Consider the following 87364-nt stretch of genomic DNA (forward strand, 5'->3'; position numbering starts at 1 on the left):
GTCGCCGACGGGCTCGCCTTCACCACCGACTCGTACGTGGTGACGCCGCTGTTCTTCCCGGGCGGGGACATCGGCGACCTGGCCGTCAACGGCACCGTCAACGACCTGGCGATGTGCGGGGCGCGCCCCCGCCACCTGTCGGCCGCCTTCATCATCGAGGAGGGCTTCCCCGTCGCCGACCTGCGGCGCATCACCGCCTCCATGGCGGCGGCGGCGCGGGCGGCGGACGTGTGGATCGTCACCGGCGACACCAAGGTCGTGGAGAAGGGCAAGGCCGACGGCTGCTACATCACCACCTCGGGCGTCGGGACGGTGGAGCGGCCGGTCCGGCTGAGCGCCGCCGCCGCCCGGCCCGGTGACGCGGTCATCGTGTCCGGCCCGATCGGCGAGCACGGCGTCACCGTCATGCTGGCCAGGGGGGAGCTCGACATCCAGGCCGACCTCACCTCCGACACCGCGCCCCTCAACACGCTGACCGCCCGGCTGCTGGACGCCTGCGGCGACGGGCAGGTGCGGTGCCTACGCGACGCCACCCGCGGCGGGGTGGCGACGGTCGTCAACGAGATCGCCGCGGCCTCCGAGGTCGCGGTCGTGCTCGAAGAGGACGCGATCCCGGTGTGCCCGGCCGTACGCGGGGCATGTGAGCTACTGGGGATCGACCCGCTCTACGTGGCGTGCGAGGGCCGGATGGTCGCGGTGGTGGACCAGCGGTCCGCCGAGGCCGCGCTGGCCGCCCTGCGCTCCCATCCGCTCGGCTCCGCCGCGGCCGTCATCGGGCGGATCGCCGACGACCCGCCCGGGCTGGTCCTGCTGAAGACCTCCTTCGGCGGCACCCGCATCGTCGACCTGCTGGTCGGTGACCCCCTGCCGAGAATCTGCTGAAAATCCGAAATCCCATGGGGGCTGGACATGAACGAGCCACGTGAATCAGAGGACGCGGGCCGGTTCGAGGGAGAAGAGCACGGTCACTCCCCTGACGTGGGGCACGCGAGCGAAGAGGTGGTGCAGGCGGGCAACCGGGCATGGGGGCCGCCGCCGGAGGACAAGGGACCCGGCCGTGAGGTGTCGGAGGAGGAGCGTGAAGGGGTCTCCGCCACCGACACCGAGCCCGAGGGCCCTCTCGGCGTCGGCGTCAGCACGTCCCGGCGGGGTGAGGAGATCGCGGCCAAGGAGGGGGAGGAGGGCCGCGGGACGGCCGGTGTCGACGAGAGGACCGGACGCCCCTACGGCACCTCCGGCTCCGAGGACGCCACCGGCGTCGCCCCCCAGGAGACCGTCGAGGAGGAGAGCCCGCACCTGCCTCCGGGGGACTCCTCCTGAACCCGTCCGGATGCCGGACCGAGAGGGGGGTCTTCCGAGCCTGCCCCGGGTGGCGGGCCGCCGGGCCGCGGGTGGTGCCCGCCGCCCGGCGGAGCGCCGATCAGCCGGCCACCCTCAGCGCCGGCCGGTCACGCTGAGGGGCACCCGGTCATGTCGGCCTGTCGTTAAGGAAGCTGTCACCAAGTACACCCGAGCGCGTTGAGCCTGTTCAGCGAGGTCTTCATCGCCTACTTACGGATCTTTCATGGAATCCGAGACGAGCGCGGTCGCGTACGGCCAGTATTGATCCGGTTTGGGGGGTGTCCGCAGCGGTCAGGTGACCGCCAGCCCGCGAGAAAGCCGGATGCGAAGCGGCGCGTGTCGTCGATGAAGACGAGTTGGTCGGGAACTGGACGCTCCTCGACGAGGAGATGCAACTGCTGGCAGGGCGGCGAGGGCCGCCGGCTCCGCGACGTTCCGCCGTCAGGCCGATACCGGACAGTGCGTTGCCCCTGTCCGGCTCCCGGGACGGCGTCTGAGCAGGTCAGTGCAGCCAGACCGCTGCGGGAACCAATCCGGCCCCATGCCGGGCACGGCTATCCACAGCCGAAACCTCAACTTCCGTCTCCACCGCCGCCCTGGACGCCGGGGTGCCGCTGGCCGACGTCCAGGAGCTGCTGGGTCACGCCTCGCCGGTCACCACCCAGCGCCACAACCGCGGCCGCCGCAAACTCGACGCCCACGCCGCCTACGCCGATGGCTCGAACCTGCGGGTCCGGTCGTCGGGCATCGTGCACGAGGTCGCGATGACCAAGTGGTTCGGTGACGAGCGGATGCCCGGCCCGGCCTGCATGGTCGGCGTCAGCGGCTGGGACCCGGGCGCGGCGCATCCGGACCGGGGCCCGGTCACCTGCCGCCGCTGTCTCAAACTCACCCACGCGAGCCCGCCGGCGAGCAGCTGGAGCTGTCCGGCACGGCCGCACCCGAGCCGGACGGAGCCTGACCCCGCCGATGGCAGGTTCGCTGAGACGGGGTGCTACACAACGCTGCGAAAGTGCTACGCCCCAGGCAGTCGACGACGACCGGCAGCGGGACGTGGCCGATATACAGCGGGTGGCGGCGCCTGTCCGCCGAGGCCGTTGTAGCTCACCCACCTCGACATTGCTTTCGGCAAGGCCCCGGTCACCGCAGCGGCCTGGTGACCAGCTGTACTACCCGCCTGACCCGAGCAGACAGACAGGCGCTCCATGCCGGCCCACCGACCAGATCCACGGCCCCTGCCAGAAGCCCAGTGCGACGGAGGAACCCCGTGAGCAACGACGCCATGTCCCGCGCTCAAGCTTGTACGGGTCCCCATCAGATAAGGCGGCAGCCGGGGGCGGGTCACGTCGAGGGATGGTGCCACGTGGACGAAGCCGCGTTCTTGTCCCGAGCTGACTGCGATGACGCTGTCCGCGCCTACCACGCCTTCCACGAGGTCGAGCAGGACGCCGCTGTCGTGCAGAAGATCGGGTGCGGCCAGGGCCGCACCGCCTACCTGGTCGGCGGGATCGTCTACAAGGTGGACGGGTGGCCGCCGGAGAATCTGCACGACCACCGGATCCTGCAGAGGGCCCGCCATGCCGGGATGCCGTGGGCTCCGCCGTCCGCGCTGTTCGAGCTGGAGGACGGCAACGGCCGCAAGCAGTACGTCATGGCCATGCCGTACTTCGTCAACGACGGCAGCGCCCCCGACATCGAGGCGATGGCGCTCATGCGCGCGCAGACCAACAACCAGCTCGATGACACGAACTACCGGGTTGTCTGGGGGAAGCCCGTCATGATCGACGCCGGTGACATCGAGAAGGACGACCTCGGCTTCTGCCAGAGGCCGACCGCCGTCGATGGTGAGGGTCGGCCCACTGCCACGTGCCGGGCTCCGGCCGCGGTGGTGCGTTCCGCGCACCTGGTGCGGCTGCTCTGTGCTGCCTGCGCTTCCACGGAGTGCCGGTAACCGGCGTGCCCTGAGCCCCTAACGGCGGCGCTGGCCCTGCTCGGCAGAGCGTGATCACTGTCGGCGGTGTTGCGTTATCCGGGGTCGAGGAACAGCGGAACGGTCATTGGCGGTAAGCCGCTGCGTCGCAGCTTGCGGAATGCTGTGCAGGGGGCATCGGGGCGGTGATTCCCAGGGCCGTGCCCTCGCGTCAGCAGCCCCTGACCGCCTGGCCCTTCCCGTTCGACCAGCTCACCGCCACAACGAGAAACAAGATCTTTCTCACCGCCAACGGCTGTTCCACCGTTCCTCAACCCCGATGGTCCGCACCACCTGGCCGATCGCTTCACGCCGGTCGCGCGCCGGCGTACCGCGAGGGCGAACATGGCCAGCTGGTTGGCGGTGTGCGGCCAGGGCTGGGGAATGATGTGCGCGGGCACCACGGCCTTGGGAGCGGGGGCGACGATGAAGTCACCCCCGTTTCCCCGAGCAGCTCACGCCGACCGGCGGTCTTCTGTGATGACCTCCAGGAAGGGCGAGCGGATGGCGTTAGGCCGGCTCCCTGATGGGGGGCTGGCGGGCTCTGTAGTCCTGGGCACGGGCGGTGAGTTCTCGGAAGAACACCGGTGGTGGTGTGACCTGGCCCTCGCGCCCGATCGGGGAGGGTGCCAGCGGTATGAGCAGGTCGGTTTTGGGTGAGTGCAACCACAGGGCCATCTGGTAGAGCTCGGGGATCCGCAGGAGTCGGAGGTCGAACCCGGCCAGTTGGAGCTGCGGCAGGGCTCGTGCGGCTTTGACCGCGGTCGCGGTGGCTCCAACGGATGAGCCTCTGTAGAACGTTGGCGGGAAGGTGCGTTCCGGCGTTTCGGAGATTTCGGCGCCGGCGAGCACATTGCCGCCGGACTCCAGCAGGAATCGCCAGCCCACCGGCTGCGCCGTTTCCAGGCCGCCGCCGGCCTCGATGTCTCGCACGAGAAGTGCGAACACCCGGTGTGGGGTGGACACCTCCACGTCATCCGGGGCGATCTCGCCCAGCAGTTTCGGGCCGTCTCCGCTGGCTCTGGCGATTTGGCCGAGATGGGAGCGCGTTTCGTCGCGAATCCGTCCCGGCGGTTCAGGCGTGTTCAACGGCATTGCAAAGCTCCCTGAGGCTAGTTGCGCCGAGTCTTGAAGGTCCTGTTCCAGGTACCGTTCTGGCCGCCCGGGTAACCGCCGAAGAGCGTCTCCCATGCGACCCACATGATGGGAGCGTCCTCCATGCCCGCGTATACCCCGCCCGTGTCCTCCCACGGGTCATGCACCCATACGTGCACCAGTTCACCGGTCCCCGGGCGGTAGCTATACCCCCAGATGTTGACGATGTGGCCGGAGAGGCCGCCACCCCAGCCGATGTTCATGATGATCGGGCGTCCGGCGTCTATCTCCGCCTTGACCTCGTTCTTCGTCAACTCCGTGAGCCTTCTGACCCCTACCCACCTGCCGCCCATCCACGTCTGGTCGACGCGATGCCTGTCACCTTCGGCGACCGGGACCTGAATCCCGGCTTGCTGCAGCGGCCCAGCATCCGGCCACCAGCCCTGGTTGCAGTCCCCGCGTAACTCGCCACCCGGGCAGCAGCCGAACGGTCGCTGGTCGGCGAGCCGGGAGTCATCCCTGTTGAGGACTGCGGCGGCGAATCCGCACTGGGTCCAAACCTGCGCGTTGGCGTAGAAGTTCGCGACGCTGATCGTCGTCGCGTTCCAACACCAGAATGTCTGTTCCTGGTATTGAATGCTGCGCCAGTATGCCGAGCCGAGACTCTTGATCATGACGCTCTCGTCTGGTTGTGACACGCGACGTCATCCCTTCGCTACGCCGGTTACGTCGTCGCCGTCTTCGTGTTGATGATTCAACGGCATCCTTTGGCCGAAGTTTTTACCGGACAGCCGAGAATGTAAATAGGTAGATTTGTCGGAGTGGAGCCGAGAAACTCGAAGCTCTGAGACCAATTGGGGGTGCCGTCAAGGCGGCTGTCACCAGCCGTCATTTGGATGCTGACGTGCGCAGTCAGTGAGTACGGTGACGGAGTGCCAGAACCTCGGCGACCTTGGCGACGGCGTGCGTTCGTGGCGCGTTCATACGGAACGGTGTCCAGATCCGGCCAACCTCGCATCCGTCGGGGCCGGGGCCCTTGCCGGGGGTGGGTGCGGCCGGATGATCAGGCGGGCGAGAAGGGGCGTCGCCGGCGAAGGCGGTGTAGCCGTAGCCGGTGCGGATCTGCTCCTGGTGATCCCAGCGGGCCTCCTTCTCGCCGTACCCCTGCAGGCCGAGCTGCTCGGCGACGTAGTCGACCACCGCGGCGGGAACGTCCTCGGGATCGTCCGGGAAGCAGTTCAAGAACCGGGCGGTGCCCAGTTGCGCCGACCAGCCGAGCTGGTTGCGAGCGCCGTTGGCGGCCATCGACCGGCGCCGGTCGTCGACATCCAGGTGAAAGAAGGCGCCCAGCTGGGCGATGTCGGGAACGGTGTCGAAGACGCCGTATCGGCTGCGTTGCTCAGTGGTGAGGAAACTGACCGGCATGAAAGGTGCCTCCAGGCATGCGAGGGCGCCCTCGGATATCAGCAGCGGTCAAGTCAGATGATCGATGTGACCGATTACGTGGTGAATTGTGTCAGTCTCACGGCAGTCATGATCACCGTTGTCCAGTTCATGACGCGGTGGACGCGCAGGCAGGGCCGGTGGGTTCACGGCCTGGTGGGCCGCCAGGGTGAGCGATCTTGTGTCCGTCTTGGCTGCTGGCTGACTTGCACGGCGTAGCGGGGATGGCCGGGGTCGAGGAACAGCGGAACGGTCATTGGCGGTAAGCCGCTGCGTCGCAGGTCGCGGAATGCTGTGCAGGGGGCATCGGGGCGGTGATTCCCAGGGCCGTGCCCTCGCGTCAGCAGCCCCTGACCGCCTGGCCCTTCCCGTTCGACCAGCTCACCGCCACAACGAGAAACAAGATCTTTCTCACCGCCAACGGCTGTTCCACCGTTCCTCCTCAACCCCGGACTCGTGTCGGTGAAAATTCGGAGCCACCTCCCTGAGTCGTGCCGCGGTGCGGTGTCGGCACCCCTCCTCGGTGACTTGTAGCCCGGCTCCGAGGCCCAGTGGTCTGGGGGTAGCCGGGACGCAGTAGTGCGTCCCGGCTACCCGCCGAGCACTGGGCCGATCAGCTGGTCTGCTGAGGGTCCGTCAGCAGGTGGCGAGGATGATCGAGATGACGTGGCAGGTCTTGGTGGCGGTGTCGTTGGCGGGGTTGGGGTCGGTGGGGGCGCTGGTGGTGCGGACGCCGGTGACCGTCACGTGGCCGAGGGAGAGCAGGTGGAGCGGGACGTGGAAGGTCTTGTCGGTGCTGGCGCCGTTGGCGATGGCACCGTAGGTGCAGGTCACGGTGGTGGAGGCGACGGTGCAGCCGGCCGGGAGGCTGGTGGCGGTCGCGCCGGGCGGGAGAGTCGCGGTGAGGGTGGCCGAGGTGACGGCGTCGGGGCCGGTGTTGTGGGCGGTGAGGGTGTAGGACAGGAACGGCACGAGGATGCCGAGGTGCGGCTGGGCGGTCAGGTCGACGTCGATGTCGGCCTTGGGCTCGGGGAGGTAGGTGTACTGGTCGGCGCTGCTGGTGGCGCTGGTGCCGGCCTGGGTGGTGACCGTGAGGTCCACGGTACCCGCGGTGTGAGCCGGGGCGGTCGCGGTGACGGTCGTGGCGTTGACCACGGTCACGTTGGTGGCCGGGGTGCCGCCGAACTTCACCGCGCTGGCGCTGTAGAGGTGGCTGCCGGTGATCGTGACGGTGGTGCCGCCGGCCGCGGGTCCGCTGCCGGGGCTCACGCCGGTCACGACGGGCTGGGCGGGTGAGACGTCGACGTTGTACGGGACGTCGCCGACGCCGACGGTGGCGGTGACGGCATTGGTGTTCAAGTCGATGACCGAGACGTTGTCGTTGGCGGAGTTGGTGACGTAGGCGGTGCCGTCGGCGGGGTTGACGCGGATGCCCAGGGGCTGGGTCCCGACCGGGATGGTGGTGACGGTGCTGGTGGCGGTGTCGATGACCGCGACGGCGTTGGCGCCGGCGGTGGGCACATAGAGGTGAGCGCCGTCCGGGCTGATCGACACGTCCTGTGGCCCTGCGGCGACGGGGACGGTGCTCGTGATCGTATTGGTGGCGAGATCGATGATGGAGACGTTGTTGCTGTTGTAGTTGGCCGTGTAGGCGCGTGTCCCGTCGGGGCTGATCACCACGCCGGCCGGGGTCTGGGCGCTGGGGCTGGTGATGGTCGCGGTGACGGTGTTGGTGGCGGTGTCGATGACCGAGACCGCGCTGCCGACGAAGCCGGCGACGACCGCCTTGCCGCCGTCGGGGGTCACCGCGATGTCGAAGGGCTGGCCGGTGACGGTGACGGTCGCGGTGACCGTGCGGGTGGTGGTGTCGATGACTCTGACGCCCTGGGCTCCTCCGCCGAGGCTGACGCCCACGTAGGCGTGCGCGCCGTCCGGGGCGAATGCCACGGCGGTGGGAGCCTGGGAGGCCGGGATGGTCGCCGACACCGTGTTCGTGGCGGCGTCGATCACCGAGACGTTGCTGGAACCCTGGTTGGTGACGTAGACCTCGGCCCCGTCCGGGGAGACGGCCACTCCGGTCGGGAAGGAACCGACCGGAACGGTCGCGGTCACCGTGCCGGTCGTGGCGTCGATGACCGAGACCGAGTTGCCTCGCAGGTTCGTGACGTATGCCGTGGCATCCGGTACCGCCGCGTACGCGGGAGCCGACAGTGCCGTCAGGCCGGTGGCGGCCAGGGCGAACGCGGTGACCAGGGCGGTGAGACGTTTGCGCGGTCTACGGCGGGGACGGGTGGTGGGGGGCAAGGGGAGAGCTCCTCTCGGCTTCCGCGCCGCCACCGGTGGGCTCCGATCGGGCCCAAGGGAACCGTGGGCGGTGCGGTCGATCCCGGACGTGCGAGGCCGCCGGCGCGATGAAGGCGAGGACCGGTTACTCGGGCAGCGCGTTATGCGCGAAGGCGCCTTGGAGGTTGCCGCGCGGCTCGAAGACGAACACGATGTAGGTCTCGAAGAACTCGCCGCTCCGTCCGGCGGCGCGGGCGATGCCGACCTTGGTGCCGGCCTTCCACACCAGCTGGGTGAAGTGACCGGCCTCCAGCCCTTCCTGCTCGGACCGGGAGGCCGCCCGCTGCTGGGTGTAGGCGTTGAGCTCGGGATCCAGAACCAGCGGCGGCGCGTGGTGCCTGGCCCGCGGCGCGTTGGCCTCGGCGAGCGCCTCGGCCTGGAATTCGGGGGTGGTGGCGTCGGGCGGAGCGGGGCGCGTTCCGGCCATGAAAGATCCTTATCCGACCTGGAGGGGTCCCCGCCGGATGCTGTTCACCGCATCCCCTGACTCGGCAGGAGGCGGCTGGGGGGCCGCTTACCGCTCATCTTCTGCTATTTGCCGACATGCGCCAGACCTACACGCTGTCCGGAAGCGGACACTGGACGTAGCGGTCGGAGTGCGCCGCAGAGCAGGCACCTTCGCTGAAGGGGTTCCGGTAGTGATGGCGGAAAATCCAACGGATATGGGGGCAGACCAAGTACGGGGTCGAGGAACGTGGGGACAGCCATTAGCGGTGAGATGGATCATAGTGCGGATGGCCGCCGCGACCTGCGGAAACACTGAAGATCGTGTTGTCGCGCCAGACTGTCCTGCCGTGTTCGGGCCGAAAAGCTGACTCGACACTGTTGGTCGTGCACCGCCCTGACCTGCTCGAACAGCCCGTACCGCTAATGACTGTCCCGTTGTTCCTCGACCCCGATGTCCGAGGCGATCGACGCCCGTCCGGCCCTGTTCGAGGCCGAGCGCACGTGCGGCAACCCGGTGGTGGCCGCGCGGTTGCTCACCCACCGGTACGCAGCCGGCGCTGACCGCGCGAGGGCATCACGTTGCCCGTCGAGCAGGCGGTGCTCGCCGTGCTCGCCGACGACCCGCCGGCGGCTGACGTGCTGCTCGCCATGCTCGCGCTCGACGCTGGAGCGCTATGGGGAGGGCCTCGTCCTGCTGAGGTCCGGTAGTTATGGAGAAATGCCCAGAGATCTTGTCACCCATGACCTGGAACCAGCTAACCCTAATGAGCGCCTTCCGGAAATCTCGCGACTCTCCTTGACTTCTTTGGTAACTCTTTTCTGTCAGTTCAGGCTGGCATGTGTTGATATGTTCATATAGCGTAAGCAGTGGAACACGACGGCCCATTTCTGCGGCGAAGAGCAAATGCCGATGCGGCCGGTCATGCCGCAATTGACGAGGAAGGTTTTCCTCGATGAGATCAAACAAGCCCATTTTCGCCACGCTCGTGTTCGTGGGTGTATTTTCCCTGTCCCCGGCCGTCTGCGACGCCCGTAGCCTGATGACCGTTGGCAGGGATGCATCCGTATCCCCCTCGGCGGGAGCCGTCAACGACCCGGTGCCATCTCCGCCCGTTTCGCCCGGCGACGCGTCAACGCGTGGCGCTACGCCTGACCCGGACAGTGACTCCATGGTGCTGAACAGGATCCAGGAGCGCGGAGGCGGCAGCTTCGCCGCCCCGAAACGAGCCATGGCCTACAGCGACGACGCCGCGCACGCCGCGGTCGTGGTGCCCCCTCAGCAGGGTTACCAGTACTGGGGCGCGAACTGGTGCCATTACTTCTACCAGCAGGGTGCCTGGTACGGGGATGTCTGCCTTGGACAGACGCTCGCCGGCAATGGTCAACCACTGGCCAACACGTACAACCTCTACCGATACCAACCCGGCGCGCTCGGCGAGCTCGTCGTGCAGATGAGTTTCAACGACCCGCGCTGGAACGTCGTCCGCGCCGACAGCCGGCTGAATCCGATGTTCAACTGGGTTCATTGGATGGCGTGGCCGACTACCGGCGGGGCAACGGCGAACACACTGTGGCTCAACGTGACGGACTACCAGCAGAACCAGTATGTCTGGCTGCCCTTCCAGACAGTGACTGCTGAGATCCAGGCCGGAAACGGTTCCCGATTCGGCATTCCGGCGAACCAGCCACCACTCAGCCTATCCGCATATGCATTGCTGATCTCCCTGAAAACAAGTATGAACGGTGCCGTCGCCGGACCCTGGCTGCGGCCGCCGTGCACCGCCAGCTACAACGGCTGCTCCAGCTAGGCGCCCATGACGGTCCAGGCTCTGGAAGCAGGTCGAGGCTCGTTCCGGATCATCGTGCCAGGGCTGGGTCCGTCTCAGATAGGCCGTCCGGTGAATGTCTCACTGAGCCGGGCCTGTCCGGACAGGCTGCGCCCGGCGCCGTCCCGGAACTCTCCGAGTCTCCGCAGGTCGGAGCCGTATCCGTTGGATTTTCGGCGATTACTACCGGGACCCCTCCCGATACCGCCCTGTCCACGTTCATGAACAGCGTGAACACCGGCGCGTGAACAGCCGGAGCGCCAGGCCCGTGAACGCCGTACAGGTCCCCGGGACACCGTGTCAGGGGACACTGTCGCACCCGCCCGCGCCCAGGTCACGGTCCTGTAGTCGTACCGACATCCGTCACCCGGGCCGCTGCGCCGCCGGGCCGCCGCTGCTCGACAAGCCGGGCCGCAACAGCGAGCGTCCACGCGGGCAGTGGCCCGCAGCGGCTCCCTACACAGCCGACACCGGCGAATCCCGGCCATGTCTCTGCCGTACGTCCGCCCTCCTGGGCCGATACATGTTCCCGACCGGCGCCGATCGAGTCCGGCCGGGACGATCGCCGGGGCGGCCGGCCCCCGTAGCCGGTCGGGGCGATCGGCTACCGCGGCCCTCCTCCGTCGGCCTTGCACTCAGATGCCCTGCTACCTGGGCCAACTCTGCTCGGGTGTACTTGGTGACAGCTTCCTTAACGACAGGCCATGTCCGAGGCCGGCCGTGTCCGAGGCCGGTCACGCTGAGGGTCGGCCGGTCATGTCCGAGGCCGGCCGGTCACGCTGGGGGCCGGTTCCCGGTCCCGGGCTCGCGGTCATCGCCCGGTCGCGCCAGGCCATCAGCCCGGCCTGGCTGGCCAGCCGCGCCACCGCCGCCAGGTGCCAGGAGGCGGCGGCGTGGTCGCCGACGGCGGAGGCGAGCAGGGCGAGGAACCAGTCGACGGGGCCCACGCAGATCACCGCGGACAGGGCGGCGACGCGTCCGCGGTAGGGCAGCAGCGCCGAGTAGCTCACCTGGCAGGCCGAGACGTCGCCGACGGCCGCCTGGGCCGCCGCCTGCAGGCAGCTCGTGCTCAGCCACGACCAGTCCCGGGGCGGGGGACACCAGCCCTCCTCCGCCAGCCGCCCGGCCTCCTCGGCGCGGCCCTGCGCGCACAGTTGCAGCACCCGGGCGTCGTGCTCCAGGGAAGGGTGGATCCCGCTGATGGCGTCGATGAGCGGCCCGGTCCCGGCCATCGTGTCCCGCTGGTAGTTCAGGGACAGGCGGCCCATGGCCACGAGCCCGCCCGCGTGCCACACCCCGACCCGCTCGGCCTGGCGCCCGGCCTCGCCGAACAGCGTCTCGGCCTCGTCGAACCGGCCGGCCAGGGCCAGCCGGTGGGCCCGCCACATGGTGTGCTGGAAGCGCGGCCAGGGCAGCGGCAGCCGTTCCAGCATGGCCTCGCAGCGCGCGGCGGCCCGGTCCGCCCCCGCGAGGTCGGCCAGCTCCAGCCTGAAGTGCGTGTACAGCATCTGGGCGAGCAGTGTGAAGCCCGGCACCCGGGTGCGCAGCGCCAGATCCTCCAGCTCGGCGGCGACCTCCAGCAGCTCGGGAATGTGCAGCGGCTGGGGCAGCGACAGGTGCCGGGCGTTGAGCATCCGCATCAGCAGCTGCGGGTCGCCCAGCCGGCGGGCCATCTCGACCGCCTCGGCGGAGAGGGAACGGCAGCGCGGGTCGTCGGTCCCGTCGTAGAGCTCCTGGGCCAGGCCGCCCAGCAGGCGGGCCCGTTCGGGGCTGTCGGTGGCGGGCAGCTCGCGCAGGGCGGCCTCGAAGCGGTGCACCAGCCGCAGCTCCACCGCCTCGTACGGGTTGCGGAGCGTCCAGATCGTGGGGGCGTCCAGCGCCGTCAGCGCGCGTGCGGCCAGCTCGGGGCCCGCCCCGGCGCGGTCGGCGGCCCGTACGGCCTCCGCCCGCGCCTGCCGCGCGCCCAGCGCGTCCCCGGCCTCCAGCAGGGCGCGGACCTGTCGCAGCAGCAGCTCCACGTGGTCGATCGGGTCGCCCGCCGAGGCGCCGTGCGCGGCGACGGCCCGGCCCCACCAGACGGCGGCCTCCTCATAGGCCAGGCGCAGGCTCGCCTGCTCGGCGGCGGCCGCCGCCCAGCGCGCGGCGGCGGTGTGCGCGGCCGGGCCGGCCGCCACCGCGTGATGGGCGATCACGGCCACGTCGGTGCCCGGCCGGGTGGCCAGGACGGCCATCGCCTCCCGGTGGACCACCGCCTTGCGCAGCGGTGGGATCCCGCCGACGAGGGTCTCCCTGACCAGGTCGTGGACGAAGGCCATCCGGTCGCCGCGCGGGACCGTCAACCCGGCCCGGGCGGCCCGGTCCAGCGTGTCGTAGACCTTCGCCCGGCACGCCTCGGGCAGGGCGCCGGGACCGGCTCCGTCCCGCGCCGACCCCGGGTCGAAGACGGCCTGGCACACCTCGGCGACCACGCCGGGATCGAAGTCCCGGCCGATCACCGCGGCGACCCCGAGCACCCCGCCGGTCCACCACCCCAGCGCGGCCAGCCGGCGGCGGATCAGGTCCGCCACCGCGTCGGGCACCGCCTCCAGGCCCTGGCCCTGGGCCAGCAGCCGGACGCTCTCGCGCACGAAGAACGGGTTGCCGCCGGTCCGCTCGGCCAACCGCCCGGCGGTGGACTCGTCCACCTCGATGCCCATCTCGGCCGCCAGCGCCCGCACCGGCCCGCCCCCCAGCCCGGCCAGGCCGACCCGGAGCAGGTCGTGGCGGGCCAGCCGGCCCAGCACCTCCTGCAACGGGGGCCGCTCCTCGCTGTCGCGGAAGGCGACGACCACGGTCAGCCGGACGCCGCGCGCCGGCCCGGCGGTGAGCGTGGCCACATCGCCCAGCAGCCCGAGCGAGGCCGGGTCGGCCCAGTGCAGGTCGTCCAGGACCACCACCAGCGGCCGGATCCGGGCGGCCTGGACCAGCCAGCGGGCCACCGCCTGATGGCGGCGTAGCAGCGCCGTCTCGGTGGAGCCGGCCGGCGTCTCGTCGTCCAGCAGCCCGGCCAGCGCCCCGCGGTCCGGCGGCGGCACGCTCTCGGCGAGCGCCTGCAGCACCTGCAGCCACGGCCACAGCGGCGGGGCCCCCTCGCCGTCGTGGCAGCGGCCCCACAGCACCAGGTGGCCGCGCTCGGCACAGCGCTCGCCGAACGTCTCCAGCAGCCGGGTCTTGCCGATGCCCGGCTCGCCGCTCACCGCGGCCATGCCCACCGTCCCGCGTCCGGCCAGCGCCTCCAGCTCCGCGAGCTGCCGCTCCCGGCCGGGCAGGGCGTCGCCGCGCGGAGGGAGCGCCGGGCGGACAGGAGACGGCGCCGGGGAGGCGGCGGGCGCGACGGCGGAGGCCGGCACGCGGGACGAGGGGAGGAGCGAGTCGGCCTGCCGGAGGATGTCGTCCTCCAGCGCCCTCAGCTCGGGCCCGGGGTCCAGGCCGAGCTCCTCGGCGAGCAGCCCCCTGGCATAGCGGAGCGCGGCCAGGGCGTCGGCCTGGCGCCCGGCGCGGTACAGGGCCAGCGCGAGCAGGCACCACAGCCGCTCGCGCAGCGGATGCGCGGCTGTCTCGTCCTCCAGGAAAGCGATCACGGCCTGGGGCCGGTCGCAGGCCAGCAGCGCCTGGGCGCGCCGTTCGATCGCCACCAGGCGCAGCTCCTGGAGGCGGCGGACCTCCATGACGGCCCACGGCTCGTCGGCGAACTCGCCGTAGGGCGGGCCGTGCCAGAGCTCCATCGCCTGGTCCAGGCAGGCCAGCGCCTCGTCGGGGGAGCGGGACTCGGAACGGGCGACCAGTTCGCCGAAGCGGATCGCGTCGACGTCCGTGGCGGCGAGCAGATAGCCGGGAGGCCGTGCGACGAGCAGCCGGGCGGGGGTGCGCGGGGCCCGACCGGGCTCGATGACCCGGCGCAGGTTGGAGACGTAGGACTGCAGCGTGGCGAGCGCGCTCACGGGGGGCGCGCCGCCGTACAGGTCGTCGATCAGGGTGTCCGTGGAGACGACCGCCCCGCGCGCGAGCAGCAGCCGGCTCAGCACCGAACGTTGGCGCGGGCCGCCGAGCTCGACGGGCACCCCGCCGTCACGGACTCCGACCGCACCGAGAACCCGGAACTCCATCCCCACCCTCCCGATCCCGCCACGGTGACGGGCCGCCGTGGCGGGACGGCTGCCGTATGCGTGACGCGCCACCGTTGTGCGGCGCGCCGGCGCGGGGAGCCCCTTCGAGGCCACTCCGCTCCGGGGCGTCACCCCCCAGCCTGGAACCATAGGTCAGCCTCCCGCCGGACCTCGTCCGCCGTCAGGGTGATCTCCTCTCCGCCGACCAGGTGACTGCCCCGTCGCCACGGGCGCGTGAGACAGTCCCGCGGCCTTCCGGAGAACCGCCTGCCGGTAGATCAACCCGGCCTTTGCCTCTTCTTGGATGCCGGGTTGATTTACCGGCAGGCGGCCCCGGGGATGGATCGCCCCAAGCATGTCGATCATCGGCCCGCGCGCGTGCGGCGGCGAGGAGGAGCTCATGAGCCCGATCGTGGTGATCGGAGCGGGGCTCGGCGGCCTGGCCGCGGCGGTCCGGCTGGCCGCGGCCGGACGGGAGGTCACGGTCGTGGAGGCCCGCGAGGTCCCGGGTGGCTGCTGCGGGACGGCGAGCGTGGGGGACTACCGCTTCGACACCGGCCCGTCGGTGCTGACCATGCCGGACGTGCTGGCCGAGGTCTTCGCCGCCGCGGGCGAGGACATGGACGACGTCCTTCCGCTACGGCGGCTGGACCCCTACTACCGGCTGCGCTACCACGACGGCTCCCACCTGGACATCGTGCCCGGCGAGGAGGCGATGATCGAGCAGGTGCGCCGGCTGTGCGGCGGCGCCGAGGCGGACAGGTACCGGCGGTTCCGGGCCACGATCGGCGGGCTGTTCGCCTGCGAATGGCCCTCCTTCATCGACCGCGACATGACGCGGCTGCGGAGCCTGGTCCAGCCGGGAGTGCTGGCGCGGCTGGCGGCCCTGGGCGGGTTCCGGCGGCTCGACCGCCTGGTGAGAAGCCACCTCACCGACGCGCGGCTGATCAAGGCGCACACCTTCCAGTCCCTGTATGTGGGGCTGTCCCCCCAGCGGGCGCTCGGCGTCTACGCGGTGATCGCCCACATGGACACGGTCGGCGGGGTCTTCTTCCCCCGCCACGGCGGCATGCACGCCATCCCGCGGGCCATGGCAGCCGTGGCGGAGCGGGCCGGAGCGCGGATCAGGTACGGCGTGCGGGCCGTCGAGGTCGAGACCGGCTCCCACGGAGTCAGCGCGGTCCGGCTCGACACCGGCGAGCGCCTCGCCGCCCGGCACGCCGTGGTCGCCTGCGACCTGCCCCGCGCCCACGCCGGGCTGCTGCCCGCCGGGGCGCGCGACTGGCGGCTGCGCCGCCCCCGGTACTCGCCCTCCTGCCTGGTCCTCCACTTCGGCCTCGACCGGCGGCTCACCGGGCAGGCGCACCACACCCTGCACTTCGGCCGGGGGTGGAGCTCCACCTTCTCCGCCCTGAACGCCGGCCGGCCGCAGCCCGACCCGAGCCTGCTGGTCACCTACCCCGGATCCGACGCCGGCGCCGCGCCCCCCGGCCACGCCACGCTCACCGTGCTGGAGCCGACCGCCAACCTGAGCGGCGCCGACGGCTGGGACGGGCTCACCTCCCGGCTGGAGGAGCGCCTGCTGGGCAGGCTGGCCGGGCTCGGATACGGCGACCTGACGTCCGCCCTCCGCCTCACCGTCGACCCGCCCGCCTGGGCGCGGCTCGGACACTCGGCGGGCACCCCGTTCGCGATGGACCACCGCTTCACCCAGACGGCCTGGTTCAGACCGGCCGGGGCGGCCCGGCGCGTCCCCGGCCTCCACTTCGCGGGCATGTACACCGCGCCGGGAGTGGGGGTGCCGCCGGTGCTGATCTCGGGGAAACTCGCGGCCGAACGCATCCTGGAGACCTCCCGATGACGCTGACCGGCAGTTACGAGTGCTGTCGCAGACTCAACGCCCGCCATGGCCGGTCCTACTACCTGGCGACCCTGCTGCTGCCGGCCTGGAAGCGCCCCCACGTGCACGCCCTGTACGGCTTCGCCCGCTACGCCGACGAGATCGTCGACTCCTTCACGGTGACGGGCGACCGCGTGGCGGCGCTCGACGGACTGGCCGGCCGGATGGCCGCGGCGCTGGCGGGCGGCGCCGCCGCCGACCCGGTGCTGCCGGCGTTCGCCCACACCGTGCGCTCGTTCGGCATCGACCGTGCCGACATCGACGACTTCCTCCGGGCGATGCGGGCCGACCTGACCGTCAACCGCTATGCCACCTACGACAGCCTGCTCGGCTACATGGAGGGCTCGGCGGCGGCCATCGGGACGATGATGCTGCCCATCCTCGAACCGCTGCCCGGCATGGCGGAGCCGGCCCGCGGCCCCGCCCGCGAGCTGGGACTGGCCTTCCAGCTCACCAACTTCCTGCGTGACGTGGCCGAGGACCTGGCGCGCGGCCGGGTGTACCTCCCGCTCGCCGACCTGGACAGGTTCGGCGTGGCCGAGGCCGACCTGGGAGGCGGCCACCCCACCGCCGCCCTGCGCGAACTGCTGGCCTTCGAGATCGAGCGGGCACGGGGTCACTACCGGCTGGCGCTGGAGGGCGTCGAGCTGCTGACCCCGTCCTCACGGCCATGCGTCCGCGCGGCCTACGAGCTGTACGGGGGCATCCTCGACCGGATCGAGGCCGCGGGCCACGACGTCCTCGCAGCCCGGGCCACCGTGCCCCGGCGCCGCAGGCTGGCCGTCTTCGCGCGGCACCTGCTCGCGGCGTCGGTGGCCGACCGGGCCGAACGCCGGGTCGCGGTCCGGGTGCCCTGAACCGCGCGAGCGCAATCGTCTGTCACTGCGGTCAGGAGGATGTGATGCCGGAGCCGGTGGTCGTCGACGCGATGGGCGGAGACCACGGACCAGCCGAGACGGTCGGCGGGGCCGTCCTGGCCCGGCGGGAGCACGGCGTCCCCGTCGTGCTCGTCGGCCGGGCCGGGGAGATCCGCGCGGAGCTGGCGCGCCACGGCGCGGTGCGCGAGATCGACGTGGTGCACGCCGAGGAGGTCGTCCCGATGGGGGAGCGGGGCACGGGGGTCGCCGCCTCCGGAGCCTCCAGCCTCCGGGTGGGCTGCGAGCTCCTGCGGCAGGGGGCCGGCTCGGCGCTCGTGTCGGCCGGTTCCACCGGCGCGGTCGTCTCGTGCGCCATCCGCGGTGTCGGCCGTGCGCCGGCCGTGCTCCGGCCGGCCCTGGCGATCGCCCTGCCCGCGGTGACCGGCGGCGCCACCGTGCTGATCGACGCCGGAGCGACCTCCGACCCCACGCCCGAGATGGTCGCCCAGTTCGCCCTGCTCGGCGCCTCCTACGCCCGCCTCGTGCTGGGCGCGGCCGACCCGTCGGTCGGCCTGCTGTCGATCGGCGCGGAGCCGGGCAAGGGCAACCGGCTGACCCGCAGGGTGGCGGAGCTGCTGCCGTTGCTGCCGTTGCGCTTCCACGGCAACGTCGAGGGCCACGACGTGTTGGCCGGCGCCGTCGATGTGATCGTCACCGACGGGTTCACCGGCAACGTCGTGCTGAAGAACGTCGAGGGAGCCGTCCGGGCCGTGCTGACCCTGGTGGCGCGCTCAGGGACCGCCGGGCCGGAGGCGCTGCGGGAGGTGGCCCGCCGCTACGAGCCGGAGACCCACGGAGGGGCGGTGCTGCTCGGCCTGAGCGGCACCGTCGTCGTCGCGCACGGCTCCTCCCGCGCCGCGACGGTCGCGCGGGCCTGCGCGGTCGCGCGCGACCTCGCCGGCGGCGGGGTCGCCGCCCGTCTCCGGGACCATCTCACGGCCGAGCCGGTGAATTGAACCGGCCCGCGCGGCCCGCCGGGGCGGCCGGGGACGGGTCACGGACGGCGGCCGCCGTACCTGGCCAGGGGGTCGACCCCGTCCCAGGTCCCCTCGCTGCCGTACGGAACGAACCGGGCGAACAGCTCTTCGGAGTACCAGCCCTCCGCCCGTGTCCGCCCGATCGCCTCCCGGTGCGCCTGCCCCCGGTAGGCGAAGTCCCGCACCGCGCGGGAGTCGCGCCACAGCGAGAACGTGGCCTGCCGGGCCAGCGGCCACTCCCCGACGCCTACCGAGGCCAGGCAGCCGTCCTGCTCCCGCAGCAGGCGCTCCACCTGGGGGACCGACCGGTAGAACGGCACCAGCAGGGAGGGGCGGATCGACGCGCGGGTCAGCACGGCGACCGGCCCGCCGGTGTTCCGCCGGGTGATCTCCTCGATCGGCCCGAACGGCTCCACCCCGCCCCACCGGCCGCGCGAGGCCAGCGGCGCCAGCCGTACCTGCCAGGACTCCTCGGCCCGGCCCCGCCAGCGTGCCGCCACGGGGGAGCCCTCAAGGAAGTCCTCCAGCGCCCGCTCCCGGCTCCAGACGGCCAGCAGCGCCCAGCGCCGCAGATCCGCGCCCAGGCTCATGGAGGCTCCGCGGCCGGAACCCAGCAGCCGCCAGAACAGCAGTCCCGCGGTGCCGGCCAGCACCGGCCGGTCGGCGGCCATGTACCGCATGGCCCCCAGATCCGCATACCTCGTGAGGTGGAACGAAGCGATGATCCTCCTGTCCGTCGTGGTCATCGGCGGCTACCTTCTCGGGTCCGTGCCGGTCGCGGTGCCGCTCGCCCGGGCGCACGGCTTCGACCCCCGTGAGGTCGGCGACGGCAACCCCGGCTTCTGGAACGTCAAGGAGCGGCTCGGCTGGCGGGCCGCCGCACCCGTCGTCGCGGGCGACACGCTCAAGGGCGCGCTCGCCGCGCTGCTCGCCCTCGTGGCCGGCGGCCTGCACACCACCGGGCCCGGGGCGGTCGCCGGGGCCGGTGTCGTGCCGGTGTATCTGGCGGTGGCCGCCGCGATGGCCGGGCACGCCTGGCCGCTGTTCGCCGGCTTCCGGGGCGGCCGGTCGGTCCTCGTCTTCGTGGGCGGCTCCGCCGTCATCTGCCCGCCCGGATTCCTGCTCGGCGTCGCGGTCCTGATCGCGGGGGCCCTGCTGACGCGCTCCTTCGCCGTCGGCGCGCGGGCGGGCGTGTTCTGCCTGCCGCTGTCCCAGCTGCTCTTCGCGCCGGTGGAGCACGTGGCCGGGACGGGAGCGCTGATGTGCCTCATCGGGCTGCGCTTCGGGCAGGCGGCGCGGGCCGGGCGGGCGGGCCGGCCGCTCCCGCGGGAGCCGTGAGCCCGCGGGCCGCGCCGGCGGGATAGGTACGGCCGCGCCAGCCGCGCACCGGGCGGAGCGTCGCCTGCGTCAGCCGTACGGCGGTCAGCGGGTCCAGCAGGGGTGACAGCAGCACGCCGGGGCCGGGCCGGGTGTAGCTGCCGCGCAGCGCGCCGGTCAGCGACAGCCGTACGGCCAGCAGCCCCAGGTCGAGCCGGGTGGGCCGGCCGGCCGCCAGCCGCAGGACGGGCAGCGCGGCGGTGAGCCAGATCACGGCCAGGTCGGCGGCCTGCCGGCCGGGGCCGGTGACGTCGCACAGCGGCAGCGACCGCCCCCACTCCCGCCACACCTCGGCCGCCGACTCGTGCATGTCGACCTCCAGCAGGCCGCCGGAGTCCAGGAAGCCGACCGCCCAGCCCGTGGCGGCCAGGTTCCGGGCCAGCGCCACGTCGTCGGTCATGTGCCCGCGGACCCGCGCGAACCCGTCGGCGGCCAGCATCGCCGTACGGCGGAAGGCCATGCACTGGCCGTTGGCCATGACCCGGTGCGGAGCCGGGGCGACGGACGGTCCGATGGGGCCGGACCGGTAGACCAGCGTCGCCAGGAACGAGGCGTGCAGCGCCTGCTCGGCGGTCCCGCCGCAGACGAACCTGGGGCCGGCGCTGACCAGGTCGTAGCGGTCCAGGGCCGCGGCCAGCGAGCCGAACAGGCCCGGCGCCGGCCGGGTGTCGGCGTCGAGTGTCACCACGATGTCGCCGCGGGCCGCCTCGACCCCCTGCCGCAGCGCCCACTGCTTGCCCACCCAGCCCTCCGGGAGGGGCGCGCCCACGACGACCCTGGCGCCGAGTTCGGCGGCCAGCCGCGCCGTGCCGTCGCCCGACTCGTCGTCGACGACGACGACCTCCGCGACGGCCGGATCGGCGAGCACGGCCGACAGGCACGGACCGATGCGGCGCTCCTCGTCGCGGGCCGGAATCACCACCGAGATCCGCCCGGCCGCCGTCTCGACGGGGGCCAGCGGGGGCAGCCGGTCGCGGCCGCGGGCCAGCCGTACCCCCACGGCGAGGGCGGCGGCGGCCTGGAGCGCGGTGAGCGGTCTCATCGGCGGAAGTCCGCTGCCACGAGCGAGGCGACGATGCGGCCGCCCATCGCCACCAGCGGCAGCCCGCCGCCGGGGTGCACGGAGCCGCCCACCAGATACAGGCCCCGCCGGGGCCCTCGGTTGCCGGGGCGGCGGAAAGGGGCGAACGGGCCGGCGTAGGCGCCGCCGTAGATCGCCCCGCCCCACGCGCCGTACCGCTCGCGCAGGTCGGCGGGGGTCAGCAGGTCGACGAAGCGCAGCCGCCCCGACAGGTCGTGACCCCGGGCGGCCAGCCGCTCCAGCACCAGGTCGCGGTAGGACTCGGGGGAGATCGGCCACCGGCCCGGGTCACGGGCCGGGACGTTGACCAGCATGACCCAGTTCTCGGCGCCGTCGGGCGCCTGCGACGGGTCGTCGACGGCCGAGCAGCCGACGTAGACGGTCGGGTCCACCGGCGGCCGGCGGCGCTCGAAGATGTCGGCGAACTCCCGCTCGTAGTCGGCGGAGAAGACGACGGAGTGGTGCGCCAGCCCTTCGGTCCGGCCCTCCACCCCGGCCAGCAGCAGGAACGCCGAGGAGGAGGCGCCGAGCGCGGCGATGCGCCGCAGCCGCCGCCGGTCCGGCAGCAGCCGCCCGTAGAGGGCCGCCGCGTCGGTGTTGGCGATCACGACGTCGGCGCCCTCGCGCTGCCCGCAGGCCAGCCGTACCCCCCGGACGCGGCTGCCGTCGGCGAGCACCTCCGTCACCTCGGCGCCGAGGGCGACCTCCACCCCCGCCTCCTCCAGCAGCAGGGCCAGGGCGTCGGCGACGCGGGGCAGCCCGCCCGGCACGTACCAGCCGCCCTGCCCGTGCTCGATCGCCGGGATGCAGGCCAGGGCCGCCGGCGCCCGGTACGGGCTGGAGCCCGCGTAGGTGGCGTAACGGCCGGCGTACTGGCGCAGGCGCCGGTCGGTGAAGAAACGCCGGGCCAGGCCGTCGAGGGTCCGGCCGGGTGCGACCGCCAGCAGGTCCGACAGGCGCGCCCGCGCCGGCGGGCGGGTGAGCGGCCCGGCGAAGAACGTGCGGCACGACGCCTCGAAACAGGCCCGCGCCCACCGGTGGAAGGCCAGCCAGTTGCGGCCCTCGCCCGGCGAGAGCCGGTCCACCTCGGCGGCCATCCTGTCCGGGGCGCGGTGCGCCGTCAGCGTCGAGCCGCCGGCGAAGCGGTAGCGGCACAGCTCCTGCGGCTCGACGAGGCCGATCTCCAGGCCGAGATCGGCGAAGACGCCGGGCAGGGTCAGCAGGGACGGCCCGACGGAGAAGGTGAAACCGTCGCGCGCGTGCTCGGCGAGCTTGCCGCCCAGCCGGTCCCGCCGCTCGTACAGGCGGACCCGGTGCCCCTGCCGGGCCAGCAGCAGGGCGCAGACCATGCCGCCCACGCCGCCGCCGACCACGATCACCTCCGCCACGCACGCCTCCAGGCGAGCACGGAGAACAGGCCCATGCAGGCTCCTCCCACGGTGGCGACCAGCGGATCCGGCGGGTCGAAGACGGCCGCGAACCCCAGGGTCTCCATGAACGCCATCGCCGTGTAGATCGCGACCAGCCCGGCGCTCCTGGCGCCCGGATCGGTCAGGACCGCCTCGATCACGGCCATGACCAGCAGCGAGACCACCAGCCAGCCGGCGAAGTTGCTGACCGGCACCCCCCGGTAGAGGCCGGGGTCGTGCCAGGTCCACAGGCCCAGCCGGACCATCTGCGGATCGAGGAACAGGTCCCACGCGGTCAGCGCCAGGGCCCCCAGCCCGATCCGCGCCGCCCGGCTCCCCGGCGCCGCGGCCGCGGCCGCGGCCGTCGCGTGGGCCGCCAGGCCCATGCCGCCCCACGCCAGCGCCACCACCACCGGAACCCCGCCGAGCTGCGGCCACAGCAGCCCGGTGTAGCCGTACTCCCCGAAGGGCAGCCCGGTCCTGACGCCGACCCACTCGGCGGCGTACCCGGTCACCACCGCGGCGCCCAGCGCCGAGGCCGCCCGGGGGAGGGGATGGGCCCGTGCGGCGAAGGCCAGGGCGCTCGCCGCCAGCAGCAGCACGACCACGCCGGCCAGCCCGATCGGCCGGGGCTGCAGCCCCGACGCGACCTGCGCGGCGATCACGGCCAGCAACAGGCCCCCGCCGAGCACGCCGAGGACGTCGAGGCCGCCCGGGGACGGCCCGCGCCGCGCCGCGTCCCTCACCGCGCCGAGGGCGGGGCGTCCGCTGTTCACCCCATGGCTGTGCCCCGCCGACGGTCATCGGAGCGGCGGGCCTCGGTCAGATTCGCTTTGACCTCCCGCCGCCGCGGCCTCCCCTCCTACGTGGCCGACGTCTTCAGATGGTCGAGTACGGCCTGCGCCACCTCGTGCTTGGACATCTCGGGCCGTTGGAAGCGCAGGTCGGCCACCTCGGCGAAGGAGGCCGCCCGCCGCTCGTGCAGTTCGGACGCCAGCGCGAGCGGCTCCTTGCCGAAACGCGGCCGGTGGGACCTGGCCTTGATCTTCTCGGCGAGGAACTCGGGCGTGGCGTCCAGCCACACGACCAGGGCCGGCTTCAGCTCGGCCCGGGAGCGCGGGTCGTCGAGCACGCTGGCCGCGGCGGCGATGACCGGCGCGGGCCGTTCGGCGAGCGCCTCCCGCAGGTGGGCTGCCTCCCTGGTGTGGAGCACCTCGGCGCCGTCACCGGCGGCGATCTCGGCGGCCGTGGCGCCGTAGCGCTGTTGGAGGTATTCGTCGCTGTCGCGCACGGGTCTGCCGAGGGCCTCGCCGAGCAGCCGTGACACGCTGGTCTTCCCCGCGCCCATCAGACCGATCACGACGATCGGGATGTCGGCCGTCATGCGCGTCACCTCCTGAGGTTCGTGGAACGGAGTGCCTGTCCCCTGCCCGCGAGGATCGGCTCTAGCCCTCCGCTCCAGCCCTCGGAGCCCTCCGCCGCGTCGGCGTGCTAACCCTCCGCCGCGTCGGCGAGCAGGGCCGCGGCGACGGCGCGGGCCTGCCCGGCCGGGGCGGCCGACCGCTCGCGCAGCGCTGTGACGATCGCGCCGTCCATGAGCATGACGAGCTGCCGGGCGAGCACGGCGGGATCGCGGTGGCCGGCCGCGACGAGCAGGGACTCGACGTAGCCGATCACTCTGCGCTTGTGGCCGGCCGCGACCCGGTGGGCGGGGCTGTCGGGGTCGGCGTTCTCGACCATCGTGTTGATGAAGGCGCACCCGCGGAAGTCGGCGCGGGCGAACCGTTCGGCCAGCGCGTCGAAGACCGCCAGCGGCCCGCCGCCGTGAGCGGCGACCCGCTCGGCCAGCCACTGGCGCCACCGCAGGTCACGGCGTTCGAGCATGGCCACGACGAGGTCGTCCTTGCTCGGGAAGTGCCGGTAGAAGGAGGCGCGGCCGACTTTGGAGACGGTCAGGATCTGCTCCACGCCGACGGCCCGGACGCCTTCGGCGTAGAAGAGCTCCTCGGCGGTGTCCAGCAGGCGTTCACGGGCTCGGGTCGGCATGTGGCGATTCTATCGTTTCTTGACGGAAATGGAACTGATCAGTACCGTTGCTGCAGACGGAACCGATCAGTACCATTTTTGGGGAGACGCCATGCCTCGGCTGCCGCAGTTGACCGACGACCCCGAGGGCCTGCTGGAGGAGACACAACGCCAGCTCGGCCGGGTGCCCAACCTGTACGCCGCGCTGGCCAACGGCCCCGCCGCGCTCCGCGGTTACCTGGCGATGCGCGACGCGCTCACCCGGGGCGTGCTGCGCGCCAGGCTGCGCGAGCAGATCGCCCTGCTGGTCGCCCAGGAGAACCGCTGCACCTACTGCGTCAGCGCGCACACCATGCGGGGCACCCGCATGGGCCTGAGCGAGGAGGAGCTGAAGCTGACCCGCGACGGCCACGACGCCGACCCGCACGCCGACGCGGTCCTGCAGATCACCCGGGAGGTCGTCCAGGCGGGCGGCAGGGTGAGCGACGAGAGCCTGGCGCGCGCCCGGCAGGCCGGCTTGACCGACGCCGAGCTCGCCGAGATCGTCGCCCATGTCGCGCTCAACACCCTGTCGAACTACTTCAACCACCTGGCCCAGCCCGACCTCGACTTCCCCGAGGTGACCGCGTGAACCTCACCTGGCGCACCGCCTCCGTCGAACTCGTCGAGGGCTACCGGATGACCGGCCCCGACGGCGCTCCCACCGGCCGCGTCGAAGAGGCCCGGGTCGCCTTCGAGGGCGGCTTCGCCCACATCGAGGTGCCCGGCGCCGGCCACGTCGACGTCGTCTCCGCCCCCGCGGTCCGACTGATCACCTACCGGCCCGCCTGAGGCGCCCAACGTCCGCCGAGCCCGGCAGTTCTCCCGCCCGCACAGACCGCCATGGGCACACACCTGCGCGAGCGGGAGAACCCTTCCGACCACGCCTCCTTGAAGCCTCCGGTGGTGCCGTTCAGCGACCGGGGGAGGGGATCACCGGTATGACGGCGGTGGTCAGCCGCCGGGCCGCCACTGTTGCGTGGGCCACGTCTCCTGCCGCCAGGCGCTGTCCCAGAACATCCACTCGTACTCCGTGGCCTGGACGAACGCCTCGGTCATGGCCGCGCGGGTCTCGTCGTCCGCCCCGGCCGCCAGCCGGTCGGCGATCTCCTTGGCCCGCTCGACCGACTTGGCGAAATCCGGATCGGCGTAGGTGGAGATCCATGCGTGGTAGGGGTGGCCGGTGACGTCGCCGACCTGCTTCACCAGCGCCGCTCCCACGTCCTGGTAGACCCAGAAACACGGCAGAACGGCGGCGACGAGCACCGGGTACGGCGCGGCCAGCGCGACGGCCTGGAGGAAGGAGGAGTAGCCGAGACAGGTGGGTGAGGTACGGATGCCCGAGAGGTCGGCGGCGCTCAGACCGTACTCCTCGAGGTAACCCTCGTGCAGGGTCCGCTCGGCGGCCAGCGCGGCGTGCGCGCTGCTCGACCAGAACGCGGCCTCCTCGGGGTCGCCGGCCCGCACCGAGGCGGTGGCGAGCGCCTTGGAGAACGCCTCGAGGTATCTGGCGTCCTGCACGATGTAGAAGGCGAAGCGCCGGCGGTCGAGTGTGCCCTCGCCGAGCGCGGCGTTGAAGGGGTGCTCGTGGATGGCCCGTAGCAGTGCGGTGGAGCGTGCCCAGACGTCGTCGCAGAACATGACGTCCCTTCGCTAGTTCGAACTAGATCAGGTTCGACGGGTGTGATCTCAGCCCCGGACCTGCCGGGGCACCCCGCGTCGCGAGTAGGGTAACAGCTCGTCGGGCTCCATCCCCTGCCGCCCGCCGCCGACCGCCATGGATCAGAGGGCACGCCTGTCACGGCCCCCGGCCGCACCACCCGCTACCGGCCGGTCAGCCGGATCCTCGGCGCGGAGGCGTACGGCCAGGCGTCCTTCCGCGGGGAGACGATCACGGCCTCGACGCCGAGCTCGACGGCGCCGTCGGCGAGATGTTCGACCGGCCCGGAGTCGTTGTTCGGCATGCCGTAGAAGAGCGGCGCCGCCGCGGCGAAGCCGACCGCGCCCGGCGGGAAGGGGCCGTCCCACCGGCCCCGCCGGGTCCACCGGGAGGGACGAGCGGAGATCCCGGGGGCGCCCCGCGCTCCGTGTCGGCTCTTGACAAGAGGGGCTCGCGGGTTCACGTTGTTGCGTATAGCGCTGGCCGTTCCGTTTTGCGAAACCAGGCTGGTCGCGATGGTCCCTGCGCGCTCTCTCGCCGCCCTCCCCGGGGGTGAGGCCCGCCGGCTCGGCATCGGACGGCCCGTCGCCAGAAGGAGGCATCGTGACCGCGAGCAGCCCGCCCCCCAGCCTGATCGCCACCCTGCCCGGCGGTCACTACACCGACGAGCGCGTCTTCGCCCTGGAACAGGAGCGCATCTTCGAGTCGATGTGGTTCTGCGCGGTCCGCGCCGCCGACCTGGGCAGGCCCGGCGCCTTCAGGACGGTCCAGGTGGGGCGGGAGAGCGTCCTGGTCACCCGGGCCCGGGACGGCTCCGTCCGCGCCTTCCTCAACGTCTGCCGCCACCGGGGCGCCCGGCTCCGCACCGAGGAGTCCGGCGAGGTGCGGCGGACCTTCCGGTGCCCCTACCACGCCTGGACCTATGACCTCGAAGGCCGGCTGGTCGCCGCCCCGAACCTCGCCGCGATGCCCGACCTCGACCGGGCCGCCTACGGGCTGGTCGGCGTCCACGTGCGGGAGTGGCTCGGCTACGTGTGGCTCTGCCTGGCCGACGATCCACCGCCGTTCGAGGCGGACGTGGTCGGCGCGGTGGTCACCCGGCTGGGCGAGGAGGGGTTGATCGAGAACTACGGCGTCGGCGACCTGGAGGTGGGCCGCAGGATCGTCTACGACGTGAAGGCGAACTGGAAGCTCCTCGTGGAGAACTTCATGGAGTGCTACCACTGCGCCGCCATCCATCCCGAACTCGTCGGGGTGCTCCCGGAGTTCGCCGGCGGCTACGCGGCGCAGTCCTTCGTGGGGCACGGCGCGCGCTTCGGCGCGGACGTCCGGGGCTTCACGGTCGACGGGTCCCAGGGCGTGGACCGGATCCCGGGCGTGAGCGAGGACCAGGACCGCCGCTACTACGCGATCACCATCAGGCCGCAGGTGTTCGTCAACCTGGTGCCCGACCACGTGATCGTCCACCGGATGTTCCCCCTGGCGGCCGGGCGGACGGTCGTCGAGTGCGACTGGCTCTTCCACCGCGACGTCGTCGAGCGGGGCGCGGACCTGGGGCCGTCCGTCGAGCTCTTCCACCGGGTCAACGTCCAGGACTTTGCGGCCTGCGAGCGGTGCCAGCCGGCGATGGGCTCCCGCGCCTACGCCCGCGGCGGGGTGCTGGTGCCCAGCGAGCACCACATCCGGGCCTTCCACGACTGGGTCCTCGCCCGGCTGGGACCGGCGTCGGCGTAGATTGGGGGGCCGGCCGGCCCGGCCGGGGCACCAGGAAGAGCACCGGGAAGCCGGGGCACCGGGAAGAAGGGAGCGCCGGGATGGCCAGGAAGGCCCCGCGCGAGGACGTCACCGAGGAGGGCCTGGAGGTCGGCCCGCCCAAGCAGTGGGCGGCGGGCATGCCGGGAGTGGCCCGGTCGTTGCTGACGTCCTACGCCCAGATGGGCGCCGGCCGCACGCTCCTGACCCTGGCCCAGGTCAACCAGAAGGACGGCTTCGACTGCCCGGGCTGCGCGTGGCCCGAGGGGGAGCACCGCAGCCCGGCGGAGTTCTGCGAGAACGGCGCCAAGGCGGTGGCCGAGGAGGCCACCACCCGCAGGGTCACCCGCGACTTCTTCGCCGCGCACACCGTGGCGGAGCTGGCCGGGCGCACCGACTACTGGCTGGGCCAGCAGGGACGGCTCACCGAGCCGATGCACAGGCCCGCCGGGTCCGACCACTACGTGCCGGTGACGTGGGAGGAGGCGTTCGCCATCGTCACCCGGGAGCTGCGCGCCCTCGGCGGCCCGGACGAGGCGGTGTTCTACACCTCCGGCCGCACCTCCAACGAGGCCGCGTTCGCCTACCAGCTCCTGGTGCGCCGCTTCGGCACCAACAACCTGCCCGACTGCTCCAACATGTGCCACGAGTCCAGCGGCTCGGCGCTCAACCAGACGCTGGGCATCGGCAAGGGCACGGTGTCGCTGGAGGACCTGCACCACGCCGACCTCGTCTTCGTCGTCGGCCAGAACCCCGGCACCAACCATCCGCGCATGCTGTCGGCGCTGGAGCGGGCCAAGCGGAACGGGGCGCGGATCATCGCGGTCAACCCGCTGCCCGAGGCGGGCCTGCTCCGCTTCAAGAACCCGCAGCGGCCCTCCGGGGTGCTGGGGCGCGGCACGACGCTGGCCGACCGCTTCCTGCAGATCCGGCTCAACGGCGACCTCGCGCTCTTCCAGGGGCTGTCGCGGCTGCTGCTGGAGGCCGAGGACGCCGCCCCCGGCTCGGTGGTCGACCGCGAGTTCGTCGAGGAGCACACCCACGGCTTCGACGGCTGGGCCAAGAGCGTCCGCGACCTCGACTGGGCGGAGGTGGAGGAGGCGACCGGGCTGGACCGCCCGGCCATCGAGGAGACCGCGCGGGAGGTGCTCGGGGCGCGGTCGGTGATCGTGTGCTGGGCGATGGGGCTCACCCAGCACAAGAACTCCGTCGCCACCATCCGGGAGGTGGTCAACTTCCTGCTGCTGCGCGGGAACGTGGGGCGGCCGGGCGCCGGGGTCTGCCCGGTGCGCGGGCACTCCAACGTCCAGGGCGACCGCACCATGGGCATCAACGAGAAGCCGCCGCGGCCCTTCCTCGACGCCCTGCGCGAGGAGTTCGGCTTCGAGCCGCCCCGCCACCACGGCCTGGACACCGTGGAGGCGATCAGGGCGCTGCGGTCGGGACAGGCCAAGGTGTTCTTCGCGATGGGCGGCAACTTCGTGGCGGCGACCCCCGACACGGCGGTGACGGAGGCGGCGATGCGCCGCGCCCGGCTCACCGTGCAGGTCTCGACGAAGCTGAACCGCTCCCACGCCGTCTGCGGCGAGCAGGCGCTCATCCTGCCGGCACTGGGGCGCACCGAGCGCGACGGCGACCGGTTCGTCACGGTCGAAGACTCCATGGGCCTGGTGCACGCCTCCCGGGGCCGGCTCCGGCCGGCCTCGGCGGAGCTGCTGCCCGAGGTGGCGATCGTCTGCCGGCTGGCACGGGAGCTCTTCGGCGCCGACCCCCACGTGCCCTGGGCGGAGTTCGAGACCGACTACGACGCGATCCGCGAGCGCATCGCGCGGGTGGTGCCCGGGTTCGGCGACTTCAACGCCCGCGTCCGCGCCCCCGGCGGCTTCGCCCTGCCCAACGCGCCGCGCGACGAGCGGCGCTTCCCGACCGAGACCGGCCGGGCCAACTTCACCGTCAACGCCCTGGAGGTGCTGCGCGTCCCGGCGGGGCGGCTGCTGCTGCAGACGGTCCGCAGCCACGACCAGTACAACACCACGATCTACGGCATGGACGACCGCTACCGCGGCGTGCGCGGCGGCCGCCGCGTCGTCTTCGTCCACCCCGACGACCTGGCCGAGCGGGACCTGGCCGACGGCGACATGGTGGACCTGGTCGGCGAGTGGCCCGACGGGGAGCGCCGGGCCGAGGGGTTCCGCGCCGTCGCCTACCCCACCGCGCGGGGCTGCTGCGCGGCCTACTTCCCCGAGACCAACGTGCTCGTCCCGCTGGACTCGGTCGCGGAGACCTCCAACACCCCCACTTCCAAGAGCGTCGTGGTCAGGATCGAGCGGCGTAGCCCAGCCGGCGGCTGATGTCCTCGGCCCCCGCGGTCAGCACCGGGGCGAGCCCGTGCATCCGCTCCTGGCTGAGGCGGTAGGCGGGGCCGGAGGCGCTGACCGCGGCGACGATCTCGCCGTCGTGGGACCGGACAGGAGCGGCGATGGCGTTCAGCCCGATCTCCAGCTCCTCGACGGTGACCGCGTAACCCCTGCGCAGGGTCTCCTCCAGCTGCTCCTCCAGCACGGCGGCCGAGGTGATCGTGGCGGGCGTGTAGCTCTCCAGCCCGGCGGCGGCGATGAGCCGGGCCCGGTGGCGGCCGTCGAGGTGGGCCAGCAGGACCTTCCCGCTCGACGTGGCGTGCAGGGGGGTGAGCTGCCCGACCCAGTTCTGCGTGGTGACCGCCGACGGCCCGCGCACCTGGTCCAGGTTGACCGCGTAGTGGGAGCGGAGCACGGCGAGGTTCACCGTCTCGCCGATCTCCTCGGCCAGGCGGCGGCAGACGGGACGGCTCTGCTGGGTGAGGTCCAGCCGGGCGGCCACGCCGCCCGCCAGGCGGATGATCCCGAAGCTGAGGCGGTATTTGCCGCGGTCCTCGGCCTGCTCGACCAGGCCGCGGGTCTCCAGCGCCCCGAGCAGCCGGAAGGCGGTCGACTTGTGGACGCCGATCTCCCCGGCGACCTCGCTGACCCCCGCCTCCCGGCGCCGGGAGAGGATCTCCAGGATGCTGATGGCCCGGTCGACCGACTGCACCCCGCCGCCGTCGGCCCGGTCACCGGAGGAATCGTTGCCCATAGCGGGACTGTAGGCGCTGCGCGGAACGCGCGTCCAACGCGTCCGGCGGAATTGGTTGCGTATAGTGCGACTTATTGCGCTATTCACTACGATCTCTGCTATCACCCCTGCTGTGAGCGAGACGAGGCAGACATGTACGACTTCGTCATCGTTGGGGGCGGATCGGCCGGGAGCGCGCTGGCGAACCGGCTGTCCGCCGACCCCGCCAACCGAGTGCTGGTGCTGGAGGCCGGCCGCCCGGACTCCCTCTGGGACGTGTTCATCCACATGCCCGCCGCGCTGACCTTCCCCATCGGCAGCCGCTTCTACGACTGGAAGTACGAGTCCGAGCCCGAGCCGCACATGAACGGCCGCCGGATCTACCACGCCCGGGGCAAGGTGCTGGGCGGCTCCAGCAGCATCAACGGGATGATCTTCCAGCGGGGCAACCCCCTGGACTACGAGCGCTGGGGGGCCGACCCGGGCATGGGGACCTGGGACTTCGCGCACTGCCTGCCGTACTTCAAGCGCATGGAGAACTGCCTGGCCGCCGATCCGGACGACCCCCTGCGCGGGCACGACGGGCCGCTGGTGCTCGAACGCGGGCCGGTGCGCAACCCGCTGTTCACGGCCTTCTTCGAGGCGGTGCAGCAGGCCGGCCATCGGCTGACCGACGACGTCAACGGATACCGGCAGGAGGGGTTCGCCCGCTTCGACCGCACCATCCACCGGGGGCGCCGGCTGTCGGCCGCCCGCGCCTACCTGCACCCCGTCAAACGGCGTCCCAACCTGGAGATCAGGACGCGGGCCTTCGTCACGAGGATCCTGTTCGAGGGCGGGCGCGCCGTCGGCGTGGAGTGCGACGGCCGGACGGTCCGGGCGGGCGAGGTCATCCTCTGCGGCGGCGCGATCAACTCGCCGCAGCTGCTCCAGCTCTCCGGCGTCGGCGCCGCCGCGGAGCTGGGCGCGCTCGGTGTCGAGGTCGTGCACGACCTGCCCGGCGTGGGGGAGAACCTCCAGGACCACCTGGAGGTCTACATCCAGTACGGCTGCAGGCGGCCGGTGTCGATGCAGCCCGCGCTGAAGTGGCGCAACCGGCCGTGGATCGGCGCACAGTGGCTGTTTCTGCGCAGCGGCCCCGGGGCGACCAACCACTTCGAGGCGGGCGGCTTCGCCCGCGGCAACGACGACGTCGCCTACCCCAACCTGATGTTCCACTTCCTGCCGGTCGCGGTCCGCTACGACGGCTCCGCGCCGGTGGGCGGGCACGGTTACCAGGTGCACATCGGGCCGATGTACTCCGACGCGCGCGGCTCGGTGAAGATCAGGGGCACCGATCCCCGGGTCCATCCGGCGCTGCGGTTCAACTACCTGTCCACCGCGCAGGACCGGCGCGAATGGGTGCAGGCCGTCCGCATCGCCCGCGACATCCTGACCCGGCCCGCCATGGACGACTTCAACGCGGGGGAGCTGTCGCCCGGGCCGGAGGTCCAGACGGACCAGGAGATCCTGGACTGGGTCGCCCGGGACGGCGAGACCGCGCTGCACCCCTCGTGCACCGCGCGGATGGGCACCGACCCCCTCTCCGTCGTCGACCCGCTGTCCATGCGGGTCCACGGCCTCCAGGGGCTCCGCGTCGTGGACGCCTCGGTCATGCCCTACGTGACCAACGGCAACATCTACGCGCCGGTCATGATGGTGGCGGAGAAGGCGGCCGACCTGATCCTGGGCAACACCCCGCTCGCGGCCGAGCACGCCGCCTTCTACCGGCACCGGGAGGGTCCGGCCCGCTGACCCGTACGGTCGGCCCGGCCCGCTGACCCGTACGGCCCGCCCGGCCCGGCCCGCGCCTCCTGCGCCGCCTGGCCCGCACCGCCGGGGGCGCCGGGGTCACCGCCCGCGCCGCGGAGGCCGCCCGCCCGTTCCTTGACAGTCCTGCCACCCCGGGAGAATCTGTTGCGGGAGGCGCTCCATGTTCTGGATCGCGCAACGGCGGAGGTGGGCATGGCAGGCCGGCGCGTCGTCGTCATCGGAGCCGGAGTCGTCGGGGCGGCCCTCGCCGACGAGCTGTCGGCGAGGGGCTGGAGCGACATCACCGTCGTCGACCAGGGCACCGTGCCGGTCACCGGCGGATCGTCGTCCCACGCGCCCGGGCTGGTCTTCCAGACCAACCCCGCCAAGACCATGACGGAGCTGGCCCGCCACACGGTCGGCAAGCTCGGCGCGCTCGGCTGCTTCCACCAGGTGGGCGGCCTGGAGGTGGCCACCACACCCGAAAGGCTCGCCGAGCTGCGCCGCCGCCACGGCTGGGCCACCGCCTGGGGCGTCGAGGCGCACCTGCTCACCCCCGGGGAGTGCGTGGCACGGCACCGCCTGCTCGATCCCGGCAAGGTGCTGGGCGGGCTCTTCGTGCCCACCGACGGCCTGGCCGACGCCGTGCGCGCGGTCGAGGTCCAGCTCCGGCTGGCGCGGGAGCGGGGCGTGCGCGTGCTGGAACGGCACGAGGTGCTGGAGATCCGCGTCGAGGACGACCGGGTCGCCGCCGTCGTCACCGACCGGGGTGAGATCCCGGCGGACCTCGTCGTGTGCTGCGCGGGCATCTGGGGTCCGAAGATCGCCGGCATGGTCGGGATGGCCCTGCCGCTGACGCCGCTGGCGCACCAGCTCGCCTGGACCGGCCCCGTCCCCGCGCTGAGCGGGCGGACCGGGGAGGCCGTCTGGCCGATCCTGCGCCACCAGGACGCCGACCTCTACTACCGGGAGCGGGCCGGCCGGCTGGGCATCGGCTACTACGGCCACCGCCCGATGCCGGTCGAGCCCGGAGAGATCCTCCCGCCCGGAGCGGCGGAGGGGATGCCGTCGGTGCTGCCGTTCACCGCCGGCGACTTCGCCCCCGCCTGGGCCGAGACCCGGTCGCTGCTGCCCGCGACCCGGGAGGCGGAGATCGAGGAGGGCATCAACGGCCTGTTCTCCTTCACCACCGACAACATGCCGTTGCTCGGAGAGTCAGCCCAGGTCAAGGGCTTCTGGGTGGCCGAGGCCGTGTGGGTGACGCATTCGGCGGGCGTGGCCCGGGCCATGGCCGAGTGGCTGATCGACGGCCGCTGCTCCTCCTTCGACCTGCACGAGTGCGACGTCAACCGCTTCGAGCCGCACCAGCTCGCCCCGGAGTACGTGCTCACCCGCGGCTGCCAGAACTTCGCCGAGGTCTACGACATCATCCACCCGCTGCAGCCGCCGGAGAACCTGCGCCCGCTCCGCACCAGCCCCTTCCACCCGCGCCAGCGGGAGCTGGCGGCGCACTTCCTGGAGGCCGGCGGCTGGGAACGCCCCCAGTGGTACGGCGCCAACGCGCCCCTGCTCGCCGGCCGGGACATCCCCGGGCGGGACGGGTGGGCCGCCCGCCACTGGTCGCCGATCGTCGGCGCCGAGGCCCAGGTCTCGCGGGAGTCCGTCGCGCTGTACGACATGAGCGCGCTCAAGCGGATCGAGGTCGCCGGCCGCGGGGCCGCCGCCTTCCTACGGCGGATCTCGACGGGCGACGTCGGCAGGCCCGTCGGCTCGGTGGTCTACTGCCTGCTGCTGGACGAGGGCGGCGGCATCCGCGGCGACATCACCGTCGCCCGGCTCGGCCGGGACCTGTTCCAGGTCGGCGCCAACGGCAACCTCGACCTCGACTGGCTCCACCGCCACCTCCCGGCCGACGGATCGGTCACCGTCCGCGACATCACGGCCGGGACCTGTTGCGTCGGGGTCTGGGGCCCCCGCGCCCGCGACCTCGTGGCGCCGCTGGCCGGCCCCGCCTTCTCCCGCGACGGCTTCGGCTACTTCCGGTGCGGGCGCGGCCACGTCGGCACGGTGCCCGTCACCGCGCTCCGGCTGTCCTACATCGGAGAGCTCGGCTGGGAGCTCTACACGACGGCCGACATGGGCGCCAAGCTCTGGGACACCCTCTGGGAGGCGGGAGGGCGCCACGGGGCCATCGCGGGCGGCCGCGGAGCCTTCGACAGCCTGCGGCTGGAGAAGGGCTACCGTTCCTTCGGCACCGACATGACCCACGAGCACGATCCCTACGAGGCGGGCCTGGGCTCCGCCGTGCGCAGGGCCGGCCCGGACGACTTCATCGGCCGCGCGGCCCTGGCCGAGCGCCGCGTCTCGGTGCGGCGCCGGCTGACCTGCCTGACGACCGGCGCTCCCGCCGACGTCGTCATGGGCAAGGAGCCCGTCTACGACGGTGACCGCTGCGTCGGATACGTCACCAGCGCCGCCTACGGCTACACGGTCGGCAGGGGCATCGCCTACGCCTGGCTGCCGGCCGCGCTCTCCACCCCCGGGCGGGTGCTCCACATCGGCTACTTCGACCGGCGGATCGCCGCCGTCGTCGCCGAGGAACCGCTCTACGACCCGGAGATGAAACGCCTGCGCGGCTAGCGCCGCGGCCGGACCGAGGAAGGGAACACGGTGAGCACCGAGCAGCCGGGCGCAGTCCCGCCCGAGCACCCCGACCGGCTGTGGGACAGCCCCGAGCCGCGCGGCTCCTACGACGTGGTGATCGTCGGCGGGGGCGGCCACGCCCTGGCCACCGCCTACTACCTGGCCAGGGACCACGGGATCACCGACGTGGCCGTGCTGGAGAAGGGCTGGCTGGCGGGCGGCAACATGGCCCGCAACACCACGATCATCCGCTCCAACTATCTCCTGGAGGAGAGCGCGGGCATCTACGAGCACTCGCTGAAGCTGTGGGAGGGGCTGGAGGAGGATCTGGGCTACCCGATCCTGTTCAGCCAGCGCGGGGTGCTCAACCTCGCCCACAGCCTCCAGGACGTCCGGGACGGCGTGCGCCGGGTCAACGCCAACCGGCTCAACGGCGTCGACGCCGAGTGGCTCGGCCCCGAGGAGGTCAAGGAGGTCTGCCCGATCGTCGAGGTCTCCCCGGACGCGCGCCACCCGGTGCTGGGGGCGACCTACCAGCCGCGGGCCGGCATCGCCAGGCACGACCACGTCGCCTGGGGCTTCGCCCGCGCCGCCGCCGCGCTGGGCGTCCACCTGATCGAGCACTGCGAGGTCACCGGGATCGAGGTCGCCGGCGGGCGGGCGCGGGCCGTACGGACCACCCGGGGGCGCATCGCGGCGGACCGGGTCGCGCTGTGCGCGGCCGGTCACTCCTCCGTCGTGGCCCGGACGGCGGGGCTGGCGCTGCCGCTGCAGAGCCACGCGCTGCAGGCGCTGGTCTCGGACCTGCTGGAGCCCGTGCACCCCACCGTGGTCATGTCCAACGCCGTGCACGTCTACGTCAGCCAGGCCCACAAGGGCGAACTGGTCATGGGCGCGGGCGTCGACGCCTGCAACTCCTACCGCCAGCGCGGCGCATTCCACGTCATCGAGCGGCAGATGGCGGCGGCGCTGGAGCTGTTCCCCGTCTTCGCGCGGGCCCACGTGCTGCGGACCTGGGCCGGGGTGGTGGACGTCAGCCCCGACGCCTCGCCGGTCGTCGGGCTCACCCCGGTGGACGGGCTGTACGTCAACTGCGGCTGGGGCACCGGCGGGTTCAAGGCCACGCCGGGGGCGGGCTGGTGCTACGCGCACACGATCGCCCACGGCGAGCCGCACCCGCTCAACGCCCCCTTCTCCCTCGAACGCTTCACCACCGGCGCGCTCGTGGACGAGCACGGCGCCGCCGCGGTGGCCCACTAGAAGGAGCCCGACCGATGCTGCTGATCCCCTGCCCGTGGTGCGGGCCACGCGACGAGACCGAGTTCCACTACGGCGGGCAGGCGCACGTCGCCTACCCCGGCGACCCCGCCGCGCTCTCCGACGACGAGTGGGCCCGCTACCTGTTCTTCCGCGACAACCCCCGAGGGCCCTTCGCCGAACGGTGGAGCCACGCGGCCGGCTGCCGCCGCTGGTTCAACGCGGTCAGGGACACGGCCAGCGGCGAGATCCACGCCGTCTACCGTCCGGGCGAGCCACGGCCGGTGACCCCGTGACCTCCCAGCCGTTCCGCAGGCGGGACCACCGGGGCGGCGAGACGCTGCGTTTCCGCTTCGACGGCCGGGACCTCGAAGGGCGCCGCGGCGACACGCTCGCCTCCGCCCTGCTGGCCAACGGCGTCCGCACGGTGGCCAGGAGCGCGCGGCTGGGCCGTCCCCGCGGCGTCTTCGCCGCCTGGACCGAGGAGCCCGGCGCGATCGTCCAGATCGAGCACCCCTTCCCCGAGCCGATGCTGCAGGCCACCACCGTCGAGCTGTACGACGGGCTGGTCGCCCGCGGCCTGCCGGGCAGGGGCCGCCTGGCCGCCGGCCCCGACCCGGCGCGCTACGACGGCGTGTACGCCCACTGCGACGTCCTGGTGGTCGGGGCCGGGCCCGCCGGGCTCTCGGCCGCGCTGGCCGCCGCGGACTCGGGCGCCCGGGTCGTCCTGGCCGACGACCGGCCCACGGCCGGCGGCAGCCTGCCCGACACCGCCGAGACCGTCGACGGCGTCCCCGGGGCGCGGTGGGTCGCCGCCGCGCTGGCCGGGCTGGCGGCCCGGCCCGAGGTGCGCGTGCTGGGACGGACCAGCGTGTTCGGCTACTACGACGACAACTACCTGGTCGCCGTGGAGCGCAGGGGAGAGCGGGCCTCCTCCCGCGAGCGCCTCTGGCGCATCCGGGCCCGCCACGTCGTGCTGGCCACCGGCGCGCACGAGCGGCCGATCGCCTTCGCCGGCAACGACCGGCCGGGGGTGATGCTCGCCGGAGCCGCGCGCGCCTACGTCAACCGGTACGGGGTCCTGCCGGGCCGCCGCGCGGTGGTCTTCACCGCCGGTGACAGCGCCTACGCCGCGGCCCGCGACTTGGCGGCCGCCGGCGTCGAGATCGCGGCCGTCGTGGACGCCCGGCGGCACGCGCCGCCGGGCGGCCGGCCGTGGCAGGGCGCCGAGGTGCTGGCCGGGCACCTGGTCACCGGGGTGGGCGGCCACGACGGCGTCCGCTCGGTGACCGTCTCCGGCGGTCCCTTCCCCGATCCCGGCGGGCGCCCCTCCGGCGATCCTCCCGGTCCCCACCCCGGCGGCCTCCCCGGGAGCCGGGAGATCGAGGCGGACCTGCTGCTGGTCTCGGGCGGCTGGAACCCCGTGCTCCACCTGTTCGGCCAGGCGGGCGGGGAGCTCCGCTACGACGGGGCACTCGGCTCCTACGTCCCCGGCGCCGCCCGCCAGGCGGTGGAGGTCGCCGGGGCGGTCAGGGGGATCGGCACGACGGCACGCTGCGTCGAGGACGGGGCCGGGGCCGGGGCCCGGGCGGCCGAGGCGGCCGGGTTCCGCGCGGGCCGCCGCAGGCCCCCACCCCGCACCGAGGACGTCCCGGCGCCCCCCGCCGAGCACGTGTGGCTCGTCCCCGCCGACGACTACCGGACCCACTTCGTCGACCTGCAGCGGGAGGTGACCGTCGCCGACGTCATGCGCGCGACCGGGGCGGGGCTCCGCTCGCTCGAGCACGTCAAGCGCTACACCACCGCCGGGACCGCCCACGACCAGGGCAAGACCTCGGGGGTGCTGACCGGCGGGGTCGTCGCCCACGTCCTCGGGGTCGAGGTGGGCGCGCTCGGCACCACCACCTTCCGTCCGCCGTACACGCCGGTCAGCTTCGCCGCCCTCGCCGGGCGCGACAGGGGAGCGCTGCACGACCCCGTCCGGGTCACCCCGCTGCACGGATGGCACGTGGCGCGCGGGGCGGTGTTCGAGAACGTCGGCCAGTGGAAACGGCCCCGCTACTACCCCCGCCCGGGCGAGGACATGGAGGCCGCGGTCCTGCGGGAGTGCGCGGCCGTACGGCGGGGCGCCGGGGCGATGGACGCCTCCACGCTGGGCAAGATCGACGTCCAGGGGCCGGACGCCGCCGAGCTGCTCGACCGCCTCTACGTCAACATGATGAGCACGCTCAAGGTCGGCTCGATCCGCTACGGCGTGATGTGCCGCGCCGACGGGACGGTCTTCGACGACGGGACGGTGATCCGCCTGGCGGAGGACCGGTTCCTGGTGACCACGACCACGGGCAACGCCGCCGCAGTCCTGGACTGGATGGAGGAGTGGCTGCAGACCGAATGGCCGTCCCTGAGGGTCTACTGCACCTCCGTCACCGAGCAGTGGGCGACGGTGGCGCTGGCGGGGCCCGGCGCGCGGGACGTGCTGGCCGGGCTCGCCCCCGGCCTGGCCGTGGACAGGGCGGCCTTCCCGTTCATGACCTGGCGGGAGGGCCGGGTGGCGGGCGTCGCGGCGAGGGTGTGCCGGATCAGCTTCTCCGGCGAGCTGGCCTACGAGATCAACGTCGGCGCCTGGGACGGGCCCGCGCTGTGGGAGGCGGTCCAGGGGAGCGGTGCCGTCACCCCGTACGGGACCGAGGCCATGCACGTGCTCCGGGCGGAGAAGGGCTACCCCATCGTCGGCCAGGACACCGACGGCACGGTCACCCCCGCCGACCTCGGCATGGAGCGGCTGATGTCGAGGCGGAGGTCCGACTACGTCGGCAGGCGCTCGCACGCCCGCGCCGGCGACCTCAGGCCCGACCGCAAGCACCTGGTCGGGCTCCTGCCGGTGGACCCGCGCCTGCTGCTGCCCGAGGGCGCCCACCTGGTGGCCGCCGACCGGCTGCCCGAGCCGCCCGTCCCGACGCTCGGCCACGTCACCTCCAGCTACCGCAGCGCGGCGCTCGGCCGGACCTTCGCGCTCGCCCTCGTCAGCGGCGGGCGCCGGCGCGCCGGCGAGCGGCTCCACGTGCCCGTCGGGACCGGGCTGGTCCCCGTCACCGTCACCCACCACGTCCTCTACGACCCCGAGGGAGCGCGCCGCGATGGCTGAGCGACCGGGCCCGCCGCCCCGCTTCGAGCCGGTGCGGGAGGAGTGCCTGCGCATCGCGGAGCTGCCGTTCCTCACCCGGATCAACCTGCGGGCGGACCCCGGGAGCCGGGCCGCCGGCGACATCGGGGCGGCCCTCGGCGCGCCGCTCCCCACCGAGCCGGGCACATACGTGACCTCCGGCGTCGACGTGCTGTGGCTCGGCCCCGACGAGTGGCTCGTCGTCGGCGAGCCCGGCGCGGAGCGCGACCTGCCGGCCCGCCTGCGGGCCGCGGCCGGGACCGGGCACGTCGCGGTCACCGACGTCTCGGCGCAGTGGACCACGCTGGTCCTGGCCGGCCCGAGGGCACGTGACGTGCTGGCCCACGGCTGCTCCCTCGACCTGCACCCGCGGCTGTTCGGCCCCGGCCGGTGCGCCCAGACCATGCTGGCCCGCGCCCAGGTCCTGCTCGCCGCCCACGGCGGCGAGCAGTTCCGGGTGTCCGTGCGGCCGTCGTACGCCGGCTATCTCGCCGACTGGCTGCTCGACGCCGCCGCCGAACACCTCACCGGACGGCCGGGCTGACCGCCCGGATCCGCCGGCGCCGGGCGGGACCTGCCCGGGCCGCGCCGCGCATGCGGCGGCCCGCCCGCCGGCCGGGTGGCCGGTGGGCGGGCGGGGTGCCCCGGACCGGGCGGGACGGCCGGCTCAGGCGTGCTCAGCCGGCCGGCCGCTCGGCCGTCGGCACCGGTGTTCGGCCCGGTTGATCCCGGGGGTGCTCAGCCGCCGCTCTTGCGGCGGAAGGAGCGCTTGCCTCCGACCGGGCCGTGCGCACCGTGGATCTTCGAGGCGTTCTTCCCCTTGCCCCCGGTGTTGGCGTCCGTCTGGGCGATCTTCTTGCGCTCCAGAGCCTCACGGAACTTGCGCTTCAGCTCGTCCTCGGAACTCTCGGGTTCCGGCGTGACGTCAGACATACGGACCTCCTGATCTGGGCGGGCAGTCCAACTCCGGCCAACCGGATCATCATCCTCTCACGTCCGAAATGGGGAGTTGGCTGGCCGGATATATGTAAGACTCTTATGTAAGTAGGATAACCGTCTGAAGTGTCTCCGAGCGAGGTCGAGAGGTGCAATGAGACAGGAGAGCGGTGACGCGTCCCTGCTCCGCAAGCTGAACTCGGCGGCGATCCTGCGGATCCTGCGGGACGGGCAGATCGTGACCCTCACCGAGCTCGCCCGGGCCGCACGCGTGTCCCGGCCCACGGCCGAGGGGATCGTCGAGGATCTGCTGGCCAAGGAGTGGGCCGAGGAGTGCGCCGAGGAGCCGGGGGACCGACAGCGCGGCCGGCCGGCCCGGCGCTTCCGCTTCCACGGGACGGCGGGCCACGTGATCGGCGTGGACGTCGGCGGTTACAAGCTGCTGGCCGTCACCGCGGACCTCAACGGGCAGATCCTCGCCACCCGCAGGGTCGCGGTCTCCCCGGAGCTGCCCGCGGCCGAGCGGATCAAGGCCATCGTCGCGCTCGTCGAGGAGAGCGTCGTCGACAGCAGGAAGCTGGCGGCGGTCGCGGTCGGCACCACCGGAGTGGTCGACGAGGCGGGACGGGTGGTCAAGAGCGTGGCCATCCCCGAGTGGAGCGGGGTCGCGCTCCAGGCCGAGCTGGCCGGCCGGATCGCCGTGCCGGTCCTGGTGGAGAACGACATGCGCCTGGCGGTGCTCGCCGAGCACTGGCGGGGCGTCGCCAAGGGCTACCGGGACGTCGTCTACCTGTTCACCGGCAACAGGATCGGCCTGGGCCTGCTGATCGGCGGGGCCCTGCACCGGGGCAGCCACGCCGCCTCCGGGGAGATCGGCGACCAGTCGAGCGGCTACCGGCTCGCCTTCCGCAACGTGATCGACTACGCCATGTCCGCCGACCCCGGGGAGCTGCGCTCGCCCGGGCAGTCGGCCGAGTTCGCCGTCGCCCGGGCGCGCGGCGGGGACGAGGCGGCGGCGCAGGCGGTGGAGGCGTTCGCCACCCGCCTGGCCGAGGGGCTGGTCACCATCGTCAACCCGCTCGACCCGGAGCTGGTCGTGGTCGGCGGCGGCCTGTCCCAGGCCGGCTCGCTGCTCGTCGAACCCATCCAGCGGCACCTGAACCGGGTCACGCTCTACCCGCCCGAGGTCGTGGCCTCCCGGCTCGGCAACGAGTCCGTGGCGCTGGGCGCCGTACGGCTGGCCCTCGACCACCTCGACCGGACGCTGTTCGGCGCGACGTCCTGAGCGACGGGGGAGCCGGGCCGCCCGCGCCCCGGCTCTCCGCCTGCCGCCCGGCCGGTGCGCCGGGGGGCCGTGCCGTCCGTCCGCCCGGCGCACCGGCCCGCAGGACGGCCCGTGTCCGTGGCGCGGGCGACGGGCGCTTTATCCAAACAGGTTAAGAAATGATCAGACCTGGCCGGCGGCGAAGTACGCGGCCAGGTCGGGGGAGACGGGCGGGACGTGGCGGGGCGTCGAGCCGTCCCGCAGGGACTCGGTGGCGTGCACCCCCGCCGCGATGCTGTCGCGCGCGGCGACCGGGGAGGTGTCGGTCGCTCCCCCCTCGACGGCGAAGCGGACGAACTCGCTGACCAGGCCCTCGTCCGCGCCGCCGTGACCGCCCACGCCCGCCGTGATCGGCACCTGGAGGTCCCCCTCGGGGTCGTAGCCGCGCCGCCCGCTGTTCCAGACCCGCACGACGGCGCCCTCCCCGTGGTCGCCGAAGTTCTCCAGGCGGCCGGCCGTACCGATGACGGTGTAGTTGCGCCAGTAGTCCGGGGTGAAGTGGCACTGCTCGTAGCTGGCGTGGACGCCGTTCTCCAAGCGCATGTGCACCATGGAGAGGTCCTCGACGTCCACCACCGGGTTCAGGCCGCGCTGGGCGAGCGGCGGCCAGTTGGTCGCCGGGCTGAACCAGTCCGCCGGGAGCCCCTCGGAGCGGTCGGTGACCTGCCCGTAGACCGTCAACCCGCCCATGCCGGTGACCAGGCTGGTCCGCGAGCCCGCCAGCCAGTGGATGACGTCGATGTCGTGGGCGCCCTTCTGCAGCAGCAGCCCGGTGGTGTTGCGCCGGTCGGCGTGCCAGTCCTTGAAGTAGTAGTCGCCGCCGTGCCCGACGAAGTGGCGGCACCACACGGCCCTGACCTCGCCGATCGCCCCTTCCATGATCAGTTGCCGCATGGTCCGGACGACCGGCATGTGGCGCATGTTGTGCCCCACGTACAGTCGGGCGCGCTGCTCGCGGGCGGTGCGCAGGATCAGGTCGCAGTCCTCGACCGTGATCGCCAGCGGCTTCTCCACCAGGGTCGCCTTGCCCGCCTTCAGCGCCGCGACGGCCAGCTCCACGTGGGTGTGGTCGGGAGTGAGGATCATCACCGCGTCCACGTCGTCGTTCAGCAGCATCCCGAAGTCGGCGGTAACCTGCAGGTCAGAGCCGATCTCGGCGCGGGCCCGTTGCTGGGCGGCGGGATCGGGGTCGCACAGCGCCACCACCCGGCTGCCGTTGCCCGGACGGTGTGCCTCGCGAGCCAGCGACCTCCTCAGGCCGTATCCCGCTACTCCGATGCGGAGGTCGTTCCTCACAGTCGCTCCTGTTCGCCACGCTTCTGCTCACTGTTGCTCCATTTACCCTAGTTATTTTCATAAATGGGCGCTAGCCTCCGTACTCACTCGTACAGCTCGGACAGATAGGGACGACATGAGCAGGAAGGTGTGGGCGCTTCTGTGCGCCGGCGCGATCGTGGCTGGAGCGGCGGCATGCTCCTCGTCGGAGGGCGAGTCCGCAGGCGGCAAGGTCACCCTCACCTACGGCTACTGGGATGAGAAGAACCAGGGTCAGGCGATGGACAAGATCGCCAAGGAGTTCACCAAGACGCATCCGAACATCGAGGTGAAGATCCAGTTCACCCCGCTGAAGGAGTACTTCACCAAGCTCCAGACCTCCGCGGCCGGCGGCAGCGCCCCCGACGTGTTCTGGATGAACGGCCCCCGGTTCGGCGTCTACGCCTCGCAGGGCGCGCTGCTCCCGATCTCCGACAAGATCGCGGCCGACAAGGTGGACACCGCCAAGTTCCCCAAGTCGCTCAACGACCTCTACACCCTCGACGGCAAGCAGTACGGCCTGCCCAAGGACTACGACACCGTCGGCCTCTGGTACAACAAGGACCTCTTCGACAAGGCCGGGGTGAAGTATCCCGACGCCACCTGGACCTGGGACGACCTCCGCGAGAACGCCAAGAAGCTGTCCGACCCGGCCAAGGGCGTCTACGGCATCGGGGCGGCGCCGTGGGGCCAGGAGGTCTTCTACAACACGATCTTCCAGGCGGGCGGCTACGTGGTCTCCCCGGACGGCAAGAAGTCCGGCTACGACGACCCGGCCACCATCGAGGGCCTGAAGCTCTGGTCGGACCTCATCAAGGAGAAGTCCTCGCCGACGGTGCAGCAGATGACCGACACCTCCCCGGTCGAGCTGTTCCAGAACGGCAAGCTGGCCATGTGGACCGACGGCTCCTACGACGCCACCACCTACAGCGGCACCGAGGGCCTCAACGCCGACGTGGCCCCGCTGCCGGCCGGCCCCAAGCGCAAGGCCACCGTCATCCACGGCCTGGCCAACGTGATCTACGCCAAGACCGAGCACCCGGCCGAGGCGTGGGAGTTCGTGAAGTTCCTCGCCTCCGAGCAGGCCAACCGGATCCAGGCCGAGACCGGCGCGGTGATCCCCGCCTACGAGGGGCTGGCCGACACCTGGGTGAAGTCGATGCCCAAGTTCAACCTGCAGGTCTTCGTGGACCAGGTCGACGACAGCGTGCCGTACCCGATCTCCAAGAACACCGCCGCCTGGTCGACGGTGGAGCTGGACGCGATCACCAAGGCGTTCTCCGGCGGCCAGGACCTCGAAGCCGGGGCGAAGGAGCTCGCCACGGCCATGAACGCCGCGCTGGCCAAGGAGTGAGTGGCGTGGAGGGGGCGGTCGCACGCGCGGCGGCCGCCCGCGCCGAACCCCGCCGGCGGCTGCGGGACCAGGAGTGGTTCTGGGGCTACGCGATGATCGCGCCGCTCGTCCTCGGCCTCGGGGTGTTCTACCTGTGGCCGGTCGTCCAGTCGGTGTACTACAGCTTCACCGAGTGGACCCTGTTCGGGGACAGCACCTGGGTCGGGCTCGCCAACTACCGCGAGCTGTTCACCGGCCCGGAGAACGCCAAGGCGTTGAAGAACACCTTCGTCTACGCCCTCTGGAGCCTGGCCGGGATCCCGCTGTCGATCCTGGTCGCGGCCCTGCTCAACGCCCGGGGCCTGCGCCTGGTGTCGTTCTACCGGACGATCTACTTCCTGCCGGTGGTGACGATGCCCGCGGCGGTGGCGCTGATCTGGCGGTGGCTCTACAACGGGGACTACGGCCTGATCAACTACCTGCTCTCCCTCGTCGGGGTCCAGGGCAAGTCGTGGATCGCCGAGCCGTCCACCGCGCTCTACGCGGTCGTCGTGGTCGGGATCTGGATGTCCGTCGGCTACAACGCGGTGATCTTCATGGCCGGGCTGCAGGGCATCCCGCGCCATCTGTACGAGGCCGCCTCCATCGACGGGGCGGGGCCGGTGCGCCAGTTCTTCCGGATCACGCTGCCGCTGCTGTCGCCGAGCATCTTCTTCGTGTCGGTGCTCACCGTCATCGGCGGCCTGCAGATGTTCGACCTGATCTATCTCATGTTCGGCAAGGCCAACCCCGCCTACGCCGACAACAAGACCGTGGTCCTGCTGTTCTTCAACAAGGCGTTCGAGGAGGGGGCCAAGGGGTACGGCGCGGCCATGGCGGTGGTGCTGATGCTCATCACCCTCGTCCTCACCGTCGTCCAGTTCCGGATGCAGAAGAAGTGGGTGCACTATGCGTAGCGGCCGACTGTGGCCCGTGCACCTGACGCTCGGGATCGGCGCCGCCGCGATGGTGGCCCCGTTCTTCTGGCAGGTGCTCACCTCGCTGAAGTCCTTCACGGAGTCGACCAGGACCCCGCCGACCTGGATCCCGTCGTGGCAGTGGTCGAACTTCGCCAAGGTCGTCGAGGACACGCCGTTCCTCCAGCAGTTCGTCAACACGGTCGTGATGACCACCGGGCGGACGCTCGCCCAACTGCTGTTCTGCTCGATGGCGGCCTACGCGTTCGCCCGGCTGCGCTTCCCGGGCCGGGACGCGATCTTCATCGTGCTGCTGTCGGTCCTGATGGTGCCCAGCCAGCTCTTCCTGATCCCGCAGTACCAGATCGTCCAGGAGCTGGGCTGGCTGAACAGCCTGCCGGGGCTCATCGTGCCGGGCATGTTCAGCGCGTTCGGCACCTTCATGCTCCGGCAGTTCTTCCTCAACCTGCCGGGGGAGGTCGAGGAGGCGGCCAGGATCGACGGGGCCAGCCCGTTCCGGATCTTCTGGAGCGTGATGCTGCCGCTGGCCAGGCCCGGACTGCTGGCGCTCGGCGTGCTGACCGTGCTCTGGTCCTGGAACGACCTGATGTGGCCGCTCATCGTCAACACCGATCCGGAACGGATGACCCTGTCGGCGGGCCTGTCGGCCCTGCAGGGTGAGCACTTCACCGAGTATCCGGTCCTGATGGCGGGATCCCTGCTGGCCAGCGCCCCGATCATCGTGGTCTTCGTCGTGCTGCAGAAGCAGCTGATCCAGGGGATCGCCTTCACCGGATCCAAGTGACGCCCGGGCGGGCCCGGGTCAGTGCAGGTCCAGGGCCATCAGCAGCAGCAGGCCGGCGAGGTGACCGATCACCACGAACACGATGACGAAGATGAAGATGAACTTCGCCGGCCCGTGCTCGAAGTGTTTGCCCTCCGCCAGCGACGGGCGCCGGGCCTCTCGCTCGGCGATCCGTTCCTCGATCGGCTTGCGGTGGAACATGGGACTCCTTTTTGCGGACCGATGCTTGGCGCCATAATAGTTTGTGCACCAAATATCATACTATGTCGGCTGGGAGGGGTGTGTGAGCGACACGACTGATCTACTTGACCTGGAGCGACAGGTCTGTTTCGCCCTGGCCGTTGCCTCGCGCAGCGTCATCGGGGTCTACCGGCCCCTGCTGGAGCCTCTGGGCCTGACTCATCCGCAGTATCTGGTGATGCTCGCGCTCTGGAAGCAGGCGCCGCTGTCTGTGAAGGAGCTGAGCAAGCTACTGCAACTCGACCCCGGTACGCTGTCCCCGCTCCTCAAACGACTTGAGGCGATCGGCTACATCCGGCGGCAGCGCGACAGCCGGGACGAACGCGTCCTGGCGGTCACGCTCACCTCGGAGGGCCGGGAGCTGAGGAGCGAAGCTGAGAGGATTCCGCCGTCCGTCGTCGAACGCCTGGGTATAGAACTGGAGGAGCTGCAGGAGCTCCACCGGTCGCTGACCAGGGTGATCGCCGCCGCGAACGGCGCGCATCGCTGATCCACACAGAGAGGACAGGAAAGGCTCATGGCTGGAAGCCACGGAGGAAGCCCCAAGTCTTGGCTTGCGGTGATCGTCATTCTGATCGGGTTCACCATCGGCGGCGTGGCCCTGTGCCTCGGCCCCAACTGGACGCTGTTCTGGGCCGGGGCGGGGGTCGTCGTCGTCGGTGGTGTGATCGCCATGGTGGTCGACATCTTCTCCGACGTGATCGTGGACGCGCCTCGGGTGCCGCTGGACCGCACCAGCTGATCACCTCCCCCGCAGGGCTTCCTCGGCTGAGGGGGAGAGCTCGAAGGCGGAGCGCAGACCGGTGATGGTCAGGATCCGCTCCAGGGTGCCGTGAACGCCGGCGAGGACCAGGCGGGTGCCCGCGGCCCGGCTCCGCCGGAGGCTCACGATCAGTTCTGCGACACCGGTGGAGTCGCAGAAGGTCAGCGCCGCGACGTCGATGACGATCGTGGAAGGGGCTTCGGGCTCCCACACCTTGGTCATCTCGTCGCGGAGGACGGAGGCGTTGCCGTAGTCGAGCTCCCCGCTCGCCTGGACGACGCACACCGTGCCGTGCCGGCTTGTCGAAACCGTGAAAAAGGCCATGCTCTGCTCCTCCGCCCGCGGGTGGCAGGGCGGGCTGCCTCTGTCCTACCAGGTCCGCGGCCCTGCTGACGCATCGGCGTTCAAACGATTCGATAGAGCAGCTCGGGCCGCCCGACCCCACCGTACTGCGGGACCCTGCGGGCGACGCCACTGTCGGTCAGATGCTCCAGATAGCGGCGGGCGGTCACCCGTGAGACGCCGATCGCGGCCCCCGCGGCCTGCGCCGACATCCCCGCCGGGGCGCCGCGAAGCTCCGCCAGCACGGCGTCGAGAGTGGCCGGTGTCATCCCCTTCGGCAGCGGGCTGCGCACCGGGCCGCGCAGGGCGGCCAGCGCGCGGTCGACCTCGCTCTGGCCGCCGGCCTCGCCCGAGCCCTCCGTCGACGACCGGAACTCCGCGTAGCGCGTGAGCTTCTCGCTCAGCGAGGCGAAGGTGAAGGGCTTGAGCAGATACTGCGCCACGCCGACGGAGACCGCGGACCTGACGACCGACAGGTCGCGCGCCGAGGTGACCGCGATGACGTCGGACAGGACGCCCGCCGCCCGCAGGGCCCGGCACACCTCCAGCCCGTGCATGTCGGGCAGGTAGAGGTCGAGCAGGATCAGCTCCACCGGACGCCGCCGCAGGTAGCGCAGCGCCTCTCCGCCGGACCTGGCCATCCCCTCCACCCGGAAGCCGGGCACCCGCTCCACGTAGAGGCGGTTGGCCTCGGCGGTGATCTCCTCGTCCTCGACGACCAGCACCGAGATCATGAAAGTCCCTCCGCGCGCAGCGGCAGCCGTACGGTGAACACCGCTCCGGGCCCGCCGCCGACGTCGATCGCGCCGCCCAGCCGGCGGACCGCCTGTCCCACCATGGCCAGCCCGAGGCCGCGGCCGTCGCCCTTGGTGGTCCAGCCCCGCCGGAACGCCTCCCGCGCCGTCACCGCGTCCAGCCCCGGGCCGCTGTCGGCCACGCTGATCAGGAAGGTCGTCTCGTCGGCCAGCAGGCGGACGTCCACCCGTGCCGGGGGGACCCCCGACACGGCCGCCTCCACCGCGTTGTCTATCAGGTTGCCGAGGATCGTCACCAGATCCCGGCCGTCCAGGCCGATGTCGTCGAGCCCGGTGTCCGGGCTGATCGCCAGCTCCACGCCGCGCTCGGCCGCCTCGGCGCTCTTGCCCAGCAGCAGCGCCGCGAGCACCGGCTCGCGGACCGCGCCCATCACCCGGTCGGTGAGCTGCTGCGCCGCCTTCAGCTCCGCGGTCGCGAAGGCCACCGCCTGCTCGGTACGGCCCAGCTCGACGAGGGTGACGACGGTGTGCAGCCGGTTGGCCGACTCGTGCGCGGCGGCGCGCAGGGAGTCGGCGAAGCCGCGCTCGGCGTCGAGCTGCCCGGTCAGGGACTGCAGCTCGGTGTGGTCGCGCAAGGTCACCACGGTGCCGAGCGAGCGGTCGCCGGAGCGGACCACGGCGACGTTCACCACGAGCGTCCGCTCCCCGGTCAGGTGGATCTCGTCGCTCCGGCTCTCCCCGCTCGCCAGCAGCCCGGCGAGGGAGGCGGGCAGGCCCAGCTCGCCGACGTGCCGCCCGTCCGCCTCGCCGGACAGGCCGAGGAGCTCCCGGGCGCCGTCGTTGCACAGCGTCAGCCGGCCCGCGTCGTCGACCAGCAGCAGCCCCTCCCGTACGGCGTGCAGGATCGCGTCGTGGTACTCGTACATCCGGCTGAGCTCGGCGGGGCCCATCCCGCGGGTCTGGCGGCGCAGCCGGCTGCCGACCAGGTAGGTGCCCGCGCCGCCGGCGGACAGGCCGAGCAGCCCGATCAACACGGCGCCGGCCACCTGCCCGCGGAGCCTGACGCTGATCTTCTCGACCGTGATTCCCGCGCTGACCAGGGCCCGCACCCCGCCGCCGGCGTCGCGGACCGGGGCGACGGCGCGCACCGAGGAGCCGAGGGTGCCGGTGTAGGTCTCGGTGAAGGTCCGGCCCCGCAGGGCGGGCCCGGTGTTGCCGAGGAAGCGGCGGCCGATCTGGGCCGGATTGGGATGGGTGTAGCGGAGCCCTCCGGTGCTCATGATCGTGACGAAGTCGACCCCGGTCTCCCGCCGGACCCGCTCGGCGTACGGCTGGAGCGTGGCGGAGTCGCCGAGGGCGGCCAGGACCGAGGGGGAGTCGGCCACGCTGACGGCCACCGCCTCCGCCCTCCCGGCGGCCTCGGCGCTGAGCAGGTCGCCGGCCTGGAGGGCGGCCAGCGCCGTGCCTCCCGCCACGGTGATCCCGACGACGACGATCTGCAGTGCCAGCATCTGCCCGGCCAGGCTCCAGCGCCGCATCCGCTCCGGCAGCTCCCTCATGTCCACGACCAAAATGTACGCAATAGTGACCCAGATCACACCGCCGACGCATAGTCGCTCGACCGGAGTTTCCGTCCAGACCGGGAAGATTGAGTGTCCACTATGTCCAGAGATCGCACTAAATATCTCTATATGGCGGTAATTCTTGCCGTGGCCGCCGGGGTCGTCATCGGGCTCGCGGCCCCCGAGCTCGGCAGGGAGCTGAAGCCGCTGGGCACGGCGTTCGTCGCCCTGATCAAGATGATGATCAGCCCGATCATCTTCTGCACCATCGTGCTCGGCGTCGGATCGGTCACCCAGGCGGCCAAGGTCGGCCGGGTCGGTGGCCTGGCGCTCGGCTACTTCCTCGTCATGTCGACCGTCGCGCTGGCCATCGGCCTGGTCGTGGGCAACCTGGTCGACCCCGGCCAGGGCCTGCAGCTCACCGACGAGCTGCGCAGGGCCGCCGAGGCCGAGGCGGCCAAGGGCGGCGAGAACGACACGGTGACGTTCCTGCTCGCGACGGTCCCCACCACGCTGGTGTCGGCGTTCACCGAGGGGCAGGTGCTGCAGACCCTGCTGGTGGCCCTGCTCGCCGGATTCGCCCTGCAGGCCATGGGGGCGCGGGGCGCGCCCGTCCTGGCCGGCGTCGCGCACATCCAGCGGCTCGTCTTCCGGATCCTCGCCATGATCATGTGGGCCGCCCCGGTCGGCGCCTTCGGCGCGATGGCCGCGGTCGTCGGCGCCACCGGCGTGGACGCGCTCAAGAGCCTCGGCGTCATCATGCTCGCCTTCTACACGACCTGCCTGCTGTTCGTGCTGGGCGTGCTCGGGCCGATGCTCCGGCTGGTCGCCGGGGTCAGCCTGGTGTCCCTGCTGCGCTACCTCAGCCGGGAGTTCCTGCTCATCCTGGGCACCTCCTCCTCGGAGTCGGCCCTGCCGCGGCTGATCGCCAAGATGGAGCACCTGGGCGTGAGCCGTCCCGTCGTGGGCATCACCGTGCCGACCGGCTACTCCTTCAACCTCGACGGCACCGCCATCTACCTGACGATGGCGACCCTGTTCATCGCGAGCGCCACCGGCGCCCCGCTCTCGCTCGGCGAGCAGATCTCCCTGCTGCTCTTCATGATCATCGCCTCCAAGGGGGCCGCCGGAGTCACCGGCGCGGGCCTGGCCACCCTCGCCGGCGGCCTGCAGTCCCACCGGCCCGACCTCGTCGACGGCGTCGGCCTGATCGTCGGCGTCGACCGCTTCATGTCCGAGGCCCGGGCCCTGACCAACTTCGCCGGAAACGCGGTCGCCACCGTCCTGGTCGGCACCTGGACCGGCGAGTTCGACCGGGAGCGCGCGGCCGAGGTGCTGGCCGGCCGCATCCCCTTCGACGAGACCACCCTGCTGGAGGAGGACACGCCCGACCGGGACGCGCCCGACCCGTCGGCTGGACGGCCCGATCCGGAGACATCCACCCCGCCGGCCGGGCGTTCCGACGACCCGGAGGCGTCGCCGGTGTAGCCGCCGCCCTCCGCGCCGGACCGGCGGCGAGGCGCTAACGTTCAGGGGTGGACAGGACCTTCACCGTCGAGGAGGCGCGGGCGCTGATGCCGGCGCTGCTGGAGCGGGCCGACGAGTTCGTGAGCCTGCGGGGCGATCTCGCCGTGCTCGCGCGGGACCTGCGCGAGCACGGGGCCTCGGAGTCCGGCGGTCTGCCGGAGGCGAAGGCGCTGGAGGCGCGGCTGGATGAGATCCTCGGCTGGTTCGAGGCGCGGGGGATCGAGATCAAGGGGGTCGCGCCCCTGCTGCTGGACTTCCCCTCGGTGCTCGACGGGGTGCCGGTCCTGCTGTGCTGGCTCGAAGGGGACCGCGACCTGGCCTGGTATCACCGCGAGGATCTCGGTTTCGCCGGCCGCCGCCCCCTCCTCAGGACGTGACCGTCACTCGATCACCAGGTTGACCGGGATGTTGCCCCGGGTGGCGTTGGAGTAGGGGCAGACCTGGTGGGCGGCCTCGACCAGGGCGGTGCCGGCCTCGCCCTGCAGGTCACCGGGGAGCTCCACGCGCAGCGTCACGGTCAGCCCGTAGGCCCTGCCGTCGGGCACCAGGCCCACCTCGGCCGTCACCGAGGCGTCGGAGACGTCGACCCTCTCGCGCTTGGCGACCAACTGCAGCGCGCTGGCGAAACAGGCGGCGTAGCCCGCCGCGAACAGCTGCTCGGGGTTGGTGCCCTCGCCGGAGCCGCCGAGCTCCTTCGGCGGGGCGAGTGTCACGTCGAGGCGGTTGTCCGAGGACACCGCCCGTCCCTCGCGCCCGGAGGCGGTGGCGGCGGCCGTGTAGAGCGTGCTCATGGGTTCTCCCGGTGGAACGCGGACATATTGATTGCCTACAATTGAATTGTGCACAATCAAGTTGGATGCAGTCAAGTTGATATACTGCGTGCTGTGACGATGCTGCTGCTGGAGAACCAGTTCTGCTTCGACGTGCACGCCGCGTCGCGGGCGCTGGACGGTGTCTACCGCAGGGAGCTGCGCGAGCTCGGCCTGACCTATCCGCAGTATCTGGCGATGATGGTGCTCTGGGAGCGCCAGCCGGTGACGGTCAAGGAGCTCGGCACGGCCCTGCGCCTCGACTCGGGCACGCTGTCGCCGCTGCTCAAGAGGCTGGAGGCGGCGGGGCTGGTGCGCCGGGAGCGCAGCGCCGACGACGAGCGCTCCGTGCTGGTACGGCTCACGCCCGAGGGGGCCGGGCTGAGGGAGCCGGCTCTGGAGGTCCCCGGCAGGATCTTCGAGGCCACCGGTCTCGACCTCGCCGAGCTGCTCGATCTGCAGCGCACGCTGCGCCGCCTCACCGCCGCCCTCGACGAGGCGTCCCGATGATCACAGGTGACGACGTCCGCCGCGTGGCCATGGAGCTGCCCCGGACCGAGGAGAGGCTCGTCAGGGACCGGGTGACGTTCCGGGTGGGCAGGATCGTCTACGTCGCGATCTCGCCGGACGAGACCTCCATGGGGTTCGCCTTCCCCAAGGAGGAGAGGGCCGCGCTGATCGCGGCCGAGCCGAGGAAGTTCCACCTGCCCCGGCCCTCCGACGAGCGCTACAACTGGGTCCGGGTGTGGCTGGAGGCGATCGACGGGCCCGAGATGCGGGAGCTGGTCGAGGAGGCGTGGCGGATGGTCGCGCCCAAGCGCATGCATTCGTTCCTGGGCGAGTAGACCGCGTCACCTGGTGGTGGCAGGGGACGGTGCGGGCGACGGCGACAGCCCGACGTAAATCTCGTCGAGAACCGTTGGCAGCAGGGCGTTCGCCGTAGTCCTGCCGTCGGGCGACAGGGTCAAGTTCGTCCATGTCACGAGCGTCACGTCGTTGTCCGCGTCGTAACCGATGAACGAGTTGAAGCCCGGAAGCTCACCGCCGTGGAGACGGCGCCACCGGCGGCGGTGGCGTAGGAGGGGTTCTGGTCGGTGTAGTCGACGGGCTGGAGTGTTCCGTTCCGTGCGGCGGTCTGCATGTCGGCGGGGTACTGCTTGTCGACCAGCGCGTAGGAGGACCCGCCGTACATGTAGCCATGCGAGTAGCGATCCGGGATGGAGCTGTCGTCGGCGGCGGGAAGCGAAGTCCGCCGCAGCCCGAGCGGGCCGGACAGCCGGTCCTGGAACTGCTGGGCCAACGGGCGCCCGCCGGCCTTCTCAGCTGTCAGACCCAGCAATGCGTAGTCGGTGTTGTTGTAGTCGTAGGACGTGCCAGGCGGGAACCGCGGCGGGTGCCGGAACGCGATGGTCAACACCTCCTGGGGTGTCCAGACCTTCGTCGGGTCGGCGTCCAGGGCCGCCGCCAACTCGGGCGCGTCCGTATAGTCGTAAAGCCCGCTCCGCATCTTCAGCAGCTCGGCGATGGTGATGTTCTTGCCGTTGGGCACATCCGGGACGTATTTGGCCACCGGATCGTCGAACCGGAGCTTGCCGTCCTGGGCAAGGAGCATGATCAGCGCCGACGTCATGGTCTTGGTGTTCGAGGCGATCCGGAGGTGAGTGTCCGCATCCGGCGGCGTCCGCGTGCCCAGCTCCGTGGTGCCGACCCTCGCTTCGGAATTCCCCTGCGGGGTGCGTAGCAGGACCACCGCCCCGGGGACCAGTAGCTTCTTGGCGGCGGCGGCCACGACGGCCTGAAACGCGGCCGGATCGATGGGCTTCAGTGCCGGCCGCCTTGGTGCGGAGCGGGTCGCGGTCGGCGTGCCGGGCTGTGATGAACGGGCCGGCCCGATCGACGTGTCCGAGAGCACCGTGGTCGTCGGCCCGGAAGTGAATGAGCAGCTCGCGATCAAGAGAGCGACGCAAGGCGCGAGCCCGGCGATGAGAGTGGGGCGCGACTTCCGGGAGCGACGTCCTCCGTGGCGCGTGCTCAGTCCGTTCTTCGCCTGGGAAGCCTTCATCGTCGGCCGCACAGCCCTTACCCCAGGAGCCGGGTGCGCGCTAATGGGCGGCACCGGGTGAACCAGCCATTTTAGCATTCCCGCGGCCTCGTAGATCAGGTTCATCGGGGTTGTCGCCAGGCCGGGGCCGGCCGGTCCGCGTCGGCCGGCCCCTCCAGCCGGCGGGATCCGATGCCAGGGTTCCCCCGCGGGGCATACGCCTTGGTCGAAGGGCGTCGGGCAGGGAGTCAAAGCCGGCGGACGGCCGTGCCCGGACGGGTCGCGGCCGCCCACCTCAGCGACTCCGGGATCACGAGGTCCCGCTGAGATAGACCTCACCGGCCAGTTCGGTCACCTGGCCGGTGGAGCGCTGCCAGGTGGTCCCGGTGGGGTGGGCGGTGAGCAGGACCATGATCCACCGTTCTCCCGGGCCGACGAGCCCGGTGGTGTGCAGCACCGGATGACCGAAGTCGGGGACCCCGGCACCCCCGGCCGGCGCCGGCGAGGCGGCCGTGGCCTGTGCCGTGCTCTCAGCCCGTGCCGTGCCTCCGGCCGGCGCGGCCGTGACGTGCGCCGAGAGCGCGGACGCCGCGGCCACGGCCGTGACGTGCGCCGTGTCCGTGTTCCGGGCCGTGCCCGCGGCCGGCGCGGATCCGGGGGCGCCGCTCTGCCTGCACCGGACCGGGGGCGTCGAGCCGTACCCCGACCAGCCCTGCTTGACCGCCCACGGGCGGGTGACCCCGCGGGGGATGCCGAAATACTGGTCGAAGCCGTCGGAGCCGCACTGGCCGGCCTTGCGCAGGTGGCCGAGGACGAGGCCGCTGACCTCCGGGTCCGCCTGGTCGAGCAGATAGCGGTAGGTGCGGACGATGTCCAGCGCGCTGATCGAGGTGTAGCCCCAGAAGCCGGGCCAGCCGGCCGGCGGGGGAGTGGTGTCGGTCAGCCGCAGCTTGCGCGCCATCCGCTTGATGATCTGTCCCTTGCCGCCCCGGTCCCAGAAGGAGCTCGCCGCGTCGTCGTCGCTGACCCGCAGCATGACCTTCAGGCGTGCCAGATCGCTCTTGGAGACGTTCTTGTGCGACTCCAGGTAGTCGACCGCGATCAGGATCTTCACCACCGACGCCGACCGGAACTTCCGGTGCACGTTGCGGTGGGCGGTGACCTTGCCGGCCTGCCGGTCGAAGACCGCGTATCCGGCCGTCATCCCGGCCGGGACGTGCGGTTCGGCGGGGGAGGCGGCGGACACCGGGCCGGTGGCCGCCAGGAGGGGGAGGGCCGTCGCGAGGAGTGTCAGGAAACGCGTCACGCGCAAATGCCTACCAGATCCCGGCGGCGGCGCCCCCCGGTGGCCGGGGGCTCCGCCGCCGGGGCCGTGAGATCGAGGGCCGCCGGGCGCCCTCAGCCGGTGGGGCCGGCGGGTGCGATGGTCATGTATCCCCTGTTCACGATGCGGTCGGCGATCGTCTTGTAGACGGCCGGCTCCTCGGGGGTGAGCGCGGCCAGGCCGTCGACGTAGCGGTTGTACATGCAGAACGCGGCCGCGATCAGCACGGTGTCGTGGATCTCCAGGTCCGTGGCCCCGGACTTCCGCGCGGCCTCGACGTGGTCGGGGGTGACCTCCAGGCCGCCGCGCTGGACGGCGCCGGCGATCTCCAGCAGCGTCTTCATCTTGTCGGAGACGGGGGCGCCGTCCGGGTCGTCGGCGACCTGGCAGACCAGGTCCATACCGCCAGGGAGCTGCGCGGCGGCGAACGCCGCGTGCGAGCGGCTGCAGAACCCGCAGTCGTTGAGCGAGGACACGTACGTCGCGATCAGCTCGCGTTCGCCCCGGGACAGGGAGTGCTCGCCGCGCAGCAGCACCTCGGCGAGCTGGGACATGGGGAGGGCGGTCTGCGGCCGGTAGCGGAACAGGCCGCCGATTCCGGGGGCGTCGGTGGGCAGGTCGATGTGTGGCATGGGCCTCCTGTCGATCGGCTCAGACGCAGCGTGGGCGAGAGGGAGCCGGTTGGTCAATCCCCTCCATAAATCCAACTAAACATGTAGGAATTTCGGGTTTTAGTGTTATCTTCGGGACATGTCGGCAGCTCCTCTCCATCTCGCCGTCGCACTCGACGGCGCCGGATGGCATCCGGCGGCCTGGCGTGACCCCGCCGCCACCCCGAAAACACTGTTCACCGCCGCCTACTGGGCCGGCCTCGTGGCCGAAGCCGAGCACGGCCTGCTCGACTTCGTCACCATCGAAGACTCCCTGGCCCTGCAGACCACCCGCCTGGACGGCCCCGACGGCCGCACCGACCAGGTGCGGGGCCGCTTCGACGCGGTCCTCGTGGCCTCGCGGGTCGCCCCGCTGACCCGGAGGATCGGGCTGGTGCCCACGGTCACGACGACCCACACCGAGCCCTTCCACGTCGCCAGCGCCCTGTCCACCCTGGACTACGTCAGCGCCGGGCGGGCCGGGTGGCGCGTGCAGGTCTCCGGCCGCCGCGCCGAGGCCGCCCACTTCGGCCGCCGCGACGTCCCCGAGCTCCGGCCGGACAGCTTCGACCGCCCCGAGAGCGTCCGCCTGATCCAGGAGCTGTTCGACGAGGCCGCCGACGCCGTCGAGGCGGTCCGTCGCCTCTGGGACAGCTGGGAGGACGACGCGGTGATCCGCGACGTGGCCACCGGCCGTTTCATCGACCGCGACAAGCTGCACCACATCGACTTCGAAGGCCCCCGGTTCAGCGTCAGGGGCCCCTCGATCGTCCCGCGGCCCCCCCAGGGACAGCCGCCGGTCACCGCGCTGGCCCACTCCCGGATACCGTACGAGTTCGCCGCGCGCAGCACCGACGTCGTCTACGTCACCCCGCACGACGGCGAGCAGGCGCGCGCAGTCGTGCAGGAGGTCCGCGGGCTCACCCCCGGTCCGCTGAAGGTCTTCGCCGACCTGGTCGTCTTCCTGGGACAGGACGCCGGGGAGCGCAGGGCCCGGCTCGACGGGCTCGACGGCGCGGTGCACGCCTCCGACGCTGCGATCTTCGCCGGCACCCCCGAGCAGCTCGCCGACCTGCTCCTGGACTGGCGCCGGGCGGGTCTGGACGGCTTCCGGCTGCGCCCCGCCGTACTGCCGGCCGACCTGAGCGCGATCACCCGGGGCCTGGTCCCGGAGCTGCGGCGGCGCGGCGTCTTCCGGCGCGCGTACGAGGCGGCCACGCTCCGCGGCCACCTCGGCCTGCCACGTCCCGCCAGCCGCTACGCGGGGAGCCGATGATGAAGCAGGTCATCCTCGCCGCCCACTTCCCGGGCGTGAACAACCAGACCGTCTGGAGCGACCCGGCCTCGGGCAGCCAGATCGACTTCTCCTCCTTCGCCCACCTCGCGCGGACGGCCGAGCGCGGCAGGTTCGACTTCTTCTTCCTCGCCGACGGCCAGCGGCTGCGCGAGCAGCGCGGCAGGATCCACGACCTCGACGTGGTCGGCCGCCCGGACTCCCTCACCGTGCTGTCCGCCCTCGCCGCGGTCACCACCCACCTGGGGCTGGCCGGGACGGTCAACGCCACCTTCAACGAGCCCTACGAGCTCGCCCGCAAGCTCGCCAGCCTCGACCACCTGTCCGGCGGCCGGGCCGGATGGAACGTCGTCACCTCCTCCGACGCGTTCACCGGGGAGAACTTCCGGCGGGGCGGCTACCTGGACTACTCCCAGCGCTACGAGCGCGCCGAGGAGTTCGTGCGGACGGTCCGCGAGCTCTGGGACTCCTGGGCCGCCGAGGACCTCGTGGCCGACCCCGTGACCGGCACGTTCGCCGCCGCCAGGGCGGGCGCGTTCGCCCACCGGGGCGCCCACTTCGACATCGGCGGGCACTTCACCGTGCCGCGCAGCCCGCAGCGTCACCCGCTGACCATCCAGGCCGGCGACTCCGAAGGGGGCCGGGAGTTCGCGGCGGCCACCGCCGACGCCATCTTCTCCCGGCACGGCAGGCCGGAGGAGGGGCGGGCCTTCTACCGCGACATCAAGGCCAGGGTCGCCGCGCACGGCAGGGACCCCGGCTCGCTGAAGATCCTGCCCGGCGCGACCTTCGCCCTCGGTGACACCGACGCCGAGGCCCAGGAGAACGCCGACCACATCCGGCGCCAGCAGGTCAGCCCGCAGACGGCGATCCTGCTGCTGGAGCAGCTCTGGAACCGAGACCTGTCGGCCTACGACCCCGAGGGCCCGCTGCCGGAGATCGACCCGGACGTCTCGGAGGAGACCATCATCAAGGGCCGCACCCGCATGTCCAGGGACCCGCTGAAGACGGCGGCCGAGTGGCGGGCCCTGGCCGAGGCGAAGAAACTCGGCATCCGCGACCTCGTCATCGAGGTCACCGGCAGGCAGTCCTTCATCGGCTCGCCCACGCGGGTCGCCGAGGAGATCAACGAGTCCGTGCAGAGCGACGCGGCCGACGGCTTCATCCTGGTGCCGCACCTGACGCCCACCGGGCTGGACGAGTTCGTGGACAAGGTCGTCCCGCTGCTGCAGGAGCGCGGGGTGCTGCGCGCCGAATACGGGACGACCACGCTCCGCGGCCACCTCGGACTGGAGGGCGACGCATGAAGTTCCTGGCCATCACCCTGATCGTGCACGGACCGGATCCCATCACCGGCGAGCTGAAGTCCACCGAGGCGCGCCTGCGCGAGGTGGTGGACAACGCGGTCCTCGCCGAGGAGCTCGGCTTCGACGGCTTCGGCGTGGGAGAGCGGCACGAGCGCCCCTTCATCTCCTCCTCCCCGCCGGTCGTGCTCAGCCACATCGCCGCCAGGACCTCCACCATCAAGCTGTTCACCGCGGTGACCACGCTGAGCCTGCTCGACCCGGTCCGGGCCTTCGAGGACTACTCCACCCTCGACCACCTCTCCGGCGGCCGTCTGGAGCTGATCATCGGCAAGGGGAACGGAGCCGCGCAGGCCCAGCTCTTCCACGTGACCGGTGAGGACCAGTGGGACCGTAACCGGGAGAGCTACGAGCTGTTCCGCCGCCTGTGGCGCGAGGACAAGGTCACCTGGTCCGGCCGGTTCCGGCCGCCGCTGGTGGAGGCCGAGACCTGGCCGCGCCCGCTGCAGCGGCCCGTCCGCGTCTGGCACGGCAGCGCCACCAGCAGGGAGTCGGTGGACCTCGCCGCGAGCTACGGTGACCCGCTCTTCTCCGCCAACGTCACCAACCCGGTCGAGCCCTACGCGGAGCTGGTCGACCACTACCGGGAACGCTGGGAGTTCCACGGCCACGACCCCGCCGACGCCCTCGTCGGCGCGGGCAGCGCCGGCTACTACGCGGCCAGGAACTCCCAGGACGCGGTCGAGACCTACCGGCCGATCTTCAACGCCCGTCTGGCGCTGTTCAAGAAGGTCGGGGTGGACCCGGTCTTCCACACGCTGGAGGACGCGATCGAGCGCAGCTCGATCCTGGTCGGCAGCCCCCAGCAGATCATCGACAAGGTCCACCGCTACCACGAGAGGCTCGGGCACGAGGTCATGCATCTGCACGCCGACGCGGACGGCCTGACCGACAAGCAGCACCGGGCCGCCCTCGAACTCTTCCAGAGCGAGATCGCCCCCGTGCTGCGCAGGGAGATCCCCAGCAGGCCGTTCCCCCGGTACGGAAGGCAGTCATGACCTCCCTGTCGATCCTCGACCTTTCTCCCGTCCCCTCCGGGGGGACGGCCGGCGAGGCGCTGCGCAACACGCTGGACCTGGCCAGGCGCGCCGAGGAGTTCGGCTACCGCCGCTACTGGCTGGCCGAGCACCACTTCGCGCCCGGCGTCGCGAGCGCCGCCCCCGCCGTGCTCATCGCCCTGGTGGCGGCCGCGACCAGCACGATCAGGGTCGGCTCCGGCGCCGTGCAGCTCGGCCACCAGACGGCCCTCGCCGTGGTCGAGCAGTTCGGCCTGATCGACGCGCTGCATCCGGGCCGCATCGACCTGGGGCTCGGCCGGTCGGGCCGGCGCGAGGCCGAGTTCGCCGAACTCGCCGAGAAGCCCCCGCGGCCGTCCCCGCCCGCCAGGGTCGTCGACGGGCTGCTCATCCCGGAGGGGTTCTCCTTCGCCGCGCTCGCCGCCTCGCCGATCTTCACGCTGTACGGCTCGCTGCTGCAGCAGCCTGGCGCGCGGAGCCCGGACTTCGCCGACCAGGTGGACGACATCATCGCGCTGCTGGCCGGGACCTACCGGTCGGCCGACGGGCTGGCGGCGCACGCCGTACCGGGTGAGGGCGCGGACGTGGAGCTGTGGGTGCTGGGCAGCAGCGGCGGGCAGAGCGCGCAGGTGGCGGGGGAGCGCGGGCTGCCGTTCGCGGCGAACTACCACGTCAGCCCGTCCACCGTGCTGGAGGCGGCCGAGGCCTACCGGGAGGCGTTCAAGCCCTCGGCGACCCTGGCCGCGCCCCATCTGATCGTCTCCGCCGACGTGGTCGTCGCCGAGGACGACGACACGGCCCGCGAGCTCGCCTCGCCGTACGGGCTGTGGGTGCGCAGCATCCGCACCGGCGCGGGCGCGATCCCGTTCCCGACGCCGGAGGAGGCCGCCGCCCACGAGTGGACCGAGGAGGACCGCGCGCTGGTCGCCGACCGGGTGGCCACCCAGTTCGTCGGCTCGCCGCGGACCGTCGCCGAGCGGCTGCGCGTCCTGCGCGACGTCACCGGCGCCGACGAACTGCTCGTCACCACCATCACCCACGACCACGCCGACCGGGTCCGCTCCTACGAGCTGCTCGCCGCGGAGTGGGCCACCGGCTGAGCGCGCGGCCGGCCCGGCCGGCCTCCTCGAACACCCCTGACAGGCTCCGGAACGCATACGGCCGGCAGGCCCCGGAACGCATACGGCGCGCGGCCCGGCGAGGGACCACGCGCCGCAGGCGACCGCCTGAGCGGTCAGGTGCGTTTGGCGATGGCGGTGATGAGCGGCTGGACGAGCCGGGCGGCCAGCGGGCCGAACGCGGCGAGGATGAGGACGTAGGCGGCGGCCAGCGGGCCGAGGTCGGGGTGGACCCCGGCGGCCACCGCCAGGCCCGCGATCACGATGTTGAACTCGCCGCGGGGGATGAGCGCGATGCCCGCCCGCGCCCGTCCGGCCTTCGCGATCCCCGCCCGGCGGGCGGCGTAGGCGCCGGTGAGCAGCTTGGTGACCATGCTGACCAGGGCGAGCAGCGCGGCCAGCCCGGCCACCGGGCCGATCTTGGTGGGGTCGGTCTGCAGGCCGAAGAAGACGAAGAACACCGCGGCGAACAGGTCGCGGAGCGGGGTCAGCAGCGCCTGGGCGTCCTCGGCCAGCTCGCCGGAGACCGCGATGCCGACCAGGAACGCGCCGACCGCGGCCGAGACCTGGAGCTGCTGGGCCACTCCGGCGACCAGCAGCGCGAGCCCGACCAGCTTCAGCAGCAGCACCTCCGAGTTGGGGCTGGAGATGAACGCCTCGATGAGGCGGCCGTAGCGCAGGGCGAGCAGCAGCACGACGCTGACGGTGGCCAGCGCGATGCCCACGGTGACCGCGCCGCCGACGAAGCTCACCCCGGCCAGCATGGCGGTCAGGATCGGCAGGTAGACCGCCATGGTCAGGTCCTCGAAGACCAGCAGGGACAGCACCACCGGCGTCTCCCGGTTGCCGATCCACCCCAGGTCGGACAGGACCTTGGCGGTGATGCCCGAGGAGGTGGCGTAGGTGACGCCGGCCATGGCGACCGCGGCCACCGGGCCCCAGCCGAGCAGCAGCGCGGCGACCGCGCCGGGGGCCGCGTTGAGCACCAGGTCGACGACGCCGGCGCGGGCGTTGCCCTTCAGGCTCGTCACCAGCTCGTCGGCGTTGTACTCCAGGCCGAGGGTGAGCAGCAGCAGGATGACGCCGAGCTCGGCGCCGACCGAGATGAACTCCTCGCTGGTGGCCAGGGGCAGGATGCCGCCCTGCCCGAAGGCCAGTCCCGCGACCAGGTAGAGGGGGATGGGGGAGATGCCGACGCGCATGGCGAGGGCCCCGAGAATGCCGAGCCCGAGAAGGACGGCGCCGAACTCCAGGAACAGGATCGCTGTCGAGTGCACCCGCTGCCCTAACCGTTGGTCAGGATGTCGGCGACGGCGGCGGTGCTCTCCGGGCTGCCCACCACGACGACCACGTCGCCGTCGGTGAACACGAAGTCGGGGCCGGGGCTGGCGAAGACCTGGCCGGCGCGGACCACGGCCACGACGGAGGCGCCGGTGCGGGTGCGCACGCGCGCGTCACCCATCGGGCGGCCGGCGTACGGCGTGCCGGACAGGATGGGGAGCTGCAGGCTGACCAGCCCCTCGACCTCGCGGTGCAGGGCGTTGAGACGCTGCACGATGCGCGGGGCGCCGAGGAGCTCGCAGAGCGCGTCGGCCTCCTCGTCGTTCAGTTTTATCGTCTCGCACGCCCGATCGGGGTCGGTCGGGTCGTATATCACTAGGTCGCGACGGCCGGTCCGGTGGGAGACGATCCCGATGCGCCGGCCCGAGCGGGTGGTGAACTCGTGCCGTAGTCCGATTCCGGGCAGCGCCGTCTGCTCGACCTCCACCGTACGGTCCTCCATCTGTGCATATGTCGGTTGTTTACCTGAACCTACCAATCAGTGCACGGAAGAGTGGGCAAGAAATAATCGCTATTACCGATTGATTTTGTGGGTTATTTGGCCGGCGATGAGCGGCGAGGGCGTCCTTCCCGGGTGCTCGCTCCTGTGGCAAGGTGAACAGAACCACATTCGGTCCGTACGGCTTGCGCGCGGCCGTCCCGGGGAGGAGTCCCAGCCCATGTCTGACGACCGCCCGTACGACATCGTGCTCTTCGGCGCCACCGGCTTCACCGGCGAGCTGACCGCGCGGTATCTGGCCCGCAGCGCCGGTCCCGGCTGCCGCTGGGCGCTGGCCGGCCGCAACCGGGCCAAGCTCGGAGCGGTCCGGGACCGCATCGGCCTGCCCGAGCTGCCGCTGCTCCACGCGGACGTGACGGACCCGGCCTCGCTGGCGGAGCTGGCCCGCCAGGCCAGGGTGGTCGCCACCACCGTGGGCCCCTACCTCGCCTACGGCGAGCCGCTCGTGGCCGCCTGCGCCGACGCGGGCACCCACTACGCCGACATCACCGGCGAGCCGGAGTTCGTCGACCTGATGTTCACCCGCCACCACCACAGGGCCGAGCGGACCGGGGCGAAGATCGTGCACGCCTGCGGGTTCGACTCCGTCCCGCACGACCTCGGCGCCTACTTCACCGTCAACCGGCTCCCCGAGGGGGTGCCGATCGAGGTGGACGGGTTCGTGCGGGGCAACGGCAAGCCGTCGGGCGGCACCGTCCACTCCGCCCTCACGGCGGTCTCCCGGCCCCGGCAGACCGCCCGGGCCGCGCTCGCCCGGCGCGCGGCCGAAGGGCGGCCCACCGGCCGCCGCGCGCGCGGCACCGCCGGACCGCCCCGCTACGTGGGAGGCTGGGCCCTGCCCCTGCCCACGATCGACCCGCGGATCGTGGCGCGCTCGGCCCGCGCGCTGGAGCGCTACGGCCCCGACTTCACCTACCGCCACCACGTCGCCGTCAGGCGGCTGCCCGCCGCGCTGGGGCTCGTGGCCGGCACCGGCGCCCTCGTCGCGCTCGCCCAGCTCCCCCCGGTCCGCTCCTGGCTGCTCGGCCGGACCGCCTCCGGCGACGGACCCACCCCCGAACAGCGGGCCAGGAGCTGGTTCAAGGTCACCTTCCTCGGCCGGGGCGGCGGCGAGCGCGTCGTCACCGAGGTGGCGGGCGGCGACCCCGGCTACGACGAGACCGCCAAGATGCTCGCCGAGTCGGCGCTCTGCCTGGCCTTCGACGACCTTCCGCCGGTCAGTGGCCAGGTCACCACGGCCGTGGCGATGGGCGGGGCGCTGATCGAGCGGCTCCAGCGGGCGGGCATCACCTTCACGGTGCTGAGCGGCCCGTCGAAGTAGACCTCGCCGGAGCGAGGAATCGGTCATCCGTTAATCGTCAAATATGCATATCAGAGTCACTCCACCACTTATGATCATCTGAACTGCCCCGGGATGACGAGGAAGGACCCCTGTGGCCGACAATCGGAGCGAGCGGAACGCCGGCATCGACACGACCCGGCCCAGCATCGCCAGGGCCTACGACGTCGTCCTCAACGGCAAGGACAACTTCGAGGTCGACCGCGCCTTCGTCGCCGAGATCGTGAAGGTCGTCCCGGAGATCTACGACGTGGCGACCTACAACCGGCAGGTCCTCGGCCGGGGGGTGCGCTTCCTGTCCGACCAGGGCATCACCCAGTTCGTCGACCTCGGTTCGGGGCTGCCGACCGTGGAGAACACCCACCAGGTCGCGCAGCGCGCCAACCCGGAGTCGCGGGTCGTCTACGTCGACAACGACCCGATGGTGCTGGCCCATGGCCGGGCGCTGCTGGCCGACAACGACCGCACCGAGGTCATCACCTCCGACCTGCGTAACCCGGCGGCCATCCTCGGCGACCCGGCCTTCAAGAACCTCATCGACCTCGGCCGCCCGGTGGGCGTGCTGCTGATCGGGATCCTGCACCACCTGCACGACGACGAGGACCCGAGGGGGATCGTCGAGGCGTACATGGCGGCGGTCCCGCCGGGCAGCTACCTGTTCATCACCCACTTCTGCGCCTCCACGCAGGAGTCACGCGACGCCGAGCGGAAGTTCCTCGCGCTGCTCGGCACCGGCCGTTTCCGCACGCCGGAGGAGATCACCGCCTTCTTCGACGGGTTCGAGCTCCTCGAACCGGGCGTCGTCCCGCTGCCCCTGTGGCGGCCTGACGGCCCCGTCCCCAGGAAGCTCACGGTGGGCCAGCAGCTCATGTACGGCGGGATCGCCTACAAGCGATAGCCCCCGGTTCATGGAGCTCGAACCGTCAGGATGACCACGGAACCGGGCTGAGGCGCTCGGCGAGGACGCGCACCTCATCATGGAGAGTGCGCAGCTCACCGGCTGTCGGGTTGAACTCGTAGCCGTGGTAGTGGCAGGCGGCGCTGAGCGCGGCCCACGCTCCTGAGGCACGTCTGGCGGTGGCCTCATCGGCGTACTCCGCCAGGCAGAGCACCTGCGTCCGCATGCGACATCGCTCCACTCCCGGCTGGATATGACGCCAGAAGTCGCACACGCATGCCTCCAGCGCCTGCCGGAGCAGGAACGCGGTCGTCCGCGGCCACGGTCCCGAGCCCTCGGAGCGGAGGACCGCGTCGGCGTCGTCGAGCAGACGCGTGTAGGTCGGCATGTCAGTTCACCTCTCGCAGATGCCTGGCCAGCTTGGTCACGTACTCGATCGGGTCCTTTCCGGTGCCGCGGAAAGCGGCCTCGAAGGCTCCCTGGGTATGGGCGCCCCTGTTGCAGGCTTGGAACACGTTCCCGGCCCACCCGCCGACGTTGTCGTTGAGCCAGCCGACCACCTCGTTCGACTCGACGCCGAGAGCCACAGCGGCGATGGCCGACGACCTGCGGGCCTCGGAGATCCGCTGTTCGACCGCATCGTGGTCGGCGTCGGCGGTCAGCAGCCGCCGCCGGGCCATCTCGACGAAGGCGCTCTCCAGCGCCACTCGGCACAGACCGGGCAGGACGGCGGGCGCCACGCCGGCCGGGAGCCGCGGGTCGCCCAGGACGGATCGGGCATCCTTCAACGCCCGCTCGACAGGATCGTCGGAGACCTCGACCTCCACCTCGGAACGCTCCTTACGCGCCACCTCCAGGACCGTCGCCCGGATGCGCAGGCGGCGGATCGCCTCCGTCAGGCGGGTGTCGTGGGTGAACACCACCACCTGCCGGAACTCCGCCACCGTCTCCAGGACCTGGGCCAGGCCGTCGACCTTGCTCGGATCCATCGACTGCACCGGATCGTCGATGACCAGGAACCGGAAGGGGCTCTCGTTCGACAGCGCCCGTGGCAGGAACAGTGAGAGCGCCAGCGCGTGCAGCTCTCCCTGGCTCATCACGCCGAGAGCCGCCCCGGACACCTCGTCCACCGTCACGTCGAGTTCGACCTTGCGCTGGGTACGGTTGCCCGCCAGTCGGATCTCACCCAGGCTCACGTTGCTCTGCTGGCGCATGATCGCCCAGTACATCCGGGCGTCCTGCCCCTGCGCGGCCATGCGGGCCGTACGGAGATCACCGTGCACCTCGTGCAGCCACCCGTCGGCGATCTTGACCAGTGGCAGGCGGATCCCGGCCTCCGCGGCCTCGCGTGCCTCCCGGCACCACGCCGCCACCGCCCCGGCCAGCTCGCTCCAGCGGCTGTCCTGATCGGCGAGGCGCTTGACGGCCTCCTCCCTGATCAGCCGGCACTCCTCCGCCAGCCGCAGGCCGATCTCGGCGAACCGCCCGATGTCCGCGCCTTCCCGGCAGGTCTGCCACTTCCGCCACGACGCCGCGAGCGACTCAGGCAGTCCTGAGGGCGGATCGCCGATCAGCCGGCGCGCCGCGGCCCAGGCGGACCGCGACTCGACACGGGCGGCCTCGGCGGAGGCGGCCTCCTCCCGCAACCGCATGACCTCCGTGTGTGCGCGCACGGCCCAGGCCTCGTCGAGCCGGTCCGGGGTCTCGCAGACCGGACAGCCACGGTCGCCCTGGTGCCGCCGGTGGTGCGCGAGCGCCAGGTCCAGCAGCTCGGCACGCTCGCGGGCGTCCTCCGCCGAACCGAGCCGGACCTCCTCCAGGGCGCGCGAGGCCGCACGCACCCGTTCCGCCGCCCCCCGTACGGCCTGCGCCTCGGGCCCCGTCAGCTCCGCCATCCGGCGGAGCGCCCGCAGCTCCGCGTGCGCCCCGTCACCGGCGGCGATCGTCTCGACCACGGAGAGGTCGGGCCTGCTCTTGCTCAGCTCGGCGTAGGCGGCGCGTGCCCTGGGATCGTCGACGGGGGCCAGCGCGCTGAGCAGGGGAAGGAGGCCCTGACGGGACACCGTCACCTTCTTTTCGAGGGCGTTCTTCTCGTCGCGGAGCGTCTTGCAGGCCTCGGCGAGAGGACCGAGCCCGAGGATCCCGGAGACCTTGTCATACAGGTCGGACGGCTTGTCCAGAGCGCTGCCCAGCTCCGCGTAGGGAAGGAACGGGCGGTAGGCGGTCAGCGCGTGGGCCAGGTTCAGCGCGCTCAGTGGCGCGGGCTCCTGTCCGGGGCGCCGCACGACCGCCGCCGAGTCCTCCACCCTGGCGCCGGTCCACTTCCGGCGGATGACGGTGGGCTGGGACTCACCCGAGACCAGCAGCTCCACCTCGATCTCGGGGTCCGCCTGGCTGTGCAGGTTCCTGAAGCTGCTCGTCCAGACCTGCGACCTGGCGTTCCAGCGTGAGTTCTGGCCGGTCAGAGCCGTCTCGACGGCCTCGGCGAAGCTGGACTTGCCGGAGCCGTTACGTCCGGTGACGACGACGAGCCCGTTGCCCTGGGGCAGCTGGAGCCGGGCCGGCCGGCCGATGCCCCGGAAACCCGCGACGGTGATCGCCCGCAGGTAGATCCCGGTGGGGGAGCCGGCTGCCGCCGACGGCGGCTCACCGAGGGCCGACAGCACCATATCCCTGGCCTCAGCCGGAAGGCCGGACTCAGCCAGCCGGGCCTGGACGGTGTCGTGGAGCGATACATGTGCCGGGGAAGAGGACACAGTGATCTCCTGTGGGAGCGGGGGAGATCGATCGGATCGTCGATCAACGAGCATCAGTGAAGCATGTGTGACTGCGATTCACAACTTGATTTGATGTATTGCCGGCTTCACTCAAGTGGATGTCGCCGTGTGGATCGCCCGTGGGGTCGTTGCCTGCCAGTGATCGGCGAGGCTACGCATGATCACCCTCATGGCCCGGATGTGCGGGCGTGCCCAGGAGGCTTGGAGGTCGCGTTGGGCGACCTGTGCCGGGGCGAGGGGCGGCCCGGAGGTGATGCACTGGAGCCTCGGGTGCAGTGTCGCTCCTGATGGTCCCTGCTGTCAGGATGGCTCGGGAATCGTTGTCAGGATGGCTCGGGAATCTCGTTTTCCGGCGATTCCGATGTCGCGTAAGACCCTGTTTCCCGTGTCTCCGTGAGAGCGGCACTCTGCGAATAACATCGGAGTGGACGAAGATCAAGTCTTGCGAGCATTGATCGCGGTAGTCACCATATGACGGGCGACATGCTCTGTTCATGACTTCGCGAGTCAGGAAACCGCTTCGATTCCTCAGGAGGGCGATCAGTGCGTGCCGGACGTCGACTTTCCTTCCTTGTCATCGCGACGGTGGTCACTTTGATGGCATCGATCGCACCCGCTTCGGCGGACCTCTGGCCGTGGGGAGGAGTGCCCCCGGACAAAACCGTTCACACTTACTGCTACACCACGTCGGTAGGGGCAGGCGTGAAATCATACATCCCCGGTGCCATGAATTATCTGGCGGACAGCACCGACGTCGAAGGAACGTATCTGGAGTCTCCCTGCGACATCAAGAACTCCAATGAAGACGGGGATCCGGCCACTGACGCGGCCTGGTTCCAGGTCTGGGTCGACGACGCTTACGGGCAGGCCGTCTGCAAGGTGAGAACCGCTTCTCAGCCCGGATGGTGCGACCAATGGCACGTCAGAATCAACAACGAGACGATCGACGTCTCGGCCGACCCTCACCACCAGTACATCAAGACGGTCTGTCACGAGCTTGGGCACAGTGTCGGGCTCGCGCACTATAATCCCAATCTCAACCCTCCGGAATTTCCGGGCGAGGCGGGACAGCCGCATGACTGTCAGGCGAGCGGCTCTGTGACAAGCGCCAGTCTTCCCGGCGCGTCCGGATCGTGGACCTGGCAATACAATCAGCATCACAAAGATCACATAAATGCGTGGTTCTGAGCCGGAGGGAAGGTGACGATGAAAAAGCGTTCTGGCATCACCGCTCTACTCGCGTCCGCCCTGCTGCTGACCGGATGCGCAGCTCACGAAGAAGAAAGCGGCAAGAAGGCCGAGGCGCTGTCAAGCCATGGGTATGAGGCGAGCATCAAGGAACCCTCCGGCGGGTCCCTTGACGTGTCGGTTCTCCGTGGGGCCGAAGCGGACTACGATCCCGCGCCTTCGCCGGAGGCCCTGGCCGGAAGGCGTCCGATCGTCGCGGCCGGAGTGGTGGACGGCTGGCAGCAGGGTCCCGTCCTGGAAAGTTATCGGGGAGGGCCTCTCGACTACCGCGTGGTGATGAAGGTCAAGGTCGTCGATGCCCTGAAGGGCGTGAAGGGGCGAGAGTCCATTCCGGGAGGCCTGGTCTTCGTCGAGCTGGACCAGGGGCCGGTCATCCGCGACGACTCCCTCTCGCCCGAGAAGTGGAAGCCGGAGAAGTCGGTGGAGGACTTCGCGAAGTCGATTCCGGCGGGGACCAGGGTCATGGTCTTCCCGACGGAGAGGCCGGCGCACGAGCAGAAGGTGCACGAGGCCGGAGGACGGCTTCCCGCGCGCGCACGCCTGATGAGCGTCCCGCCGCAGGGCCTGGTCTTCGAAGATCCTCTCCTTGCCCAGCAGAAATCCGGCCAGTCCGCCCTGGTCGGTGGCAAGGAGCCGCTGGGGGTCGCTGGACAGTCTCCGTGGCTGGAGCCGAAGACCATGGACGAGCTGATCGACCGGCTGAGGCGCAACGGCTTCTCGGAGTAGGCCGGTTGATCCGCCGGGTGTGGTCGCCGGGTCGTGCGCGCGACCACACCCGGATGGCAGGACCGAGCGCGTTCTCAGTTGTCTCTGCCCAGGGACGGAAAACTCAGACGGTCGCCTGAGGGGACGGGGAGGGCGAAGGCGACGGCCTTGCCCGGGGTTCCGGTGGTGAAGGCCGTGGTGGAACGGACATGGCAGTGGCCGCCGGAGAGTCGGTGTGCCATGAGCAGGCCGCGGCCGTTCTCGGCGAGCAGAGGCAGGCCGATCTCCTTCACCGAGTGCAGGAGATCGAGGATGATGCGGACCTCGTGAACGTCGGGGTCGCCGTCGACGACCTCGCACCAGGCGGGGACGGCGTCCAGGCTGTAGACGCGCAGCTCGTACGGCGGGCGGGCGTGCTTCTCGGCGTTGGCGGCCAGCTCCGCCACGATGAGCTCCGCGTCGGCGATGGCGTCGCCGTCCAGACCGGCCTGCCCGAGCACCTCCCGGACCACGGCGCGGGCCCGGCGCGAGGCCGAACCCGGCTGAAGGAGTCTGACCAGCACCCGGATGTCGTCTCGTCCTGCCGCGCCGGCGCGTCGCCCGCCGCGCTCCACCGCAGGGGACAGGGGCGGGGAGGGCTGGTCGGGGGCGCCTGGGGGGATGCTGCCGACTGGCCGCATGGACACGCTCCGTTCGCTGTCGGTGACCGTGGACAGCAGGAAACGCCCTGGTGCGGCAGGAGGGAAGGCCGATGCCTATGCGTTCGCCATGGTGGAGAGGACGGTTCGCCCGAAGCGGTCGGTTGCTGGTCGTTTTCATGACCCGGGTGGCTTGGATCACCGTGACCGCAGGCCCTAGCATCCACCTGTGCAGAATGATGTTCTACGGGCCGGGTCGCTCTCCCGCACTGTCCTGATCGCCTTCTGGATCTGTTCCGCGGTTCATCTGGCGCTGGTCGCCGCCGACGCCGCCCCGATGGACTCCATGACCAAGGCGCTGGTCATGCCGCTGCTCGCGGCCTGGGTGCTGGCGCAGCGGGGGCCGCGCCCGCTGGTGGCGGCGCTCCTGCTCTCCTGGGGCGGTGACGTGGCCCTGGAGATCGACGGGTTTTTCCTCGCCGGCATGGCTCTGTTCGCCGGGGCGCACGTCTGCTACGTGACCTACTTCGTCCGGGAGGGGGCACTCGACGCGTTGCGCCGCCGCCCGGTGGTCCCGGTGGTCTATGCCGTCATCTGGGCGGGCCTGGTGTTCCTCCTCTGGCCGGGCCTTGGCGACCTGCGCCTGCCGGTGGCCGGCTATTCACTGCTGCTGACCGCCACCGCGGTCACCGCGGCCGGCCACGGCCTGCGGATCGGGGCCGGGGGCGCCCTGTTCCTGCTGTCCGACACGCTGATCGCGTTCGACCTTGCGGACCTTCCCCTCCCCCCGATGAACGGCCTCGTGGTCATGGCCACCTACATCGCGGCCCAGTATCTCCTGGCCTCGGGCATCGTCAATCGCCTCCGTACCCGAAACCTGGCCGTGCCGGGCCGCTGAATGGCCCCGGCCTGGGGGGTTGCGCGACGGCGGTGGTCGGTTACTGGTCGTTTCTCCGGGAGGGTGGCGGTGGGAGGCTCGCGAATATCACAATGAGTAGTCATTGAATTACTCATAAGGGGTGATCGTGGGGGAGTCGCAGCGTCACGCGGGCCGTCCGGAGCTGGTCAGGGCACGCAAGCGGCAGGGCATGAGCCAGGAGGAGGCGGCGGAGGCGGTCGGGGTGTCGCCGACGACATGGGCCCGCTGGGAGCGCGGCGAGCAGGGCGTCCGCGCCTGCTACCGGGCGCGGATGGCCGCCGTGTTCGAGGCGGAGGCGGTGGAGGTCGAGCGGTGGATAGAAGGCTGGGCCTTCAGGGCGACATCATCGTGGCCGATCGCGGACTTCGGAGCCGACTCGCCGGCGGCTACGGTGAGGTCGGCCGCGCATCTGTGGAGGTTGGAGATGGACCCGTCCCGGCGTCACCTGCTGGCCACGTTGCCGTTCGTGCCCGGAGCCTTGGGCGAGTGGCTGGTCGCCTGGGACTACGGAACCCCGGCCGAGTCGGCGGCCCGGCACGGGGCCGGGCCGATCGTGGGCCTTGCCGATGTCGCGCGGATCAACGAGGCTCGCAAGGCGTTCAGCCAGATGGACCACCAGTTCGGGGCGGGATTGGTCCGCCCGGTGGTCACGAGATACCTGAGCGGCAACGTCGCGCCGCTGCTGCGGGGGCGTTACGACGACCGGGTCGGGGCCGAGCTGATGAGCGCGGCGGCGGGGATGAGCTGGATGGCGGGCTGGACGGCCTTCGACGTGAACAGTCATGGTCAGGCGCAGCAGCACTTCGGTCAGGCGCTCAGGTTGGCCAAGGCGGGTGATGACCCGCTGACGGGCGCCTGGGTACTGGCGACACTGACCCAGCAGGCGATTCACGTTGAGCAGTCCACGTGGGCGGTATGGCTCGCGCGTGCCGCCGCCGACACTGCCCGCCGGGCTCAGGCGCCTGCGCGTGTCATGGCGCTGCTACTGGTCAGGGAGGCTTGGGCGACGGCCTTGGGGGCGAAACTGGCCGAGACTCGGGACGGGCACAGTGTCAAACGGGTCGAGCGGCTGCTCGCCGAGGCTGAGCGTACCCATGCCCAGGGAGCCACTGACCGCGACCCGGTATGGGTTGCCTTGCATGAGGCGGTGGAGCTGAACGCCGAGGCGGGCCGTTGCTGGAGTCTGCTCGGTGAGCACCGGCGAGCGGCGGACTGCGCGGAAGCGGCCGTGGCCGAGTTCAGCGCACGCAGTCCTCGTTCCGCACAGTTCAACCGGGTTCACGCCGCTGAGGCATACCTGGGAATGGGTGAGCTGGAGCAGGCCCTCGACTCCGCTCGGGCCGCGATCCCGATCACGAAGGCGCTGACCTCCGCCCGCTCGGTCGAGCTCGTCCGGCAGTTCGCCGGTCGGCTTGAGCCGTACGGCGACAGCATGATGGTCCGGGAGTTCCGCGACCACCTGAAGTGCGAGCTCGCCGCCTGACCAGGCGCGGGCCGGGGCCGTCCACGGGTAGCGGGCTGTTCAGGGGAAGGCACATCGAGGGGGAAGTGGTCGGGGTGCGGACGGAGGGATAGAGGCCGAAGTCAGTGGGAGTAATTTTCGTGTGACTGAACTTCACACGTAAATCGGTGTAGTCAACTGGTGCTGATCGCTGTAGGGTTGCGGTCGGCCGGGAAACCTGCCGCTCAGGTCTCCCGGCCTGGCTAGCCTGAGTCCTTCGGGAACCCCGCGAGAAAGGTCGCCAGTGGCGAAGCTGACCCTGCCGCAGTTGGAACTGCACCTGTTCGGTGCGGCCGATATCCTCCGCGGCAAGATGGACGCCGCCGAATACGGGCGATACATCTTCGGAATGCTCTTCCTCAAGCGCTGCTCCGACCAGTTCGACGAGATGCGCGAGCAGGTCATCGAGGAGCAGAAGGCCAAGGACAAGACCCAGGAGCAGGCCGAGCAGGCCGCCGAGCTGCCGTTCCTCTATCAGGGTGCCTTCTTCGTGCCCGAGCGGGCCCGCTGGCCCCACATTCTGAAGGAGTCCCGCAAGAAGGCGCCGGGCGATCTCCTCAACAAGGCGCTGGAGGCGCTGGAGGAGGAGAATCGCCCGCTCAAGGACGTCCTCGGGCACATCGACTTCACCCGGCGGGTCGGCAACTCCACGATCCCCGACAAGAAGATCCAGCAGCTCATCGACCACTTCGACCGCTACCGGCTGCGCAACGACGACTTCGAGTTCCCCGACCTGCTCGGCGCCGCCTACGAATACCTGATCGGCGAGTTCGCCGACGAGGGCGGCAAGAAGGGCGGCCAGTTCTACACCCCGCGCGGGGTGGTCCGGATGATGAACCGCCTGGTCAAGCCCCAGCAGGGGATGCGTATCTACGACCCGTGCTCCGGCTCCGGCGGCATGCTCATCCACGCCAAGGAATACATCGCCGAGCACGGCCAGGACGTCCGCGACCTGTCCCTCTACGGGCAGGAGAACGACGGCGGCTCCTGGTCCATCTCGAAGATGAACATGATCCTGCACGGCGTCGCCAACGCCGACATCCGCAACGACGACACCCTCGCCTCGCCCCAGCACGTCGAGGGCGGCGAGCTCATGCGCTTCGACCGGGTGCTCACCAACCCGCCGTTCTCGCAGAACTACGACCCGGCGAGCCTGGAGCACAAGGAGCGCTTCCAGTACGGCTACACGCCGGCCTCGGGCAAGAAGGCCGACCTGATGTTCGCCCAGCACGTGCTGGCCGTGCTCGCCCCCACCGGCCTGGCCGCCATCGTGCTGCCGCACGGCGTGCTCTTCCGGGGTGGCGACGAGAAGAAGATCCGCCAGGGCATCATCGAGGCCGACCGCCTCGAAGCGGTCATCGGCCTCGCCTCCAACCTGTTCTACGGCACCGGCATCCCGGCCTGCCTGCTGATCCTGCGCGGCACGGCCCGGCGCGAGGAGGAGCGGCGCGGCAAGATCCTGTTCATCAACGCCGACCGCGAATACACCTCCGGCCGCGCGCAGAACTACCTCGACCCCCAGCACGCCGAGAAGATCGTCTCCGCCTTCGAGGACTACCGCAACATCCCCGGCTTCGCCCGCGTCGTGGACATCGAAGAGCTGCGGGAGAACGAGTTCAACCTCAACATCCGCCGCTACGTCGACAACACCCCGCCGCCCGAGCCCCAGGACGTCCGCGCCCACCTGCACGGCGGCGTCCCCAAGGCCGAGGTCCGCGCCTTCGAGCCGCTGTTCAAGGCGTTCGACGTCGACCCGCACGCGCTGTTCGCCGAGCGCGACGCCGACTACTACGACTTCCTCCCCGAGGGCTGGGAAGCCACCGCCGAGCGCATCCCGTCGCTGACCCGTGCGGCGGAAGACCGATTGCGCGCGGCGTTCGACGAGTGGTGGACCCGGCACAGCAAGCGGCTCATCGAGCTACCCGCGACCAAGAAGGTCATGGAGGTCCGGGCCGAGCTGCTGGAGTCGTTCGTCGCCGAGCTGTCGCCGCTGGGGCTGCTCGACCGCTTCGAGCTTGCTGGGGTGATCGCCGCCTGGTGGGGCGAGGCCCAGTACGACATCCGGACCCTGTCCTACAACGAGTTCAGCGGCGTCGTCCGGGGCTGGCTCTCCACGATCGAGTCAGCTTTCTCTGATGACGGTGTGGAAGAGGCCCGAGACAAGACCCGTCTCGCTGCCCAGCGCCGCAAGGCCCGCGAACACCGAGTGGTCCCGCTCCTGCTCCCTGACTATCTAGCTCAGCTCGAAGAGGCCGAGGCCCGGCGCGCCGAGCTGGACGCCCAGGTCAAGGCGGCCACTGCGACGCCGAATGAGGATGAGGAAGCCGAAGAGCCTGAGGAGACGCTGAGCCCGGCCGAGCTGAAAAAGCTAAAGGCCGACCTCACCGCCGCCAAGAAGGCCGTCAAGGAGTTGGAACAGGCGTTTCTCTCCAAGCTGCGCGCGGCCTGCGCCCCTCTGATCGGCCACCGTGCCGCTGTGGAGTTGCTGGGAAGCGGCACTGGCAATGGAGATGGCATCGTGATCGGCCAGCTCGATCTGATGATGTCCGAAATGGCGGGCTTGCCAGCACGGGAAGCCGATTCAGATATGTCGATTCCCCCAATGGGGGAGACGGCGACGGACTTGGTCCTCGGCATCATCAAGACTGATCTGTCCACTCGCCTCGATGTTAAAATCGCTACCCGTCGCCGTGACTTGGCAGCACGCTTCCGTATCTGGGCCGACAAATATGCGATAACGCTTCGCGCTCTGGAATCCGACCGATGCGTCGCCGCCAGCCGTCTTGATGACTTCCTGAAGGAGCTCGGATATGCATAATGTTCCCGCAGGCTGGGAGCTGCTCCGAGTCGACGAGGTCGGAGAGGTGAGACTCGGTCGACAGCGTTCCCCCGAGCACGCGTCTGGACCCCATATGCGTCCATACCTAAGAGTGGCGAATGTCTTCGATGGGCGCATAGATTATTCAGATGTTCTAAAAATGAATTTTAGTCCTAGCGAGTTCACCACTTATGCACTGGAACCCGGTGACATTCTCCTCAATGAGGGGCAAAGTCTAGAGCTTGTCGGCCGTTCCGCGCTGTACGATGGCCCTCCTGGATTTTGTTTTCAAAATACGCTTATTCGTTTTCGTGCCCGCCGTGCTATTCCAGGGTTCGCCCGTGCCGTGTTCAAGTATTGGATGGAGCGCGGGGAGTTTCAGAAGATCGCCAAGCAGACGACAAGCATCGCGCACCTCGGTGCCGATCGCTTTGCCAAGATGAGCTTTCTACTGCCCCCTGTGGGGGAGCAGCGGCGGATCGCGGAAATCCTTGATGTCATCGATTTTCAGATCACCAAGGGTGAAGCGCTAATTCTTAAGCGGCGCTCCCATGTAGACGCCATGTCTAGGGCGATGCTCAAGGATGCGATGACGACTTCTGGGGAGATCGAGAGCCTCGGTGATCTGATTTCAGGGCGGTCGGGAAGTTTTATTCAGACTGGACCTTTCGGTAGTCAACTTCATTCTCATGAATACGTTGGCGATGGCGGAACCCCTGTGGTTATGCCTCAGGATATTGCGGACTTTTCGATTTCGCTGGCGAAGATTGCGCGGATTTCTATTCAGAAAACTCGCGAGCTGTCTCGCCATAAGCTGCAGATTGGTGACGTTATCTTTGCCCGTCGGGGCGACCTTAGTCGCTGTGTCGCGATTGCGGATGCTCACGCTGGATGGGTCTGTGGCACAGGCTGTCTTCTAGTCCGATTGAAAGATGGTCAAATTAATCCAGAATGGCTTGCACTTGCGTATCGAGATGACTTCTGTCAGAGGCAAATTAATGCAGTGGCGGTAGGATCTACGATGGTCAATCTGAATGGCAGAATTCTTCGAAATCTTCGAATCCCTATCCCTTCTCTCCAAGTGCAAAACGAAAACCTGCGGACATTGAATTTGTTTAGGCGACAAATCTTCAACGATGAGTGTCGAATTGAGAAGCTAAATCATCTTAAGCAGGGACTAATGGATGACCTGCTGACCGGGCGAGTGCGGGTGAAGGACGTGGAGAACGCTCTGTAAGACGCGGTAGAAGGTGATCCGGTCGGAGAAAAGCGGATCACTACAAGTTCACTCGGGGGATTTTTCTAGACACGTCATGGTTCGTGAAACGCGCTGGGCGTGGCGGTGGTCATGTGGGAATGACGACGACGAAAGAGGAATCCGGTGAGTGAGTACAGCGAGGCCGAGGCGCCCCTGATCAAGCAGCTCAAGAAGATGGGGTGGACCCACCTGGCGGGGGCCGAGCTGGGCGCGCTGGCCGTGCTGGAGCCCGAGCAGTCGGAGCGGACCTCCTTCGACGAGGTCTTCCTAGAGAGCAGGCTCCGCGCCGCCATCCACCGCATCAACCTCGGCCCCGGCGGTAAGCCCTGGCTGGACGAGCGCAGGATCAGCCAGGCCGTGAGCGCGCTGCGCAGGCCCGGGGTGTCGAGCCTGCTGGAGGCCAACCAGAAGGCGACCGACCTGTTGATCAACGGCATCGCCGTACCCGGCCTGGAAGGCTGGAACCAGGGTCGCGACCAGATGGTCCACTACATCGACTGGGACCCGGACAACCTGTCGGCCAACGACTTCACGGTGGTCAGCCAGTTCCGGGTGAACATCCCCGGCCGGCAGGGGCCGAAGAACCACGTCGTGCTCGACCTGGTGCTGTTCGTGAACGGCATCCCGCTGGTGGTGGTCGAGTGTAAGCGGCCCGGGACCGACGCCACGGCGAAGGCCGTCAAGCAGATCAGGCGCTACGCCGAGTGCCCGCCGTACAGTCCCGGCCAAGGTGTGCCGAAGCTCTTCAACACGGTGCAGCTGACCGTCGCCGCCTCGGGGGAGGACGCGCGGCTGGGCACCTTCACCGCCGAGGCCGAGCACTACGTGCCCTGGCGGGATCCCTTTCCGCTGTCGAAGGAGGAGTTGGCCGACCGGGTGGGCACGGTCAGGAACCAGGAGATCCTGGCGGGAGTTGTGCTGCACCCCAGGAGGCTGCTCGACATCGCGCACAACTACGTGACGTTCCTGCCCACCAAGGAAGGGATCATCGTCAAGGCCGCGCCGCGCTACCAGCAGTACCGCGCGGTGGAGAAGTCGGTCAGGAACCTGCGCACCGAACCGTCCAGGAAGCGGGACGGCAGACAGGACCGGCGCGGCGGGATCATCTGGCACACCCAGGGTTCCGGCAAGAGCCTCACCATGACCTTCCTGGTCCGCAAGCTCCGTATGACGCCGGGGCTGGACGACATGAAGGTGGTGCTGGTCACCGACCGGACCCAGTTGCAGGCGCAGCTCAGCGAGACGATGCGGCTGACGGGGGAGAAGGTCGACGTCGCCGGGAGCGTCGAGGAGGCCAAGGCGTATCTCGCCAGGCGCGGCCCCGGCGTCGTCTTCGTGATGATCCAGAAGCAGCAGGACGTGCGGAACCGCGGCACCGGCGTGAACGAGCGGAACTCGGTCTTCGGGGAGCTCAACACCGACGAGTCGATCCTGGTGCTCATCGACGAGGCGCACCGCTCGCACGGCTCGGCCCTGCACGCCAACCTCCTGGAGGCGCTGCCCAACTGCGCCAGGATCGGGTTCACCGGCACGCCGATCATCAAGGAGAAGCGGGCCAGGAGGACCACGATGGAGATCTTCGGCGACTTCATCGACAAATATCGGCTCAAGGAGGCCGAGGAGGACGGCGTCATCGTGCCGATCTTCTACGAGGGGTACGCCACCAAGGGCGCGGTGCGCGACGGCCGGGACCTCGACGAGGTCTTCGAGGACATGTTCGACCTCACCGACGAGCAGCGTGAGCAGCTCCAGAAGCGCTACGCCACCAAGGGCGACGTGCTGGAGGCCGAGAAGCTGATCGCGGCCAAGGCCAGGAGCATGCTGCGGCACTATGTCGAGACCGTGCTGCCCGGCGGGTACAAGGCCCAGGTGGTGGCCTCCAGCAGGCTCGCCACGCTGCGCTACCGTACGGCGCTGAACGCGGCCAGGGACGAGCTGGTCGGGGAGATCGAGAGGCTGCCCGCCCACGTGCGGCAGATCGACCCGGCCGAGCTCAAGGGCCGCAGGGCGTTCCTGGTCGCGGCGGCCGGACGCCTCGACCTGATCCGGCGGATGGACTTCGCGCCGGTGATCTCCGCGGACGGCAACGACACGGCCGACTACCACGAGTGGACCGACCCGGCCAAGCAGGAACAGCGGATCGACGCGTTCACCCGTCCGTTCGGCGAGGACGAGGAGCGCCCGATCGCCTTCCTGATCGTCAAGTCGATGCTGCTCACCGGATTCGACGCGCCGATCGAGCAGGTGATGTACATCGACAGGTCGCTGAAGGAGGCCGAGCTGCTCCAAGCGGTCGCCCGGGTCAACCGTGTCGCCGGCGCCCAGAAGAGATGCGGCTACGTGGTCGACTACTTCGGGGTCGCCAACCACCTCAACGAGGCGTTGAAGGCCTACGCGGAGGAGGACATCCGGGGCGCGCTGAAGGACATCGGCGACGAGGTCCTCAAGCTGGAGCCGCAGCGCGCCAGGATCCGCATGCTCTTCACCGATCACGGGATCCACCTGGCGGACGCCGATGACCCCCGGCTGAGGGACGGCGTCGTCGAGGACTGCGTCGAACTGCTCAGGGACCTGGAGCTGAGGGACCGGTTCGAGGTCGACCTGAAGCGCTTCCTCACCACGGTCGACGCGGTGCTGCCCAACCCGGAGGCGAAGCCGTACCTGCCGGACGTGAAGCTGTTCGCGCTCATCAAGCTGCACACCGGGCGCAGGTACCGCGTCCAGGACGGCGAGTTCGACCCGAGCCTCTACGGCGCGAAGATCCGCGAGCTCATCGACCAGCACGTGGAGTCGCTCGGGGTGGAGCAGAAGCTGCCGCCGGTCGCGCTCACCTCGCCCGACTTCGACACGAAGGTGGAGGCCATGGCTGGGGGATCCCGGGCCAGAGCCTCGGAGATGGAGCACGCCCTCCGGCACCACATCGACGTGCACCTCGCCGAGGACCCGGAGCGCTACCGCAGGCTCAGCGAGCGGCTGGAACGGATCCTGGAGGAGTTCAAGGAGAACTTCGAGCAGCAGGTGCTCGCCTTCGCGGTGCTGATCACCGAGGCCCGCGACGAGCGTCCGGAGTATCCTCACGGGCTCGGCCCGGTCGAGGGCCCGCTCTACGGCGTGCTGCTGGCCGAGACCCACCGGGACGGGGTGCTCCCCGAGGACGCGGGGGCCGCGCTGGCCGACGTGGCGCGGATGATCCACGGGCTCGCCGTCGAGGTGACCACCCGGCGTGACTTCTGGCGCAAGGACGCCGACAAGGAGGCGTTCCGCCACCAGATCGCCCGGGAGCTGATGGACGTCTGCGACTACCGTCAGATCGCCGAGCTGGCCGACAAGCTGTTCGACGTCGTGGAGAACAACCAGAAGGGCATCGTCCGGGGGTGATCCGGAGGGCTGGCATGCTTGTGACCATGGCAATCCCCGATTCGCTGACCGTCGGAGACCTGGACGTCACCGTCGAGGTCTCCGACCGGCGGCGCTCGGTCCGGCTCACCGTCGAACGGGACGCCTCGGTGACAGCCGTGGTCCCGCCGCAGGTCGACCGCGACACACTGGTCAAAATCATCGAGTCCAGGCGTCGCTGGCTGTACGGCAAGCTCGCCGAGCGCAGGTCTCTCGGCGACCCCAGGCCCGAGCGGGAGTACGTCTCCGGTGAGGGCTTCCCCTACCTCGGCCGCTCCTACCGGCTGCTGCTCGTGGACGAAGGGCCGGTACGGCTCGTGCGTGGCCGGTTGGAGCTGGCCAGGACCGACACGGGAGACGCGCCCCGGCATCTCGTCCGCTGGTACCGGAAGGTCGGCGAGCCCTGGCTGTGCCGCCGGATCGCGCCGTGGGCCGAGCGCGTCGGAGTGACCGTCTCGGGCCTGCGGGTGATGCCGCTCGGCTACCGCTGGGGGTCGTGCTCGGCCGACGGCCAGGTCAACATCCACTGGGCGACGATGCAACTGCCACCCGACCTGATCGACTACGTCCTCCTCCACGAACTGGCGCACATCCGCCGCCGCGACCACGGGCCGGACTTCTGGAGGATCGTCGCTCTGGCGATGCCCGGTTACGAGCTCCGGCGCGACCGCCTCAAACGGGCGGGGACCGACCTGTGGCTTCCGGACGGTGCCGTATGAGCGGTGACACGACGGTCAACGCCGGTGACATCGCCCGCCTGGCCGACGTCGGCAGGGCCGCAGTGAGCAACTGGCGCAAACGCTTCGACGACTTTCCCCTGCCGGTCGGCGGGACCGCCTCCAGCCCGCTGTTCTCGCTGCGTGACGTCGAGGAGTGGGCCAGGCGGCACGACAAGAACTTCACCGCCTCTCCCGCCGACCTGATCTGGCAGCGGCTCCGCGGGGTCGGCGACGACCTGTACCTGGGCGAGCTGGTCGGCCAGGTCGGCGCCTTCCTGATGGCTCGCCGGCTCAGGCTGGACCCGCCCGAACTCGCCGGGCAGGTCGGTGCCGGCCTGCTCGACGACATCAGTGAATGGTCGGATCACGTCGGCCCCGAAGAGGCGTTCGACTTCCTGTGCGAGCGCTACACCGAGGCGCACTCGCGCCGCCTGCTCGACACCCCGCCGGACGTCGCCCGGGTGATGGCGAGCCTGGTGGACGGCGAGACGGTCTTCGATCCGGCCTGCGGCATCGGAACGCTGCTGCTGGCCTCCGGCGCGACGCGTGTTCTCGGCCAGGACCTCGATGCGGCGTCGGCTCGGCTGAGTGAGGCCCGCCTCGGGTTCGCGGGGAAGGAAAAGACCATCCGGGCCGGAGACTCGCTCCGTGCCGACGCCTTTCCCGGGGAACATGCCGACGCGGTGCTCTGCAATCCACCGTTCAGCGACCGGAACTGGGGATACGAGGAGCTGGCCAGCGACCATCGCTGGGAGTACGGCCTGCCGCCGCGAGGCGAGTCCGAGCTGGCATGGGTACAGCACTGCCTCGCTCATGTCAGGCCCGGGGGAGTGGTCGTCATCATGATGCCCCCCAGTGCGGCCGGACGCCGCTCGGGCCGCCGGATCCGGGGCAACCTGCTCCGCTCCGGAGCGCTACGGGCGATCATCACCCTTCCGGCCGGGGCGACACCGGGTTCCGGCTCGGCCCCGGATCTCTGGGTGCTCCGCAGACCGTCGCCGGGACGGGAACTGCCCTCCAGCGTGCTCATGGTGGACGCCACGGACGACCTCTCGACGGCCGAGCGGGCATGGCGCCGTTTCGACGCCGACCCCGATGCGGTGCTTCCAGGCGTCAGCCGTACCGTCCGGATCATCGACCTGCTCGACGACGAGGTGGACCTGTCCACGCCGCGTCACCTCGTTGCGCCAGGCGAGGCCGCGCCGGGCTTCCCCCACGTGAGAGGCCGGCTGGCCGCGACCGTCGAGACGCTCGCCGCCGCGATCCCCGACCTGACCGTGCCGGCGGATCGCCGGGAGCTGCCGATGACCACAGTCGGCGAGCTGATCAAGGCCGGGGTGGTCGCGGTCCACCAGGCGGCGCTGAGGATGATCACCGATCAGGGGGACCTGCCCGTGCTCACCGTTCGGGACGTCCTGAAGGGCAGGGGTCCGACGGGAAGAACGGTCCGCGAGCCCGGAACGGTCACCACTCAGAGAGGTGACGTCGTGGCTCCCCTGACGCCGAGCGGTCCGGCCGCGCGCGTCATGACCGAAACGGGAGTGGCGCTCGGCCCCCAGCTCCTGCTCTTCCGCGCCGATCCGGACCGGATCGACCCCTACTTTTTGGCGGGCTTCCTCCGCGTCGCGGGTGGTTCCGGCACGGCCCGCGCGTCGACGGCCTCCAGCAGGATCGACGCCCGGCGGGTGCAGATCCCCCGGCTGCCCGTCGACGACCAACGTGTCTACGGCGTGGCGTTCAAAAAGTTGATCGAGTTCGAGGACGCCGCGCGCGAGACGGCCACCCTGGCCGAGAGCGTCGTCCGGCTCGGGTTCGACGGACTTGTCGACGGTGCGCTGCGTCCGTAGCTTCTTCTCATGATCAGGGTCATCGGCGACCGTTACGAGCTGGATCCGCTGCCTCTCGGCGCGGGCGGCATGGGTGAGGTCTGGGGCGGTTACGACCGGCAGCTGGAGCGGAAGGTGGCGGTCAAGCTCATCCGTTTCCCCGACGGCAAGTATGACGAGGAGCTGAGGCGCAGGTTTCTCACCGAGTCGAAGGTGCTGGCCAGGCTCTCCCATCCGGGGGCGCCGGCCATCTACGACGCGGGCACCTTCGAGGATCCGGTGATCGCTCAGCCCCGGCTGTTCATGGCGATGGAGTTCGTCAAGGGCCAGAACGTCGACATCCTGACCGGAGAGCATCACCCGCTGCCCATCGGCTGGGCCGCGGCCATCGCGGCCCAGGTGTGCGCCGTGCTCGCCGCCGCTCACAAGCTGTCTGTTTTCCATCGTGACCTGAAGCCGACCAACCTGATCTTCTGCGAAGACGGGACCGTCAAGTTGATCGACTTCGGGCTCGCGCTGCTGATGGAGCCGGGATACATCCGCCTGACGGCGACGGGGCAGTGGATGGGTACGGCCGAATACATGTCGCCTGAGCAGGTGCGGCACGAGACGGTCGACGCCCGCAGTGACCTGTACTCGCTGGGTTGCGTCCTGCACGAGCTGCTGACCGGCCGTACGGTGTTCAACGGAGGCAATGCGTTCACCGTGATGACCCAGCAGATCCACGACGCCCCCGCCCCGGTGACCCGCTTCCGCCCCCGGATCCCTGCTGAGCTGGAGCGGCTGGTGCTCCGGTTGCTGGAGAAGCGGCCACAGGACCGGCCGGATTCGGCGGAGGAGGTGTATGAGAGCCTGCTCCCCTTCGTGACGGACCTGGGACTGCTGGGCGACTTCCTCCGTGCCGAGTCGAGTCCCGTGCGGATGTATGCCGGTGTGGTCAGCCGGGTGCTCGCACCGCAGGTGCGTCCGGTGGAGGAGGAGCCGGAGGAGTTCGACGGAGCGGACCTCGGCCTGGCCAGGAGGGAGGCCGAATCCCTGATCCGGGAGTCCAGGTTCGGTCAGGCGGCCGACATCCTGGCCGATCTGGTGGGCCCGGCGAACATGATGCTCGGCCCCGACAACTCCGAGGTGATCAGCATGCGGTTGCAGCTTGCCGGAGCGCTCTACGACGGGCGGAGATACGAACATGCCGCCGAGGATTACGCCAACCTCGCCCGTGACCTCGCGAGGTTGAACGGCGCCGATGACGAGCGCGTGCTCCACTGCAGGCTGAGAGAGGCGACATGCCGTGCCCAGGCGGACGACGCGGTGACGGCGTTGACGCAACTCGACGGACTGCTCCAGGACGAACTGCGGATCTTCGGCGCCGAGGATCCTCGCACGCTGGAACTCCGGCGTCAGATCGGCATGCTCCAAGCCGGCTGCGGTGACGCCGTCTCCGCCAGGCGGACGTTCACCGAGCTTCTCGACGACCTGGTCGAGCTCTATGGCACCGACCATCCCGGTCCTGAGGGGATCCGCGCCCTGCTTGAGGAGATATGAGGACGTCCGGCGGTCCGAGGAGTTCCGGCGGTCGCTCAACCTGGCCCGCGCCGCGCTGATCGAGCGGCTCCGGCGGGCGGGCGTCACCTTCACCGTGCTGAGCGGCTCGCCGAAGGAGGCGGCCAGGGGATGCCACGGATGGTACGACGGGCGGACCCCACAGCCACCCGCCGTACCGGCTCGTCGGCCCGCCGCCTCGACGGGTGGTACGGCGGACAGGCCCCACACCCGCCCGCCGTACCGGCTCACTCCGGCGCCCCCGGCGCCCGCTCCGCCCCGGTGACCCCGCGGGCGTCCGCCCGGCGTCCGGCGCGGCGGGCGGCGACCACGTCGGTGAGGGCCACGGCCAGCGCGACCAGCACGGAGCCGATGGTGACCAGCAGCGCGCGCCGGAACGCCAGGGCGTAGTCACCGTGTGAGGCGACCTCGGCGAAGAACACCGAGCCGACCACCGCGATGCCGAGGGCGGTGCCGATCCGCTGGCCCGTCTGCAGCACGCCGCCGGCGGTGCCGGCCTCGGCCACCGGGACCTCCGACAGGGTCAGCGTCTGGTTGGGGGAGATCACCAGGCCGCTGCCGAGCCCGGCCACCAGCAGCGGCAGCGCGATCGCCCAGGCCACCTGCTGGCCGGGGACCAGGCGCACGGCGAGCTCCGTGACGGCCAGCCCGACGGCGACCAGCACCAGCCCCAGCACCACCAGCGGGCGGCCGAGCCGGGTGACGACCCGGCCCCCCAGCACGGAGGCCGCGGCCGAGCCCGCCGCGAACGGCATGCTCGCCAGGCCCGCTTCCAGGGCGGGGTAGCGCAGGCCGTCCTGCAGGTAGAGGGTCAGCACGAAGAAGATCGCGGTGAAGCCCGCGAAGTAGAGCGCCGCGATCAGGACGCCCAGGGCGTAGGAGCGTCTGCTAAACAGCGACAGGTTGACCACCGGCTCGCGGCGCCGCCCGTAGCGGCGCTCCCATCCCACGAAGCCGGCGAGCACGGCGAGCCCGGCGGCCAGCGGCAGCCACCTGTCCCGGCCGTGCCACTGCTGCCCCTCGACGAGCGGCAGCAGCACCAGCACGACGCCGGCCGCCAGCAGCAGCACGCCCACCGGGTCCGTGCTCTCCCGCCGCCGTCCCTCCCGCGCGCGGGGCGGGATGTAGCGGTATGCCAGCACCATGGCCAGGACACCGATCGGCACGTTGACGTAGAAGACGAGGCGCCACCCGTCGTGCCCGCCGCCGAGATGGATGAGCAGCCCGCCGAGCAGCGGGCCGATCGCGGTGGAGATGCCGATGGTGGCGCCCAGCAGCCCGAACGCCCGGCCCCGCTCCGCACCCCGGAAGAGCTGCTGGATCAGGCCGCTGACCTGCGGGTTGATCACCCCGCCCGCCACCCCCTGGACGAGCCGCGCCACGACCAGCCAGGTCGGGTTCTGGGCGACTCCGGCCGCCGCGCTGGCCAGGGTGAACAGGGCGACGCCGGAGACGAAGACGTCGCGTCGGCCCCGCATGTCGCCGAAGCGCCCGGCGGGCACCAGCACCAGCCCGAAGGTGAGCGCGTAACCGGACACCACCCACTGCAGGGCGCTCTGCGGGGAGTCCAGCCCGGTGCGGATGGAGGGCAGTGCCACGTTGACGATGCTGACGTCCAGCAGGGTCATGAAGCCGGCCACCAGGCAGACGGTCAGCGCCTTCCACCGGCGCGGGTCCGTCCCCTCCGGCCGCTGCGCGGTCGACGTCCCGCCCGGCCGGGGTCCGGTGCTCATCCGGCCGGACGCCGTCCGGCACGGCCCCGTCCGGCGTCTCCCGCGTCTCCGGGCGGCGCCGGTGGCCGGCTGGTGATCATGATGACCGCCTCGTCCTCGACTCTGACGAAACTTCCGGTGATTCAGCAGCGCATACCTACCCTTTTCGGATACTCCAATCACAACGCGCGGAGCGGCCCGTGGAGAAAGAGCACGGCGGGCGGCCATGCCCGCCCGCCGTGCTCCGTCAAGGGTCGTGCTCCGCTGAGCGGCGCTCAACCGATCAGATCGGCTGCCACAGGGCGGGGACGTTCGGCGGCTCCCAGCCGGGCAGTGAGGTGTGACCCTGCAGGCATCGGTAGCTGACGCCGTTGTAGGTCACCGTGTCCCCGGCCGCGTACGGGGTCCAGACCTCCCAGGTCGTGCCGCCCTGCCCGCCGCTGACGGTGAGGGTGAAGGCGGCGGAGCGGTCGGAGCTCGCGCCGTCGGCGTTGAGGTTGATCGTGTAGGTCCCGGCGGGCGTGTTCGCCGAGGTGGCGACCGTGACCGCGGAGGACTGGCCGGAGGTGATGTTCGCCGGGCTGAAGGAGACGGTCGTGCCGGCGGGCAGACCGGTGGCGCTCAGCAGGACGGCCTGCGCGTTACCGGAGGTCACCTGGGTGCTGAGCGTCGCACTGGCCGACTGGCCGGGCTGCACCGAGGCCGAGGACGGGCTCACCGAGACCGAGTAGTCGTCCGTGGGGGGAGGGGTGTTCCCCACGGCGAGCTTCCACAGGGCGTTGGCGACGGCGTCGCTGTTGCGGTCCAGCGCGGTGCCGTTGATGTTGGAGGTGGTGTCGCAGGCGGAGTGGTAGCAGCGGTCGAACGCCTGGCCGGCGGTGCCGCCCCACTTGGTGGCCTGGGCGGTGCTCTTCACGCTGGAGGCGCCGGTGAAGACGCCGCCCACCTTGACGCCCGCGTTCTTGAACGGGGCGTGGTCGCTGCGGCCGTCACCCTCGGTCTCGATCTCGGTCGGGACGCCGAGCGTGGCGTAGTAGTCCTTGAAGA

At 71.1% G+C, this 87364-nt stretch carries 78 protein-coding genes and 1 riboswitch (1 of these 79 running past the window's edge); of the genes, 46 read left to right on the forward strand and 32 right to left on the reverse strand.

Features of this window, described 5'->3' with window-relative positions; all coding sequences use genetic code 11:
* From hypE to ACZ6R6_RS28920, 4 genes are all read left to right on the forward strand, one after another.
* Positions 1-882 carry the 3' portion of a hydrogenase expression/formation protein HypE gene (hypE, locus tag ACZ6R6_RS28905; protein WP_470098504.1) on the forward strand. The gene continues 321 nt to the left of window position 1, outside the view, so 882 of the gene's 1203 nt are visible here — the last part of the coding sequence; its start codon lies off the left edge, out of view; the stop codon is at positions 880-882.
* 27 nt (positions 883-909) lie between these two features.
* Positions 910-1320: a hypothetical protein gene (locus ACZ6R6_RS28910; RefSeq protein ID WP_470098506.1), complete on the forward strand. Its 411-nt coding sequence runs from the start codon at positions 910-912 to the stop codon at positions 1318-1320.
* Between the two features lie 629 nt (positions 1321-1949).
* On the forward strand, positions 1950-2444 hold the full coding sequence (locus ACZ6R6_RS28915; protein WP_470098507.1) for a hypothetical protein: 495 nt from the start codon (positions 1950-1952) through the stop codon (positions 2442-2444).
* Positions 2445-2704: 260 nt separating this feature from the next.
* Complete coding sequence (locus tag ACZ6R6_RS28920) at positions 2705-3292, forward strand: hypothetical protein (RefSeq protein WP_470098508.1); 588 nt, start codon at positions 2705-2707, stop codon at positions 3290-3292.
* 528 nt (positions 3293-3820) lie between these two features.
* On the opposite strand, the gene ACZ6R6_RS28925 is transcribed toward ACZ6R6_RS28920, so the two are convergent.
* From ACZ6R6_RS28925 to ACZ6R6_RS28945, 5 genes are all read right to left on the reverse strand, one after another.
* Positions 3821-4405: a hypothetical protein gene (locus tag ACZ6R6_RS28925; protein ID WP_470098510.1), complete on the reverse strand. Its 585-nt coding sequence runs from the start codon at positions 4403-4405 to the stop codon at positions 3821-3823.
* 17 nt (positions 4406-4422) lie between these two features.
* Positions 4423-5079 (reverse strand): C39 family peptidase, encoded by a 657-nt coding sequence (locus ACZ6R6_RS28930; RefSeq protein ID WP_470098511.1) that lies wholly within the window; start codon positions 5077-5079, stop codon positions 4423-4425.
* Between the two features lie 238 nt (positions 5080-5317).
* Positions 5318-5830, reverse strand: coding sequence for a DUF4158 domain-containing protein (locus ACZ6R6_RS28935; RefSeq protein WP_470098513.1), 513 nt, complete (start codon positions 5828-5830; stop codon positions 5318-5320).
* 654 nt (positions 5831-6484) lie between these two features.
* Positions 6485-8152 (reverse strand): IPT/TIG domain-containing protein, encoded by a 1668-nt coding sequence (locus ACZ6R6_RS28940; RefSeq protein ID WP_470098515.1) that lies wholly within the window; start codon positions 8150-8152, stop codon positions 6485-6487.
* Between the two features lie 124 nt (positions 8153-8276).
* Positions 8277-8618, reverse strand: coding sequence for a CAP domain-containing protein (locus ACZ6R6_RS28945; protein ID WP_470098517.1), 342 nt, complete (start codon positions 8616-8618; stop codon positions 8277-8279).
* 1189 nt (positions 8619-9807) lie between these two features.
* Between ACZ6R6_RS28945 and ACZ6R6_RS28950 the strand changes: the two genes are divergently transcribed.
* Complete coding sequence (locus tag ACZ6R6_RS28950; RefSeq protein WP_470098519.1) at positions 9808-10446, forward strand: hypothetical protein; 639 nt, start codon at positions 9808-9810, stop codon at positions 10444-10446.
* Between the two features lie 752 nt (positions 10447-11198).
* Here ACZ6R6_RS28950 and ACZ6R6_RS28955 read toward each other — a convergent pair.
* The gene (locus tag ACZ6R6_RS28955) at positions 11199-14609 is read right to left on the reverse strand and encodes a BTAD domain-containing putative transcriptional regulator (RefSeq protein WP_470098521.1); all 3411 of its coding nucleotides are present in this window, start codon (positions 14607-14609) and stop codon (positions 11199-11201) included.
* Between the two features lie 355 nt (positions 14610-14964).
* On the opposite strand from ACZ6R6_RS28955, the gene crtI reads away from it, so the two are divergent.
* The 3 genes from crtI to plsX are packed head-to-tail and all read left to right on the forward strand — an operon-like array spanning position 14965 to position 18382.
* Complete coding sequence (gene crtI, locus ACZ6R6_RS28960; RefSeq protein ID WP_470098523.1) at positions 14965-16470, forward strand: phytoene desaturase family protein; 1506 nt, start codon at positions 14965-14967, stop codon at positions 16468-16470.
* Positions 16467-17366 carry a phytoene/squalene synthase family protein gene (locus ACZ6R6_RS28965; protein WP_470098525.1) on the forward strand — a complete coding sequence of 300 codons (900 nt, stop codon included), beginning with the start codon at positions 16467-16469 and terminating at the stop codon, positions 17364-17366. The genes crtI and ACZ6R6_RS28965 overlap by 4 nt, the downstream gene beginning before the upstream one ends.
* Before the next feature lie 44 nt (positions 17367-17410).
* The gene (gene plsX / locus ACZ6R6_RS28970) at positions 17411-18382 is read left to right on the forward strand and encodes a phosphate acyltransferase PlsX (protein WP_470098527.1); all 972 of its coding nucleotides are present in this window, start codon (positions 17411-17413) and stop codon (positions 18380-18382) included.
* Positions 18383-18420: 38 nt separating this feature from the next.
* Here plsX and ACZ6R6_RS28975 read toward each other — a convergent pair whose 3' ends face one another.
* On the reverse strand, positions 18421-19149 hold the full coding sequence (locus tag ACZ6R6_RS28975; protein ID WP_470098529.1) for a spheroidene monooxygenase: 729 nt from the start codon (positions 19147-19149) through the stop codon (positions 18421-18423).
* Between ACZ6R6_RS28975 and ACZ6R6_RS28980 the strand changes: the two genes are divergently transcribed.
* A complete protein-coding gene (locus ACZ6R6_RS28980) occupies positions 19124-19741 on the forward strand; it encodes a glycerol-3-phosphate acyltransferase (protein WP_470098531.1) in 618 nt (205 codons plus the stop codon). The two genes, ACZ6R6_RS28975 and ACZ6R6_RS28980, sit on opposite strands and share 26 nt — an antisense overlap.
* On the opposite strand, the gene ACZ6R6_RS28985 is transcribed toward ACZ6R6_RS28980, so the two are convergent.
* From ACZ6R6_RS28985 to ACZ6R6_RS29005, 5 genes are all read right to left on the reverse strand, one after another.
* Positions 19671-20822 carry a glycosyltransferase family 2 protein gene (locus ACZ6R6_RS28985; RefSeq protein WP_470098533.1) on the reverse strand — a complete coding sequence of 384 codons (1152 nt, stop codon included), beginning with the start codon at positions 20820-20822 and terminating at the stop codon, positions 19671-19673. The two genes, ACZ6R6_RS28980 and ACZ6R6_RS28985, sit on opposite strands and share 71 nt — an antisense overlap.
* The gene (locus ACZ6R6_RS28990) at positions 20819-22249 is read right to left on the reverse strand and encodes a phytoene desaturase family protein (protein WP_470098535.1); all 1431 of its coding nucleotides are present in this window, start codon (positions 22247-22249) and stop codon (positions 20819-20821) included. The genes ACZ6R6_RS28985 and ACZ6R6_RS28990 overlap by 4 nt, the downstream gene beginning before the upstream one ends.
* A complete protein-coding gene (locus ACZ6R6_RS28995; protein WP_470098536.1) occupies positions 22237-23046 on the reverse strand; it encodes a carotenoid biosynthesis protein in 810 nt (269 codons plus the stop codon). Before ACZ6R6_RS28995 ends, ACZ6R6_RS28990 begins: the two co-directional genes overlap by 13 nt.
* Positions 23047-23132: 86 nt before the next feature.
* A complete protein-coding gene (locus ACZ6R6_RS29000) occupies positions 23133-23654 on the reverse strand; it encodes a shikimate kinase (RefSeq protein WP_470098538.1) in 522 nt (173 codons plus the stop codon).
* A gap of 107 nt (positions 23655-23761) precedes the next feature.
* Positions 23762-24316: a TetR/AcrR family transcriptional regulator gene (locus ACZ6R6_RS29005; RefSeq protein WP_470098540.1), complete on the reverse strand. Its 555-nt coding sequence runs from the start codon at positions 24314-24316 to the stop codon at positions 23762-23764.
* Between the two features lie 91 nt (positions 24317-24407).
* On the opposite strand from ACZ6R6_RS29005, the gene ACZ6R6_RS29010 reads away from it, so the two are divergent.
* Both ACZ6R6_RS29010 and ACZ6R6_RS29015 read left to right on the forward strand, forming a co-directional pair.
* The gene (locus tag ACZ6R6_RS29010; protein ID WP_470098542.1) at positions 24408-24926 is read left to right on the forward strand and encodes a carboxymuconolactone decarboxylase family protein; all 519 of its coding nucleotides are present in this window, start codon (positions 24408-24410) and stop codon (positions 24924-24926) included.
* Positions 24923-25126 (forward strand): hypothetical protein, encoded by a 204-nt coding sequence (locus ACZ6R6_RS29015; protein ID WP_470098544.1) that lies wholly within the window; start codon positions 24923-24925, stop codon positions 25124-25126. Before ACZ6R6_RS29010 ends, ACZ6R6_RS29015 begins: the two co-directional genes overlap by 4 nt.
* A gap of 162 nt (positions 25127-25288) precedes the next feature.
* Here ACZ6R6_RS29015 and ACZ6R6_RS29020 read toward each other — a convergent pair whose 3' ends face one another.
* Both ACZ6R6_RS29020 and ACZ6R6_RS29025 read right to left on the reverse strand, forming a co-directional pair.
* Complete coding sequence (locus tag ACZ6R6_RS29020; protein ID WP_470098546.1) at positions 25289-25975, reverse strand: TenA family protein; 687 nt, start codon at positions 25973-25975, stop codon at positions 25289-25291.
* Positions 25963-26061: riboswitch (TPP riboswitch) on the reverse strand. Its footprint overlaps the gene before it by 13 nt.
* 96 nt (positions 26062-26157) lie before the next feature.
* Positions 26158-26457 carry a hypothetical protein gene (locus ACZ6R6_RS29025; RefSeq protein WP_470098548.1) on the reverse strand — a complete coding sequence of 100 codons (300 nt, stop codon included), beginning with the start codon at positions 26455-26457 and terminating at the stop codon, positions 26158-26160.
* A 140-nt stretch (positions 26458-26597) separates the two neighbouring features.
* Between ACZ6R6_RS29025 and ACZ6R6_RS29030 the strand changes: the two genes are divergently transcribed.
* Positions 26598-27728: an aromatic ring-hydroxylating oxygenase subunit alpha gene (locus tag ACZ6R6_RS29030; RefSeq protein ID WP_470098550.1), complete on the forward strand. Its 1131-nt coding sequence runs from the start codon at positions 26598-26600 to the stop codon at positions 27726-27728.
* 80 nt (positions 27729-27808) lie between these two features.
* Positions 27809-30097, forward strand: a complete 2289-nt coding sequence (locus tag ACZ6R6_RS29035) for an FdhF/YdeP family oxidoreductase (RefSeq protein WP_470098552.1) — start codon at positions 27809-27811, stop codon at positions 30095-30097.
* Here the strand turns inward: ACZ6R6_RS29035 and ACZ6R6_RS29040 are convergent.
* A complete protein-coding gene (locus ACZ6R6_RS29040; RefSeq protein ID WP_470098554.1) occupies positions 30063-30857 on the reverse strand; it encodes an IclR family transcriptional regulator in 795 nt (264 codons plus the stop codon). The two genes, ACZ6R6_RS29035 and ACZ6R6_RS29040, sit on opposite strands and share 35 nt — an antisense overlap.
* Before the next feature lie 132 nt (positions 30858-30989).
* Here ACZ6R6_RS29040 and betA point away from each other — a divergent pair, with 132 nt between their 5' ends.
* The 6 genes from betA (at position 30990) to ACZ6R6_RS29070 (ending at position 40234) form a co-directional block, all read left to right on the forward strand.
* The gene (gene betA / locus ACZ6R6_RS29045; protein WP_470098555.1) at positions 30990-32630 is read left to right on the forward strand and encodes a choline dehydrogenase; all 1641 of its coding nucleotides are present in this window, start codon (positions 30990-30992) and stop codon (positions 32628-32630) included.
* Positions 32631-32840: 210 nt separating this feature from the next.
* Positions 32841-35267: a GcvT family protein gene (locus ACZ6R6_RS29050; RefSeq protein WP_470098557.1), complete on the forward strand. Its 2427-nt coding sequence runs from the start codon at positions 32841-32843 to the stop codon at positions 35265-35267.
* 30 nt (positions 35268-35297) lie between these two features.
* Entirely contained in the window at positions 35298-36530 is a 1233-nt protein-coding gene (locus ACZ6R6_RS29055; RefSeq protein ID WP_470098559.1) for a sarcosine oxidase subunit beta family protein, read from the forward strand.
* Between the two features lie 14 nt (positions 36531-36544).
* Positions 36545-36823, forward strand: a complete 279-nt coding sequence (locus ACZ6R6_RS29060; protein WP_470098561.1) for a sarcosine oxidase subunit delta — start codon at positions 36545-36547, stop codon at positions 36821-36823.
* The gene (locus tag ACZ6R6_RS29065) at positions 36820-39672 is read left to right on the forward strand and encodes a 2Fe-2S iron-sulfur cluster-binding protein (RefSeq protein ID WP_470098563.1); all 2853 of its coding nucleotides are present in this window, start codon (positions 36820-36822) and stop codon (positions 39670-39672) included. Before ACZ6R6_RS29060 ends, ACZ6R6_RS29065 begins: the two co-directional genes overlap by 4 nt.
* Positions 39665-40234, forward strand: a complete 570-nt coding sequence (locus tag ACZ6R6_RS29070) for a sarcosine oxidase subunit gamma (protein ID WP_470098565.1) — start codon at positions 39665-39667, stop codon at positions 40232-40234. Before ACZ6R6_RS29065 ends, ACZ6R6_RS29070 begins: the two co-directional genes overlap by 8 nt.
* Before the next feature lie 194 nt (positions 40235-40428).
* Here ACZ6R6_RS29070 and ACZ6R6_RS29075 read toward each other — a convergent pair whose 3' ends face one another.
* Positions 40429-40623 carry a DUF5302 domain-containing protein gene (locus ACZ6R6_RS29075; RefSeq protein ID WP_470098567.1) on the reverse strand — a complete coding sequence of 65 codons (195 nt, stop codon included), beginning with the start codon at positions 40621-40623 and terminating at the stop codon, positions 40429-40431.
* 157 nt (positions 40624-40780) lie between these two features.
* On the opposite strand from ACZ6R6_RS29075, the gene ACZ6R6_RS29080 reads away from it, so the two are divergent.
* Positions 40781-41911, forward strand: a complete 1131-nt coding sequence (locus ACZ6R6_RS29080; protein WP_470098569.1) for an ROK family protein — start codon at positions 40781-40783, stop codon at positions 41909-41911.
* 162 nt (positions 41912-42073) lie between these two features.
* On the opposite strand, the gene ACZ6R6_RS29085 is transcribed toward ACZ6R6_RS29080, so the two are convergent.
* Entirely contained in the window at positions 42074-43246 is a 1173-nt protein-coding gene (locus ACZ6R6_RS29085; protein WP_470098571.1) for a Gfo/Idh/MocA family protein, read from the reverse strand.
* A 115-nt stretch (positions 43247-43361) separates the two neighbouring features.
* On the opposite strand from ACZ6R6_RS29085, the gene ACZ6R6_RS29090 reads away from it, so the two are divergent.
* The 3 genes from ACZ6R6_RS29090 to ACZ6R6_RS29100 are packed head-to-tail and all read left to right on the forward strand — an operon-like array spanning position 43362 to position 46358.
* Positions 43362-44618, forward strand: a complete 1257-nt coding sequence (locus ACZ6R6_RS29090) for an ABC transporter substrate-binding protein (RefSeq protein WP_470098573.1) — start codon at positions 43362-43364, stop codon at positions 44616-44618.
* A gap of 5 nt (positions 44619-44623) precedes the next feature.
* Positions 44624-45553, forward strand: a complete 930-nt coding sequence (locus tag ACZ6R6_RS29095; protein ID WP_470098575.1) for a carbohydrate ABC transporter permease — start codon at positions 44624-44626, stop codon at positions 45551-45553.
* The gene (locus ACZ6R6_RS29100; protein ID WP_470098577.1) at positions 45546-46358 is read left to right on the forward strand and encodes a carbohydrate ABC transporter permease; all 813 of its coding nucleotides are present in this window, start codon (positions 45546-45548) and stop codon (positions 46356-46358) included. The genes ACZ6R6_RS29095 and ACZ6R6_RS29100 overlap by 8 nt, the downstream gene beginning before the upstream one ends.
* Positions 46359-46376: 18 nt before the next feature.
* On the opposite strand, the gene ACZ6R6_RS29105 is transcribed toward ACZ6R6_RS29100, so the two are convergent.
* Entirely contained in the window at positions 46377-46559 is a 183-nt protein-coding gene (locus ACZ6R6_RS29105) for a hypothetical protein (protein ID WP_306874876.1), read from the reverse strand.
* 82 nt (positions 46560-46641) lie between these two features.
* Between ACZ6R6_RS29105 and ACZ6R6_RS29110 the strand changes: the two genes are divergently transcribed.
* Together ACZ6R6_RS29110 and ACZ6R6_RS29115 are read left to right on the forward strand one after the other, a co-directional pair.
* A complete protein-coding gene (locus ACZ6R6_RS29110; protein ID WP_470098579.1) occupies positions 46642-47088 on the forward strand; it encodes a MarR family winged helix-turn-helix transcriptional regulator in 447 nt (148 codons plus the stop codon).
* A gap of 27 nt (positions 47089-47115) precedes the next feature.
* Positions 47116-47340: an HGxxPAAW family protein gene (locus ACZ6R6_RS29115; RefSeq protein ID WP_470098581.1), complete on the forward strand. Its 225-nt coding sequence runs from the start codon at positions 47116-47118 to the stop codon at positions 47338-47340.
* On the opposite strand, the gene ACZ6R6_RS29120 is transcribed toward ACZ6R6_RS29115, so the two are convergent.
* The 3 genes from ACZ6R6_RS29120 to ACZ6R6_RS29130 all read right to left on the reverse strand — a co-directional run bounded on the left by ACZ6R6_RS29120 (position 47341) and on the right by ACZ6R6_RS29130 (position 50017).
* On the reverse strand, positions 47341-47685 hold the full coding sequence (locus tag ACZ6R6_RS29120; RefSeq protein ID WP_470098583.1) for an STAS domain-containing protein: 345 nt from the start codon (positions 47683-47685) through the stop codon (positions 47341-47343).
* Positions 47686-47765: 80 nt separating this feature from the next.
* The gene (locus tag ACZ6R6_RS29125) at positions 47766-48437 is read right to left on the reverse strand and encodes a response regulator (protein WP_470098585.1); all 672 of its coding nucleotides are present in this window, start codon (positions 48435-48437) and stop codon (positions 47766-47768) included.
* Positions 48434-50017, reverse strand: coding sequence for a sensor histidine kinase (locus ACZ6R6_RS29130; RefSeq protein WP_470098587.1), 1584 nt, complete (start codon positions 50015-50017; stop codon positions 48434-48436). The genes ACZ6R6_RS29125 and ACZ6R6_RS29130 overlap by 4 nt, the downstream gene beginning before the upstream one ends.
* 132 nt (positions 50018-50149) lie before the next feature.
* Here ACZ6R6_RS29130 and ACZ6R6_RS29135 point away from each other — a divergent pair, with 132 nt between their 5' ends.
* Positions 50150-51508: a cation:dicarboxylate symporter family transporter gene (locus ACZ6R6_RS29135; protein WP_470098589.1), complete on the forward strand. Its 1359-nt coding sequence runs from the start codon at positions 50150-50152 to the stop codon at positions 51506-51508.
* Between the two features lie 47 nt (positions 51509-51555).
* A complete protein-coding gene (locus tag ACZ6R6_RS29140; protein WP_306874858.1) occupies positions 51556-51924 on the forward strand; it encodes a DUF2203 domain-containing protein in 369 nt (122 codons plus the stop codon).
* A gap of 3 nt (positions 51925-51927) precedes the next feature.
* On the opposite strand, the gene ACZ6R6_RS29145 is transcribed toward ACZ6R6_RS29140, so the two are convergent.
* Positions 51928-52338, reverse strand: coding sequence for an organic hydroperoxide resistance protein (locus tag ACZ6R6_RS29145; protein ID WP_470098591.1), 411 nt, complete (start codon positions 52336-52338; stop codon positions 51928-51930).
* A gap of 99 nt (positions 52339-52437) precedes the next feature.
* Between ACZ6R6_RS29145 and ACZ6R6_RS29150 the strand changes: the two genes are divergently transcribed.
* Complete coding sequence (locus ACZ6R6_RS29150) at positions 52438-52866, forward strand: MarR family winged helix-turn-helix transcriptional regulator (protein WP_470098647.1); 429 nt, start codon at positions 52438-52440, stop codon at positions 52864-52866.
* On the forward strand, positions 52863-53201 hold the full coding sequence (locus tag ACZ6R6_RS29155; protein WP_470098593.1) for an MmcQ/YjbR family DNA-binding protein: 339 nt from the start codon (positions 52863-52865) through the stop codon (positions 53199-53201). The genes ACZ6R6_RS29150 and ACZ6R6_RS29155 overlap by 4 nt, the downstream gene beginning before the upstream one ends.
* 143 nt (positions 53202-53344) lie before the next feature.
* Here ACZ6R6_RS29155 and ACZ6R6_RS29160 read toward each other — a convergent pair whose 3' ends face one another.
* From ACZ6R6_RS29160 to ACZ6R6_RS29170, 3 genes are all read right to left on the reverse strand, one after another.
* Positions 53345-54523, reverse strand: a complete 1179-nt coding sequence (locus tag ACZ6R6_RS29160) for a serine hydrolase domain-containing protein (protein WP_470098595.1) — start codon at positions 54521-54523, stop codon at positions 53345-53347.
* A gap of 184 nt (positions 54524-54707) precedes the next feature.
* Positions 54708-55703: a D-alanyl-D-alanine carboxypeptidase family protein gene (locus tag ACZ6R6_RS29165; RefSeq protein WP_470098597.1), complete on the reverse strand. Its 996-nt coding sequence runs from the start codon at positions 55701-55703 to the stop codon at positions 54708-54710.
* A gap of 92 nt (positions 55704-55795) precedes the next feature.
* Positions 55796-56353: a carboxymuconolactone decarboxylase family protein gene (locus ACZ6R6_RS29170; protein ID WP_470098599.1), complete on the reverse strand. Its 558-nt coding sequence runs from the start codon at positions 56351-56353 to the stop codon at positions 55796-55798.
* A gap of 118 nt (positions 56354-56471) precedes the next feature.
* Here ACZ6R6_RS29170 and ACZ6R6_RS29175 point away from each other — a divergent pair, with 118 nt between their 5' ends.
* The 4 genes from ACZ6R6_RS29175 to ACZ6R6_RS29190 are packed head-to-tail and all read left to right on the forward strand — an operon-like array spanning position 56472 to position 61145.
* Positions 56472-57647 (forward strand): LLM class flavin-dependent oxidoreductase, encoded by a 1176-nt coding sequence (locus ACZ6R6_RS29175; RefSeq protein ID WP_470098601.1) that lies wholly within the window; start codon positions 56472-56474, stop codon positions 57645-57647.
* Complete coding sequence (locus ACZ6R6_RS29180) at positions 57644-58972, forward strand: NtaA/DmoA family FMN-dependent monooxygenase (protein ID WP_470098603.1); 1329 nt, start codon at positions 57644-57646, stop codon at positions 58970-58972. Before ACZ6R6_RS29175 ends, ACZ6R6_RS29180 begins: the two co-directional genes overlap by 4 nt.
* On the forward strand, positions 58969-60027 hold the full coding sequence (locus ACZ6R6_RS29185) for an LLM class flavin-dependent oxidoreductase (RefSeq protein ID WP_470098605.1): 1059 nt from the start codon (positions 58969-58971) through the stop codon (positions 60025-60027). The genes ACZ6R6_RS29180 and ACZ6R6_RS29185 overlap by 4 nt, the downstream gene beginning before the upstream one ends.
* Positions 60024-61145, forward strand: a complete 1122-nt coding sequence (locus ACZ6R6_RS29190) for an MsnO8 family LLM class oxidoreductase (RefSeq protein ID WP_470098607.1) — start codon at positions 60024-60026, stop codon at positions 61143-61145. The genes ACZ6R6_RS29185 and ACZ6R6_RS29190 overlap by 4 nt, the downstream gene beginning before the upstream one ends.
* 134 nt (positions 61146-61279) lie before the next feature.
* Here ACZ6R6_RS29190 and ACZ6R6_RS29195 read toward each other — a convergent pair whose 3' ends face one another.
* Together ACZ6R6_RS29195 and ACZ6R6_RS29200 are read right to left on the reverse strand one after the other, a co-directional pair.
* On the reverse strand, positions 61280-62440 hold the full coding sequence (locus ACZ6R6_RS29195) for a cation:proton antiporter (RefSeq protein WP_306874827.1): 1161 nt from the start codon (positions 62438-62440) through the stop codon (positions 61280-61282).
* Between the two features lie 8 nt (positions 62441-62448).
* The gene (locus ACZ6R6_RS29200) at positions 62449-62931 is read right to left on the reverse strand and encodes a cation:proton antiporter regulatory subunit (protein WP_470098649.1); all 483 of its coding nucleotides are present in this window, start codon (positions 62929-62931) and stop codon (positions 62449-62451) included.
* Between the two features lie 232 nt (positions 62932-63163).
* Here ACZ6R6_RS29200 and ACZ6R6_RS29205 point away from each other — a divergent pair, with 232 nt between their 5' ends.
* Both ACZ6R6_RS29205 and ACZ6R6_RS29210 read left to right on the forward strand, forming a co-directional pair.
* A complete protein-coding gene (locus ACZ6R6_RS29205) occupies positions 63164-64324 on the forward strand; it encodes a saccharopine dehydrogenase family protein (RefSeq protein ID WP_470098609.1) in 1161 nt (386 codons plus the stop codon).
* A gap of 112 nt (positions 64325-64436) precedes the next feature.
* Positions 64437-65240: an SAM-dependent methyltransferase gene (locus tag ACZ6R6_RS29210; RefSeq protein WP_470098611.1), complete on the forward strand. Its 804-nt coding sequence runs from the start codon at positions 64437-64439 to the stop codon at positions 65238-65240.
* Between the two features lie 25 nt (positions 65241-65265).
* Here ACZ6R6_RS29210 and ACZ6R6_RS29215 read toward each other — a convergent pair whose 3' ends face one another.
* Both ACZ6R6_RS29215 and ACZ6R6_RS29220 read right to left on the reverse strand, forming a co-directional pair.
* Positions 65266-65628: a hypothetical protein gene (locus tag ACZ6R6_RS29215; RefSeq protein ID WP_470098613.1), complete on the reverse strand. Its 363-nt coding sequence runs from the start codon at positions 65626-65628 to the stop codon at positions 65266-65268.
* A gap of 1 nt (position 65629) precedes the next feature.
* A complete protein-coding gene (locus tag ACZ6R6_RS29220; protein ID WP_470098615.1) occupies positions 65630-67996 on the reverse strand; it encodes an AAA family ATPase in 2367 nt (788 codons plus the stop codon).
* 564 nt (positions 67997-68560) lie between these two features.
* Here ACZ6R6_RS29220 and ACZ6R6_RS29225 point away from each other — a divergent pair.
* Entirely contained in the window at positions 68561-69205 is a 645-nt protein-coding gene (locus ACZ6R6_RS29225; RefSeq protein WP_470098617.1) for a hypothetical protein, read from the forward strand.
* 18 nt (positions 69206-69223) lie between these two features.
* Entirely contained in the window at positions 69224-69991 is a 768-nt protein-coding gene (locus tag ACZ6R6_RS29230) for a hypothetical protein (protein ID WP_470098619.1), read from the forward strand.
* Positions 69992-70065: 74 nt separating this feature from the next.
* Here ACZ6R6_RS29230 and ACZ6R6_RS29235 read toward each other — a convergent pair whose 3' ends face one another.
* The gene (locus ACZ6R6_RS29235) at positions 70066-70650 is read right to left on the reverse strand and encodes an ATP-binding protein (protein WP_470098621.1); all 585 of its coding nucleotides are present in this window, start codon (positions 70648-70650) and stop codon (positions 70066-70068) included.
* Between the two features lie 187 nt (positions 70651-70837).
* Between ACZ6R6_RS29235 and ACZ6R6_RS29240 the strand changes: the two genes are divergently transcribed.
* The 9 genes from ACZ6R6_RS29240 (at position 70838) to ACZ6R6_RS29280 (ending at position 84870) form a co-directional block, all read left to right on the forward strand.
* Positions 70838-71506: a lysoplasmalogenase gene (locus tag ACZ6R6_RS29240; protein WP_470098623.1), complete on the forward strand. Its 669-nt coding sequence runs from the start codon at positions 70838-70840 to the stop codon at positions 71504-71506.
* 127 nt (positions 71507-71633) lie between these two features.
* Positions 71634-73010 (forward strand): helix-turn-helix domain-containing protein, encoded by a 1377-nt coding sequence (locus ACZ6R6_RS29245; protein WP_470098625.1) that lies wholly within the window; start codon positions 71634-71636, stop codon positions 73008-73010.
* A gap of 262 nt (positions 73011-73272) precedes the next feature.
* Entirely contained in the window at positions 73273-75846 is a 2574-nt protein-coding gene (locus ACZ6R6_RS29250; protein WP_470098627.1) for a type I restriction-modification system subunit M, read from the forward strand.
* Positions 75839-77083: a restriction endonuclease subunit S gene (locus ACZ6R6_RS29255; protein WP_470098629.1), complete on the forward strand. Its 1245-nt coding sequence runs from the start codon at positions 75839-75841 to the stop codon at positions 77081-77083. Before ACZ6R6_RS29250 ends, ACZ6R6_RS29255 begins: the two co-directional genes overlap by 8 nt.
* A gap of 144 nt (positions 77084-77227) precedes the next feature.
* The gene (locus tag ACZ6R6_RS29260) at positions 77228-80482 is read left to right on the forward strand and encodes a type I restriction endonuclease subunit R (protein ID WP_470098631.1); all 3255 of its coding nucleotides are present in this window, start codon (positions 77228-77230) and stop codon (positions 80480-80482) included.
* 26 nt (positions 80483-80508) lie between these two features.
* Positions 80509-81219 carry a M48 family metallopeptidase gene (locus ACZ6R6_RS29265; RefSeq protein ID WP_470098633.1) on the forward strand — a complete coding sequence of 237 codons (711 nt, stop codon included), beginning with the start codon at positions 80509-80511 and terminating at the stop codon, positions 81217-81219.
* Positions 81216-83066 carry an HsdM family class I SAM-dependent methyltransferase gene (locus ACZ6R6_RS29270; protein ID WP_470098635.1) on the forward strand — a complete coding sequence of 617 codons (1851 nt, stop codon included), beginning with the start codon at positions 81216-81218 and terminating at the stop codon, positions 83064-83066. The genes ACZ6R6_RS29265 and ACZ6R6_RS29270 overlap by 4 nt, the downstream gene beginning before the upstream one ends.
* A 9-nt stretch (positions 83067-83075) precedes the next feature.
* Positions 83076-84587, forward strand: a complete 1512-nt coding sequence (locus tag ACZ6R6_RS29275) for a serine/threonine protein kinase (RefSeq protein WP_470098637.1) — start codon at positions 83076-83078, stop codon at positions 84585-84587.
* Positions 84574-84870, forward strand: a complete 297-nt coding sequence (locus tag ACZ6R6_RS29280; protein ID WP_470098639.1) for a hypothetical protein — start codon at positions 84574-84576, stop codon at positions 84868-84870. Before ACZ6R6_RS29275 ends, ACZ6R6_RS29280 begins: the two co-directional genes overlap by 14 nt.
* On the opposite strand, the gene ACZ6R6_RS29285 is transcribed toward ACZ6R6_RS29280, so the two are convergent.
* A complete protein-coding gene (locus tag ACZ6R6_RS29285) occupies positions 84833-86338 on the reverse strand; it encodes an MFS transporter (RefSeq protein WP_470098641.1) in 1506 nt (501 codons plus the stop codon). The two genes, ACZ6R6_RS29280 and ACZ6R6_RS29285, sit on opposite strands and share 38 nt — an antisense overlap.
* A 262-nt stretch (positions 86339-86600) precedes the next feature.
* The coding region (locus ACZ6R6_RS29290) for a carbohydrate-binding protein (protein WP_470098643.1) at positions 86601-87364 on the reverse strand (764 nt) is incomplete at its 5' end.

Source organism: Streptosporangium sp. NPDC048886, from assembly GCF_055586905.1.

Bases quoted from the DNA above. Each gene is read 5' to 3' on its own strand.
- ACZ6R6_RS28910 (WP_470098506.1), top strand. From the start codon at position 910: ATGAACGAGCCACGTGAATCAGAGGACGCGGGCCGGTTCGAGGGAGAA.
- ACZ6R6_RS28925 (WP_470098510.1), bottom strand. From the start codon at position 4,405: ATGCCGTTGAACACGCCTGAACCGCCGGGACGGATTCGCGACGAAACG.
- ACZ6R6_RS28930 (WP_470098511.1), bottom strand. From the start codon at position 5,079: ATGATCAAGAGTCTCGGCTCGGCATACTGGCGCAGCATTCAATACCAG.
- ACZ6R6_RS28935 (WP_470098513.1), bottom strand. From the start codon at position 5,830: ATGCCGGTCAGTTTCCTCACCACTGAGCAACGCAGCCGATACGGCGTC.
- ACZ6R6_RS28945 (WP_470098517.1), bottom strand. From the start codon at position 8,618: ATGGCCGGAACGCGCCCCGCTCCGCCCGACGCCACCACCCCCGAATTC.
- ACZ6R6_RS28950 (WP_470098519.1), top strand. From the start codon at position 9,808: ATGGTGCTGAACAGGATCCAGGAGCGCGGAGGCGGCAGCTTCGCCGCC.
- ACZ6R6_RS28955 (WP_470098521.1), bottom strand. From the start codon at position 14,609: ATGGAGTTCCGGGTTCTCGGTGCGGTCGGAGTCCGTGACGGCGGGGTG.
- crtI (WP_470098523.1), top strand. From the start codon at position 14,965: ATGTCGATCATCGGCCCGCGCGCGTGCGGCGGCGAGGAGGAGCTCATG.
- ACZ6R6_RS28965 (WP_470098525.1), top strand. From the start codon at position 16,467: ATGACGCTGACCGGCAGTTACGAGTGCTGTCGCAGACTCAACGCCCGC.
- plsX (WP_470098527.1), top strand. From the start codon at position 17,411: ATGCCGGAGCCGGTGGTCGTCGACGCGATGGGCGGAGACCACGGACCA.
- ACZ6R6_RS28980 (WP_470098531.1), top strand. From the start codon at position 19,124: ATGATCCTCCTGTCCGTCGTGGTCATCGGCGGCTACCTTCTCGGGTCC.
- ACZ6R6_RS28975 (WP_470098529.1), bottom strand. From the start codon at position 19,149: ATGACCACGACGGACAGGAGGATCATCGCTTCGTTCCACCTCACGAGG.
- ACZ6R6_RS28985 (WP_470098533.1), bottom strand. From the start codon at position 20,822: ATGAGACCGCTCACCGCGCTCCAGGCCGCCGCCGCCCTCGCCGTGGGG.
- ACZ6R6_RS29000 (WP_470098538.1), bottom strand. From the start codon at position 23,654: ATGACGGCCGACATCCCGATCGTCGTGATCGGTCTGATGGGCGCGGGG.
- ACZ6R6_RS29005 (WP_470098540.1), bottom strand. From the start codon at position 24,316: ATGCCGACCCGAGCCCGTGAACGCCTGCTGGACACCGCCGAGGAGCTC.
- ACZ6R6_RS29010 (WP_470098542.1), top strand. From the start codon at position 24,408: ATGCCTCGGCTGCCGCAGTTGACCGACGACCCCGAGGGCCTGCTGGAG.
- ACZ6R6_RS29020 (WP_470098546.1), bottom strand. From the start codon at position 25,975: ATGTTCTGCGACGACGTCTGGGCACGCTCCACCGCACTGCTACGGGCC.
- ACZ6R6_RS29035 (WP_470098552.1), top strand. From the start codon at position 27,809: ATGGCCAGGAAGGCCCCGCGCGAGGACGTCACCGAGGAGGGCCTGGAG.
- ACZ6R6_RS29040 (WP_470098554.1), bottom strand. From the start codon at position 30,857: ATGGGCAACGATTCCTCCGGTGACCGGGCCGACGGCGGCGGGGTGCAG.
- betA (WP_470098555.1), top strand. From the start codon at position 30,990: ATGTACGACTTCGTCATCGTTGGGGGCGGATCGGCCGGGAGCGCGCTG.
- ACZ6R6_RS29050 (WP_470098557.1), top strand. From the start codon at position 32,841: ATGGCAGGCCGGCGCGTCGTCGTCATCGGAGCCGGAGTCGTCGGGGCG.
- ACZ6R6_RS29060 (WP_470098561.1), top strand. From the start codon at position 36,545: ATGCTGCTGATCCCCTGCCCGTGGTGCGGGCCACGCGACGAGACCGAG.
- ACZ6R6_RS29070 (WP_470098565.1), top strand. From the start codon at position 39,665: ATGGCTGAGCGACCGGGCCCGCCGCCCCGCTTCGAGCCGGTGCGGGAG.
- ACZ6R6_RS29075 (WP_470098567.1), bottom strand. From the start codon at position 40,623: ATGTCTGACGTCACGCCGGAACCCGAGAGTTCCGAGGACGAGCTGAAG.
- ACZ6R6_RS29080 (WP_470098569.1), top strand. From the start codon at position 40,781: ATGAGACAGGAGAGCGGTGACGCGTCCCTGCTCCGCAAGCTGAACTCG.
- ACZ6R6_RS29090 (WP_470098573.1), top strand. From the start codon at position 43,362: ATGAGCAGGAAGGTGTGGGCGCTTCTGTGCGCCGGCGCGATCGTGGCT.
- ACZ6R6_RS29100 (WP_470098577.1), top strand. From the start codon at position 45,546: ATGCGTAGCGGCCGACTGTGGCCCGTGCACCTGACGCTCGGGATCGGC.
- ACZ6R6_RS29105 (WP_306874876.1), bottom strand. From the start codon at position 46,559: ATGTTCCACCGCAAGCCGATCGAGGAACGGATCGCCGAGCGAGAGGCC.
- ACZ6R6_RS29115 (WP_470098581.1), top strand. From the start codon at position 47,116: ATGGCTGGAAGCCACGGAGGAAGCCCCAAGTCTTGGCTTGCGGTGATC.
- ACZ6R6_RS29120 (WP_470098583.1), bottom strand. From the start codon at position 47,685: ATGGCCTTTTTCACGGTTTCGACAAGCCGGCACGGCACGGTGTGCGTC.
- ACZ6R6_RS29125 (WP_470098585.1), bottom strand. From the start codon at position 48,437: ATGATCTCGGTGCTGGTCGTCGAGGACGAGGAGATCACCGCCGAGGCC.
- ACZ6R6_RS29130 (WP_470098587.1), bottom strand. From the start codon at position 50,017: ATGAGGGAGCTGCCGGAGCGGATGCGGCGCTGGAGCCTGGCCGGGCAG.
- ACZ6R6_RS29135 (WP_470098589.1), top strand. From the start codon at position 50,150: ATGGCGGTAATTCTTGCCGTGGCCGCCGGGGTCGTCATCGGGCTCGCG.
- ACZ6R6_RS29145 (WP_470098591.1), bottom strand. From the start codon at position 52,338: ATGAGCACGCTCTACACGGCCGCCGCCACCGCCTCCGGGCGCGAGGGA.
- ACZ6R6_RS29150 (WP_470098647.1), top strand. From the start codon at position 52,438: ATGCTGCTGCTGGAGAACCAGTTCTGCTTCGACGTGCACGCCGCGTCG.
- ACZ6R6_RS29155 (WP_470098593.1), top strand. From the start codon at position 52,863: ATGATCACAGGTGACGACGTCCGCCGCGTGGCCATGGAGCTGCCCCGG.
- ACZ6R6_RS29160 (WP_470098595.1), bottom strand. From the start codon at position 54,523: ATGAACCTGATCTACGAGGCCGCGGGAATGCTAAAATGGCTGGTTCAC.
- ACZ6R6_RS29170 (WP_470098599.1), bottom strand. From the start codon at position 56,353: ATGCCACACATCGACCTGCCCACCGACGCCCCCGGAATCGGCGGCCTG.
- ACZ6R6_RS29175 (WP_470098601.1), top strand. From the start codon at position 56,472: ATGTCGGCAGCTCCTCTCCATCTCGCCGTCGCACTCGACGGCGCCGGA.
- ACZ6R6_RS29180 (WP_470098603.1), top strand. From the start codon at position 57,644: ATGATGAAGCAGGTCATCCTCGCCGCCCACTTCCCGGGCGTGAACAAC.
- ACZ6R6_RS29185 (WP_470098605.1), top strand. From the start codon at position 58,969: ATGAAGTTCCTGGCCATCACCCTGATCGTGCACGGACCGGATCCCATC.
- ACZ6R6_RS29190 (WP_470098607.1), top strand. From the start codon at position 60,024: ATGACCTCCCTGTCGATCCTCGACCTTTCTCCCGTCCCCTCCGGGGGG.
- ACZ6R6_RS29205 (WP_470098609.1), top strand. From the start codon at position 63,164: ATGTCTGACGACCGCCCGTACGACATCGTGCTCTTCGGCGCCACCGGC.
- ACZ6R6_RS29215 (WP_470098613.1), bottom strand. From the start codon at position 65,628: ATGCCGACCTACACGCGTCTGCTCGACGACGCCGACGCGGTCCTCCGC.
- ACZ6R6_RS29230 (WP_470098619.1), top strand. From the start codon at position 69,224: ATGAAAAAGCGTTCTGGCATCACCGCTCTACTCGCGTCCGCCCTGCTG.
- ACZ6R6_RS29235 (WP_470098621.1), bottom strand. From the start codon at position 70,650: ATGCGGCCAGTCGGCAGCATCCCCCCAGGCGCCCCCGACCAGCCCTCC.
- ACZ6R6_RS29255 (WP_470098629.1), top strand. From the start codon at position 75,839: ATGCATAATGTTCCCGCAGGCTGGGAGCTGCTCCGAGTCGACGAGGTC.
- ACZ6R6_RS29265 (WP_470098633.1), top strand. From the start codon at position 80,509: ATGGCAATCCCCGATTCGCTGACCGTCGGAGACCTGGACGTCACCGTC.
- ACZ6R6_RS29270 (WP_470098635.1), top strand. From the start codon at position 81,216: ATGAGCGGTGACACGACGGTCAACGCCGGTGACATCGCCCGCCTGGCC.
- ACZ6R6_RS29275 (WP_470098637.1), top strand. From the start codon at position 83,076: ATGATCAGGGTCATCGGCGACCGTTACGAGCTGGATCCGCTGCCTCTC.
- ACZ6R6_RS29285 (WP_470098641.1), bottom strand. From the start codon at position 86,338: ATGAGCACCGGACCCCGGCCGGGCGGGACGTCGACCGCGCAGCGGCCG.